This is a genomic window from Streptomyces cacaoi (assembly GCF_006539165.1).
GTDB lineage: Bacteria > Actinomycetota > Actinomycetes > Streptomycetales > Streptomycetaceae > Streptomyces > Streptomyces cacaoi.
Map to the genome: position 1 here is coordinate 56,784 of NZ_BJMM01000011.1, position 113,151 is coordinate 169,934.

The following is a 113,151-nucleotide window of genomic DNA, read 5'->3' on the forward strand; positions in this document are numbered from 1 at the left end:
GACCGAGGTCTCCTCATGGGCCGAGGTCTCCTCGTGGACCGAGGTCTCCTCATGGGCCGAGGTCTCCTCATGGGCCGAGGCGGACCGGAGTGCGGCCCGCAGCCGGTCGCGCACCGCGGTCCGGGCGGCGATGCGTGCCTCCATGGCTGCGAGCCGGTCCCGAGCGACGCGCAGACCGGCGGCCGAGGGCGGCGCGGCGGCGACGTCGCCGTCCAGGCACGGCAGGAAGAAGGCGACGTCCTCAAGGGTGAGCCCGGCGTCCAGCAGATACCGGATGTTGCGCACCCGTATCCCGGCGTCCTCGTCGTAGACGCGGTAGCCGTTGTCCGCGCGGGCCGGGGCCAGCAGTCCGGCCTGCTCGTAGTGGCGCAGCGCCCGCGTCGACACGCCCGTCCTGCGGGCCGGTTCACCGATCCGCACCGCCGTCACCGCCTCGTGCCCCGCGCTCCTGGTACCCGGCGCCCCGGCCGCGGGGCACCCGGCCGGTGCGCCGGACAGTCGTATCACGCGACCACCGCTCCCCCGTCGACGGGCAGCACGACCCCGGTGATGAACGACGCCTCCGGCGCGGAGAGTTGGCGGATCGCCCAGGCCACCTCGGCGGGGCGGCCCACCCGGCCCAGCGGGGTGTGGGCGAGCTGCCATGCGCGGACGGCCTCCCGCTGCCGCGGGCCGAGACCGCTGTGCTCGCCGATCGGGGTGTCCACCGCGCCGGGCGCGACCGCGACGACGCGCACACCGTCGGGCGCGAAGTCCACCGCCCAGCTGCGGGTGAGCAGTTCGAGTGCCGCCTTCGTCGCCGCGTACAGCGAGTTGCCCGGCCAGGCCCGCTGGCCGATGGACGTGCTCACGTTGACGACGACCCCGCCGGACGGCGCCCGGCGGAGCGCGGGCAGCGCGGCCCGGGTGAGCAGGACGGGCGCGGTGAGGTTGGTCGACAGCTGGGTCCCGATCCGTTCCGGGGTCAGCTCGGCCAGCCGCTCGTTCAGCACGATGCCCGCGTTGTTGACCAGCACGTCCAGTCGGCCGGTGGCCTCCAGCGCCGCCGCGACGACGCGTTCGGGGGCCTGCGGGCCGGTGAGGTCGGCGGTGAGCGGGACGATGGCGCCGCAGCCCGGCTCGGCCGCCGTCTCCCGCAGTGGGCCGGGCCTGCGGCCGACGGCGACGACGTGCGCGCCGTCCGCGGCGAACGCACGCGCCGTGGCACGGCCGATGCCGGTGCCCGCTCCGGTGACGACGACGGTGCGCGGGGCCGGGGTCCGGTGCTCCCGCGGCGTGGGGTCGGTGTTGGCGTCCATGCGGGCATCGTCGGACCTTGACGCCGGCGTGAAGGTCAAGTCCCGCGGCCCCGCCGCCCGTTTCCGCCGGCTCCGCGGCGTCACTCCGGGCGGGTCGGAACGGCCGGTTTCCGCGGGGAGACGAGGGGCGCGGCGCCGTGGCGGCGTCGGCGGCGGCCGTATGCGGTGATCGCCTGCCACAGGTCGCGCCGGTCGGCGTCGGGCCAGTGGCCGGGGGTGAAGTACAGCTCGGCGTAGGTGGCCTGCCAGGGAAGGAAGTTGGAGGTGCGCTGCTCGTCGCCGGTGCGCCACAGCAGATCGACGTCCGGCATGTCGGGGTGGGGCAGATGGCGGGCGAAGTCGTCCTCGCCGATGAGGTCGGGGTCCACGTCGCCCGCGCGGGCCGCCCGGGCGAGGGCCGCCGCGGTCCGGGTGATCTCGTCGCGGCCGCCGTAGTTGAGGCACACGGTGAGGGTCAGCCCGGTGCGGGCGCGGGTGCGGCGCTCCTCGCGCAGCAGGGACCGGACGAGTTCTTCGGGCAGTTTTCCCGGGTTGCCGGACCAGCGCTGACGCACGTCGAGATCGCGGACGGGGCCTTCGTCGAGTTCGCGCCGGGTCGCTTCGAGGACCGCGGCGATCTCCTCGGTGTCGCGCTGCCAGTTCTCGGTGGAGAACGCGTAGAGCGTCAGATGGCGCAGGCCGATCTCCAGCGCGCCGTAGACCATCTCGCGCGCGGCGACGTTGCCGGCGCGGTGGCCTGCGGAGCGGGGCAGACCGCGCTGTTCGGCCCAACGGCCGTTGCCGTCCATGATGATCGCCACATGCGCGGGCATCCGGTCGGCGGCGATCCGCGGGGGCCGGGCCCCCTCCGGGTGCGGTGGCGGGGTCCGCAGGGCGGTGTCCTCGGCTGCCGGCTCCGGGGCGCGCGCGGTCGCCGGGGTGCGCCGGGGCACGGGCGGCGCGGGCGGCGCGGCCGGGACGGTCAGGGGCGTCAGGCTCCATGCGAGCCGGGCGCGGAGACGGGCGGGGGCGAGGATGCGTACGCGGGTCGGGAGGGACGGGCGCGGGGCGCGCTCCAGCAGGGCGGGGCCGGCCGCGTCGACGGCGTCGAGCTGGGCGCGCAGCAGGCGGGCCGACGTGTCGAGCACCGTGGCGGCGCCCGGGTGCATGCCTCTCGTCAGCGCGGGCCTGGTCACCCAGCGGCGGGCCAGGTCGGTCACGGTGCCGACCAGGGCTGCCGCGGCCGGGCTCCAGCGTCCCTGCCGGAGAGCGTCCTCCGCGCCGGGGCAGGCGTCCAGGGCCTCGCGCGGCAGGAGGAGACGGCCCTCGGCGAGGTCGGCGCCGAGGTCGGTGAGGACGTCGGTGAGCTGGGCACCGTCGATGAACCGCCGGTAGTCGTGCTGCCGGTCCAGCCTCGGCGTCATCGGCGCCCCGGCCTGCTCGAACAGATGGCGGACCTGGTCGACCCAGGGCGCGATCTCCTCGGTGCACCAGGCCCGCCACTCCGCCCAGTCGGCGAAGTGCCGGCCGCGGGTGTCGTCCCGGGTGGCGGCCATGGCGCCGCGCAGCCCCGACAGATCCAGCCGCCATCGCAGGGCGGTGTCCACCAGCGCGTGCCGGACCGGGTCCGTGCTCGTGCCGGCCGCCAGGTCGCCCCGGAACGCCTCCGTCCAGGCCGCGACGCGGGCGGCACGCCCGGCCGCGTCCGCGTCCGGCCCGTCGGCCAGGTCGTCCACGGCGTTCGCGGCCGCCCACAGGGCCCATCCGGCCGGACGGAGCACGGCCGGCATCAGCTGGACGAGGGCGTGGATCGCGGGGTCGTGCCGCCGTGTGGTGCGCCGGCACAGCCGGTAGGCGGCCCGCAGGGCCGGGTCCTCACCGGTGCGGGACCGCGCGGGGAACCGGCCCCGGCGCGCTCGCGGGGCCGCGTCGCGGTCTGCCGGGGTGGGCTGTGATGAGGGGCGCATGGGCCGGGACCTCAGTCTGCTTCCGTGTCGGACACCGTGGGCGGGGTCGTGGGCGTGGGAGGGGGCGTCGGTGAGGACGCGGCAGAACGGCGGGGCGCGGGAAGGCCGACGGTGCCGCCTTCCTGCCGGGGCGGCGGGGCGGGCGCGCCCGACGACAGGGAACTGCGGGTGCTGCGGCGGAAACCCGCCACCGCGACCAGCGCTGCCGCCGCGAACCAGGCGAGCTGGACGGCCAGATGGCCCGGCACCGGGCTGCTGGAGAACCCGGCCGCCGTGCTGGCCTGCATCGCCCCGTAGGAGGGCAGATAGCGCACGACGGGGGCGTCGGCCCCGGAACTGGTGACGGGGTTCTGGAGCGCGAGATCGATGATGCTGGTCATCACGATGGCGAACATGCCCTCGACCTCGCGGCGCAGCAGCGAGCCGAAGCCGACACCGAGCGCCCCGTAGGTGAGTCCGGCGCAGAACAACGCGGCGGCGAGCAGCAGCGGTTGGCGAGGTGTCCAGGCCAGACAGGTGACCGCGGTGGCGTAGCCGGCGACCACCGCGGACACCAGCGCCAGTGCGGTGACCTTGGCCAGGACGAGGGGGACGCGGGGATAGCCGGCCAGCGCCAGCCTGCGGTCGAAGCCGCTGCCGGAGAAGGTGGCGGCGAACATCATGAAACCGGTGATCAGTGTGACGGCGTTGAGCGCGCCGCTGATCTCGGTCAGTTCGTTGCCGTGCGGGGCCAGCGTCTCGCCGGTGGCGCGCAGCCGCATCCGGGCCGGGTCGTCGGGCATCGCCAGATACGCCAGGGTCGTCCACACCGGGACGAACAGGGCCACCAGGACCATGGCGAACCGGTTGCGCCCGTGCTCGATCAGCGCGAAGCGGGTGGCGACCGTGAAGTGGGCCGTGCGGAAGCTCATGCGCCGGCCCCCGCCTCGTCGGGGCGGAGCAGCCCGCCGTCCAGGCGCCACAGCTCGTCCAGGCGTGCGGTGTCGTACGCGAGATGAGAGACGACGAGGACCGAACGCCCCGCGTTCCGCAGCCGCACGGCCAGGTCCCAGAACCGCTGATAGGTGTCCCAGTCGAACCCCTGGTACGGCTCGTCCAGCAGCAGGACCTGCGGATCGTGCATGAGCGCCAGCGTCACGTTCAGCTTCTGCCGCGTACCGCCGCTGAGCACACCGGCCCGCTCCTCGGCGTACCCGGTGAAGCCCAGTACCTCCATGACCTCCTCGGCGTACCGCACATCGGCCAGGCGGTAGGCCGTCCGGAAGAACGACAGGTGCTGCCGGACGGTCAGGGCGTCGTTGAGGACGGCGTGCTGCGGGCAGTAGCCGAACCGGCCGGTGTGCCGGACCGTGCCGCGCGTGGGCCGCAGTTCACCCGAGACCACCTTCAGCAGCGTGGACTTGCCGGCGCCGTTCTCCCCCACGATCCCGCACAGGGTGCCTGCCCTGAGCCGCAGATCGATCCCCCGCAGGACCGCACGCCGCCGGTAGGCATGGTGCACACCCCTGACTTCCACGTACGCCTCCCCCACCTGGCCCGTACGTCACCGGGCGTCCCCGCGTGCTCCCGGGCATTCCCCGCGTCTCCCCCGCGCACCGGACCGACCGTGACCGCATGACGTAACGACCGCGGCTGGTCGGGGACACGGCGTCCGGACACACCGAACCCCGGGCGTCGTCGGCGGGTCCGGGGCGGGCCGGGGTGTTCGTTCACCGTCGCCGGAGGCGGGAGAGCCGTACCCGCCGGGCAGGTGCGCTGTTTCCGGAGGGGGGAGAGAGCCGTGCCCGCCGGGCTGAGGGCGGCGGGCACGGCGGTCCGGGGCCGCGCGACGGAGGGCGCGCGCGGCGCGAACGAGGGGGGGATCAACTGGTGGCGCTGCGCCGGGTGTTGCGGCGGCGTGCGAGGTGGACGGCCGTGCCGCCGAGCGCCACCAGCCCGGCGGCGCCGGCCAGCAGCACGCCGGACGGTGCGCCCGTGCCCGTGGAGGCCAGGGCTCCGCCGCCGCCCGTGCCGCCGACGCTGCCCGCGCCACCGGCCGGGTCCGCCACGGCGCCGGCGCCGCCGTCCGAGCCGGAGCCCGACTGCTCGCCACCACCGGGGAGTTGGGCGTTCTCGTCCAGGGAGACGGCGACGGTGACCGGATCGAGCGCGTCACCGGCCTGGTAGAAGCCGCCGAACGCCTTCGCGCCGGCAGCGGTGAGCGTGGCGGGCGCCTTCTCGACGGAGACGATGTCGTTCTTCGGCTCCAGCGCTCCGCCGGCCAGCTTCAGGGAGGCGACCGTGACGCCCTTGCTCGTGGTGACCTCGCCCGAGGAGCGGTCCTTGGCGCGGACGTCGGCGACGAGGCTGCCCTTGGTGCCCTTCGCCGTCACCTTGAGGCCGGAGAAGGTCAGATCGAGGCTGTAGGAGCCGCCCTCCTTGTGGCCGCGGAAGCGGACGCCGCCCTGGAAGCCCGCGTCGAGGCCGTCGCCGGTCACCGTGCCGCTGCCCTGCCCGAAGCGGTAGCCGGACCCCGTGGCCTGCGCACCGCCGCTGGTGGTGATCGTGCCGTCGGCTATCGGACCCGTCACATAGTCGCGGAAGGTCCGCTTCACGCCCCAGTCGAGCGTGCCGTCGACGACCGTGCCCCGGTCGCTCCCGTCCTTCCTCCCGGTCTCGTCCTTCGTGTCGGCCTCCGCGCCGGAGGCGGAGCCGGAACGGGCACCGGAGGCGGGTTCCGGGCCGTCGGCGCCGGGGGACGTGCCCGTGCCGCCGGAGGCGTTCGCGCCGCCGCTCGTGCCGCCCGTCCCTCCGGTGCCGCCCGTGGAGGTGCCACCGGCCGAGGACGGGCCTCCCGCGGACGCGCCGCCGGGGGACCCGCCGGAGCCGCCGCTGTCCGCGCCGCCGCCCGGCGTCACGGCGAGGGTGACCGGGTCGAGTTCCTCGCCCTTCTTGTAGTAGCCCTGGAACGCCTCGGCGCCGTCGGCGGTGAGCGTGGCGGGGATGTCCGCGAACGTCAGCTTGCCGCCGCCGCTGTCCGGCTTCACCCCCGACAGGTCGAGAGCGGCGAGCGCCACGTCCTTCGTCGTCCGCTCGGGCTCGCCCGTGCCGTCCTCGCCGGTGCCGGTGCGGACGTCGGCCCGGAGCGTGCCCGTGCTGCCCCGCGTCTCCAGCCGGAAGCCGGAGAGGGCGATGTCGAGAGCGCCGTGGTGGCCGTAGAGATGGACGCTGCCCCGGAACGCGGCGGAGACCGCATGGGTCGCCGTGTCGTAGTCGCCCTCACCGGAGACGAAGCGGAAGCTGCCGTCGGCGTTCGTGCGGGCGCCGCCGGCAGGGGTGAGGGAGCCGTCCGCGATCGGTCCGGTCAGATAGTCGCGGAAGGATTTCTTGATGCCCCAGTCCAGGGTGCCGTCCGTGAGCGGGACGGTCGCGGCGCGGGCGGCCGTGGACGCGGCGGCGGGCGCGGGGGCCGCAGCCACGGCGGGCAGCGCGGAGGCGGTGACGCCGAGCACGGTCGCGGTGGCCGCGGCGAGCGCGAACGCGGGGGCGCGGCGTGAACGGGCCGACGGGGGACGGGTGTTGGCGGTCATCGGTGGTGTCTCTCCCTGGGGGTGGATGGGTGCGGCCGCGTCGCGTGCGGCCGGGGTCACGGGCGGCCCGGGTCACGGCCCGCCGGTGGTGTCCTCGTCGGACGGGCGTCGGACGGGCGGCCCGGGGCACCGGCGTCGGAGGCCGGACCGTCCGGCACGGGCCCGCCCTTCGCCGGGGCGGCCGGGGCCGAGGCGTCTCCCGCCGGGGAGCCGCCCTCCGCCGGAGCGCCCTGCACGGGGCCGTCGCACGAGGTCGCGGCGTCCGACGCGAGGGCGGCATCCGGGGCCGAAGCGCCAGCCACCGGGTCCTCGTTCGCCGGGGCGGCCGGGGCCGGAGCATCCCCCGCCGGAGCGCCCTTCGCCGAGACGGCCGGGGCCGAGGCGTCCTTCGCCGCGCTGCCGTGCCCCGCGCTGCCCTCCGTCGAGCCCTCCCCGGAGGGTGCCGAGGCAGGGGCCCGGCGGCGGCTGCGGCTGCGGCTGCGGCTGCGGTGGAGGGTGAAGGCGGCGGCGGCGAGGAGGGCGGCTGCCGCGGCGGCGCCGGCGAGCCACGGGAACGAGGAGGCGGAAGCGGAGGACGACGCTACGGTCCTGCCGGGGGCGTGCGAGGAGTCGGCGCGGGGGTCCGCACCGCTGCCGAGGTCGGGCAGCGGCGGGAGCCGGGCGTCGTCGTCGAGCGCGACGGCGAGGGAGACGGGGTCCATCGTGGCGCCCTCGGCGTACATGCCGTCGAAGGCGGCGGCGCCCTGGCGGGTCAGCGCGGCGGGGACCTCGTCGAGGGCGATCAGACCGTCGTCGTCCGGCTCCAGTTCCTTGTCGGAGGCCCGGAACGTGACCAGTCGCTGCCGGTGCCGGGTGCGGCCCTCGCGGGTCACCTCGGCGGTAAGGGTGCCGGTGCCGTCCTCGATCCGGACGGAGAAGGCGGCGAGCCGGAGATCGAGCCGCTCGCCACGGAAGTGGACGGCGCCGGAGAAGCGGGCCGTGAGCGTGTGCCGCCGGGCGTCGTACTCGCCCTCGCCCGCGGGGAAGCGGAAGAGCGCGCCGCCGTCCCGGGCGCCGTCGGACAGCCGCCAGCGGCCACGGGCCACCGAGCCGGTGACGTACTCGCGGAAGGTACGGCGTATCCCCCAGTCCACGGCGGCGTCGTGGATGTCGTGGACACCCGGGCCGTCGTGGCCGTGGGAGCGGCCCGGGGTCCGCGAGCTGTCCGGCCGCGCACCGCGGCCGTCCGCGGTGTCCGTGCCGTCGCCCGCCCCCTGGCCGGCCGGCTTCAGGTCGACGGAGAGGCCGACGGGGTCGAGCGGGGTGCCGGCCCGGTAGTAGCCGGCGAAGGATTCGGCGCCCTGCGCGGTGAGTTCGGCCGGTACCCGGGTGAGCGCGATCGGCGAGCTGCCGCCGCGCATGTGCACGCCGGACAGGTCGAGCGAGGCGAACGGCACCCGGGTGCGGGTGGTGACCTCACCGCTGGACCTGGCCTTGCTGCGGATGTCCGCGAAGAGCGTCCCGGAGCCGCCGGTGACCCGGACGGCGGGGTTGGCCAGGGTCAGGTCCAACCGGGCGGAGCCGTCGGCCTGTCGGTGACCGGTGAAGCGGACGCCGCCGGAGAAGGAGGCGTCGAGGCTGCCCTTGCCGGGGTCGTAGCGCCCGTGCGCCGAGTGGAAGCGGAAGGTGCTCTCGCCGCTGGTGGCCGCGCCGTCGAGCAGTGTCCAACGGCCCTTGGCGACGGGCCCGGTGACGTAGCTCTGGAAGGAGGACTTCACGCCCCAGTCCAACCGGCCGCCGGAGACGGTCCGTTGTCCGTCCTGCGCGGCGGGTGCCGCGGGCGCGGCGGCCCGTGCGGAGCCGGGCGGTGCGGCGGGGACGGCGGTGGCCGGGGTGGGCAGGGCGGGCAGGGCGAGGCCGGCGAGCAGCGGCAGCGCGACGAGGGGTGTCACGGCACGGGGACGCCGGAAGCGTGGACCGCGCCGGGTTCGGGGACGCATCGGGCCCTCCAGGGGCAGACAGTCGGCGGGCCCGGCCGAGGTCCGCCGGGCTAGCCAGTAAGGTAAGGCTAACCTAAGCTATCCGTCACGCACTCGGAACCCCGGCTCCGGCATTCCTCGCGAAAGGCCCTCAACCGTGCATCAACGACCCCGCCTCCCGGGGGCGTTCACCAGCGCGCTCGCCCTGGTGCTCGCCTCGGTGCTCGCCCTGACCGGCTGCACGGTCGGCGGCTCCGGTACGGGCCCGGGCCAGGAGTCCGGCGCCGGTTCCGGTTCCGGCCCGGCGCAGCAGTCGGAGCGGGCCGACCGCGTGGAACCGCTCACCGGGCCTGCGCCCGAACCCGAGCTGCCGGTACGAGCCGCGACCGCCGACGGCGGCACGGTGACGGTGCGCAGCGCCCGGCGGATCGTCCCGCTCAGCGGCTCGCTCTCCGAGATCGTCCACACGCTCGGGCTCGGCGGGCACGTCGTCGCGCGCGACATCACCACCACGTTCGCGCAGGCCCGCAAGCTGCCCGTGGTCACCAGGGCGCACGACGTCTCCGCCGAGAGCGTGCTGTCCCTGAAGCCGACCGTGGTCCTCGCCGAACGCACGACCGGACCCGCCGAGGCGCTCGACCAGATCCGCGACGCCGGCGTCCCGGTCGTCGTCCTCGGTCCGGCGCGCGAACTGTCCGACGTGGACAGGCGGATCACGGCCGTCGCCCATACGCTCGGCGTCGACGAGGCGGGCGAGCGCCTGGTGACCAGGACCGACCAGCGCATCGCGGACGCGCGCGACGAGATCCCGGCCGGCGGCAGGCGGCCCCGCGTCGCCTTCCTCTACGTCCGCGGCTCCGCCTCCGTGTATCTGCTGGGCGGCGCCCGCTCCGGGGCCTCCTCGCTGATCGAGGCGGCAGGCGGGGTGGACGCCGGCAAGGAGTCCGGGCTGACGAAGGACTTCACCCCGCTCACCAGCGAGGCGCTCGCCGAGGCCGCGCCGGATGTCCTCCTCGTCATGACCAAGGGGCTGGAGTCGGTGGACGGCGTCGACGGGCTGCTGAAGCTGCCCGGGGTCGCCGAGACCCCCGCGGGACAGCACCGGCGCGTGGTCGCCATCGACGACGGTGTCCTGCTCAACTACGGCCCGCGCACCGACGAGGTACTGCGCGACCTCGCCCGGCGCCTGCACACCGGAGACCACCGATGACCACCCCGGCCCGGCACACCGCACGGCCGGACGCACCGGACGACCGCCCGGGCCCGGAACCGGACCCGGGCGAACTCCCGCGCTCGGAGCCGGAGTCGGGCGGGTCCGCCCCCGTGCCCCGTACCCGCCGGGGCGTCGCCCTCGTGCTGGGCGCGGGGCTCGCGGGGGTGCTCGTCGTGCTGGTGCTGGTGTCCGCGGGGACGGGGGCGTACGGGATACCCGTCGGGGACGTGCTCGGCTCGCTCGCGCACCGGGCCGGGGTGGGCGGCGCGGCGCTGGAGCGGGTACCGGAGAGCGTGCTGTGGAACGTCCGGCTGCCCCGGGTCGTCCTGGGGCTGCTCGTCGGCGGCTCGCTGGGCTGCGCGGGCGCGCTCACCCAGGGCGTGTTCGGCAATCCGCTCGCCGAGCCGGGCGTCATCGGCATCTCGTCCGGCGCCGCGGTCGGCGCCGTCGTCTCGATCGCGTTCGGCCTGGGTTTCCTCGGCACCTGGACGGTGTCCGGCTGCGCCTTCGCCGCCGGGCTCGTGACGGTGCTGCTGGTGTACGTGCTGGCCCGCTCCGGCGGGCGGACGGAAGTGGTGACGCTGATCCTCACCGGCATCGCCGTGAACGCGTTCGCCGGCGCCCTCATCGGCCTGTCGGTGTTCTTCGCCGACAACGCGCAGCTCACCCAGATCACATTCTGGCAGCTCGGCTCGCTGGCCCAGGCCACCTGGCCCAAGGTGCTCGCGGTACTGCCCTGCGCGCTGGCGGGACTGCTGGCCGCGCCGTTCTTCGCACGGCGGCTCGACCTGCTGGCGCTGGGCGAACGCCCGGCCCGGCACCTGGGCGTGGACGTCGAACGGCTGCGCCTGGGGCTGATCCTCGTCGTCGCGCTGCTGACGGCGGCGGCCGTCGCGGTCGCCGGGGTCATCACCTTCGTCGGTCTGCTCGTGCCGCATCTGCTGCGGATGGCCGCCGGTCCCGGGCACCGGTTCCTGGTGCCGGGCAGCGCGCTGGGCGGCGCGGTGGTGCTGGTCGGCGCCGATCTGGCGGCGCGGACGGTGGCCCAGCCGGCCGAGCTGCCGCTGGGCGTGCTGACGGCCCTGCTGGGCAGCCCGTTCTTCTTCTGGCTGTTGCGCAGGACGCGCCGGCGCCAGGGCGGTTGGGCATGATCGGGCGCCGGGGAAGAGCGGCGGCCGGTGCGGCGCCGGTCCGCGTCCCGGCCGGGTCGACCGCGGCCGAGGCGCGGGGTGTGCGGGTGCGGCGGGCCGGGCGCACCGTCCTCGACGGGGTGGATCTGGCCCTCGCGGCGGGCGAGGTGCTCGCGCTGGTGGGGCCCAACGGGGCGGGGAAGTCCACGCTGTTGGGCGCGCTGGCCGCCGACGTGCCGCCGGGCGAGGGCTCCGTGCGGCTCGCGGGCGTCCCCGCCGGCACGCTGAGCGCACGCCAACTGGCCGTCCGCAGGGCGGTGTTGCCGCAGTCGTCGGCGCCGGCGTTCCCGTTCACCGTGGCCGAGGTCGTCCGGATGGGCCGCGCGCCCTGGGCCGGCACCTCGCACGAGGACGAGGACGAGACGGCCGTCGCCGAGGCGATGGCCGCGACCGAGGTCACCGCGTTCGCCGGCCGCCCCTTCTCCGCGCTCTCCGGCGGGGAGCGCGCCCGGGTCGCCCTGGCCCGCGTCCTGGCGCAGCGCACCGGCGTGCTGCTGCTGGACGAGCCGACGGCCGCGCTCGATCTGCGCCACCAGGAGGCGGCCCTGGCCGTGTGCCGGGAGCGGGCCGCCGCGGGCGACGCCGTCGCCGTCGTCCTGCACGACCTGGGCCAGGCCGCGGCGTACGCCGACCGCATCGCCCTGCTGACGGACGGCCGGCTCACGGCACTCGGACGTCCGGACCGGGTGCTGGACGGCGAGGTGCTCACCGGCGTCTACGGCTGCCCCGTCGAGGTCCTGCCGCATCCGCGCACCGGCGCCCCGCTGGTGCTTCCGGAGCGCGGGCGGCCCACCTCCGGCGGCAGCGGCGAATCCGGCGGACGCCGCGGATCCCGCGCAGGATAGGGTGCGTTCGCGACAGCACCGGGGAGGGTGGAAAAGGTGAAGGGGTTGAGGGCTCCGCGCAGGACACGCCCCAGGAGCCTGCGGAGGCCGTGCGCCGCGGCGGTGGCATCGGGAGCGCTGCTGGTGTCGCTCACCGGCTGTATGACGGTGCACGGGGAGAACGCCGTGGTGCCCGCGGTGAGCAAGGGCGAGGCGGCGAAGGTCCTGAAGACGTTCGTCGAGAAGAACAACCGGGCCAACACCGTCTACGACACCGACCTCAACGCCGAGATCGAGACCGGCGCGCTCGGGGCGATCGACCAGGCCGGGCTGAAGGCACGCAAACAGGTCCGGCCCCAGGGCAACCCCGACTACCACCGGCTGGAGCTGACGGACACCCGCTATCTGATACCGGAACAGGCGGGCTGGCCGAAGTTCTTCGTCACCGACTCCCGCTCCAACCGCAAGGGCAGCGGGCGCTGGTTCTTCGTCTTCCAGCGCGACCGGGCGAACGCGCCCTGGCGGGCCGCCTATCTGTCGGTCCTCCAGCCCGACGCCGTACCGGAGTTCGCCCGCGACAAGGACGGCCACGTCCGGGCCGTGCCCACCGGCGGCGGGGCGCGGCTGACGGTGCCGCCCGGCAGGCTGAGCCGGGCGTACACCCGGTACCTCCAGGACGGCGGGGGCGACGACTTCGCCGCCGGGCCGCACACCAGCGCCCAGCGCGAGAAGCGCGAGAAGCAGATGGCGCGCAAGAGCGTCCGCAACGAGTACGCGGACCAGGAGGCCCAGCCCCCGCAGTTCTCCCCGTTCGGGCTGCGCACCCGGGACGGCGGCGCGCTGGTGTTCTTCGCCTCGCACCACCACCACAAGCAGACGCTGCCCCGGGGCTACACGCCGCAGATCAAGGAGCCGCTGGTGAAGGCGCTGATGACCGGGAAGCCGAAGCACTCGGTGACCTTCGTCCGCGTCTCCGCGCAGGCCGTCACCGTGCCCGCGGCCAAGGACAACGGGAAGATCCGTTTCCTCAGCCGTATCGAGGGGCTGACGGAAGCCCGCGGGGACTGATCGCCCGCTCCCGGCCGGGAGCCGCCGCTCGGCGCACCCCGCTCAGCGCACCGGCCAGGGCGCCGGCTCGTCGGAGCCCTCGACGGAGACGGCGTACTCGGCGCAGGCGTCCGTCAGCGTCTCCAGCAGGATCAGCGGTTCGGGCAGCGGCGCACCGGGCCGCGGCTCGCGCAGCCACCGGATGTCGTCGTCGGGGCCCTCGCCGGGCAGCCGCGCCGGGGGGACGAGGACATAGCTGCCGCGGCAGTGCCAGCGCAGGCCGGGATGCTCGTCCATCGTCTCGGGATGGCAGTCCAGCTCGCAGGGCCACCACTCGTCCTCGTCGTCCGGGGTGCCGCGGGTCGCGGTGAAGAAGAGCATCCGGCCGTCACCGGAGAGCGCGACCGGGCCGAGGACGGGCTCGCCCTCCGGGTCGGCCGTGCGCTCGGCCTCCTCCAGCCGGGCCAGCGCCGCCCGGCCCGCCTCGGCGGGCACGTCCAGCACGTCGTGGGAGCGGCCGGTCGCGGTGATGAAGTTCGCCTGCGGATCGGCGCGCAGCCAGCGCTCCACCTGCTCGCGGTCCGTCGTCGCCTGCGTCTGCCAGGCGAAGGAGACCGGGTGGCGGGCCGGGGTGGGGCAGCCGATGCGCACACAGGAACAGCCGTAACCGGACGGATGCGCGGCGGGAGCGAGCGGGAAGCCGGCCTCGGCGGCGGTGAGCAGGAGGGTTTCCCTGTCGCGTGCGGCCCGGGCCTCCGCCGCCCCCTGGCGGCCACCCCGTGCGCCCCGGCGACGCGTTCCGTTGTCCCCTGCCGTGCCCGGGCGCGCGGATTTCCGCCGCAGCCACTGGGCGATCCTGCTCTCGCTCTCCATCTACCGCCTCACTCCGCTACCGGCGTCCTGTGTATTCCGAGGGTACGCAGCGAGAAGGCACGCTGAGGCGGGAATCCACGGATCACGGACGACTCTCCCCTATCCTGCGCTGCCCACACGCCGCGCCCGTACACGGGGGTCGGCCCCGCCACCGGTGTGCGCTCCCGCACACCGCACGGCCCGCGCCCCGGCTCCACCGGCCCCGTGGCCCGCGGACACGGGCGGCCGGGCCGGTTTCCGCGGTCCCGCGCACGGGCCGCCGCCCGGCGGACCGACCGCCCGGGACGTGAGGGAAGACACACCGGGGACGCCGGGCGCCCGGGGAGGGCGGAGCGCGGTCACCCGGGACGGCGGGGCTCCAGGGCGCGCAGTGTCAGATCGACCAGCTGGTCGGTGAACTCGTGGGTGAGCGGGCCCGAGCGGTTGAGCCAGCGCTGCTGGACCGGGCCGAGCAGCAGCTCGACGGCCAGGCGGACATCGACGTCCGGATCGATCCGGCCGGCCTCCTGCTCGGCGCGCAGCCGCCGGGCGTAGACGGCGAGCCCGGGCTCCTGGAGCCGCTCGGCGAACTGCCGGGCCAGCTCGGCGTCGTCGGCCGCGGCGACGGCGATCGCGCGGTAGGGCGCCTCGAAGCCGGGGTCGGTGAACTCGTCGACGGTGGCGCGCAGGACGGACTTGAGGTCGGCGGCCAGGTCCCCGGTGTCCGGGAGGCTCTCGGCCTCGCCGGTGGGGGTGTCCAGGAAGGCGTCCAGCAGCACGGCCGCCTTGGACGGCCACCAGCGGTAGATCGTCTGCTTGCCGACGCCCGCGCGGGAGGCGATGGCCTCGATGGTCAGCCTGGTGTACCCGACCTCGCCCACCAGCTGGATGCTGGCGTCGAGGATGGCCCGGCGGGAGCGCTCGCTGCGACGCGACGCGTCGGGCGCCCTGCCCGCCCTGTTCGCTTCTCCCGCCCTGTTCGCTTCTGTGGACATGCCCCGAATCTAGCAGCGCGCTGAGACGAGACGAACCGTCTTGACACGGCGTACCACCCCGTGGACTCTGGAGGAGTGGCGAGACGAACCGTCTCGCCGCGGCCACGGGGGGACCCGGGGGCGCTCCGACGAACCGGGGCGCCCCCGTCCCCGGCCCCGACACCCCGGACGGAAGGAAAGGTGATCCCGTGAGCAAGGGACGCGCACGCAACAGGCTCAGCACCGGCGGACCCCGCGCACACCTGTCACGCGCCGGGCTGCGCGGCGACGGCGGGCCCGGGTACGGCCCCGGCAGCCGGCCCGACCCGCAGGCACAGAAGCGCGAACTGCTCAGAAAGCTCCGGGAGACAGGCGGGAAGCCCCGGGAGTCGAGCGGAAGGCCCCGGGAGTCGAGCGGCTGACGCCGTGCCCGGCGGGAGGAATCCCGGCCGGGGCGGGCGGCTCCGGAAGGAACTCCCGCCGCGGCAGAGCCGAACGGAAGGAAATCCGGCTGCGGCGGATCGCCGCGGATCACAGCGAACGGGCTCCGCACGGAGGACGATGGGCGCACCACATCGGCGCTTCGACACCGTGAGGAGCCTTCGTTGTATGCACCCCGCCGCTATCTGATGTGCCCGCCGGAGCACTTCCGGGTCACCTACTCCATCAACCCGTGGATGGACCCCGCGAAGCCGGTCGATCTGCCCATCGCCCTCGCCCAGTGGGAGGATCTGCGCGACCGCTACCGCTCCCTGGGCCACACCGTCGAACTCCTCGACCCGGTACGGGAACTGCCCGACATGGTGTACGCGGCCAACGGGGCCACCGTCATCGACGGCCGGGTGCTCGGCGCCCGGTTCGCCCATCCCGAGCGCTCCGGCGAGGCCGCCGCACATCGCGACTGGTACCGCGCACACGGCTTCACCGACGTCGCCACCCCCGAACACATCAACGAAGGCGAGGGCGACTTCGCCGTCACCGCACGCTGGGTCCTGGCCGGACGCGGCTTCCGCAGCAGCCCGCTCTCGCACGGCGAGGCCCAGGAGTACTTCGGCCGCCCCGTGCTCGGCCTCGACCTCGTCGACCCGCGCTACTACCACCTCGACACGGCCCTGTGCGTGCTCGACCCCGACCGCGAGGACGTCATGTACCACCCGGCGGCCTTCTCCCCCGGCAGCAGGGCCGTCCTCGCCCGGCTCTTCCCCGACGCCCTGCTCGCCGAGGAGGCCGACGCCCTCGCCCTCGGCCTCAACGCCGTCAGCGACGGCCACCACGTGCTCCTCCCGCAGGCGGCCACCGGCCTGTTCGACCCGCTGCGCGCCCGCGGCTACGAGCCCGTGCCCGTCGACCTCACCGAGCTGCTCAAGGGCGGCGGCAGCGTCAAGTGCGTGACGGCGGAGATCCGTAGCTGACCCGACGGCGCCGGCCTCGGGTCCGGCGCCGGTTCGCCGGGCCCGTGCGCACCGGGCCCGGCCTTTCCCCCCACCACGGAGAGGGCGCCCGCGCCGGGGCGGCCCGCCGGTACCGCTACTCCCCCGCCGCCTCCGGGGGCCAGGCGGCGCCCCAGTCGGTGTCCCGGGCCGCGCGGTAGTGGGCGCCGTGCCGCTTGGTGACGGTGCGTCGCGCGGGTACGGCGGCGTCCGGCGTGCACAGGTCGAGCAGGACCTGCCCCTTGCGCAGCTGGGGCCTGCGCACGACGCGGGAGGGGGCGGGGCCGCCGGCGACATGGGAGCGCACGGCGGCGACATAGCTGAACTTCTCGTCCTCGTGGGCGAGTTCACCGCCCTTGACCCGGCGGTGCAGGGACGAGCGGGCGACCCGCGTGGCGAAGTGGCACCAGTCCCGGCCCGGCACGATCGGGCAGGCGTCGCTGTGCGGGCACGGCGCCAGCACCCGCAGCCCGGCCCCGACGAGCGTGTCCCGCGCCGCCCTGATCCGGGCGTACCCCTCCGGGGTGCCGGGCTCGATCAGCACCACCGCGTCGGTCGCGGCGCGCGCCGCCGCCTCCACCACGGCGGCGCGGTCGGCCTCCGCCAGCTCGCCGAGCACATAGCCGGCGGTCACCAGGGCGGCCCCGGCAGCGGCCCCGGCTCGGGCCCCGGCGGCGCCCGCCGCGTCGAGCGCGCTCTCCGCCCCCGCTTCCCGCAGCGAGCCGCGCTGCCAGCGGGCCGTGCGCAGCGCCGGTGCGGTCGAGCCGGCCGCCAGTTCGCGGCCGAGGTCGAGCGCCGGGGCCGCCCAGTCCAGGACGGTCGTCGCCCGGGGGCCGTCCCACACCCGCGCGGCGGCCCAGGTGACGGCTCCGGTGCCGCCGCCGAAGTCCAGATGGCTGTCCGGGCGCCAGCCCGGGGCCCGGGCGGCCAGCCCGGCCAGCGCGTCGCAGGCCGCGGCGAAGGTGGCGGGCATGCGGTAGGCGGCGTAGGCGACGACGTCGGCACGGTTGCGCAGGACCGGCGCCCCGGTGGGCGTCCGCCCGCGGTAGTGCCCGATCAGCCGCTCGACGGCGGCGGTCGCCTGCCGCGCCGGCAGCCCGTCGACGAGGGCCGCGAGCGCGTCCCGCAGTTCTTGCTCGATCACCCGGAAAGTGTACGGACCGGCCCCGGCGGTCCGGCCCGGTCGGAGGCCGGAGGTCGGAGCCGGAGGCCGAAGGTCGGCGGTCGGCGGTCGGCGGTCGGCGGTCGGCGGTCGGCGGTCGGCGGTCGGCGGTCGGCGGTCGGCGGTCGGCGGCACCGTACGCCCCCGCCCCCGCCGCAGCCGTCGGCGGCCCGGTCGCCCGGCGGCGGGGGCCCGGTTCCCTACCGAACGGCCCGGGCCAGCCGGGTGGCCGCCTCCGCGCGGGGACGGTTGTCGGCGGGGCGGCGCACCGGGTGGACGGTGTTGGCGAGCAGGACGAGGAAGGTGTCGGTCTCCGGATCGAGGACGAGGCTCGTCCCGGTGAAGCCGGTGTGCCCGGCGGCCCGCGCCGCGGTGCCGGACAGCTCTCCCATGAACCATTCGGCCCCGACCTGGAAGCCCAGCCCCGGCGGATCCAGCAGCAGCCCCACCGACTCGCGGGCCAGGATCCGGGCCGGGCCGTAGACGCCGCCGGACAGCAGGGTGCGGCACAGCACGGCCAGATCGCGTGCCGTGGAGAAGAGGCCGGCGTGACCGGCGACACCGGACATGGCGTAGGCGTTCTCGTCGTGCACCCGACCGTGCACGAGACCCCGGTCGAGCTTGGCCCAGGGGGTGCGCTGGTCCTCCGTCGCCGCGATCCGGGGGCGCCAGGCGCGGGGCGGGGTGAAGCGGGTGTGCTCCATGCCGAGCGGCTTGGTGATGCCGTCACGGACCAGCGCGTCCAGCGGCCGGCCCGTCACCCGCTCCAGCACCCGTTCGAGCAGCAGCAGGTTGAGGTCGCTGTAGAGGTGGGCGCTGCCCGGCGTGGTCAGCGGCTTCTCCCGCCACAGCAGCCCGGTGTGCTCGGCCGTGTTGTACGCGTGGAGCGGCAGTTCGGCCTGGAGTCCGGAGGTGTGGGTCAGCAGCTGGCGCACGGTGATCCCGTGGTCGGGGACGAGCCCCTCGCAGGGGTCGGCGTACAGCACGATCGGCGCGTCCAGCTCCAGGCGTCCGCGCTCGATCTGCTGCACGGCGGCGACGGCGGTGAACAGCTTCGTCAGCGACGCCAGGTCGAAGACGGTGCCGGTGCGCATCGGCAGCCACGCCTCGCGGGGCAGCTCCACCCCGCGTGCGCCCTCCGGGTCCCACGCGGAGTAGCGCAGTGCCCACCCGGTGGCGTGCTCGACGGCGACGTACGGGCCGCGCCCCGCCAGCACGACGGCGCCCGCGCACCAGCCGGTGCCGGGCAGCGCGTCGATCTGTTCGGTCAGCGCCCCCAGGTGGTCCGCGTCCAGCCCGGCCCGCTCCCGGAAGCGGCGCAGCCGGTCGGGCCCGGCCTGGGGGTCGACCGTTCTCAGTCGCGTGCGCGCCATGGCCGGCAGAGTCCCACGAAGGCGAGCGCCGCCAGCAGCAGCGCGCTGAGCTGCACGAGCGCCATCGGCACGGCCGTCCGCTCGCCGGCGACCCCGACCAGCGGGGAGGCGACGGCGCCGACGAGGAACTGGGAGGTGCCCAGCAGCGCGGAGGCCGAACCGGCGGCGTGCGGAGTGCGCATCAGCGCCTGCGAGTTGGCGTTGGGCATGGTCAGGCCCATGCCGGACATCAGCACACACAGCCCGACGGCGAGCGGCACCAGGCCGACATGACCGAACACCCCGCTGGTCATCAGCAGCAGTGCGACGGCGGCGGCGCCGGACATGCTCAGCCCGAAGCCCAGCACCCGGTCCAGCGGGACCCGGCCCACCAGCACCTTGCCGTTGAGCTGCCCGAATGCGACCAGGCCGATGGAGTTGACCATGAACAGCAGGCTGAAGGTCTGCGGCGAGGCCCCGTAGATCTCCTGGACCACGAAGGGCGAGGCCGCGACGTAACTGAAGAGCGCGGCGAACGCGAAGCTGCCCGCGATCAGATAGCCGGCGAACACCCGGTCGGCGAGCAGTCCGCGCATGGTGCGCAGCGCGTCGGCCAGCCCGCCGCTGTGCCGCTCGTCAGCCGGCAGCGTCTCGGGCAGCTTGCGCAGGACGACGAGGACGAGCAGCAGGCCGATGGCGGCGAGGATCAGAAAGACCCCGCGCCAGTCGGTGAAGCGCAGCACCTGCCCGCCCAGCACCGGCGCGAGGACGGGTGCGACGCCGGATATCAGCATCAGCGTGGAGAAGAAGCGGGCCATGGCCAGCCCGTCGTACATGTCACGCACGACGGCGCGGGCGATGACGACCCCGGCGGCGCCGGCCAGTCCCTGGACGAGCCGGAAGACGGTGAGCGTCTCGACGGAGGGCGCGAACGCGCAGGCGATCCCGGCGACGATGTAGCAGACCATGCCGATCAGCAGCGGCCGGCGGCGGCCGAACCGGTCGCTCATCGGCCCGACGACGAGCTGTCCGACGGCGAGCCCGAGCAGACACGCGGTGAGCGTGAGCTGGGCGGTGGCGGCCGGGACGTGCAGGGCCCCGCTGACCTCCGGCAGGGCCGGGAGGTACATGTCGAGGGAGAGCGGCGGCAGCGCCGTCAGCCCGCCCAGGATGAGCGTCAGCAGGAGTCCGGCGCGGCGGCGCCCGGTCAACTCCGGCCGGCCGCCGGGGGCTTCACGCCCCGGTGCGGGCGGTCCCGCGGCGCGGGGGCCCGGGGCGGCGGGGGCGCGGGAGGCGCCCGGTGCGTCGGTCGCGGGCCGGGAGGCCCGCTGAGGGGATACGGGGTCGGGTTGCGCGGCCGGATACCGGGGGCCGGGGTTGGTCATGCACCTCTCCAGGAGATTGTCAGCTACATGAACATTCTTCCAGGTGATCCGTCCCCGGCCCATACGTTTGTGCGACGACCTGCGCGGAACGGCAGCCGCCCGCGCCCGGCGCCCCGCACCCGGGGCCCGCACGCCCACCGGCGTACGCTGCGCGCATGACGCCGGACACGAGGGAACCGCAGCAGAGGGCAGGCGCCCCCGCCGTCAAGGTGGCGGCCGTGACGGGGGCCGGATCCGGAATCGGCCGGTCCGTGGCGCTCACCCTGGCCGACGCCGGGTGGTCGGTGGTGCTCGCCGGCCGCCGCGAGGAGCCGCTGCGGGAGACGGCCGCGCTGGCGGGCGGCGCCGCGTCCGTGCTGTGCGTACCGACGGACGTGACCGAACCCGGCGCCGTGTCCGCGCTGTTCGACGCCGTGGAGGAGCGCCACGGCCGGCTCGACCTGCTGTTCAACAACGCCGGCACCTTCGGGCCCGCTGTGCCCGTCGACGAGCTGTCCCCCGAGGACTGGCGCGCCGTCGTCGACACCAACCTCACCGGCGCCTTCCTCTGCGCCCAGGGCGCCTTCCGGCTGATGAAGCGGCAACGGCCGCACGGCGGGCGGATCATCAACAACGGCTCGATCTCCGCACACGCGCCCCGCCCCGACTCGATCGCGTACACCGCCACCAAGCACGCCGTGACGGGGCTGACCAAGTCCCTCTCCCTGGACGGCCGCCGCTGGGACATCGCCTGCGGCCAGATCGACATCGGCAACGCCGCCACCGAGATGACCGCCCGCATGGGCCAGGGCACCGCGCAGGCCGACGGCAGCGTCGCCGCCGAACCCCGGATGGACGCCGCCGACGTCGCGCGCACCGTGCTGCACATGGCCGAACTCCCGCTGGAGGCCAACGTCCAGTTCGCGACGGTGCTGGCGACGAAGATGCCGTTCATCGGCCGCGGCTGACCCCGGGCGCTCCGCCGCGCTCCCCTGCGCCCCCCGCCCGCGGAACAAAACCGGGTGGGCGCGGGGTTGGCCCCTGCATGAGCGCACCCGAACCCGCCCCGGCTCCGGCTCCGGCTCCGGCTCCGGCTCCGGCTCCGGCTCCGGCTCCGGCTCCCGAGATCCTGCGGTACACCGCCTTCTCCGCCGACCCGGACGGCGGCAACCCGGCCGGTGTGGTGCCGGACGCCGCCGGGCTGGACGACGCGGCGATGCTCCGCGCCGCCGCCGCTGTCGGCTACTCCGAGACGGCGTTCGTCACACCCGCACCCGAAGGCGCGGGCCGCGCGCACGGCGTCCCGGACGAACGCACGTACACCGTGCGGTACTTCAGCCCCCTCGCCGAGGTGGCGTTCTGCGGCCACGCCACGATCGCCACCGCCGTCGCCCTGGCCGAGCGGGACGGCGCGGGCCCGCTGCTCTTCCATACCCCGGCGGGCCCCGTCCCGGTGGAGGTCGCCGAGGGCCGAGACGGGCGGCCGAGGGCGACACTCAGCAGCGTGGAGCCGCACAGCCGCCCGGTCGCCGGGGCGGATCTGGCCGAGGCGCTGGCAGCACTCGACTGGAGCGAGGCCGAGCTGGATCCGGCGATCCCGCCCCGGATCGCCTTCGCCGGTGTCGACCATCTGGTCCTCGCCGTGCGCACCCGGGAGCGGCTCGCCGCCCTCGACTACGACGTGGAGCGGCTGAAGGCCCTCATGACGCGGCTCGGCCTCACCACGCTCCAGCTGGTGTGGCGGGAGTCGGAGACGGTCTTCCACGTCCGCGACCCGTTCCCGGTGGGCGGCGTCCACGAGGACCCGGCGACGGGCGCGGCGGCCGCGGCGTTCGGCGGCTACGCCCGCGAGCTGGGACTGGTGCCGCCCGCGGCACGCCTCGTGCTGCACCAGGGGGAGGACATGGGCCGCCCCGGCGAACTGACCGTCGAGCTGCGCACCGGGGACGCCCGCGTCCATGTCTCCGGCACGGCGGCCCGTATCGGCTGACGGCCCGTATCGACTGACGGCCCCTATCGGCTGACGCGTTCCGCCGGCGGCCGGGCGGCGGCCCCGCGGCCCCGGCCGGCTGAGGTGAAGATCACGTACCGCGTGCCGTCCGGGGTCTGGCCCCTCCCGGCCCCCGGGCAGGAGACTGCGGCGCACATCCGCCCGTGCGCAGCCGTCGTCGAGGAGCCGCCGTGAACGAACCGCAGCAGCCGTCGACCACCGCGGACGGAACCACCGCGGACGGAACCCGCCAACCGCCGCCCGCCGCAGCCGAGTTCACCGCCCCCGCCGAGCCGACCGTGCCCGCCGGGCCTGCTGGGCCTGCTGGGCCTGCTGGGCCGGGCGAGCCGCACGGTCCGGCAGAGCCGACGGGCTCGCCCGAGCAGTCCGCGCCGCACAATCCACCCGAGCCGACGGGGCCGACGGAGCAGACCGGGCAGACCGCGCCGGTCGAGTTCGCCGACTACCAGAACGAGATCTATCTGCACGGGCTCCAGGGACAGATCCCGCCGTTCACCACCGACGCGACGGCGCTCGGCGCCTCGGCCCGCGCCCACCTGGACGCCGGTGCCTTCGGCTATGTCGCCGGAGCGGCAGGCTCCGGCGCCACCCACCGCGCCAACCGGGAGGCGTTCGACCGCCGACGGCTCGTCCCGCGCATGCTCACCGACGCCACCCACCGCGATCTGCGCACCCGCGTCCTCGGCAGCACCCTGCCGGCGCCACTCCTGCTGGCACCGATCGGCGTCCAGTCGATCGTCCACCCCGACGGCGAACCGGCCACGGCCCGCGCGGCCGCCTCCCTCGGCGTCCCCACGATCCTGTCGACGGCCTCCTCGCACACCCTCGAACAGGTCGCCGAGGCCGCAGGCGACGGCCCCCGCTGGTTCCAGCTGTACTGGCCGAACGACGACGAGGTGTGCGCGAGCATCCTGGCCCGCGCCCGCCGCGCCGGGTACTCCACGCTCGTCGTCACCCTCGACACCTGGACCCTGGCCTGGCGGCCGCAGGACCTGGACCAGGCGTACCTGCCGTTCATCCGCGGCATCGGCACCGCCATCCCGTTCTCCGACCCGGCCTTCCGCGCCGGTCTGGCGCGCTCCCCGGAGGAGGACCTCCGGGCGGCCGTGCTGCGCTGGGTGGCGACCTTCACCGGAACCGACCGCTCCTGGGACCGGCTGCCGTTCCTGCGCCGGCACTGGGACGGACCGATCGTCCTCAAGGGCATCCAGCACCCCGGCGACGCCCTCCGCGCGGCCGAGGCCGGCATGGACGGCATCGTCGTCTCCAACCACGGCGGCCGCCAGGTCGACGGGGCGGTGGCCTCCCTGGACGCCCTGCCCCGCGTCGTCGAGGCCCTCGACCGCGCCGGCTCCCGGACGGAGGTCCTCTTCGACTCCGGCGTACGCACCGGTTCCGACGTGCTCAAGGCGCTGGCCCTGGGCGCCCGCGCCGTGCTCCTCGGCCGCCCCTACGCCTACGGGCTCGCGCACGCCGGTGAGGCGGGCGTCCGGCACGTCCTGCGCAGCCTGCTCGCCGAGCTCGACCTCACCCTGGGCCTGACGGGCCACCGCAGCCCCGCCGAGCTGGGCCCCGACGACCTGTGGGAACACCCCTGACCCGGCACCCCGCGCCCCGGACCGTCCGCCCGTCCCCTCCACCGCCCGCCGGCCACCGCCGTCCCGACCGCGGGTAGACTGGCGGAACGGCGGACGAGCCGGCCGGGCGGCCGCGGCGGGGTGCACGCACCTCCGTCGAGGAAGGTCCGGGCTCCACAGGGCAGGATGGTGGGTAACACCCACCCGGGGTGACCCGCGGGAAAGTGCCACAGAAAGCAGACCGCCGGGAGACGTCCCAGGACGCTTCCCGGTAAGGGTGAAACGGTGGTGTAAGAGACCACCAGCGCCCAGGGTGACCTGGGCGGCTCGGTAAACCCCATCCGGAGCAAGGTCAAGAGGAGCCACACCGTGGCTCTGCGCGGATGTCCGAGGGCGGCCCGCCCGAGTCCGCGGGTAGACCGCACGAGGCCGGTGGCAACACCGGTCCCAGATGGATGGCCGCCTCCCCCGGCACAGCCCGGGGAGACAGAACCCGGCCTACAGGCCGACTCGTCCGCCCCCACCCGGGGCTTCACCCTGAAAACGACCTCTGACCAGCAACAGAGACTCTTCCCCGGCTTTCAGAGCGTTGCCGCTTCATACGGCTCGAAAGTCCCTCCCGAGTCCCCTCGGACAGAGCTGAAAGTCCCTGAAAAGTCCCAGCCGGACTCCGGCCTCCAGCCCTGACGGAAAGGGCCGGGCGCGACCTCCGGACGACTCGGCCATCGTGAGCTCGCAGGATCCGTGCACGCCGAACCAACGCACGACGAGCCCGCCAGCGCTCATGCCGCGCCGTGCTGCACTGTCCCCCGCACCGGGTGAGAGCCCCTCAGGTGCCAGCCCCCTGCCGCGACTTGGCACACCCCGCCACGGCGATACCCCAACATCTTGCGACGTACGACCTCATCGTCGTATCGCCGCATGAGACCGCAGACTGAAGCCCGCAGAGACCACGCGGGCGTAGGCTCTCCAGGATGCGGATAGGCGAGTTGTCCAGGCGTACGGGCGTGAGTCCGCGCTCGCTGCGGTACTACGAAGAGCAGGGTCTGCTGACCAGTTCACGCTCCGACGCGGGGCAGCGCCACTATTCCGATGCTGCGGTCCAACGCGTGTCACTCATTCGACAGTTGTTCGACGCGGGTATGTCCAGCAGGGTGATCGCGACTGTGCTGCCGTGTGTGGACGTCCCAGGTGATCTCGGCGTCGCCGAGGAGACGTTCGCGGCGATGATGCGCGAGCGCGACCGGATCGACGCCGACATCGCGCACCTGGTCGAGACCCGGGATGCACTCGACGTGCTGATCCGGGCCAACAGTCGGCACCGGGCTGAGCTGTCCACGGCCTCGGAAGCGGTGGCGCAGTCGACCTGATGCTGTGAGCTGCGTCTCAGCCGGTTGCCCCTCACATCAATGTCAAAGGTGAGGATGGCGCCAACGCCGGAATCACCGGGTCGGTCATACGAGAGGCGGCGGAAGATGGGGCAGGTGTGGGGGTTCGGCAGGTATGGCGGGCCCGAGGTGCAAGAGTTCTTCGATCGTCCCGATCCCGTCCCCGGTCGCGGCGAGGTGCTGATCCAGGTCGACGTCGCCGGCGTGAATCCCCTCGACCACTTTCTGCGCTCGGGTCTGGTCGACGGGCTCGACGGCGGGCGTCCGTTTCCCCGCGTGCTGGGCATGGAGGCAGCCGGAACCGTTCTCGCCCGGGGCGAGGACGTCGACGGGCTCGATGTGGGTGACGCGGTCTTCGGCTTCGCACTCACCGGTGGCGGCACCTACGCCGAGACGACGGTGCTGTCCGCGCCGAACACCGCGCGCATCCCGGAGGGCCTGTCCGCGACCGTGGCGGCAACGCTGCCGGTAGCCGGGACGACCGCGGTGGACGTGCTCGACCAGCTCGGCCTCCCGGCCGGTGCCACGATCCTGGTCAACGGAGTCGGGGGCGGGGTCGGCCGCACCGTGGCCCGGCTGGCCATCGGGCGCGAGCTGCGTGTGATCGGCACCGGAAGTACCGCCAAACGCGAGCACGCCGAGGCCGTCGGGGTGCGGTTCATCGACTACACCGCCGAGGACGTCTCCGCCGCGGCACGCGAGCTGGTTCCGGACGGCTTCGACGGAATCGTCGACCTGGCCGGAGGCCCCTCGCTGCGGACAGTCGCTCCGCTGGCCCGGGACCCCCGCAACGTCATCGCCGTGGGCGATATGTCCGTGCACGATCTCGGTGGGCGTTTCGTCGAGCGTCACGTCGACCGCGAGAACCTGGAGCGGTCGGCCCGGCTGGCCCTCGACGGACAACTCGCACCCGTCATCACCGCAGTCCATCCGCTCTCCGACGCCCCGGCCGCCCTCGCCACCGTCGAGAACGGCCACACCTCGGGCAAGGTCGTCATCAAGGTGGCATGAGAAGTGCCCGGCCGTCCGACGCCGGCGACCGTCCCTTGCGGACCGACGAGATCCCCTGGTCAGCGCACCATCGACTGAGCGCGTTCAGGCGTACGTCGACTTGGTCCGGCGTGCGCCGTCTTCAGCGCAGCTCGCGCCGGGCTGCCTCAACCCCCGGCCGCCTTACGGGGAATGAACGAGTGGCCCCGTCGATTCGCGCGTCTCGTCCGCCCCTCACCGCCCCGACAGCCGTGCACGCTCCCGCACGGGACCGCCCGCCGCCGGGGACGGGTGCGGAGGGGTTTGGTCACCGCCTTGCCCGCGGTGGGCCCGTCAGCTCGGGTCGTGTGCCGCGGCGAGCGCCCGCTGCCGTTCGGCGAGCAGCTGCCGGGTGAGCTCCTGGAAGCCGGCGGCCTCGTTGATGCGGGGGAACTCCTCGTCGGGTACCGGCACGTCGAGGAATTCGCACAACGGCTCCCATCCCTCGCTCACTTGGAAGACCAGCAGCCGTTCGGCCGGCACGGTGGCCTTCACTTCCTCGATGTGCCGGTTGAAGGTCTCGACGGCCTCGCGCTCGTCCATCTCGCTCAGCAGCCGGTCGCTGCCGACGTCCATGACGCGGGGCAGCAGTTCCTCGGTCAGGAACCGGTGGAAGGCGACGGCTTCCGGGTCGTCGCCCTGGGGCCGGGGGCGGTTCTCGCTGAAGATCGTGCGCTGGGTGCTCTCGTACCACCGGTGCGGGTCCCGCACGGTCAGCACGACCTTGGCTTCCGGCCACGCCTCCATCAGCTCGCGCCAGAAGACGCAGCCGGGGAAGTCGACCGTCGCCCGGTAGCCCTCGAAGACCCGCCGCACATCCACGGGGTCCTGGGCGAGCGCCTCCTGCCACAGCGGCATCTGCCGTGGGTTCGTGATCACTTCGGCCATGTGGTGACAGGGGTCGAAACCGAGCCTCTTGAGTGCTGCTTGCATCGACAACGTGCCGGTGCGGCCGTATCCGGCGCCAATCACGTCCATGCTCGTCGTCCCCTCCCATACGGTGACACTTCCGCGTGCGAACTGGACACTACGTCGCAGAGGACGGGGCGAGAAGGCCGCCTGACCTGGCTCCCGTACCGCTCCGGCCACCGTCCCGCGGCCGGAATCACACGCGGTCGGCGGCGTCCGCAACCCGTGGGAGACGGCGGGCGGAGCCGCTGTCGGGGTCACCGGGATTCCCGGGGTCTCCGGGGCTGTCGGGGCTGACGGGGCCGCCGGGGCTGTCGGGCTTCCGGGTCAGTCGCTTCCGTTGAGGAAATTGGACAGCGCGGCGGTGACGGCGTCGGGGTGTTCGTCCGGGATGAAGTGGCCCGCGTCCGGCACGACGGTCCCGGTGACGTTGTCGGCCCACGGGCTGAGGGAGGCCGCCATGTCGGGGATGGATCCGTGGCTGCTGGAGATCCCGAGGACCGGCACCGTCAAGTGGCGCTGTTCCAGGGCCTCGTGGTTCTTCTGCGCGGACGCGGCGGCGTGCCGGTAGTAGGCCAGGCAGGCGGGGAGTCCGCCGTCGGCGGCGAGGGCCGCGGCGTAGTGCCCGGTCTCGGCGTCGTCGAAGGTGCCGGGCGCGAGGGCCTTGGCGTCCAGGAACCAGCCGACGTACTCGCGTTCCCGGCCCGTGAGCAGTGTTTCGGGCAGGTCGGGCACGAGGTGGAAGACGAAATGCCAGGTCTTCCAGGCCGCCTGCGGATCGGTGGGGACGGCGTCGGGGAGGGTGATGCCCGGAATGCCGGCGTCGAGCAGGGCGAGACCGTGCAGCCGGCTCTCGTACTTCAGGGCGAGGGAGAAGGCGACCCAGGCACCGATGTCGTGGGCGACCAGCCAGTACGTCGGCACTCCGAGCGCCCGCACCGCGGCGTGGACGTATGCGGCGACCGTGTGCGTGTCGTAGCTGCCGTCGGGGCGTTCGGAGTGGCCCTGGCCCGGCAGGTCGATCGCGACGACGTGGAAGCGGTCGGCCAGGCCGGGCATCACCTTCCGCCATGCCCACCAGGTCTGGGGGAAGCCGGCGAGCAGCACGACGGCCGGGCCGTCGGGCCGGCCGCCCTCGACCGCGTGCAGGCGGACACCGTCCGCGTCGACCCAGCGGTGGGTGAAGCCGGCCAGGTCGTGCAGTGGCAGATCGCGGACCGGGTTGTCGGGGGCGTGGGCGGTGGTTCCCGGCTCGGTCATGGTTCTCCTCCGTCGCTGTCGGGTCCGTCGGTATCGGTGGGGCCGGTCCGGTGTGCCGGCCGGGCGGGGCGCGCGAGCGCGGTGGACACCGGGAGAGCGGCGCCCGTGTGCGTGCGTACTGCCTACACGCTAGCCATCCTGGATCGATCGGTCAAAGATAAGTCGGCCGATCGATCCGGGGACGCCAGGGGGGCGACGGAGACCGGCGCTCGGCGCCCGGAGCCCTCGCTGCCCCTCCAGCCGCGTGCCCGGAGAACCCGCATTCCCCTTGCCGTCCGGGCCCGTGACCGCAAGGCTTTCGGGTCCCTGCTCCACTTCCGCCCAGGAGGCTCCCGGTGATGACCTGGCGTCGGCTCGCCGAGCACGACTTCCCGCTGCTGAAGTCCTGGCTGGAGCAGCCGCACGTGGCCCGCTGGTGGAACCACGAGACCTCGGCGGAGGCGGTGGCACGGGACTTCGGCCCCGCCGCCAGGGGCGAGGAGCCCTCGGAGGACCTCCTCGTCCACCTCGGCAGCAGCCCCCTCGGCCTGGTCCAGCGTTGCCGGCTGTCCGACTACCCGGCGTATCTGGCCGAACTCGCCGTCCTGACCGAGGTTCCCGCCGGTGCGATGACCGTCGACTACCTGATCGGTGACCCGGAACGGGTCGGCCGAGGGCTCGGCCCGCGGATGATCCGGTCGGTGGTGCGGGCGACCTGGCACGACCATCCCGGCGCCCCCTGCGTCCTGGTGCCGGTGCCGGCGGCCAACCGGGCATCCTGGCGCGCGCTGGAGAAGGCCGGACTGCGCCGGATCGCCGAGGGCGACCTGGAGCCGGACAACCCCGTCGACGACCGCGCCCACTACCTCTACCGCGTCGACCGGCCGGCCACGCCGGAGCAGGAGCGGGACGGACGCCGGACCGGGTAGCGCAGATGCAGGGCACGGCGGCCCGCCCGGCCGGAAGCGCGAGGCCGGTCCGGGCGGGCGGCGTGGCCCGCTCAGCCCGTGATGGCGACCGTGGTCGCGGCGGCCACGAGCAGGGCGATGTACGTCCAGGCGTGCAGCGCGTCGGGGATGCGGGGCGGATTTCTGCGCAGCACGACGATGACCGGGATCGCGCCCACCATCAGCGCAAGGGCCGAGACGACGTCCACGGAGCCGACGAGGCCGGCGGACGAGGACGCCATGCCGCCGCGGGAGAGCAGCGAGACGGCCAGCGCCGGGGCGGCGATCGCGACGGTCAGCGGGTTCGCGAGGGAGGTGGCGACGGTCATGCTGAGCCCGCTGCGCCGCATCATCGGGACGGTCATCACGCTGCCGCCGACGCCGAAGAACGCGGCGATGGTGCCGATCGGCCCGCCGACCCAGTCCCCCCACGCACCGCCCGGGGACGCCCCCCGCTCCGCACCGGCCCCGGCCGCTCGGACAAAACCGGGACGCAGCAGCAGATCCAGCACGGTCACACCGACGTAGGCGACGAACCCCCAGCGCAGCAGCAGGTCCGGGGCGAACCGTGCGCCCAGGGCGCCGATCGCCCCGCCCACGCCGAGCAGGACGAACAGCACCCGCCGCCCCCGGAGCCTCGCCAGCACGTCCCGCCGCGTCGCCGTGGTCGCGACGACCGCGTTCACCAGCATCACCAGCGCGGACGTCGCCGTCGCGACGCGCAGCGCGTCACCGCCGAGCGCGATGTCGACCACGGCGATCACCGGGACGGTGACGAACCCGCCGCCGAAACCGAACAGCACGGTCGTCACACCGACGGCCAGACCGACCACGAGAAGAAGAACAACACTCACTCCTCCATCCCAGGTCACCAGCCCCATGGCGGACAAGCGAGCCTCTGACGAATCCTTTCGAGAGTTCGCCATACCCTGGGCGCATGCGCAACGTCTCGCTGGACGACGTCGACCACCTCCCCGTCGACGTGCTCCCCATCGGCACGGACTATCCCCCCGGCTATCTGCTGCCCCGCCACAGCCACCGCCGCGCACAGCTGCTGTACGGCGCCAGCGGCACCATGCTGGTCGAGACCGACGACGGCTCCTGGACCGTGCCCACCGACCGCGCCGTACTGATCCCGCCCGGCACCGCACACGAGGTGCACATGCTCTCCGTCTCGACCTGGAGCCTGTACATCGAGCCCGACGCCGTGCCGTGGTGGCCGGCCCGCTGCACCGTCGTCGACATCGGCCCGCTGCTGCGCGAACTGCTGCGCGCGGCCAACGAACTCCCCGCCGACTACGACGTGGACGGGCGGGACGGCGCCGTCACCCGTCTCGCGCTGTACGAACTCCGCCGGCTCAGCCCGCTCCCCACCGCGATCTCCCTGCCGCGGAACGAGCCCTACCGCTCGCTGTGCCGCGCCTATCTGGCCGCCCCCGACGTGTCCGTGACCAACGACGACTGGGCGCGCACCGCCGCCACGAGCACCCGGTCCCTCGACCGGCACTTCCGGGCCGAGACCGGCAGCAGCCCCGCGGCCTGGCGCGCCAAGGCCCGGCTGCTCGCCGGCCTGCCCCTGCTCCAGACCATGACCGTCACCCAGGTCGCGGCCCACCTCGGCTACGCGTCCCCGGCCGCCTTCACCGCCGCCTTCACCCGCACCTTCCACACCCCGCCCTCCGCGTTCACGCGCGGGGGCTGAACCCTGCCCGCCGCGCGGCGCGTGCCCGCCGCGGGGCGCGGCGGAAGCGCGGTCACTGCTCCAGGGCGCGTGCGAGCGCGCGGCGGGCCCGGTGCACGGCCGCCCGGTCGTGCTGGAGCTGCATGGCCGCGTTCAGGGCCAGTCCGGCGGCGACGATCTCGAACAGCGCCTGGTCGACGTCGAATCCGGCACGCAGCTCGCCGTTCTCCACCGCCGCGGTCAGGTCGGTCCGCAGCTGTCCCCGCCAGCGCGACCAGACTTCGGCGACCGCGTCGCGGACCCGGCCGGGGCGGCCGTCGTACTCGGAGAGCGCCGCGGTCATCAGACAGCCGCCGGGCAGGAGGGGTTTCTCCAGATAGTCCACGGAGTTGGCGCACACGGCGTTCAGCCGTCGCAGGCCGGGCGGCTCGGCCAGCGCGGGCTCGACCACCCGGTGCCAGAAGTCCACGAACGCCTTGTCCAGCGTGGAGATCTGGAGCGTCTCCTTGGTGCCGAAGTGCTTGTGCACCCCGGACTTGCTCATCTCCAGCTCATCCGCGAGCCGTCCGATGGTGATCCCGTCCAGCCCCTCCTCGGAGGCGATCTCGGCCGCACGGCCCAGGATCCGGCTCCGGGTGGCCCGCGCTTCGGCCGCTGAGCGTCGTGGTGACATGCGCCAAGCATAGCGCACGACCGTTCGCTATTGCTTTAGAGAACGACCGTGCGCTAAGTTCCGTGGCACTCACCGAACGAAGGAGTGCGACATGCGTGTACGACGACTGGGCTGGGCCGGAGTCGAGGTCGAGGCAGACGGCCGGCGGCTGGTGATCGACCTGGTGCAGGACCTGACACCGCTGTTCACGGGCTGGAAGCCCGGCACGGGCCTGACGTCACCGAGCGGCAAGGCCGACGCCGCACTCGTCACCCACCTCCACCGCGACCACACCGACGCCTCCGCGCTCGCGGACGTCCTGACGCCGGGAGCGCCGGTACTGCGCCCGGCCCCCGGCCACGGCGACGACGCGGACAACGTCCTCACACAGCCCGTCGAACGCGAACTGACCCGGCACCAGTTGGCCACCGAGATCGTCGACGTCTGGGAGAGCCGCGAACTCGGGCCGTTCCGCGCCACCGCCGTGCCCGCCGTCGACGGGCTGGGCGACCCCCAGGTGAACTGGGTGGTGGAGGCCGACGGACAGCGGATCCTGCACGGCGGCGACACGATGTTCCACGGCTCCTGGTGGCTCATCGCGCGCCGGTTCAGCCCGTTCGACGCGGTGTTCCTGCCCGCCAACGGCGCGGTGGTCGACGCACCGCACCTCCAGCCGCCGAGCCCCCTGCCCGCCGCACTGGACCCGTGGCAGGCCGCGGCGGCCGCGGAGATCCTCGACGCCCGGTACGCCGTGCCGGTGCACTACGAGCCCGAACAGCCGGACAAGATCCCCGGCTACGCCGAAGTCCCCGACCCGGAGAAGGAGTTCCGCACACACGCCGGACAGCGCGCCCGCATACTGCCCGTCGGCACCTGGCTGGACCTCACCTCCTGAACGAAACCTCGCCCTCCGGCAGGGCCTTCCCTTCTGAGCGGGGCCTCGCCTCCCGAGCGGGGCCTCGCCTCCCAAGCGGGGCCCCGCTTCCCGAGCGGGGCCCCGCTTCCCGAGCAGGACCCCGCTTCCCGAGCAGGACCCCGCTTCCCGAGCAGGGCCTCTTCCGAACGGGAATCCGCCGTGCCGACCGGGGCCGGTCGCGCCGCACAGGGGGCGCTCGGGTTCAGTCGCGCTTGTGTGCGACGCCGACCCACACGCCCGTCTCCGCCGGGGAGATCATGCCGGGCAGGGTCGGCAGGTCGGTGTCCAGCGCGAGGTCCGGGCGCCAGTCGCAGGAAGGCACCAGGAACGGCTCGACCGGCTCCAGGCCCTCGAAGAACCGCCCCACCTCGTCCCGGGACGCCAGCCGCAACGGCATACCGGCCTTCTCGTAGACGCGCGCGACGGCCGCCATGCCCTCCTCGACGACCCCCTCGCCCTCCGCGCCGTCGTCGTGTTCACCTGCGTCGTGTTCACCCGTGATGTGGCTGAGCGCGAGCAGGCTGCCGGGGGCCAGCGGGCCCAGCAGGGAGCGGACGATGCCGTAGGACTCCTCGGCGTCGACGACGAAATGCAGCAGCGCGACGAGGCTGACGGCGACCGGTTCGCTGAAGTCCAGGGTGCGCCGGGCCCGTTCGAGGATCGTCTCCGGCTCGCGGACATCGGCCTCGATGTAGTCCGTGCGCCCCTGCGCCGTGCCGGTGAGCAGGGCGCGGGCGAAGTTCAGGACGATCGGGTCGTTGTCGACATAGACCACGCGCGCGTCGGGGCGGTACATCTGTGCGACCTGATGCAGGTTCGGCTGCGTGGGGATGCCCGTCCCGATGTCGAGGAACTGGCGTATTCCGGCGGTCTCGGCGGCGTACCGCGTCGCGCGGTGCATGAAGGCCCGGTTGAGCCGGGAGGCGATCATCGCGTTGGGGTAGGCGGTGAGCGCTTTCGCCGCTGCGCGGCGGTCGCTCGGATAGTTGGTACGGCCACCCAGATAGAAGTCGTACATGCGCGCCGAGTGCGGCCGCTGCTGCCCCAGCGGATCCTCGCCGCTCTCCATGCCCCTGCCCTCCGTCCTCCTGCCCTGCACACCGCACCCGACCACGACCCCGCCGATGTGACAAGTCTCGGGCACCTGCCGCTGGTTCGCCTCTCGGCGTCCCCAAGTGGCGCCCCGAGAACTCTTGTTCGGGCCGATCGGGGGCTCGGGAAGGGCGGAGCCGCGCACGGAAACGACGGAGCATTCGAACAACTCGCGCTGTCATGCGAGCACTTCGCGCCGCATGGCCGGTGCCCACGACTATCGTTGCTCGTCACAACAGCACGCACAGGGGGTCGGATGCACAGCGACGGCACAGCGGGGGACGGCTCCGGGGACGTTCCGGGCATGGTGATCGCTCATCGCTACCGGCTGGAGAAACCGCTGGGGCGGGGCGGTATGGGAGTGGTCTGGGAGGCGCTCGACACGAGCCTGGACCGCAAGGTGGCGGTGAAGGGCCTGCTGTATCCGGGCATGGCGCCCGTCACCCGGGCGCAGTGGGTGAGCCGGGCCCGCCGCGAGGCGCAGGCCATCGCCAGGATCGAGCATCAGAACGTCGTCGCCGTGCACGATGTGATCGAGGACGGCGAGCAGGTCTGGATCGTGATGGAGCTGCTCAACTCCCGCTCGCTCGCCGACCTGTTGTCCGAACAGCAGCAGCTCACGGTGCCGCACACGGCGCGTATCGGCCTCCAGGTGCTGCGCGGACTCAAGGCCGTGCACGAAGCGGGTGTGGTGCACCGTGATGTGAAGCCCCACAACATCCTCTTCCGGCCCGACGGGCGCGCCCTCCTCATGGACTTCGGGATCGCCACCTTCGAGGGCGCCGTCCAGGTCACCCGTACCCACGAACTCATCGGCACGGCGCAGTACCTGGCGCCCGAGCTGCTCGGCCCCGCCCCGGACGGGTCGCGCGCCGCGACCGCCGCGTCCGATCTGTGGGCGCTGGGCATCACGCTGTACGAGATGGTGGAGGGCCGACGCCCCTTCGAGGGCCTCACCGACCTCGAAGTCCTCGTCGCCGTACGGGAGTCGCCCGTACCGCCCATGAAGTACGCCGGGCCGCTGTCCCCGCTCATCGAGGCGCTGCTGCGCAAGGATCCCGCGCGGCGCCCGGACGCCGCCGAGGCGGAACAGCTGCTCCAGGCCGTCACTCTGGACTCCCTCGCTCTCGACACGGCGGTCGGTCCCGGACCCGGGCCCGGGCCGGTTCCGGGGCACGCGGCCGGGGCCGGGGCCGGGGCGGGAACGGCGGCGCGGACGGCCGGGGCAGGAGCGGGGGCGACGGCCGGGGATCCGCCGGGGCCCGGCAGCGGGCGGACGCCCGGGGCCGGACGCCGGGAGGAGGGGGCCCGCCGGCGCGGGGACCGGTGGAAGGTGCCGGTCGCGGTGGTGTGCACGGCGTTGCTCGCCGGGGGCGCGTGGCTGGTCTGGGGCCGGCCGGACACTTCCGGTGGAAAGGGGGGCGAGGCATCGGACGCGGCAGGGGGCGGCGAGCGGTACCGGGACACGGACGACACGCTCCAGATCGGCGTCAAGACCGATCAGCCCGGGCTCAGCGTCCGGCTGGGCACCACCGACAAGTACCGGGGTTTCGAGCCTGATCTGGCGAAAGCGATCGGCACACGCATGGGCTACCCGGAGAAGAACGTCGAGTTCGTCCCCGTCACCACCGGCGACCGCGACGACCAACTGATCACCGGCCAGGTAGATCTCGTCATCGCCACCTACAGCATCGACGAGAAGCGCAACAAGGACGAGGAGGTGGACTTCGTCGGGCCCTACTACACCCCGATGATGGCCCTCCTGGTGAAGAACCAGCGGTACAAGGATCTCGACGACCTCCAGGACTCCCCGACGTCCGAGGTCTGCACGGCCCGGAATTCGACATACGACGACGACTGGTTCAAGAAGTACCGGCTGACCCCGAAGAAGAACCTCCCCGGCACCTACGAGAAGTGCATCAGCGCCCTGGAGGACCGGAGGACCCGGATGGACGCGGTGGCCACGGACGATGTCATCGCGGAAGGCTACGCCCACAGCCATCCGGGCTGGAAGACGCTCCGGGTCAGCCGCGACCCGGAAGGCTACGGCGTCGCCCTCAAGCGGTCCGACGACAAGAGCACCCGGCTCCTCAAACGGGATGTGTGCCGCGCCCTGTCCGGAGTCATGACGAAACCGTCCACCGGGAAGTCGCAGTACGAGACCCTCTACGACCGCCATCTGAAGCCGATTCTCGGCCGGAGCGCCCCGGACGCGCCGGACCTGACCCAGTGCGGCGGCCAACGGTAGCCGGCGCCCGTCCGTTACCGGTCGCCGCGCGGCATACCGTCCACGGCCGCCACGGTCGTGGTGACGCGGGTCAGCGCGGGCGCCCGGGGCACCGAGCCGAAGCCGAACCGTACGGGCGGCTCGACCGGTGCCGGTCCGCCCAGGTCGGTGCCGTCGAGAGAGGCCCGGAGGGCACCGATCGGGAGAAGATCGCGCGCCCCGTACCACTCCCGGCGGCCCGCCACGGCGCTGCCCCGCGTGCGCACCCCGGGGAGCAGCAGCCGAGCAGGCCGGTCCGTCAGCGCGCTCCACACCGGCCGACCGGCGAGCGGGCCGGGAACGGCACGCAGGAGACGACCGAGGAAGCCGCGGGGACGGATACTGAAGCGCAGATCGAGCGGGCCCGCGGCGACCGTCCAGCTCGGCCCGGCGACGCACACCTCGACCGGGACCACACGCACCGTGTCGAAGAGATACGTGCCCCGGATGAACTCCGCCGTCTCCTGCGTCGGCGCGAACAACACCCGTTCCCCGTCGCCCTGTTCGAGCATCACGTCGCTGAACGCGCCGAACGGTGACCGCTCCCAGTGACCGAGCACGATGCGCGTCCCCGACGAGGTGCCCATACCGGCGATCCAGCCGTGGAAGCGCCACCGGGGACGCCGAGCGCCCCCGCCAGGAATCCGGCCGCCCATCCGCACCTCCCACCGACCCACATCCGCCCCGGCACCCGCTCCGGGCCGCTTCCGCAGGGCCTCCGGCCCGCGGTCTCCAGGGCCATGTGCGGCGGGTCCCCCTCCGGCGGGCACGGGAAACGGTGGCGGAGGGGTGCCCGTCCGGGCGGGACGGCGCGGCGGGCGTCCCCGCACCGGCGGGCGGTCGGGGAGCCGGCGGGCGATCGGAGGGGCCGCGGGCGGTCGGAGGGCAGCAGGCGGTCGGAAGGGCGGCGGGCAGTCGGAGGGCGGCAGGCAGCCGGAGAGCCGGCAGGCGGTCGGAGGGCGACGGGCAGTCGGAGAGCCGGCGGGCGGTCGGGAGGGCGGCAGGTAGAGGACCGGCGCAGTCCTCCGGCCGTGCGCGCCGTGGCTAGGCGGCCGCCGCCCCGCTCTGTGCCGCCTTGTCCTGCCGGGCGGTCAGCCGGGAGCCGGACTCGCGGCGGGCGGCGCGGCGGAGCAGGGGTATCGCGAGGAGGAACCCCAGGACGGCCCAACCGGTCAACACCAGGGCGACCATGGGCAGTTCCCACGCCCCTGCCGGCTCGCCCGCCCGCGCGGCGTCCGGCAGCAGCGCCGAACGCAGACCCTGGGCCATCCATTTGAGCGGGAAGGCGGAGGCCACCTGCTGGACGGCCGTGGGCAGCGCGGTGATCGGGAAGACCGCGCCGGAGGTGACCAGCAGACCCATCGTGGGCAGCATGATCAAGGCGAGGGCCTCGCGTGGGTTGGGCAGCACGGCGCCGATGGCCGCGCCCAGCGGGACGACCGCGAGCAGCCCGAGTGTGGTGACCCACAGCAGCGTCAGCCAGTCCCCCGGCCCGTGCGGCAACGGCCCGTCCACCAGCAGCGCCCCGGCCCCGATCAGCAGGACGAGGTTGCCGAGCGCCATACCGAGGATCAGCAGACACTTGGCGACGAGGTAGGCCGGTATCCCCCGGGGCGTGGCACGCAGCCGCAGCAGGACACCCTCCTCCCGCTCGGTCACGAGCATCTGCGGAAGGGTGACCAGGCCGATCTGGAACAGCAGATAGGCGGCGAAGCCCGCGATCACCAGGTGGGATATCGGGGTGCTGGTGCCGGGCACCTTGCCACTGATGTACGCGGCGATCGGCAACGCGATGGCCACATTGAGCAGATGGCCGGACATCTCCTTGGGATTGCGCAGCAGGAGCCGCAGTTCGATGACGCCGCGGAGGAGGCCGGTCCGCCAGGGGCCGGGAACGCGGCGCCGCGGCGGCCCCGCCCCGCCCGGGACACCGCCCCCGCCCACCGGTCCCGCCCCCGCCACTCCGGCCACTTCTGCCGCTCCGTCCGCTCCGACCGCTGCGCTCACCGTGTCCACCGCGTCCACGGCGTCCGCCTCGTGTGCCTCGTCAGCCTCTGCCGCCGCTGCCGGGCCGTCCGCCGCCGGTGTGCCGTGGCTCGCCTGTGTGTTCCTCATACGGTCCGCACCTCCCCGTTCGCGGCCGTGTCCGTGCCGCCGTCCTCCTGGTGGACCATGTGCAGATAGGTGTCCTCCAGCGTCGGTCGGCGCACCTCCAGGCCCGGGATCGGGCCGTCCACGGCACGGTGCAGCTCCCAGACCAGCTGCGAGGGGTCGGCCGTGCGTTCACGGCGGGGCGTGCCGTCCTCGTCCGTCCAGCGGACCTCGGCCTGTGCGGCGGCCCTGCGGGCCAGTTCCGACGGGGTGCCGCAGGCCCGGATCCGGCCGCCGACCAGCATGGCGATCCGGTCCGCGAGCCGCTCGGCCTCCGCCAGGTCGTGCGTCGTCAGCAGGACGGTGACGCCTTCCTCGCGGGCCAGCCGCTCGACCAGGACGTGGAACTCACGCCGGGCCTCGGGATCGAAGCCGGTGGTCGGCTCGTCCAGGAAGAGCAGCTCGGGGCGGCCGACGATGCCGAGCGCGACGTCCAGCCGCCGGCGCTGGCCGCCGGACAGCCGCTCCACCTGCTGCCCGGCCTGGCCGGTGAGACCGACCAGTGCCAGCAGTTCGGCCGGATCGCGCGGCTCCGGGTAGTACGTCGCGAAGTGCCCCAGCAGTTCGGCGACCCGCCAGCGGCGGTGATCGCGCCAGGACTGGAGGACCAGCCCGATGCGGCCGCGCCAGGTGTCGTCGCCCCGCGCCGGGTCGGCGCCGAGGACGCCGACCTCCCCGCCGGAGCGCTGCCGGAAGCCCTCCAGGATCTCGACCGTGGTGGTCTTGCCCGCGCCGTTGGGCCCCAGCAGGGCGAGGATCTCCCCGCGGTACAGCTCCAGATCGACACCGCGGAGGACGTCGACACCGCCGTACGCCATCGTCAGGCCGCGGGCGCTGACCACCGGGTGGCCGGCGGCGCCCGGACCGGCGGAGCCGTGCCCGGGGTCCGCGGGGGCGAACGGTGCGGCCGAGGGGCCGGCCGGAGGTGACGAGGCGGGCAGGGTGCGGGTGTGCGGTTGCGGTCTCATCGCCCTGCCTTCGCTCGGTGCCGTGGCCGTTCCGTTCCGGTCGGACCGGTCGCCGCCGGCTCGGCCGCCGCCTTCGCCTCGGCGGCGTCCGCCGGTGCCGCCGCGCCCGCTTCCGCGGTGGGCCCGGCCCCGGCGACGATCGCCCGGAGCGCCGCCACATGGCCCTCGAAGGCGGTGCGGCCGCGGTCGGTCAGCCGTACCCGGGTGCGCCGCTTCCGGCCGCCGCCCTCCTTGAGCACCTCCAGATATCCGGCCTCCTCCAGGGTGTGCAGCTGCTTGGACAGCGCGGAGTCGCTGAGCGAGAGGCTGTCGCGGACGAAGCCGAAGTCCGCCCACTCGGTGGCGGCGAGCAGCGAGACGACCGACAACCGCGTGGCGGGATGGATCAGTTCGTCGAAACCGGCGGGGGTGCTCATCGGCCCGCACCCCCCGGCACCGCCGGTTCGCCGCTTTCCCGCACCGATCCGGCGGCCCAGCGGCCGGCCGGCCCGGCGAACAGCAGGAAAGCGGCCACCGAGACGGTGGCGTGCAGCGGCCCCGCGAGCAGCGGTTCCAGGCCGTCGACGAGGCGCGCGGTGAGCAGGACCGACGCCCCCGTCAGCGCTCCCGCCGCGAGGAAGACGGCGGTCGTCCGCCAGGTGTACCGGGAGCGGTGCAGGCGCAGCCGGCTCCGGCGGTTGTGCCATACGACCAGGACGGCGAGCACCGCGATGTACACGGTGAGGACCGGCCAGATCACCCACCGGGGCGGGTCCATCCCCAGGACGGCCAGGAAGACCCACATCAGCGCGCCCGTGCTGTAGATGGCGCCGGGGCCACCGGACGCGTTCCGCTCGACCTCGTCGTACACCCGCTCCTGCGGCACCCTGATGCGCTGCAACTCCTGCCACGCCTGCTCGGCGTCCACCGGCGTACTCATGGACCTCGCCTCCCCGTTTCACTTTCCTGGTAGGCAAGTTACCTTCGTCTTTCCGGGTGGGCAAGTCGGAACCGGTGGCACGCCGCCCGGCTTCTCAGCCGTCCTCCCCCGCGAGCCGGGAGTACGCGGCCTCCGCCCGACGGCCCGGTGCCGTGTCCTCGGGAGCGTGGGCGAAGAACCCGCCGGTCGTCCCGGTGTAGACGAGGCTCCCGCGCCGCAGCACGGTGACGTGGTCGGCCTCTTCGGCAAGGTCGGAGACGTCGTGCGTGGACAGCAGCACCCGTACGCCGGCTTCCGTGACCTGTTGCAGCAGGTCACGGAACACACGCCGCTGATGCGGGTCCATGCCTGCCGTCGGCTCGTCCAGGAGCAGCACCTCCGCCCGGTGCACGAGTGCCGCGGCGACTCCGGCCCGGCGCAGCTGACCGCCGGAGAGCTTGGTGGTCCTGGTGCCTGCGTGTTCCGTCAGGCCCACACGGTCCAGTGCCTCGGCAGCCTGTTCCCAGGCATCCCGCCGTGACATCCCCTTGAGCCAGCCGCTGTAGGCGACCTGCTCACGTGCGGTCAGGCCCCGCATGGCCGTCACCGTCTGCGGCATCAGGGCGACCGCCCGGCGAAAGGCCTGGGAGGCCGCGGGCGTTCCGTCGTACGTCACCGTCCCCGAGCGGGGGCGGGTGACGGACGCCGCCAGACGCAGCAGCGTCGACTTCCCCGCCCCGTTGGGCCCGAGCAGTACGGTCAGGCCGTTCGGCAGCTGGTAGCTGAAGTCGCGGAGCACCGGGGGCTGTCGGCGGTAGGCGAAGGTGCAGGCGGACAGTTCCAGGGTCATACGGATGTCCTTGACGAGCGGGCCAGTACGGAGAGTCCGGCTACGAACGCGAGCAGGGTGGCGGTGAGCGGGATCGGGGCGGCGGCGGAGTGGCCGACGACCGTCCAGACCGGCGGCGGCCCCGCGGACGGCAGACCGAAGAAGACGACCACGAACAGCCAGGCGGGAGCGGCCAGGACTGCGGCCTGCCCGGCCGGCGGGCGCAGGCACAGCACGATGCCCGCCAGGAACGCGGTGTCCCGTCCGGTCGCCACAGCTGCCGTGGAACCGGACAGCAGCGCGACGGCTGCCCCGACGCCCGACGCCACGGCGCACACCGCGACGGCCAGGGCGGTGTCTGCGACAGCTGTGGACCGCACCGCACTCGCTTCGGCCTCCGGAAGGCGGTTGTCCAGGCACCACACCAGCGTGGCGACCACCGGGACGGGCGTGAACAGCAGCAGGGGCACGGGCACGGTTCCCGCGGCGGGGAAGGACAGCAGCGGAACGCTCGTGCCCGCGTGGGACAGCGTGACCAGTGCGGTGAAGGCCGCCAGCGCGGGCACAAGTGCCCACAGCCGACGGGCTTTTCCCCACCAGATGATTCCGGTCCCCCTCACCGTCCCGCTCCGCATGCGAGCCGCAGCTCGTGCCGGTACCACTCGGGCTGCGAGGCGGCAGGGAGCCTTCTGGCCGCGCGGAACTCGGCCTCTGCCCGGTCCTGCACGGCCGCTTCCTCCGGGTCGCCCTGGCGTCGGCGGTCCAGGTCGGCCCGGAGCTCGCGGTCCGTGCCGGTGACCCGGGCCGCCCACAGCTGTGCTGCCATCAGGTGCCGCCTGCCCGGACGGGCGCAGGGCGGGGTGACGGCTTCCATCGCGACGACGTAGCGAGGTTGTCCGGCGCGCACCCCGGCCGTGAGGGAGGGCCGCCACGTGTCCGGAGTGGAGGGCCGGAAGCCGGCGGCCCTGCCTTGTGTGACGTCGTCCTCGACGAGGCGCGGCGCGAGCCGGACGCCGGCCTCGTCGAAGTCCTTCAGGACGCGCCGCACCGCCTGGTCGGCCGGCCGGAGACCGCCGCCCAGTGCCCGCGGGACACACACCCGGGGCGCGCTTCCGGAACAGACCTCGGGCGCTTGATCGGCCAGCAGAGGCGGGTCGTAGCCCCAGGAGTGCGTCATGGCGTACGCGGACGTGGTCCCGGCTGCGGCGAGACAGACGACAAGTCCGGTACGCAGCACCGCGTGGGGAATCCGCACCCAGCAGAGGGCGAGCGCGGCCGCGATGCTTCCGGTCAGCAACAGATGCGGCAGGAGTGCCCGGTATGTGGCGGCCTCCCCGAACATCAGGTCCGTCAGGAAGGCGCCGGACACGTGCCGCGGCCATGCGGTCTCGAAGGAGACGGGGAAGGAGACGGCGACCCACACCACGATCGCCATCACCGGCGCGGCGACCACCTTCGGCAGAAGACGTCCGACGGCGAACCCGATGACAGCGTGTGCCGCGCACAGCAGCAGGGCGAGCCATACGGGCCGCAGGCCCGTCTCCGTCGGCCGGACCCCGTGGTCGACCAGTGCCATGACCACGGGGACGAGTACGACGAGCCATCCGAGCAGGGTCACCGGCCAGAGCACCTCGGCGGCGACACGGAAGCGTGAGCGCGCGGGCGCGCGGTCACGCACCCCCCACTCCTTCAGCCGCCCGCTCTCCCACGCCGCCAACGCCGAGGTCACGGCATAGGCAAGGGCGTACGAGTAGTACAGCGGCGCGGAGATGACGACGGCCGCGTCGTCGAGAACGGGAGGGGCGGGCCTGCTGGCACCGGTGAGGTAGTAGAGAACCGGTATGGCGAGGCTGAACGGTGCAGCCCACAGGGCGCTGCTGGAGCGCAGCCGGGAACGGAATCGCACGCTCTTCTCCGGGCAGAGAGCAACTGGCATGGGGCGAGGCCGAGAACCTCGACTGTTGCCCTACTTCTTCGGGCGGATGCGCACCTGGTACACGTCCACCACCTTGGCTCCCTTGATCGAGCCGATTTGGAAGTAGTACTTGCCCTTGGGGAGTTTGTGCCACGTCCCGCGGCTGTAACTGGCCGGGTTCGTGTTCCGGAAGCACTTCGTGAAGGTCTTGGTACCGCGGTGGGGGTCCGGTTGCCACGCCTTGTCCTGACGCATCTTGACCTGGACGCTCCGCGCACCGCGCGGCCCGCAGCCGATGAACGTGATCTGTGAGAACTGCGAGTCGTTCCAGCGCCGGGATTCCATGCCGGGAGAGAAGTTCCTGATCGTGGTGACGATGTCGGCGGCGTGCGCCGGCAGCGTCATGGCCACCGTCAATGAGGCGGTGGCCCCACATATGAAAGCCGATCTGCGCTTGTTTCTCGTGGTCCGCACCATAGCCCCTCGTTGAAGGTTGGACTTCCGGATAAAAAGGGATGATCCCCCCGGATCGGCGATCACCGTATACGGCATGACCAACCATGATCAACTCTGAGTTGACGAACATCTGCTCCCGAAGTCGGCCGGGGGCGCGGCCCCGAACGCGAGCAGATCCGAGCAACCCGGGACCGGTGAGGAAGCCGGGGAAAACCCGTCGGCTGTGGGGGTGTGGGGTGCGGTATACGCTCGGCCGGTGACCTCGGGAAACCTTGTGGGAGAGACCAGGACGGCGCATCCGTCACAGCTGCGCCGGCTGCTGCGCCGTCCCGTGGTGGGCGATGTCGTGACGACGGTGGTGGCGGTCTGGCTCGCCGTGATCGAATCCGTCGACAATCCGCGACTCGGCCCGTTCGCGCCGTGGCTCAACCTCACGGTCGGGGTCGTGGTCGCCCTGACGCTGCTGGCCCGGCGGCGTGCGCCGGAGGTGGTGCTCGCGGTGTGCCTCGCCGCGCACGCCTTCCACCTCTCCGGGTTCTCCGTCTTCTTCGCCCTGTACGCCGAGGGCGCCTACCGGGGCCCTCGGCAGCGGCGCGTGGTCGCGCTCGCGGCGGTGGTCAGCCTCGCCACCCTCCTCGCGGAGAGCGGGTTCCTGTGGCGGCAACCCGAGCGGCTGCTGAGCCAGCAGAGCCTCGCCTTCGTGCTGGTGGTGCTGGTACCGCTGCTGTTCGGCATGTACGTGGGTGAGCGCCGTGCCGTGCTGCGGGCCTGGGTGGACCGGGCCGAACGGGCGGAGCGCGAGCAGACGTTGATCGCCGACGCGGCCGTGGCGGAGGAGCGGCGGCGGATCGCCGGCGAGATGCACGACGTGGTCTCCCACCAGGTGAGCCTGATGGTCGTGCACGCGAACGCGCTCCAGTACGTCGCCGAGGACCCGACCGCGGCGAAGGAGGCGTCGAACACCATCGCCGACGCCGGCCGGCAGGCCCTGAACGAACTGCGGGAGATGATCGGCGTGCTGCGCCGGCCGCAGAGCGAGGACGAGCGCCGGTCACCGGATGGGGTCGCCGCCGGACCGGGGACGGAAGCGGCGCCGGGCGCCGCGTCACAGTCCGCCTCCGCATCCGCTTCCACGTCCGCTTCCGCGCTCACGTCCGCGTCCACCTCGGCGGAACCGGGCGCTCCGGCGCCGCCGTCCGAGACCGAGGCGGTCCCCGGCCCGTCGGCCGGGAGCGGCGGCACCCGGCCCGCGCTGTCCCGGGTGCCCGAGCTGATCGCCTCCTCGCGCAGCGCCGGACTGCCCGTGGAGGCACGTACCACCGGCCAGGCGCGGTCGTTGCCGGACAGCACCGAGCGTGCCGCGTACCGGATCGTTCAAGAGGCGCTCACCAATGTGCACAAGCACGCGCCGGGCGCCGAGACGGAGGTCGCGGTGGTCTACCGCGACGAGACGGTGCGGGTCAGCGTGCGCAACGAGGCGCCGCCCGAGGAACGCGCCGGGCGGGGCACCGCCTCGGACGGGACGCCGCTGCTGCCCAGTGGCGGCCACGGGCTGATCGGCCTGCGGGAGCGCGTCCGGCTGGCGGGCGGCGGCATCGAGACGGGGCCGCGTCCCGGGGGCGGCTTCCTGGTGGTGGCGGAGCTGCCGGCGGCACCGGGCGCGGCCACCGCTGCCGGAACGGACACCGGCGGGGACGGCGGCGGCGACAGCGGCGACAGCGGCGACAGCGGCGACAGCGGCGACAGCGCGGAAGCGTAGGCCGGGGCGGGCGGTTCCGGTCGGCCCCCTGCCCGGCGCTCCCGTCCCGCCCGGAGTGCGCCCCCGTCCCCGCCCGAGGAGCGACTCCCGTCCCACTCGGAGTGCGGTCGGCCCGGTATGCGGCGGGGAACGGCGGAGCCCTCCCCGGGCGGCGGCCGGATCCAGGTACGGGCCCACCACCGGTGGTTGCGGTGCAGGCGCGCGGGAGAGGGGCGGAGCAGGACGCTCGGTCCGGCGCTCCTGCCCTGCCCCGGGTGTGCTCAGCCCGGCAGCCCGCCGGCGAACGGCAGGGTCCGCCAGTGGTCGACGGCCGGGCGCAAGTAGTCCTCCAGGACCGGCAGTTGGGGTGCGAGGGTGAGGGTGGCGACGGCTCGCAGCATGCCGACGGCGTTCACGAAGCGGAGGACGTCCGGGTTCAGCGGGCGGATGCCGTGGCGGCGCGCCCCGCGGTCGTAGGCGGCTTCGAGTTCGGGTCCGAGCGCGGCCAGGTCCCACTCGACGGGCCCGTAGGTGACCAGTTCGAAGTCGGCGTAGCGGTCCCCGTCCACACCGGCGAAGATGTTCGCGGGCGGGGAGTCGCCGTGGACGGGCTGGAGGCCGACGCCCGGGAACGCCTCTTCGAAGGCGGCGCGGGAGCGCACGAGGGGCGCCAGGACGCGCCATTCGCGCCGGGCACGGTCCACATCGGCCGGGGTGAGCAGGCCGGGGCTCTCGTCGAGCAGCGCGAGGCTGTCCTCGACGAACTCCGGTTCGGCAGCGGACAGGAACGACAGCGGGCCCGGATAGTCGCGCATCGCGGCGTGCAGCCCGGCGGTGCTTTCGGCGTTCGCCGCGTAGTCGGGCTCCCTGTCCCGGTCCTCCTCGACGTACTGCCAGAACGTCATCGAGAACCCGTCCCGCCGCACCGGCTCCCTCGGCACGAGCGGACTGGGCGGGAGGACGGGCGTGCCGCGGTCGGCGAGCCACTGTGCGACGTCCAGTTCCGTCCGCTGGCGGCTCGACTGCACGGCGGGGTCGGTGGAGCGCGGCAGGACGGTGGGGACGCGGGCCACGACCGGTGCGGGCGCCAGGTGCACGACGACGGAGAACAGGTCGTGCAGCACCCTGGCGTCCGTCACGGTGAGCCCGAGCGCGCGGCCCGCTCCGACGGCCGCGTCGACGGCGGCGGAACGGCGGGCACGCTGCTGTGGCGGTACGGAGGCGGAATCGGTCACGAGTCCGATCGTTCCACGGCCCACGGCAGCACAGGAAACCGTTTCCGGGCCGCGCCCGGAGCCGCTGTCCGACCGGGACGGGGGACCGCGCGGGCCGGGCCGTGTCGCCCGGACGGGTGAGCCGGGGCGGTGGGCCGTCCCCGGCGGTGGTCCCGTGGAGTGGGGCCCCGGGTGGACGGCGGCACCGCCCGGAGGCGGCTCCGGGCCCGGCGGGCGGCGGACCGGAGACCGGAATGGAACCCCTGATCGCACTCGTCGTCGGATTCGTCGGCGCACTGCTGGCGGGCGTGGCCGGTGTGGACGCGCTGCACGGCTGGCAGGAGGCCCTGCGGGTGGGCCTCGCGCTGATGTTCGTCGTCACCGGCGTCTCACACTTCCATCCGGCGACCCGGGGCCAACTGGTCGCGATGGTGCCGCCCCGGATGCCCCGCCCCGGCCTCCTCGTCTCGGTCACGGGCGTACTCGAACTCGCGGGCGCGGCCGGGCTGTTGATCCCGGCGACGCAGCGGGCGGCGGCCCTGTGCCTGACCCTGCTGATGCTCGCGCTGTTCCCGGCGAACATCTCCGCGGCCCGCCGCCGCGTGGCACAGGGCGACCCGCTGGGCCCCCGCTCCCTGTTCCAGCTCCTCTACATCTCCGCGGCGGTGCTCACCCTCGTGTGACCGCTCGGCACGCCCCTGCCGATTCCTTGTCCATCTGCCCGCGCCCGCGCCCGCGCCCGTGTCCGTGCCCGGTCCCGCCCGGTCGTGGCGCGGTGCGGTGCGCTCCGGAGCCTGCTGCGGTGCGCTCGGGGAGGGGCAGCGGGAGCGGCGGCCCCGCCGCGCTGTTGGCGGGGCCGCTCCCTTCCGTCCACACGCAGCCAGCAGCGCGGATACGGATGCCACGAGTCTCGCAGCGGCCACCGACATCGGCCCCGGGCGCACGCCCCCGGCTCGTGGCACACGCTCACCGCGCGCCCGGCCTCCCGGGGCCGGACACCAGGCGGTGCAGCGCGGCCCACTGGCCGGCGGTGAGCGAGCCCGGCAGGGCCGTCGGCCGTATGCCCTGGTCACGGAGCCAGGAGCGGAGCGCCGTGCGGGGCGGACGGCGGGCCGCGCGCGCCACGATCTCCTCGACGCCCCGGCCGGGGCCGGTGAAGATCCGCCGGACGAACTCCTGGTACTCGGCGCGCTCGTCCGGCTCCAGGAGCGGCACCGGGCGCCGGGTCAGGGTGAACAGCCCGCCGTCGACGCCCGGTCGGGGCCGGAAGGCGGCAGCCGGTACCCGCTCGACGAGCCGGAAGGTGAACCACGGCCACCACTGCGCGGTCATCATCGTCGCCCCGCCGACCCCGGCCCGGCGCCGGGCGACCTCCCACTGGGTGAGCAGCACGGCGTCGGTCCAGCCGGGGGCACGCAGCAGCCGGCGCAGCACGGCCGTCGTCAGATGGAACGGGAGGTTGCCGACGACGACGTGCGGGGCGCGCGGCAGTGCGTAGCGGAGGAAGTCGGCGTGCACGACGGTCGTGGACGGTCCGGTCGTGCGCCGCAGCCGGGCCGCACGGCGGCCGTCGATCTCGATCCCGGTGAGGGGGCGGCCGAGTTCTTCGAGGGGCAGCGTGAGGGCTCCGTCGCCGGTCCCGATCTCGAAGACGGGGCCGTGCGTCGCGGCGACGAGTCCGACGATCCGGCCGATGGTGTCCGGGTCGACGAGAAAGTTCTGGCCCGTCTCGTGCCGGCCGCCCGGCTGCGGGGGCGGCGGCCCGGCGGACGCGGGCCCGGGACGTTCGTCGCGAGGACCGCGGGAGGGCTGCGGACGCGAAGTGCGGTGTGTGCGCCGCGGGTTGTCACGACGGCCGGGGCTGCGGCCCGCCCGTCGCCCCTGCCCCGACTGCCCCTGCCGATCCGGCCGATGCCGCTGTTCTTGCCGCCCCGACTGCCCCTGCCGATCCTGCTGCCCCGGCTGTTCCGACCGCTCCGGCTGCCCCCGCTGCTGCCGTTCCTGCCGTTCCGGCCGGCCTTGCCGCCCCGGGCGTTCCTGCCGCTCCGGCTGACCCTGCTGCTTCTGCCGCTCCTGCGGCCCCGGGAGTTCCGGCCGTTCCGGCTGATCCTGCCGTTCCGGTCGGGTCCGTCGTTCCGGCCGGCCCCGCCGACCCCGTCGGTCGGGCAGCCGGTCGTCAGGGCTGTACCGGTTGTCGTCGCTGTACCTGTCGTTGTGGTTGTGCTTGTCGTGGTGAGAGTGCCTGGGCACGAGAACTCCGCGGCTTCGTGGGAAGCCGGGCAGCACCAGCCGGCCGCCCGGCGCGGGACGCGCTGGAGCGGCGGAACGTCTCGGTGCGAGGGTCCGCCGCTAGGGGCGGCGCAGCCGGGTCATCGGCGCGCAGGCCGCACAGGCCGCGCAGGCCGCGAAGGAGGCACACATGGGGCGGAAGCCTAGACGGCGGGCGTCGGGTGGCCAACCGGGTTTCCCCGGTCTCGCCGGTGCGGGCCCGGGCACGACGAAGGGCGCGGCCTGACGAAGTGCCCGGGCACGACGAAGGGCGCGGGCCGGGGGAAGACGGCGGCCGCGCCCTTCGTGTCCGGGCTTCGCGCCCGTTCGGTGGTCTCTGCTCAGCTCATCCGGTGCTCAGCTCACCCGGAGCTCAGCTCACCCGGTGCTCAGCCCACTCGGCGCTCGGTGCACCCAGCGCTCGGCTCATTCGGCGTCCGGGGAGACCTCGCCCGTGGCCGGGCCCGCGGTGTCCTGGGGCTCGGCGGGCCGGTCGCTGATCAGCGGGCGGGTGCTCATGGCCGTGGAGTGCAGCGGCCGGGCGGTGGCCTGCCGGGAGTCGGACGGCTGCCGGGCCTGCTTCAGCATTCCGGCGACCAGCCGGTCCACGGGCGAGCCCTGCTCCTCGGCGTCGACGGGGGCTCCGGTGGACCGCCCCGGCGCCTCCTGGCCCGTGCGGTCGGCCGCGTTCACCCGGTCGGCCAGTGAGTCGTCGGCGGGGCGGGGCCCGGGGGCCGTGGCGCCCTGGCGGTCGCCGTGGTCGTGGCCCGGGCAGGCGGCTGCCGTGCCGGCTCCGGCGAGGAGCGCGGTGGCGGCCAGCGCGGCGGCTGCGAGAGCGGTGCGCTTGCGCATGCGGTGTGCCTTTCGTTTCGGTCGTTCCGGTCGGTCTGGTCGGTCTGGTTGTTCCGATCGCTCCCGGTGGCCCCGGGCGCTTCGGTGCGTGTCCGCACGCGGACGGGCCGGACGCGGAGGAGGGGGTGGGCGCGTGCCCGGCGGCGGACACGTGCCGGATTGCCCACGGCCCACCGCGCACATTCCGGGCGGCTGGGCGCTTCACCCGATAGACGCTCGCCCGAACGCGAGGCGGCGCTCCCGGCGCGCGCGGGCGCGTCCGTGGCCGGGGCGAACGCGCCGGATCCCGGGTCGCGCGGGCGGTGCCGACGGAGGGTTCGGCCGCTTCGCCGCGCACCGGATGCACACGGTTCGCGCCGGGCGCACGCTGGGAACATGACCCCTCCGATCGTGGTGCACCCGCCGTCGCAGTCCGGGGGACGGCGGGTCACGGCGCACACCGAGAGCCTCGGGACCGCGCACCGGCCCGAGGACGTGGTGGAGTTCCTGCGCCGCGCCGGGCTGGAGCCGTCGGAGATCCAGCTGGACGACCCGAACCTCATCGAGTGGCGCGGCGGCGGCCCGGACGTGTGGGAGTGAGCCCCGGGCGCGGCACGGGCCGCCACCTGCCGGTCGGCGGGCCGCCACAGGCAGTTGAGGACGAAGGGGACACTCCGGGCATAGGGCCTCCGCCCGGTGCGAGGCGGGTGTGTGGTGCGTCCGAGTGGCGGAGTACCGTCGGGTGAGCCCACGGGCCGCGAAGTGAGGAGCCTGATCACCCATGCCGCCACTGCCGTCAACGCCGTCCACCCCGGCCGCCTCGTCAGCGCCTTCGGCGACCGGCGCCCCCGAGCGCCGCACCGAACTGGTCGAGGACCTGATGGAGCGCTTCCCCCACATCCCCAGGGAGGCCGTGCTCAAGGAAGACCTGCTCCGCGGCGGGATCGCGTTCGACGACTCGGCCCTCAGCGGCAACGAGGACGGCGACGTCAAGCCGAAGTCCTACTTCATCTTCTCCTTCGACCACCGCACCCTCCCCGAGCTGGGCGAGGCCGCGCTGCGCCGGCCCCCGGAGGAGATCGTGCTGACCGGCGGCCCCTACGAGCTGCGCCGCACCGTCGTCTCCGTCCGGGTCAACCCCGACGCCCCCTACCGGGTGCAGGCGGGCGAGGACGGCTCGCTCGGGCTGTATCTGGACGGGCGGCGCATCGCCGACGTCGGCCTGCCGCCCATGCCGGACTACTACCGGCACACGCTCGCCAACGGGAAGTCCGTGATGGAGGTGGCGCCCACCATCCAGTGGGGCTACCTGATCTATCTGACCGTCTTCCGGGTGTGCCAGTACTTCGGCGCCAAGGAGGAGTGCCAGTACTGCGACATCAACCACAACTGGCGCCAGCACAAGGCGGCGGGGCGGCCCTACACCGGCGTGAAGCCCGTCGAGGAGGTGCTGGAGGCGCTGGAGATCATCTCCCAGCACGACACCCTCGGCGCCTCGCGGGCCTACACCCTCACCGGCGGCTCGATCACCTCGCAGGTGCAGGGCAAGGACGAGGCCGACTTCTACGGCCAGTACGCGAAGGCCATCGAGGAGCGCTTCCCCGGCCGCTGGACGGGCAAGGTCGTCGCGCAGGCGCTGCCCAAGGAGGACGTGCAGCGGTTCCACGACTACGGGATCCGCATCTACCACCCCAACTTCGAGGTGTGGGACAAGCGGCTGTTCGAGCTGTACTGCCCCGGCAAGGAGCGCTACGTCGGCCGCGAGGAGTGGCACCGCCGGATCCTGGACTCCGCCGAGGTCTTCGGCGCCCGCAACGTCATCCCGAACTTCGTCGCCGGTGTGGAGATGGCCGAGCCGTTCGGCTTCGGGACGGTGGACGAGGCCATCGCCTCCACCACCGAGGGCCTGGACTTCTTCATGTCGCACGGGATCACCCCGCGCTTCACCACCTGGTGCCCCGAGCCGACCACCCCGCTGGGCAAGTCGAACCCGCTCGGCGCCCCGCTGGAGTACCACATCCGGCTGCTGGACGCCTACCGCGCGGCGATGCAGCGCCACGGCCTGTCCTCGCCCCCCGGGTACGGCCCGGCGGGCGCCGGCCGCGCCGTCTTCTCGGTCAGCTCCTTCATGGACACGCTGCCGCCCGAGGAGGGCTCGCCCGTCTCCTGACCCGCCTGTGAGCTGGCGGTTCGCCGCCCGCCGATGAGTTCTCGTGCCGGCTCCGGTCCCTTCCTCGGAGAAGGAACCGGAGCCGGTTCCACGACACTGTCGAGGAGACGAGAACCATGGCGCAGCTGACCCTCACCACCTTTCTCACGCTCGACGGCGTGATGCAGGGGCCGGGCGGGCCGGAGGAGGACCCGCGCGACGGCTTCGACCTCGGCGGCTGGCTGGTGCCGTACGCCGACGAGGGCATGGCCCGCCATGTGGCCACCTGGTTCGGGCGCGCCGGCGCCTTCCTGCTGGGCCGGGTGACGTACGAGATCTTCCAGGCGTACTGGCCGCAGGTGTCCGCCGAGGAGGACCCGGTCGTCGCCGGACGCCTCAACTCGCTTCCCAAGTACGTCGCCTCCACGACGCTTCAGCAGCCGCAGTGGGAGCACACCACCGTGCTGGAGGGGGACACCGTCGAGGCCGTCCACCGGCTCAAGGAGCAGCCCGGCGACGAGATCCAGATCCACGGCAGCGGCGCGCTCGCCCGGTCGCTGATGGCGCACGACGGCCTGATCGACGTCTACCGGCTGCTGGTCTACCCGGTCGTCCTGGGCCGTGGCCGTCGGCTGTTCCCGGAGGGCGCCGTCCCCACGGCGCTGCGCCTGGTCGAGTCCGACACCACTCCCGCCGGTGTGGCCGTGCACACCTATGTGCCCGAGGGGCGGCCGGTGTTCGGCTCGGTGTGACGGCCCGCCGGCCCTCTTCCGCCGGCCGCGGCCGGGAAATACCGCTTGCCCTCCGGGCGTTGCACGGCTGAGGCTCGTCATGTGCGGGTGCTGCCCCGGTGGGTGTCCGCCGCCGGCTGCACGCCTCGGGCAACCCGCGCGATCCGCATCCCGTCCCCCTTTCCGGTGGGCGCCGGGAACGGGCACGGGCCGCGTGGAGCGGAGCGCGTCCCGACGGGGAATGCTGCGGATCGGACGAGGTGCGGGGCGCGTCGCCCTGGGCGGGAGTGCGGGTATGACGGGCAGTGCGCGCGGCGCGGGCCGCAGAGCCGCGGCAGGCGGGCCGCGGCCCGAGCGGGCCCGCAGGGCCGGCGCCGACGCCGCGTGGCAGGCGCTCGCCGCGAGCCTGGACGGGCTGCTGCTGCGGCCCGGCGAGAAGGAGTACACCGCGGCACGCAAGCTGTTCAATCCGCGGTTCGACGCGGTGCGCCCGGCGGCCGTCGCCTACTGCGCGGGCCCGGGCGATGTCGCCGAGTGTCTCGCGTTCGCCCGGCGGCACGGCACGCCGGTGGCGATACGCAGCGGCGGGCACTCCTACGCCGGCTGGTCCTCGGGCAGGGACAGGCTCGTCATCGACGTGCAGAAGATGGACGACGTGACGGGCAGCGGGCGCAGCGCCACCGTCGGCGCCGGGGCCAAACTCATCGACGTGTACGCCGGGTTGAGCGGCCACAAGCGCACCATCCCGGCGGGCACCTGCCCCACCGTGGGGGTCTCGGGGCTCGCGCTGGGCGGCGGTGTCGGTGTCGTCGCCCGCGCCTACGGGCTCACCAGCGACAGCGTGACGGCGGCGCGCGTCGTGACCGCCGACGGCAGGCTGCGCGAGGTGTCGGAGGACGCCGACGCGGATCTGTTCTGGGCGCTGCGCGGCGCCGGCGGCGGCAACTTCGGCGTCGTCACCTCTCTGGAGTTCCGCACCCATGTGGCGCCCTCCTGCCAGACCTTCTTCCTGTCCTGGCCGTGGTCGAGGGCCGCCGCCGTGGTCCGCGAGTGGCAGCGCTGGGCACCGATGGCGCCGGAGGAGATCTGGGCCCATCTGCATCTGTCGGCCCCCGCCGGCGGGCGGCCCGGCAGCGTCCGCATGGGCGGCCTGTCGCTGGGTGCGCGCCGCGAGGTCGAGAACCACCTCGACCGGCTCGCCGGCCGCGTCGGCGCCCCCGCCTCGGACCACTCCCTGCGGCGCCACTCGTATCTGGACGCCATGAAGACCATGGGCGGGGTCTCCGGCTGGACGCTGAACCAGGCGCACCAGGCCGGTACGCTGCCCGGCCGCCGCAAGCGCGGCAAGGTCGCCCGCGAGTGCTACGCGGCGCGCAGCGACTTCTACACCCGCTCCCTGCCGCCGGACGGCATCCGGGCGCTGCTCGCCCGGGTGGAGCGGCTGGCCTCGCTGCGCGGCGGAGGTGCCGGGACGGTGGCGCTGGACGCGCTCGGCGGCGCGGTGAACCGGCCCCGCCCCGATGCGACGGCCTTCGTGCACCGCTCGGCGCGGTTCCTCGCCCAGTACCTCGTCTCCTGGCCGGACGGCGCCCCCGCCGGGACGGTCACCGCGCACCGCGACTGGCTCAACACCACCCATGCGACGATGCGCCCCTGGGCCAGCGGCTTCGCCTACCAGAACTACGCCGACCCCGCCCTGCGGGACTGGCGGCACGCCTACTACGGCCCCAACGCCGAACGCCTCGCCAAGGTGAAGCACGCCTACGACCCCGACCGGCTGTTCTCCTTCCCCCAGGCCCTGTGAGCTGCCGGAGGCCCGTGCCCTCCCGGGCCGTGCGCCCCGCGCCGGGCCGTACCCTGGCGTGCGCACCGTCAGCCCGCCGTATCCGAGGAGAACCACCGTGCTCGTGCTGTTGCCGCCGTCCGAGGGGAAGGCCGAAGGCGGGCAGGGCCGCCCGCTGGACCTGGGCGCCCTCTCGCTGCCCGGGCTGACCGGGGCGCGCGAGCGGGTGCTCGACGAACTGGTCGAGCTGTGCGCCGGGGATCCGCTGCACAACGAGAAGGCCCGCGAGGTGCTGGGGCTGAGCGAAGGGCTGCGCGGTGAGCTGGCGAAGAACGCACAGCTGCGCACGGCGCCCGCCCGGCCCGCCGGTGAGATCTACACGGGTGTGCTCTACGACGCGCTCGGGCTCGCGACGCTCTCCCCCGCGGCGCGGAAGCGCGCGGCCCGGTCGCTGCTGGTCTTCTCCGCGCTGTGGGGCGCGGTCGGCGTCGAGGACCGCATTCCCTCCTACCGGCTGTCGGGCGGGGTGAAGCTGCCCGGCGCCGGGCCGCTCGGTGCCTACTGGCGCGGGCCGCTGGAGTCGGTGCTGCCGCAGGCGGCGGACGGCGGGCTGGTGCTGGATCTGCGGTCCTCCGCGTACGCGGCCATGTGGAAGCCGAAGGGGGAGGTCGCCGCGCGGACGGCGACGGTCCGGGTCCTCCAGGCGAAGACGGTCGACGGGGTGGAGAAGCGGACGGTCGTCAGCCACTTCAACAAGGCCACGAAGGGGCGGGTCGTGCGGGCGCTGCTGGAGGCCGGGGCCGAGCCGTCCGGCCCCGGCGAACTGGCGGACGTCCTGCGGGAGTTGGGCTGGACCGTGGAGAGCGGTCCCGGCAAGTCGGGCACGACGGGCCTGGACATCGTCGTCCGGGACCTGTGAGGGGCGAGCCGCCCCGCTGCCCACCGCCCCACCAGCGGTTGCAGCATGCGCAACGAGTGTTGCGGGGAGTGGCCCTGCTGGGGAGGATGAGGGCATGAGTTCCTCCGTGCTGGCCCTCGCCCCCGTCGTCCCCGTCGTCGTACTGGAGGACGCGAGCGACGCGGCACCGCTGGCCCGGGCCCTGGTCGCCGGCGGGCTGCCGGCCATCGAGGTCACCCTGCGCACCCCCGCGGCGCCCGAGGCGATCCGGGCCATCGCACGGGAGGTGCCGGAGGCCGTCGTCGGCGCGGGCACGGTGACGGGCGCCGAACAGGCCCGCACGGCCGCGGAGGCGGGCGCCCGGTTCCTGGTCAGCCCGGGCTGGACACCGACGCTGCTGGCGGCCATGCGGGAGACGGGGCTGCCGTTCCTGCCGGGCGTCTCGACCACCTCGGAGGTGGTGGCGCTGCTCGAACAGGGCGTCACGGAGATGAAGTTCTTCCCCGCCGAGGCGGCCGGCGGCACCGCCTACCTCAAGTCCCTGGCCTCTCCCCTGCCGCAGGCCCGGTTCTGTCCGACCGGCGGCGTCGGCGTGCACAACGCGGCGGACTATCTGGCGCTGCCCAACGTCGGCTGCGTGGGCGGCACCTGGATGCTTCCGCAGGACGCGCTGGCCGCCCGGGACTGGGAGCGGATACGCGCCCTGGCCGCCGAGGCCGCGACGCTCGGCGGTCGCTGACCCGGCGCGGCCCGCCCACCGGGTCGCGGTCGCGCGGGCGTTCCGTCGGCGCAGCCGGCCGACGGACGGTCAGCGCAGGTGCGCGGTCTCGTTGAGCAGGCGCAGCGAGGCGTTGCCGTCGGCGTAGTAGGCGACGGCGCTCAGCGAGGCGGCCGACAGCTCCATCCGGAACAGGGCCTCCGGCGGCGCCCCGAGGGCGAGCCGTACCAGCGTCTTGACCGGTGTGACGTGCGTGACCAGCACGACGGTGCGTCCCGCGTACCGGGCGAGCAGTCGGTCCCTGGCCACCGTGACGCGCCGGGCCACCTCCTCGAACGACTCGCCACCGCCGGTCGGCCGCGCCGTCGTGGAGCCGAGCCAGGCGGTGAGGTCGTCGGGGTGGCGCTCGCGCACCTCGGCGAAGGTGAGCCCCTCCCAGGCCCCGAAGTCGCACTCGCGCAGCCCGTCCTCGGTGTGCACGCTCAGGCCGAGGCGGTCGGCGACGGCCTGCGCGGTCTCCCGGCAGCGGCGCAGCGGTGAGGAGACGACGGCCTGCACGGTGCCGCGGGCCGCGAGCGCCTCGGCCACGGCGGCGGCCTGCTCGCGGCCGGCGGCGGACAGCCCCGGGTCGGAGCCGCCGCTGCCGGAGAACCGCTTCTCGGGTGTGAGCGGCGTCTCGCCGTGCCGCAGCAGAACGAAGGTGGAGGGGGTGCCCATGTCGGGCCCCCAGCCGGCGCGGGCGGAGGGCGTGGCGGTGCGGGCCCCGGGCTCGCCCCGCGGCTGCGGCTCGGCCGGCGGCTGGACCGCCCCACCCGCCGGCTCCCCGCCCGGGCCGGACGCCGTGGGGGCCGCGCCCTCGGGCGCCACGGCCGCGGCACCGGCCACTGCTTCCGGACCGGCTGCTTCCGGTGTGCCGGTCACCCCGGCCGGAGCGGCGTCCAACTCCGCGCGGGACGTGGCCGGTTCCCACTGGCCGCCGTTCTTCCCGGCGTCCATGGCCTCGTTGGCGAGACCGTCGGCGTGCTTGTTCCGCTCGCGCGGGATCCACTCGTAGCTGACGGCGCCCTCGGGGAAGACGCCGCCCGCCTCCAGCGCGAGCGGCCGCATCCCCGGGTGCTTGATCTTCCAGCGTCCGCTCATCTGCTCGACGACGAGCTTGGAGTCCATCCGCACCAGCACCGCGGCGTCCGGGTCCAGTTCGTACGCGGCACGCAGGCCGGCGAGCAGACCGCGGTACTCGGCCACGTTGTTGGTGGCGTGCCCGATGAACCCCGCCGTCTCCCGCAGCGTCTCACCGGACGCGCCGTCCTTGACGACGGCGCCGTAACCGGCCGGCCCCGGATTGCCGCGGGAGCCGCCGTCGGCCTCGACGATCAAGGTACGGCGGGTGCTCACAGACCGGACTCCGGCGTCCGCACCAGGATGCGGCGGCAGTTCTCGCAGCGCACGACGGCGTCGGCGGGGGCCTCCCGCACCTCGTTCAGCTCGGTGATGTTCAGCTCCAGACGGCAGCCCTCGCAGCGCCGCTGGTACAGCCGGGCGGCACCGACACCGCCCTCGCGCTCGCGGATCTTGCCGTAGAGGGTGAGCAGCGCCTCGGGCACGGCGGCGGCGAGGGTCTCGCGCTCCTTGCGGACACCGGCCTCCTCGCTGTCCAGCTCGGCGACGGCGGCGTCCCGGCGGGCCGTGGCGTCCTCGACCTTGGCGGCCACCGAGTCGACCCGCTCGGAGAGTTCGGCCGCACGCCCCTGCGCGGCCTCGCGGCGCTCCATGACCTCCAGGACGACGTCCTCCAGATCGCCCTGGCGCTTGGCGAGGGAGGCGATCTCGCTCTGGAGGTTCTCCAGGTCCTTGGGGTTGGTGACGGCCCCCGAGTCCAGCCGCTTCTGGTCCCGGGCGGCGCGCTGACGGACCTGGTCGACGTCCTGTTCGGCCTTCGTCTGCTCGCGTGCGGTGTCGCTCTCCTCGGTCTGCGCGGCCACCAGGAGGTCGCGCAGCTGGGCCAGATCGGCCTCCAGCCGCTGGATCTCCTCGTGCTCGGGCAGGGTCTTGCGCTTGTGCGCGAGCTGCGTCAGGCGCGTGTCGAGGGCCTGGACGTCGAGCAGGCGGATCTGATCGGCGGGCGCGGCGTTCAGTTGGGGGCTCCCGGGGTGTCGTGGGCGGGGTCGGTGGACGGGCCGGCCGGCTGCACCGGCGCCGAAGGGGCGTGCGCTGTCCACGGATCGGTGACCGTCCGCGAGACATCGGTGCGCAGATCCCAGCCGTGCCGCTCGGCGACGGCGTCGAGTTGGGCGGCCGCCTGCTCGCACCACGGCCACTCGGTGGCGAAGTGCGCGGCGTCCAGCAGCGCCAGCGGCGAGTGCTCGCGGGCCTCCGACGCCGGATGGTGCCGCAGATCGGCCGTGAGATAGGCGTCGACGCCCGCGGCGCGCACGGCGTCGAAGAGGCTGTCGCCGGAGCCGCCGCACACGGCGACGGTCCGCACCGGCCGGTCGGGCTCGCCGGCGACACGGATGCCCTGCGCGGTGACCGGCAGCCGCCGGGCCGCCTGCTGGGCGAACTCCGCGAGCGGAAGGGCGGGTTCGAGCGCGCAGATCCGGCCCAGCCCGCGCCGGCCCGCCGGATCCGTGCCGTCCGGCACCAGCGGGCCGGTCACCCGCAGGCCCAGCGCCGAGGCCAGCGCGTCGGAGACGCCCGGGTCGGCGGTGTCGGCGTTGGTGTGGGCGACGTGCAGGGCGATGCCGTTCCTGATCAGCGTGTGGACGACCCGGCCCTTGAAGGTGTCGGCCGCGACCGTCGTCGTCCCGCGCAGATACAGCGGATGGTGGGTGACGAGCAGATCGGCACCGGTGCGGACCGCCTCGTCGGCGATCTCCTGCACGGGGTCGACGGCGAACAGGACACGGCCGACGCGCGCCTCGGGGTTCGGTACGTCTCCGCAGACGGTGCCGACGGCGTCCCACTGCTCGGCGCGCTCACGCGGCCACAGGGCGTCGAGGGCGGCGAGGACTTCGGAGAGCGTGGGCTGAGCGGACACGCGGGCAAGGCTACCTGCCCATCGCGGACGGGGGTCCGGCCCCGTGCCCCTCCTTGTTCTTCGGCTCTCCGCCCGGAGCGGGTCGCCCTTCAAGCGGAGAGAAGAAGGAGCCGTCACGCTGGGTAGCGGGGCGAGTGGGGTACGGGGACACCCGTATGCGTGAACCCCTGCAACTCCCGGTGTCCGCCAGGAAGTACGCCCCCTAGCTTCGTCACCGGAGGTGACCGAAGCATGACCGCGAGTGCCACGCATCCACCGTCTCCGACCTCGGGACACCACATCCCGACCGACAGCTTCACGGTCGCGGCGGACGGCTCGTACGCCGCCAGGCTGAGCACACATCCGGCCTCCGGCGTCTGGTTCCCGGAACGCTGGACCCTGACCGGCCCGGAGCCGTACGCCGTCCCGCTCCCCGTCGAACAGCCGGAGGACGCCGGCAGCCAGGTGCTGCCCCTGGCGGACGGCCGGGTGCTGATCGCCCGGCGGGCGGGCACGGGCTGGCGCCTCTCCCTGCTGTACCCCTCGTTGAACCCGTCCCGCGATCCGGAGCGCCCGTCGGGCCGTTCCGGACCGGACACCGGCGAGGTGCCGCTGGGCTCGGTGGAGTGCCGGCTGCTGCGGCTGCTGCCCCCGGCCCCGTGCGGCTTCCGCGCCTTCGCACTCGTCCCGGACGAGGACGAACGTTCCGCCACGGTCTGGCTCGTGGCGGGCAGCGCCTCCGGTGTCCCGCAGCCGGTCGCCCGCGTCCGGGGCCGGTGTTCGGGCGGCTGCTGGCTGGATCGCGAGGGGCGGCTGCTGGCGCTGGACCGGGCCGGTGCGGACGGCGGCCCGGTGAAGACGGTGGTGGTCGATCTGGGCGCGGGCGGCGAGGTCTCCCCGCTGCTACAGATCGGCGAGGACAGCAACGACCGGCTGCTGATGGCCGATCCGGACAGCGGGCTGCTGCTCGTCCGCTCCGACGCACCGGGCGGCGACCGGCTCGGCTGGGGCGTGCTGGGCAGCCACCGCCCGGTCCGCTTCCCGGAGGCGCTGCGTCCGGCCGCGACCCGGCTGACGCCGATCGCCGTCCAGCCCGGCCAGACGCTGCTGCCCGAGCGGTGTGCGGTGGCCTTCCGGGTGGACGCGCCGGGCGAGCACACCTGGCTGGCCGTGTGGCGGCCGGGGCTCAGGGAGTTGCGGCACGTCGCGGGGCCGCCGGGGTGGCTGACGGGCAAGGCCCTGTGGACGGCCGACGGCGAGTTGCAGGTGCCCTGTTCGACGGCGCACACCGCGTGCAGCCTGGCGCGGATGCGCGCGCCCCTGCCGGACGAGGAAGACCTCACGCCGGCCCCGGCTGCCCCGCCGGGCTCCGCATCCGTCGGTTCCGCATCCGTCGGCTCCGCCGGCCCGGCGCCGCACCGGGTCCGGCCCGGCGTCCCGGGGCCGGGCGGGCCGACCCCGGGAACAGAGGGGCCGGAGGGGCCGAGAGGCGCAGGATCGCCGGGGTCGCCGGGGTCGCCGGGGAACCCGTGGCTGCCGCAGTTGTCCGCCGCCGTCCCGGACTCCCCGTCCGGCCTCTCCGCTCTCTCCGATCTCTCCGGCCGCTCCGGCCTCTCCCCTCTCCCCGACCACGCGGGCCTCTCCGGCCTCCCGGACCTCCGGGGACTGTCCGGTGCCTTGTCCGGCGGCCGTCCCGGTGCCTTCTCCGGAGACTTTCCCGGGGCCTTCCCCGGGGACTTCCCGGCCGCCCGTCTTCCGGACGGCGGTGCGGGGTACGGCGGCCCGCCGGACGGTCGGGACGTCACGGCTGCGCAACATCACGGTCACGGTGCAGCGCCGTCCGGATCGCGGGCCTCCGGGACCGTGGCGGCCGCCGCGCCGGCCGCCACCGGCCCGTTGCCCGGTGTACCGGGGGCGACGCCGAAACCGGTGCCGCTCCAACAGGCCCCGCTGGCCGGCGGAACCGTCTGATCCGGGGCGTGAAACGGTGTGATCGGCCGACTGCCGCCTCGCTAAACTCCGCCGGGTACGACGGCAGCGAGAGTCAACGGAGTCACGAATCCGATGTCCGACACCCAGACCGACACGCCCAGCGACGAGCAGACGGCCGGCGAGGGAACACAGGGGGGCAGGCACCGCGGGAGGGCCGCCGTCGCCGAGGAGCAGGTGACCGTTCCGGGGCACGGCCGCCATCGGCGCCCCGGGCCGGAGAGCGGGCACGCGGGCGGGGACGCCTCCTCGCACGCGGCCTGACGGCCGGCACCCGGCCGGGGCCGACGGCCGTCCCGCCAGCGGCACCCGCCGCACCCCGAACGGCCCGAGCGGCCCGGGCGATCGCACCCGGGCCGCTCGCCCTTTCCCCAGGCTTCCGCACGTTGCCGAGGCCCCCGGTCCCCGGTCCCCGCCGCAGGTTCCAACGGTTTCGGCGGCTTCCGCGATTTCCGCGGTTTCCGGCCGGTGGCCCTCAGCCCTTCTTGAGGGCGAGGATCTCCGTCGCCGCGAAGTTCCCCGAGTGCTCGGCGAACCAGGGAGTGAGCCCGGCGTCGAGCTCCTCGACGCTGAAGGTCTCCCCCTCGGACGCGAACTGCGCGGCGACCGCCGGGCGTTCGAGCACCGCCACCATCCCGCCGTGCACCACGAACACCTGCCCGTTGACCTTCGCGGCGGCGGGCGAGGCCAGATAGCCGACCAGCGGAGCGACGTGCTCGGGCGCCAGCGGGTCCAGCCCTTCCGGCGGCGCCTCGAAGCCCTGGAAGACGTCCTCGGTCATCCGGGTGCGGGCGCGGGGGCAGATGGCGTTCACCGTCACCCCGTACTTGCCGAGGGCACCGGCGCAGGACGTGGTCAGGCCCACGATGCCGCCCTTGGCCGCCGCGTAGTTGGGCTGGCCCGGCGACCCGGCGACGAACGCCTCCGAGGAGGTGTTGACGATCCGGCCGTGCACGGGGCCGCCGGTGCGTTTCGACTCCTCCCGCCAGTGGGCCGCGGCGAACCGGATGGTGTTGAAGTGGCCCCTGAGATGGACCTTGATGACGGAGTCCCACTCCTCCTCGGACATCGAGAAGACCATCCGGTCGCGCAGGATCCCCGCGTTGTTGACGAGGACGTCGAGCGAGCCGTAGGTCTCCAGCGCGAGCCGTACCAGGGCCTGTGCCTGGGCGAAGTCGGACACGTCGCCGTGGTGGGCGACGGCCTCGCCGCCGGCCGCACGGATCTCCTCCGCCACCTGCTCGGCCGGGGCGGCGGAGGGCTCACCGTCCCCGCCACGGCCGGGCTGCCCGTAGTCGTTGACGACCACGCGGGCGCCCGCACGGGCCAGTTGGAGCGCCTCGACCCGCCCCAGGCCGCGCCCCGCGCCGGTGACGACGGCGGTCCTGCCTTCCAGGGAGACGGTGCTGCTGCCTTCCAGGGCCATGGGGGTCCTTCCGCTGGGTTCCGGGAGTTCCACTGGTTTTCCGCTGGTTCGCCGCTGGTTGCTGCTGGATGCCGCTGGTTCGCCGGGCTCACGTTCCGCCGGGGCGCGCCGGGCCGGTCCGGCGCGCCCCGGCCACAGCGGACGCGCCGGGACACAGCGGGCGCGCCGGTTACAGCGAGCGCGCCGGACACACGGCTTCCCACCGGGGCCGTCTAGAGCGCGATGCTGGTGCGCAGCGCCTCTCCGGTGCGCATCTGCTCGATCGCCTTGTTGATGTCGTCCAGGCCGACGCGGTGGGTGATGAGCCCTTCGAGGTCGATCCGGCCGGCCCGCCACAGGGCGATGGCGCGCTCGTAGGAGCGGCGCACGTCCCCGCCGCCGTAGAGCGAGGGCAGGATCCGCTTCTCGTCGAAGAACAGCTCGAACATGCTGAACTGCACCTGGTCGTCGACCGCTCCGGCGCCGACGACGCACAGGGTGCCGCCGCGCCGGGTCGTCTCGTAGGCGGTGCGGGCCGTCGCCGACCTGCCGACGACCTCGAAGACGTAGTCGAAGCCCTCGTCGCCGGTGAGCCGCTGTTTGGCCGCGGCCAGTTCGTCCGGCGCCACGGCCTCGCTCGCGCCGAACCGCAGTGCCGCCTCCCGCCGTCCCGCCACCGGGTCGACGGCGACGATCTGCGCGGCACCGCAGGCCCGTGCCCCCTGGACGACGCTGACGCCGACGCCGCCGCAGCCGATGACGGCGACGCTCGAACCGGCCTCCACCCGGGCGGTGTTGAACGCGGCGCCGAGCCCGGTGGTGACGCCGCAGCCGATGAGCGCGGCGATCTCGTAGGGCACGTCGTCGGGGATCGGCGTCGCGCAGGCGGCCGGCAGCACGGCCTCCTCGGCGAAGGTGCCGGTGCCGGCGAACCCGAAGACGTCCGAACCGCCCTGTGCGCGGCGGAAGTTGGGCGTACCGGCGTTCATGAACCCGGTGAGGCACAGATGGCCCTGGCCGCGGCGGCAGGACGGACAGGCGCCGCAGGGCGGCAGCCAGCACACCAGGACGCGGTCCCCGGCGGCGACATGGGTGACGCCCTCACCGGTCTCCAGCACCTCCCCCGCGCCCTCGTGCCCGGGCACGAACGGCGCGGGCTGGGGAAGCACGCCGGACATCGCCGACAGGTCCGAGTGACACAGGCCGGTGGCCCGCATCCGCACCCGCACCTTGCCGGGGCCGAACCCGGCAGGCTCGATGTCGTCGACGACCTCCAGCTCGTCCTGCCCGGTCTCGTGCAGTAGCGCTGCGCGCATCCCGCGCTCCCTTCCCGTGCGTCGGCTGGTTCGGCCGGTACCGGTCAGTCGGTGCCGGCGAGGGTGATGAGGCAGTCGCCGAGCACCGGCGCGTCGTCGCGCTCGGCGGCCGTCGCGGTCAGCTGCACCTGCCGCCCGTCCAGCCGCCACATGCGCAGCCGCAGCGTCTCGCCCGGGTAGGCGACGCCGGCGAACCGGGCGTCGTAGGAGGCGACGGCGGCGGGGTCGCCGTTCAGCACGGTGTCGACCACGGCCTTGAGCGCCATGCCGTAGGAGCACAGCCCGTGCAGGATCGGCCGGTCGAAGCCGGCGAGCCGGGCGAACTCCGGGTCGGCGTGCAGCGGGTTCCAGTCGCCGGAGAGGCGGTAGAGCAGGGCCTGTTCCTCGCGGATGGGGCGCTCGACGACGAGGTCGGGCTCCCGGTCGGGCTGCTCGCGCCGAGCCGAGGGGCCGCGCTTGCCGCCGAACCCGCCCTCGCCGCGGATGAACAGCTGGGCGTCGGTGGACCACAGCGGGCCGTCGTCGTCGGCGACATCGGTACGCAGCACGAGGACGGCGGCCTTGCCCTTGTCGTAGACGTCGGCGACCCGGGAGGTGGAGGTGGCCCGGCCGGAGACCGGGAGGGGGCGGTGCACCTCGATGCGCTGGGTGCCGTGCAGCACCGCGGCCAGGTCCACCTCGATGCCGGGGGACGACATCCCGGCCATGATGCCCATGCCGGCCCCGGCCACGGTGGCGAAGCTGGGCAGCACGTGCAGCTTGCTCTCCAGCGTCCAGCGCAGTTCGGCGGGGTCGGTGGCGGGCACCCCGGCGCCGAGGCCGAGGTGGTAGAGCAGGACGTCCTTGTGCTCCCAGGTGATCTCGCTGCTGCGGGGTTCGGCCGCGAGGGCCTTCGCTGCGTCGATGGGCATGGGCTGCCGGGCTCCCTCGGGTGCGACGGTGACGGGCGGTGCGGCGGGGCGGCGGGCTCGGGGTGCGGCGGCCGGGACGGGTGCGGACCCCGGTCCGGCCGTCCGCACCGTCGGCCGGACCGGGGCCGTCTGGGCCGGCCGGACAGTCCGGCGCGGCGCACGCTCCGGCGCGCGGGCGCGGGCACGGGCTCCGCCGGCCCGGGAAGGCCCCCGGCGCCGGCTAGCGCCCCGGCCGCGCACACCGGAATGAGAACACGTTCTAACCGATCGGCTCCTTGTATAACGCACCCCCGCCGCGAGGGGAACCCCTGGCGCGCCGTCAACTGACGCAGCGTCAGGTCCGGTTGGGCCGGGCCGGTTCCCGGCGGTCGGCGGTGGCCGGGCCGGGCCGGGCCGGGCCGGGCCGGGCCGGGCAAGGCAAGGCAAGGCAGGGGCAGGCTCCGGTGCCCGGCGGTGGTCGGGTGCCGCCGGGTCCGGTGTCCGGTGTGGTCGGGGTTCTGCCCAGCCCGGTGCCGGGCGACGGCCGGTGGCCGCCCGGGCGCACGCCGCCGCACACACCACCCGTGACATCTGTCCCGGTCCGGCGCCCACAGACGGCTCTGCCGGGCCGGGCCGCGCGCCGCCTAGCCTCGGTGGCATGGACCCACGCAACGGATGGCGCGCGGCAGCGCGCCGGTGGGCGGCCGGGCGAACGGGGGCGCCGCGGCCGCTGGAGGAAGAGGTACGGGAGGGCCGCGGGCCCACCCGGTACGCCTTCCTCCCCTGGTTGATCCTCGGCACCGGCGCCTTCTCGAACGTCATCCGGGGCGAGGGTGCCAACCCGTGGGTGGGCGGGCTGGCCCTGCTGACGTTCAACTCGCTCTACATCTTCGTCGTCTTCACGGCCTTCGACCCGCGCCGCCGCGGGACCCGCGTCCCGCTGTACGGGCTCGCCGCGCTCGCCGTCGTCACCTTCACCGTGGCCCTCGCCTTCGGCAACACCTGGACGCTGTACTTCCCGCTGCTCTCGCTGGCCTCCGGGACGGTCCAGCAGATGCGGGGCAGACCGCTCGCGGTGTGGCTGATCGTGCTCAGCTCCGCCGCCGGGGCCATCGCGGGCCGCGACGACGACGTCTGGAGCGCCGCGACCATCGGCTACGGCACCTTCATCTCCGGCATGGTGACCTCCGTGCTGCTCAGCCTCTTCAGTGCCGTGCGCCAACTGGACGCCACCCGGCAGGAGCTGGCCCGCAACGCCGTCGAGAAGGAACGGCTGCGCTTCTCCCGGGATCTGCACGACCTGCTCGGGCACACCCTCTCGGTCGTCGTCGTCAAGGCGGAGGCGGTGCGCCGGCTGGCGCCGCGCGATCTCGACGCGGCCCTCGCGCAGGCCGCCGACATCGAGGCCGTCGGGCGGCAGGCGCTCACCGAGGTCCGCGAGGCCGTCACCGGCTACCGGGAGGGCGGGCTGGCCACCGAGCTGGACCGGGCACGCTCGGTGCTGGAGGCCGCGGGCATCGAACCGGTCGTACGGCGGTCGGGGCCGCCCCCGTCGGCGCAGGCGGAGGCGCTGCTGGGCTGGGTCGTGCGCGAGGGCGTCACCAACACCGTCCGGCACAGCCGCGCGGCGCGCTGCGAGATCGAGGTACGGGCCGCCGAGGACCGGGTGCGGCTGACCGTCACCGACGACGGGCGCGGCCCGGCCGCCCGGGGCGCGGCGGACGGTGCCGTAGGCTCACCCGCGCACGGCGCCCCGGAGGCGGGGCACACCGGCTCCGCCCAACGCTCCGGGACGGGCCTGACGGGACTCGCCGAGCGGATCGCGGCGGCCGGCGGCACGCTGGACGCCGGGCCGGACGGGCGGCGCGGCTTCCGGGTCGTCGTCGAACTGCCGGAGGACGGCGAGGGGTTCAGGATCGAGCAACCCGGCGGACGGGCGGGCCCGGGTGCGGAAGGGGGCGGCGGTACGGGGGCCGGTGGCGGCTCGGCGGCGACCGGGGGAGTCGGCGGGGGCGGCAAGCACGGCGAGTACGGCGGGGACGGCGGGGACGGCGGGGACGGCGAGGGCGAGGAAGGGGCCGACCAGTGATCAAGGTCCTGCTGGCGGAGGACCAGGGGATGATGCGCGGTGCGCTCGCGCTGCTGCTCGGTCTGGAGGAGGACATCGAGGTCGTCGCGCAGGTGACCACGGGCGACGCCATCGTCCCCACCGCGCTGGAGGCCGAGCCCGATGTCGCGCTGCTGGACATCGAGCTGCCCGGGCGCAGCGGGCTCGACGCCGCCGCCGATCTGCGCACCCGGCTGCCCGCGTGCGCGGTGCTCATCCTCACCACCTTCGGCAGGCCCGGCTATCTGCGCCGCGCGATGGAGTCCGGTGCGGCGGGCTTCCTCGTCAAGGACGGGCCGGTCGAGGAGCTGGCCGGTGCGATCCGCCGGGTGCTGGCCGGCGAGCGCGTCATCGATCCGGAGCTGGCCGCCGCGGCGCTCAGCGCCGGGCCCAACCCGCTCACGGCACGCGAGCGCGAGGTGCTGGCGGCGGCCGTGGACGGCTCGACCGTCGCCGACATCGCCGCGCGGCTGCACCTGTCCCCCGCCACCGTGCGCAACTACCTCTCCGCCGCCATCGGCAAGACCGGCACCCGCAACCGGATGGAGGCCGTGCGGGCGGCCCGGCAGAACGGCTGGCTCTAACCGGCGCTTTCGGCATCACCGGCGCTCCCGGCGCCCTCCACACCCTGGGGGCGTGCGCGGGCGCCGGTGCGGGCGCGGGGCAGCAGCACCGCGACGAAGAGCACGGAGGCGGCGAGGATGCCCGCACCGGCCAGGAAGGCGGCGCGGTAGCCGGTGGCCAGCGCGGCGGGGCCCGGACCGGCCGTCCGCGCCGCGGCGACGGTGGAGAGCACCGCGAGCCCCAGCGCGCCGCCCATGGTGCGGCCCGTCCCGAACAGCCCGGAGAGCAGGCCCGCCTCCTGCGGGCCGCCCGCCGAGGTGGCGACGGTGGCCAGCGCGGTGGCGGCGAAGCCGGCGCCGAGCGCCATCAGCACGCCCGGGCCCAGGATCGTCGCCGCGTAGCCGCCCGGGTGCACGGAGCCCTGCCACAGGTAGCCGAGAGCGGCCGCCGAGGTACCGAGGACGGCGACGTAGCGGTCGCCGATACGGGCCATCAGGTACGGGGCCGTCTTGGAGCCGACGACGATGCTCAGCGAGTGCGGGATCATCGCGAGACCCGCCTGGAGCGGGGTGTAGCCGAGGACGTTCTGGGTGTGCAGCGACAGGAAGTACCACATCGAGAACATCGCCAGGCCGTTGACGAAGATCGCGGTGTTCGCCGAGGAGACGGCCCTCCGCCGGAACAGCCGCAGCGGGACGAGGGGTTCACGCGTGCGGGCCTCGACCGCCACGAACAGCGCGAGCAGCACCAGGCCCCCGGCCAGCGGACCCAGCGCGTCCGCCGCCGTCCAGCCCGCCGTGTCGGTGCGCACGATGCCGAAGGCCACCGCCACCAGGCCCAGCGTCACCAGCAGCGCCCCGGGCGCGTCCAGCCGCCGGGCCGTCCGCTCGCGGCGCTCGGTCAGCCACAGCGCCGCGGCCAGCAGGACGACGGCGCCGACCGGCACATTGATCAGCAGCACCCAGCGCCAGGAGAACGCGTCGGTGAGCACCCCGCCGACCAGGCCGCCGGCCGCCCCTCCCCCGGCACCGACCGCGGACCAGGTCGCCACGGCCCGGGTGCGTGCCGGGCCCGCGGGCACGGAGGTCGTCAGCAGCGTCAGGGTCGCCGGCGCGAGGACGGCGGCGCCGGTGCCCTGGACACCGCGGGCCGCCAGCAGCTGCCAGGGCTCCTGGGCCAGGCCCCCGGCCAGGCTGGCGGCGGTGAACAGGGCCAGCCCGGCGAGGAACACCCGCTTGCGCCCGAACAGGTCCGCCGCCCGGCCGCCGAGCAGCATCAGCCCGGCGAAGGTGAGCGTGTAGGCGTTCACCACCCACTGGAGCCCGGTGGCGCCGAGCCCCAGATCCGCGCGCATGGACGGCAGCGCGACATTCACCACGGAGACGTCCAGGACGACGAGGAACTGGCCGGCGCACGCCGCCAGAACCACCGCCCACAGCCGGGCGGAGGGTATGCCGTCGCTCGTCGAGGTCCCGCTCCCGGGCACGGTTTGGGTCATGACTGTCATGTTCGCACCTGGCCGGGCAGCGCTCCGCCGCATTTCGGCCGGGCCGGTGACCCGGCCGGTGGCCCCGGCCGGGGAACCCACCACCGGCCACCCGGCGGCCGGGCCCGCCCGGGCATGGGGCAGCATGGGCCGCCCACGCGGCGGCCGGTCCGGGCTCCTGGGGTCCCGGGTTCCGGGTCCCGGGCTTCCGGCCCACCGGTCCCGCCGGGCCACCGGCACCACCGGGCCACCGGCCCCGCCGGGCCATCGGCACCACCCGGCACCACCGACAGCAGGAGGACGAGGAAACGATGAGCGCAGCCGTCCGGGCCGGAGAGCCGGTGGAGCGCCCCGCGCCCTCCGCCCGTACCCGTGCCGCCTTCGAGGCCGCCAAGGGGTTCATGCCGCTGGACGAGGGCCTGGCGCTGTACGCGGCGGCGGCCGAAGCCGCCCTGCTGGGGCTGCCGTTGCTGGAGATCGGCACCTACTGCGGCCGCTCCACGCTGCTGCTGGCCGACGCGGCCCGGGCGGCGGGCGTGACGGTCGTCACCGTCGACCACCACCGTGGCAGCGAGGAGCAGCAGCCCGGCTGGGAGTACCACGATCCGGAGCTGGTCGATCCGCGGGTGGGCCGGATGGACACGCTGCCCGCCTTCCGGCGCACCCTGCACGCGGCCGGCCTGGAGGAGCACGTCGTGGCCCTCGTGGGCCGCTCGCCGCAGATCGCGGCGCTGTGGGGAACGCCGCTGGGCCTCGTCTTCGTCGACGGCGGGCACACCGAGGAGCACGCCACGGCGGACTACGAGGGCTGGACCCCGCACCTGGCGCCGGGCGGGCTGCTCGCCATCCACGACGTCTTCCCGGACCCGGCGGACGGCGGCCAGGCCCCGCACCACATCCACGAACGCGCGCTCGCCTCGGGCGCGTTCACGCCCCTGCCGGCCACCGGTTCGCTGCGGCTGCTGCGCCGCCGCTGAGCCCCGCGCCCGGCCGCCCGTGCGGGGCCCGACCGGCCCGTTCGGGCGCCGCCGCACACAGGCCCTAGCATCGACGCCCGTGTCGAACGCAACCTTCCCAGGACGCCGGGGCCGCATCGCCCTCCTCGTGGCGGCGGTCGTCGCCCTGCTCTGCCTGGCGGCGGGGCTGCTGTGGTACGCCACGGCCCGCGCCGACGGCCACGACGGCCACGACGGCAAGAGCGCCGCCCGGAGCGGCAAGGGCGTCGAGGACGGCAAGGGCTTCGACGGGGCGACGGGCTCGCCGCGGGAAAAGGAGAAGGACGCACAGCTTCCGCTCAAGGGGCGGACGGTCCTGGTCGATCCGGGACACAATCCACACAATCGCGACCACCCCGCTCGCATTTCCCGGCTCGTGGACATCGGCACCGGAAAGAAGGAATGCGACACGACGGGCACCGCCACCAATTCCGGTTACGCCGAGGCGGAGTTCACCCTGGATCTCGCCCGCAGGGTGCGCACGGCTCTCGAAGAACGCGGCGCGACGGTGAAGTTCACCCACAACGGCAACACCCCGTACGGGCCGTGTGTGGACGAGCGCGCGGAAAGCGGAAACCGGGCCGGTGCCGATGCCGCCATTTCACTGCACGCGGACGGCGCACCGGAAGGCAGCCGCGGTTTCCATGTGATTCTTCCCGCCCCGGTGCACCGGGGCGCGGCCGACACCCGGAAGATCGCCGCGCCCTCCCGCCGCCTCGGCACCGCGGTGCGTGACACGTTCCGCGAGGCGACGGGGGAGCCACCGGCCGACTACCTCGGCGACGGGGAGGGCCTGGACACCCGGGGCGATCTGGGAGGTCTCAATCTCAGCACCGTCCCCAAAGTCTTCCTCGAATGCGGCAACATGCGGGATGCGCAGGACGCCGAGCGGCTCACCTCAGCGCGGTGGCGGGCAAAAGCCGCGGACGGGGTGGCCGAGGGCATCACGGATTTCCTCACCGAGAAGTCCTCGGCACGCAGCGGCGGGCAGTGACTCCCACCCGGGATTCCGGTTCGGACGGTGTGCCCCGCGACCGCGGCGACCGCGCACACCGGCCGGGCCGTGCCACGGAATCGGGACACCCTCGCTACTCAACCGGGAAGCGAACCCCCGGGAGTGCCCCGTAGTGTCATCCGTACGATGGGGTGCTCACCCCCGGCAGAACAGATCAATGACGAGACCTCTTAAGGACCCCACGTGAACATCCGCTCGCTCACCCGAGGCGACGGCGTGGCGATCGCGGGAGCCGTACTGCTCCTGATCGCCTCCTTCCTGCCGTTCTTCCAGGTCGAAAGCGATTGCACGGGCGACAGTTGCAGCTTCAACAGCTGGACTCGTGCGCTCTTCCCGACCCTGTTCGTCGTGCACCTTCTCGCCCTGGCGGTCGTCGCCCTGCTCCTCGTGTCCCGCTCGATGCCGGGGGACCGCAAGCTGATCGGTCTCTCCTACAGCCAGTGGGGCACCGCCCTGGCCGCCGTCGTCGGCTGGGCCACCATCTGGAGCATGGTCTCGCAGCTCATGCCGCCGCTGGGTGAAGGCGTCGACGCCAACGACAAGATCGAGTTCGGGATCGGTGCCTGGCTCACGCTGATCGGCGGCCTGGCCGTCGCGTTCGGTGGCATGTTCGGCTCCGCTGTGCCCGCGCTGAAGGCCGCGCTGCTGCCCGCGGGGGGCGGCCAGCCCGGCCCGTACGGCGCACAGCCGCAGCCCGGTTACGGCTACCCGGGCGGCCCGCAGCAGGGCCAGCCCGGTCCCTACGGCGCACAGCCGCAGGGCGGCTACGGCTACCCCGGCGGCCCGCAGCAGGGCCAGCCGCAGCCCGGGCAGCAGCAGCCCGGCCCGGCGGCCGGCGCCCCGGACCCGAACTTCCAGCCGTTCTGGTTCGCCGTCCCGGTGGCCCGTCCGCTGTTCGCGGAGGACGGTTCCCCGCAGCCGGTGGCCGAACTGGCGCCCGGCACCTGGTACCTGGCGGTGGAGCAGCGCGGTCAGGCGCTGATCGCCCAGACGCAGGACGGGCGGCGCGGCGTCCTCCAGGACACCTCGAACATCCAGCGCGGCTGAGCGTCCCGCAGCCGCACCACGGCCCCTCGCCCTTCCGGGCGGGGGGCCGTTGCCGTACGCTGCACGCCGCGGAACTGACGGCGCGTCACCTCATGGGCGGGCGCGCCGTACGGCGGCGGAAGGGGGCACGGTGCGGCTCGGTCTGGCACTCGGCTACTGGGGGCGCGGGCCCGATCCGCGCCATCTCGAACTCGCCCGGCTCGCCGAGGAGTTGGGCTACTCCTCGGTGTGGACCTCGGAATCCTGGGGCTCCGACGCGTTCACCGCCCTCACCTGGATCGCCGCCCACACCTCCCGCATCCGGCTGGGCACCGCCGTGGCGCAGATGGCCGCCCGCACCCCGACGGCCACCGCCATGCACGCCCTCACCCTGGACCATCTGACCGGCGGGCGGCTGCTCCTCGGGCTCGGTCTGTCCGGCCCCCAGGTCGTCGAGGGCTGGTACGGCCGCCCCTTCCCCGCCTCCCCGCTGACCGCGACCCGCGAATACGTCGACGTCGTCCGCCAGGTGCTGCGCCGCGAGGCCCCCGTCACGCTGGACGGCCACTTCCACCCGCTCCCCTACCCGGGGTCCGACGGCACCGGCATGGGCAAGCCCCTCAAGCCGATCACCCATCCGCTCCGCGCCGACGTGCCCGTCCTGCTGGGCGCCGAGGGGCCCCGCAACATCGCGCAGACCGTGCGGATCGCCGACGGGTGGCTGCCGCTGTACTTCTCACCGGAGCGCGCCGGCATGTACGCCGGGACGCTGGCCGAGGCGCGGCCCGGGTTCCTCGTCGCCCCGCTGGTGCAGGCCCGGCTGTGCGACGACGTCGCCGAGGGGCTGCTGCCCGTCAAGGCGATGCTCGGCTTCTACGTCGGCGGGATGGGGCACGCGCGGCGGAACTTCCACGCCGAGCTGATGGCGCGCATGGGATACGGGGAAGCGGCCGCGCAGGTACGGGAGTTGTTCGCCGCGGGGCGGCGGGAGGAGGCGGTGCGGGCCGTGCCGGACGCCTTCGCGGACGAGATCTCGCTGGTGGGGCCCCGGGCGAGGCTGGCCGAGCGGCTGGCGCTGTGGCGCGCCGGGCCCGTGACCGATCTGCTCGTCACCGCCGCCGATCCCGCGACCCTGCGCGCCCTCGCCGACCTCAACAGCTGAGGTCGGCCCCTGCCGCTCCGCGGCTGTTGTGCTCCTGCTCTTCCGGGCCTGGGCGGGCCCGGCTCCCGGCCCGGGCGGGATTCCCGTGAGGTTCCCGTGGCGGCCGGTCAGGGGCAGCAGTCCGGGGCGAGGCCCTGCGGGAGTGCCGCGGTGCCGAAGACCTGGACGGTGGCCTCGTCGCCGCCCAGCGCGGCGACGGCGAGCAGCAGGGAACCGGCGGTCCAGGCGGTCCGCTCCCGGGGCCAGACCGCGTCGTCCTCGAAGACGTAGCCGGTCCAGTACATGCCGTCCTCGGCCCGCAGATGCTGGATCCACTTGAGGATGTCGAGCGCCCGGTCCGACTCCCCCACGGCCCACAGCGCGAGGGCGAGTTCGGCGCTCTCCCCGCCGGTGACCCACGGATTGGGGTGCACGCACCGCACACCGAGCCCGGGGACGACGAACCGCTCCCAGTGCGCCGCGATGCGTTCCTCGGCCGCGGCGCCGCGTACCGCCCCGCCCAGCACGGGGTAGTACCAGTCCATCGAGTAGCGGCTCTTGTCGAGGAACCGTTCGGGATGGCTGCGTATCGCGTGGCCGAGGAGACCGGCGGACAACTCCCAGTCGGGCTGGGGCTCTTCGCGGTGCTCGGCGACGGCCAAGGCGCAGCGCAGCGCGTGGTGGACGGAGGAGGAGCCGGTCAGCAGCGCGTCGGTGACGGGCGTCCCGTCGGCCTCGCGCTTCCAGCCGATCTGCCCGCCGGGCTGCTGGAGCCGCAGGACGAACTCGACGGCGGCGACGACGGTGGGCCACAGCCGGTCGAGGAAGGCGTCGTCCCCGGTGGACAGGTAGTGGTGCCACACGCCGGCGGCGATGTAGGCGCAGAAGTTGGTCTCGCGTGCGGTGTCGGTGGGCGCGGTGGCGTCGCCGTCGGCGTAGGCGGCGTACCAGGAGCCGTCGGGCAGTTGGTGGCGGGCCAGCCACGCGTAGGCGGCCTCGGCGCGGGCGTGTTCGCCGGCGGCGTCGAGGGCCATGGCGGCCTCGACGTGGTCCCAGGGGTCGAGATGGTGGCCGCGGAACCAGGGGATGGCACCGTCGGAGCGCTGGACGGCGGCGATACCGGCGACGGTGGCGGCGGCCTGCTCGGCGGTGAGCACGCCGGGCAGGGTGAGCCGTTCGGTGCGCCCGGGGCTCGTCACGAGTCCGCCGGGGTCGTCGCCTCGGCCGCCGCGGCGCGGGGCAGATGGGGTTTGGTGGCGTAGGCGACGAAGCTCTTGCCGATCAGCGGGTCGAGCGCGCGCTCGGCGAGCCGGGTGGCCAGCGGGCGCTTCATGATGTCCCAGACGAGCAGCTTGTGGTAGGCGCGCACGGGCAGCGCCTTGTCGTTGTCCACGCCGAACGCGCACTTGAGCCACCAGTACGGGGAGTGGAGCCCGTGCGCGTGGTGGCTGCCGTAGGGGCGCAGGCCCGCTTCGCGTATCCGGGCGAGGAGTTCGGTGGCGCGGTAGATGCGGATGTGGCCGCCCTCGACCTCGTGGTAGGCGTCGCTCAGCGCCCAGCAGACCTTCTCGGGGCCGTAGCGGGGCACGGTCACCGCGATCCGGCCGCCCGGCTTGAGGACGCGCACCATCTCGGCGAGGACGCCCTTGTCGTCGTGGATGTGCTCCATGACCTCGGAGATGATGACGACGTCGAAGCTCTCGTCGGGGAACGGCAGCGCCAGCGCGTCGCCCTCCATGGCGGTGGCGGTGGCACCGGCGGGCGCCTCGCCCTCCTCGGCCATCGCGGCGAACCAGGTGGCGACCTCGCGGATCTCCTCGGCGTTCCGGTCCAGCGCGACGACCCGCGCTCCCCGCCGGTAACACTCGAAGGCGTGACGTCCGGCCCCGCATCCCAGATCGAGGACGCGGTCGCCCGGGGCGAGCGGGAAGCGGGTGAAGTCGACGGTCAGCACAGGCGGTCAGCCTTCCGGAAAACGAACGGGGCGGGCTACGGGGGAGGGAATCGGCGGGGACTCGGCGGGTGCGTCGGGATTCTTCGGGGTTCGGCGGGGCCTACGGCGGCAGTTGGGGGGGCGGTTACCGGCCGTCGGCGGCGGTGACCGTCTCGCCGGGCGGACGCAGCGGCGCCACCGGCGCGGACGCGCGCACGGAGGGCGCGGCGGGCGTGACGGGCCGCCCCGGGCGCTGTGCGCCCATCGCGGCGCGGTACTGCTCGACGGTGCCGACCGCGGCCCGCTCCCACGTGAAGTGCCGCAGCACGCGCTCGCGTCCGGCGGCGCCGAGCCGGGTGCGCAGTGCGGCATCCCCCAGCAGCCGCAGCAGGCCGGTGGCGAGCGCGCCGGAGTCACCGGGCCGCACCGCCAGACAGGTCTCGCCGTCGCGGCCCGCCACCTCGGGGATCGCGCCGCCGGTGGTGGCGAGCAGCGGGGTGCCGGTGGCCATGGCCTCGGCTGCGGGCAGCGAGAAGCCCTCGTACAGGGAGGGCACGCAGGCGACCTGCGCGCCGCGGACCAGGTCGGCCAGTTCGGCGTCGGTGATGCCCTTGACGAACTCGACGGCGTGGCCGAGCCCCAGCTCGCGGATGGCGTCGGCCACCGGCCCCGTGCCGGGCCGCTTGCCGACCACGACGACATGCGCGTCGGGCCGTTCGGTGCGGACCTTGGCCAGCGCCTCGACGAGGTGGATGAGCCCCTTGAGCGGGACGTCGGCGCTGGAGGTGGTGACGATCCGTCCGGGCACCTCGGGCACGGCCGGGTCCGGGGAGAACAGCGCGGTGTCGGCGCCTATGGGCACGACGTGGATGCGTTCCCGGCGTACGCCCAGATCCTGGGCGATCTCCTCGCGGGAGGAGCCGGAGACGGTGAGGACCGAGGGCAGCCGCTGCGCGACGCGGCGCTGCATATGGGTGAACCCGTACCAGCGGCGCACGGACAGCCGCTTGCGCCGGGTGCCGGCCGCCGCCAGCTCCAGCCGGCGGTCGACGGTGACGGGGTGGTGGACGGTGGTGACCAGCGGGGCACCCAGGGCGCGCGGGCCGCCCAGGAGCCCGTAGCCGAGCGTCTGGTTGTCGTGGACGACGTCGAACTGACCGCGGCGGGCGGCCAGATGGCGGCGGGCACGCAGGGAGAAGGTGAGCGGCTCGGGGAAGCCGCCGGTCCACATGGTGCCGACCTCCAGGAGGTCGATCCAGTCGCGCAGTTCCTCGCGGGCGGGCGTGCGGAACGGGTCGGGCTGGCGGTACAGATCGAGGCTGGGCAGCTCGGTGAGGGTGAGCCGGCCGGGGCGGGCCGAGCCGTCGGCGGGCGGCTCCACCGGGTCGAGCACCGGGTAGGGCTGGGCGCCGATGACCTCCACGCGGTGGCCGAGCCGGGCGAGTTCGCGGGAGAGGTGGCGCACGTACACGCCCTGGCCGCCGCAGAACGGGTTGCCCTTGTACGTCAACAGCGCGATGCGCAGCGGGCGGTCGGTTACGGCCTCTGCGGTCACTCGCGGCCCCCTTCGTCACTGCGTCCCGCCGGAGCGTAGCCGCTCGCGCTAACCTAGAACAAGTTTCAGGAAGGCAGGACCGTCGGTCCCGGGCGGAGCACCCGGCCTGCCGGAGCACGAATTTACCGGCCGGTCACTTCGGCCGGACGGCCGGAACAGGTGATTCGCGCCACCCCGGCGCGGCCTGCAACAATGCACGGCTCCCTGCAAGGGGTCAGAACGCCACGGAAACGGGATCGATCACTGACGATGTCTGTGAAGCCGACGAAGCCGAGGAAAGCGACGGGGGCGGCCGGCGGGCCGGCTCCGTCGGAGGCCGTCCCCTCCCCCGCGCGGGGCGCCGGCGGCTCCGGCCGGCCGGGCACGTCCGGCTCCGCCGGGCCGGTGGCGTACCCCGGGGCGCCGCCGCTGACCGAACGGCAGGCGGAACGGCGCCGCCGCATCCTGCACGCGAGCGCCCGGCTGGCGCGGCGCGGCGGGTTCGACGCGGTGCAGATGCGGGAGGTCGCCGAGTCCTCGAACGTCGCGCTCGGCACGCTCTACCGCTACTTCCCCTCCAAGGTGCATCTCCTGGTGGCCACCATGCAGGACCAGTTGCAGCACCTGCACGAGACCCTGCACAAGCGTCCGCCGGAGCACACCGAGCCCTCGTCGCGGGTCGCCGAGACGCTGATGCGGGCGTTCCGCGCGCTCCAGCGCGAACCGCATCTGGCGGACGCCATGGTCCGGGCGCTCACCTTCGCCGACCGCTCCGTCAGCGCCGAGGTGGACACCGTCTCCCGGCTGACGACGGCGATCATCCTGGACGCCATGGGGCTGACCGGGGCGCCCACGCCCGAACAGCTCTCCGCGGTGCGGGTGATCGAGCACACCTGGCACTCGGCGCTCATCACCTGGCTGTCGGGCCGGGCGTCCATCGCCCAGGTCAAGATCGACATCGAGACGGTGTGCCGGCTGATCGACCCGCCGGAGGGCGCACACGGCGGCGGGGCCGGAGCCGGTTCCGAGGCCGGAGGCTCCTGAACGGGCCCTCACATCCCCGGAGTTGGCCCTCCTCCGTGCGCCCGGAGAGCTGGACGCGCCGCCACGCCGAGGGAGTCCGGCACGCCTTTCCGGTCGGGGAGTCGAGCGCTCCTTCCCGTGCGGGGAGCCGAGCACGCCTTGCCACGCGGGAAGTGAGCACGCCACTCCGCCCGGGGAGTCGGGTGCGTCGCCCCTACCGGGGAGTCGGGGCGCCCGCGCGCCGGCCGGGGATCAGGGGGCGCGCTCCCGCCCGGGCCCGCACCCCCGTCTCGTTCCGGGCGGGCGTGCGGACGTCCGATGCCCCCTCCCCCGCCGGAGGTTCAGCGTCCCGCCGGGGTGAAGCGGACCGGGGTGCCGGGGACGGCCTGGGCCGCGGCCCACAGGGCGGGCTCCGGGACCACACCGACGACCGGGTAGCCGCCGGTGGTCGGATGGTCGGCGAGGAAGACCAGCGGGCGCCCCTCGGGCGGCACCTGCACCGCGCCCAACGGCATGCCCTCGCTGGCCAGTTCGCCCTCGCGCACCCGCTCCAGCGCCGGGCCCTCGGTCCGCAGGCCGATCCGGTTGCTCGCGGCGGACACCCGGAAGGAGGAAGCGGTCAGCGTGCGCAGGGCCCCGGCCGTGAACCAGTCGTCGCGCGGGCCGTAGACCACCGGCAGCACCAGTTCACGCGGCGGCGCCTGCCAGGGCGCGGCGTCCGGCTGCCCGGTGGTTCCGGGGGAGGGCGCCGGGCCGGGCGGGCCGAGCGGCAGCACGTCGCCGTCGCCCAGCGGTGCGGGGCCCAGTCCCGACAGCAGGTCCGTGGCGCGGCTGCCGAGCACCGGGGCGACGTCCACGCCGCCCGCGAACGCCAGATAGGTGCGCACGCCGTGCACGGCGGGACCGGCGTCCAGCACGGAGCCGGCGGGCACCCGCACGGGCCGGCCCCAGGGCACCGGCCTGCCGTCGACCGTCACGGGGCAGGGCGCGCCGGTGACGACGGCGCGGACCGGCCGCAGCGCCCGCACCGCGCACCCCGTCAGGGTGGTCTCCAGCGTCGCCGCCGCCTCCGGGTTGCCCAGCAGCCGGTTGGCGAGGCGGTGTGCGGCCTCGTCCAGCGCGCCGGAGCGGGGCACCCCGAGGTGGGCGTGGCCGGGCCGGCCCAGGTCCTGGACGGTGGTGAGCGCTCCGGCCCGCACGGTCTCCAGCGCCGCCGGCGCGGGTTCCGGCGCGGCACCGGAGGCGGGCGCCGTCCGGACGTCACGGGCGTCGACGGTCACTCGGGTCACCTTCCTCAGTCGTAGCCGTCGTCGTCCCCGCCGTCCCCGCCGTCGCCGTCGTCGGTCCCGTCGTCGGTCCCGTCGGAGCCTCGCCGTGGGCCCGGTCGTGCTCCGGGTGGGAGGCCGAGGGGGCGTCGAGCGGGACGAAACGCACGTGTGTGCCGGGCGCGAGGAGCGCGGCCGGGCTGCGGTCCGGGTCCCACAGGACCGTCTCCGGCGCGGTGCCGATGAGCTGCCAGCCGCCGGGTGAGGAGCGCGGATAGACGCCGGTGTAGGTACCGGCGAGCCCTACCGCACCGGCCGGGACCTTGGTACGCGGGTCGGAACGGCGGGGTACGTGGTACTCCTCGCCCAGCCCGCTGAGATAGCCGAAGCCGGGCGCGAAGCCGCAGAAGGCGACCCGGAAGGTGGTCCGGGCGTGGATGCGGGCCACCTCCGGCTCGGACACGCCCCACAGCCGGGCCACCTCGGCCAGGTCGGGCCCGTCGTAGCGCACCGGGATCTCGACGACCTCCGCACCGCCCCGGACCGGCGGCGGCACCCGCCAGCCGGGCAGTTCGGCGGCCAGCCGGCGGGCCGTCTCCGGATCGGCGAACCCGTCGAGGAGCACCGTCCGGGCGCCGGGCACGATCTCCCGGACGGGTGGCAGCGTCCCGGCGGTGCGGCGCCGCAGCAGTTCGGCGTGCAGGGCCTCGGTCGCCTCCGCGGTGGGGAGTTCGGCCAGCAGGCCGCGGCGCCCCACGGGTCGCACGACGAGACCGGCACCGGCGGCCGTCCCGGCGGGCTGCTCCGTCTCCCCCGGCTGCCGCGTCCCCGCTGGTTGCTCCGTCTCCCGGGGCGGGCCGGGGCGCGGCGCGGCCCCGGGTGCGGACGGCGCGGGCCGGGCCTGCTCGGGGACGGACCGCTCGGAGGCGGGCCGCTCGGGTGTCCGCGGTGCGGACGGTGTCGCTGCCGCGTGTGCGCCGCGCGCCGGGTCGGTGGTCACGCGAAGGCCCGGACCCGGACACCGGCCGAGGTCAGCTCCTCGCGCACGCGCCGTGCGAGCCGTGCGGCGTCGGGGGTGTCCCCGTGCACACACAGCGAGCGGGCACGCATCGGCAGGGTGCTGCCGTCCGCCGCGACGATCTCGCCGTCACGGGCGAGCCGCACGGAGCGCTTGATCACCTCTTCGGGGCCGGTGAGCACGGCGCCCGGCTCGGAGCGCGGTACCAGGGTGCCGTCGGGGGTGTAGCCGCGGTCGGCGAACGCCTCGTCCACGGTGGGCAGTCCGGCCGACCGGGCGGCGGTGTGCAGCTCGGAGCCGGGCAGCCCCAGCACCGGGAGCGGCCCGCCCGACGCGGTGACGGCTCCGGACATCCGGACGCCGGCGACCACGGCCGCCGCCTGCTCGCGGTCGCGCACGGTGCGGTTGTAGAGCGCGCCGTGCGGTTTGACGTAGGCGACGGTCGAGCCGGCGGACCGGGCGAAGACCTCCAACGCCCCGATCTGGTAGGCCACTTCGGCCGCCAGTTCGGCGGCGGGCACGTCCATGGCGCGGCGGCCGAAGCCCGCCAGGTCCCGGTAGGAGACCTGGGCGCCGATCCGGACGCCGTGGGCGACGGCCTGCTCGCAGACGCGGCGCATGGTGGCCGGGTCGCCGGCGTGGAAGCCGCAGGCGACGTTGGCGCTGGTGACCGAGGCGAGCAGGGCGTCGTCGTCGGTGAGCTGCCAGCGGCCGAAGCCCTCGCCGAGGTCGGCGTTAAGGTCGATCATCTGGTCCATCAGCAGCAACGTAAGCGATTGTTGAACAATCCGGCAAGAGGGCCCGGCCTCCCCGGGCTCCGCCTCCGGCACCCGCGAACCCCCGAGCCCCTCGCACCTGCTACACCCGCTACACCTGCCACGTCCGGTACACCCGCACCGCCGCTCCGGCCCGGCATCCCCAGGGAGCCCCGATGACCGTCGACGCCTCACTCGCCCTGTCCGAACTGACGGCGGACCGCGAGCTGCTCGGCCGGACCAGTACCGCCGAGCGCGTCGCGGGCGTCCTGCGCAGCCGTATCGCCCAGGGCTCCTTCCGGCCCGGGATGCGGCTGCCGGAGGAGCGGATCTGCGGTGCGCTGGGCGTCTCGCGCAACACCCTGCGGGAGTCGTTCCGGCTGCTGACGCACGAGCGGCTGCTCGTCCACCGGCTCAACCGGGGCACCTTCGTCCGGATCCTCACCGCCGAGGACATCCAGGACATCTACCGCGTACGGCGCCTCGTGGAGTGCGCGGCACTGCGCGAGCTGGGCGCCCCGCCGTACCCGGTGGACGGGCTCGACGCGGCCGTGACCGCCGGCGAGAAGGCCGCGGCCGAGGACAACTGGCGCGACTGCGCGACCGCCAACATCCGCTTCCACCGGACCCTGGCCGCGCTGGCCGGCAGCGGCCGCATCGACGAGCTGATGGCCGGCGTCCTGGCCGAGCTGCGGCTGGCCTTCCACGTCATGGACGATCCGCGCCGGTTCCACGAGCCGTATCTGGCGCGCAACCGGCAGATCGTGCGCGCCCTGGAGTCCGGCGACGCCGCCGGGGCCGAGCGACTGCTGGCCTTCTACCTGGAGGATTCGCGACGGCAGTTGGTCGAGGCGTACCCGGAGCAGCCCGAGGACTGACGCCGGGCGGCCGGGCGGTGGACGCTGCCGGGCTGCGCCGAGTCCCGCAGATCCGAACCCCTGGGTGCGATTGCGCCCGATTTGCCCCTCTCACCCGAGGAGTGTGTCGAACTCCTGCCCGCAACGCCCTTGTCGGATCGTTGAACAATCCTCTAGCCTCCCGGGAAATTCTCACAGCTTCATGGGGCAGGATCCGCCGGACGCCACCGCTCCCCGCCCGGGGTGCGGACGCCGGGGGCCGGGCAGTGCTGCGCCGGCACCGAAGTCCCCAGACGCTCCCCGCCCAGGCACAGAAGCGGAGACGACATGATCGTTCTGCTCGGCGTCCTCGTGGTGATCCTCGGATTCGCGATGCGCCGCAACCCCCTCCTCGTGGTCGGTGTCGCCGGGATCGTCACCGGACTGCTGGGAAAGCTCTCCCCCGTCGAGATCCTGCGGACCTTCGGGGAGAGCTTCGCCTCCAGCCGTTCGGTGACGATCTTCGCCATCACGCTGCCCGTCATCGGACTGCTGGAGCGCAACGGCCTCCAGCAGCAGGCCCGCACCCTGATCGGCAAGCTCGGCACGAAGATGACCACCGGCCGCTTCCTGACGCTCTACCTGCTGCTGCGGCAGCTCACGGCGGCCGTGGGGCTCCAGACCATCGGCGGACCCGCGCAGAGCGTGCGGCCGATGGTCGCGCCCATGGCGGAGGCCGCGGCCGAACGCCAGGGCGGCGGGCGGCCCCTGCCGGACAAGCTCCGCGAGAAGGTGCGCTCGTACGCGGCCGGCACCGACAACGTGGGGCTGTTCTTCGGTGAGGACTGCTTCCTCGCCATCGGTTCGATCCTGCTGATCACCGGCCTGGTCAACAGCACCTACCACACCCATCTGGAGCCGCTGCACCTGGCGCTGTGGGCGATACCCAGCGCCGTGTGCGCCTTCCTCGTGCACGGCGGACGGCTGCTGCGGCTGGACCGGAAACTGGAGCGGGAACTGGTCACGGCGAGCGCCGAGATGTCGGTGGCCCGTACGGACGCCCAGGAAGGCGAGGCCACCAAGTGATCAAGGCCGAGTGGTTCTTCTGGCTCGTCGGCGCCGTCTTCCTGCTCAAGGCGGCGCAGATGACCGTCGACCGTACGAACCCCAAGCGCTTCGGTACCGCGGCCTTCTGGGGTCTGCTGGGCGTCTGCTTCTTCTACAGCACATGGGTCAACGAGAAGAAGCTGCCCGCCGAGCCGCTGGGCGTCGCCGTGCTCGTGCTCATCTGCATCGGCGGCTTCAACTTCACCGGAAAGGGCAAGCCCGACACGACCAGCGAGGACGAACGGGTCCGGCTGGCCACGCGGTTCGGCAACAAGCTGTTCATCCCCGCGCTGACCATCCCCGTCGTGGCGATGCTGTGCGCCGTCCTCGCCTCGAAGGTCGAGTTCGGCTCCACACCGGTGCTGGAGGAAGGCAGCGAGACCATCCTCGGGCTCGGGCTGGGCGCCATCGTCGCGCTCGGCGTGGGCATGTGGGTGCTGCGCGAGCGGCGGGTGAGCGTGCCGCTGCACGCGGGGCGCGGCCTGCTGGAGTCGATGGGCTGGGCGCTGCTGCTGCCGCAGCTGCTGGCCGTGCTGGGCGCGATCTTCCAGGCCGCCGGCGTCGGCACCCAGGTACGGAAGATCGTCGAATCGGTGCTGCCGGACGGGCAGAAGCTCGCCGCCGTCGCCCTGTACTGCGCGGGCATGTTCGTCTTCACCCTCGTCATGGGCAACGCGTTCGCCGCGTTCCCGGTGATGACGGCCGCGGTCGGCTGGCCCGTCCTGGTCGAGCAGATGAACGGCAACGCCCCCGCGATCCTCGCCGTCGGCATGCTCGCCGGGTTCTGCGGCACCATGTGCACGCCCATGGCGGCCAACTTCAACCTCGTTCCGGCCGCGCTGCTGGAACTCAAGGACCAGTACGGGCCGATCAAGGCACAGGCACCGACGGCCGTCGCGCTGCTCGGCTGCAACATCGCGATCATCTACTTCTTCGCGTTCTAGCCGGGGTGGCCGCCGGGGCCACCACCCCGCGGCCACCCTGCCTGCCGTCCCGCCCGTCTTTCCGCACCCCTGCTGTCGCCTCTCACGAGGCCCCTGCTGTTGCCTCTCACGAGGCGGAGGTCCCCATGTCCCCGACCCCGCAGACGACCCCTCAGACGACCCCGGACACGGCCCCCGACACGGCTCCGGCCGCCCGGGTGCTGCTCACCGGGTTCGAACCCTTCGACGACGCCGTCAACCCGTCCTGGGAGACGGCCCAGCTGGTCGCCGCCGATCCGCCCGCCGGGCTGGCGGTCACCGCCGTCCGGCTCAGCTGCGTCTTCGGCCGTGCGCTGGAGGAGCTGCGCGCACAGCTCACGTCCGCACCCTGGGACCTCGTCGTCTGCCTGGGCCAGGCCGGTGGACGGCCGGATCTGACCGTGGAACGCGTCGCGATCAACGTCGACGACGCACGTATCCCCGACAACGCCGGGGCGCAGCCCGTCGACGAACCCGTGGTGCCCGACGGGCCCGCCGCCTACTTCAGCTCCCTGCCGATCAAGGCGTGCGTGGCGGAGGCCCGCGCCGCCGGTGTGCCCGCCTCCGTCTCGCAGACGGCCGGCACGTTCGTGTGCAACCACGTCTTCTACGGACTCGCCCATCTGCTGGCCACCGAACTCCCGGGCGTCCGGGGCGGGTTCGTGCACGTGCCCTTCACCCCGGAACAGGCCGCCCGGCGTGCGCCCGCGCCGCCGTCGATGTCGGTGCGGGACATGGCCGCCGGCACCGCCGCCGTCCTCCGCGCCGCCGCCCGCACCTCGACCGACATCCGCGAGACCGGAGGAGCCACCCATTGAGCACGCACGCCCCCGCAGCGCTCTCCCCCGCGCAGGCCGCCGGTTTCGCCGCGCTGGCCGTCGCCAACATCACCCGGGCCTACCCGAACGCGCCCGCGCATCTGATCGCCTCGCCGGACGAACTGGTGCCGCCGCGCACCTACCACCCCGCGTTCTACGGGGCCTACGACTGGCACTCGTCCGTCCATATGCACTGGCTGCTCGTCCGGCTGCTGCGGCGCGGACTGCTGACCGGCCCGGAGCGCGCGGAGGCCGTGCGGGCGCTGGACGCGCATCTGACCGCGCCGCACCTGCGCACCGAGGCCGAGTATCTGCGGGCGCACCCGTCCTTCGAGCGACCGTACGGCTGGGCGTGGCTGCTCGCCCTCGCCGCCGAGTGCACCGCCCTCGCCGGGGACGGCCCCCGGGAGCCGGGCACCCGGCCGGACGGTGGACCCGCCGGGCGGACCCCGGACACGGAACCCGACGGGCAGCCGCGGAACGAGGGGTCCGACGGGCAGCCGCAGGACGCGGAACTCGTCCGGCACGCGCGCGGTTGGGCCCGGGCGCTCGGTCCGGCGGTGGACGCCGTCGCCGAACTGCTCCTCGCCTGGCTGCCGAAGGCGACCTACCCCGTGCGGCACGGCACCCACGCCAACAGCGCCTTCGCGCTCTCCCTCGTGCTGGACACCGCCGAACGCGCCGGCCGGCCCGAGCTGGTGGAGCCGGTCGCGGCGCAGATCCGCGCCTGGTACCTGCCCGACCACGGCGCCGCCGCCCGCTGGGAGCCCTCCGGCCAGGACTTCCTCTCGCCGCTGCTCAGCGAGGCCGACGCGCTGCGACGGGTGCTGCCGGGGCCGGAGTTCGCCACCTGGCTGACGGCGTTCTGGCCCGAACTGACCGCCGTGGCACAGCAGTCGGCGGACACGGGCACCACGGACGGCGGGGGCCTGCTGCCGCCGCCGCGGATCTCGGACGCCGCCGACCCGCAGATCGGCCACCTCTTCGGGCTGTGCCTGAGCCGGGCCGCGGCGCTGCGGTCACTGGCCGCCGCGCTCCCCGCCGGCGATCCGCGCGGCCGCACCCTGGCGGCGGCGGCCGACGCCAATCTGCGGGCCGGGCTGCCCGCCGTCGCATCCGGCGACTTCACCACCGACCACTGGCTGGCCACCTTCGCCACACTGGCCGTGGACGGCGGCACAGCCGCCCCCTGACCCCGCCCGGACCCGCCGCCCGGCCGGCCCGTACGGCGCCGCACCCCCGCGGGACGGTGCTGCCGTACGTGCTGCCGTACCTGCTGCCGTACGACGCCCGTCCCGGTGGCGGGTCCTCACTCCTCGGGTGGGAAGACCTCCTCGCCGGTGCCGGCCAGGGTGATCGTGATGGCCTCCACGGGGCAGTTCTCGGCCGCGGTGAGGACCTGCTCGTCCGGGTCGCGCTCACCGGCCAGGGGGCGGGAGCGGCGGGCGGAGTCCAGCCGGAAGCCGTCCGGCGCCGTGGCCGCGCACATCCCCGAACCGATGCAGACGTCGCGGTCCACCTCGATACGCCAGCGCTCTCCCATCCTCGCCCCTCTCAGCCCTGAGCCGGCAGATGGATCGTCTTGTGCTCCAGGTACTCGGCATACCCCTCCGGGCCGAACTCCCTGCCGATTCCGGAGTTCTTGAAGCCCCCGAACGGGGCCAGCATGTCGAGGCTGAACGTGTTCACCGAGTAGGTGCCGGTGCGCACCCGGCGGGCGACGTCGACACCGCGCTCGGTGTCCGCCGTCCACACGCTGCCGGACAGCCCGTACTCGGAGTCGTTCGCGATCCGCACGGCCTCGGCCACCGGGTCCGCCCCGCCGTCGTCGTAGGGGAGCAGACAGATGACGGGGCCGAAGATCTCCTCGCGGGCGATCCGCATCCCGTTGTCGACGTCACCGAACAGCGTCGGCTCCACGTACCAGCCCGTGGGCTGCCCCTCGGGCCGACCGCCGCCCGCCAGCACCGTCGCGCCTTCCTTGCGGCCGAGCGCGATGTAGTCGAGGGAGCGCTGCCGCTGCCGCTCGGCGACCAGCGGGCCCAGCTCCGTCGCCGGATCCAGCGGGTCCCCGACGGTCAGCCCCTGCGCCGCCGCCGAGAAGCGGTCGGCGTACTCCGGGTAGCGGGAGCGCGGCACGAGGATGCGGGTCTGCGCCACACACGCCTGGCCATTGATCATCCACGCGAACGGGGTGATGCCCGCGACGGCGGTGTCCGGGTCCGCGTCCGGGAGGATCACGGCCGCCGACTTGCCGCCCAACTCCAGGGTGACGCGCGTCAGATGGCGGGAGGCCACCTCCATCACCCGGCGGCCCGCCGCCACCGAACCGGTGAACGACACCTTGTCCACCTCGGGGTGGCCCACCAGGTACTCGCTGACCTCGCGGTCCGCGGGCAGCACCGACAGCACCCCCTCCGGCAGCCCGGCCTCCGCGGCGATCTCCGCGAGCAGATAGCCGTCCAGCGGGGTCTCCGGCGAGACCTTCAGCACCACCGAGCAGCCTGCCAGCAGCGCCGGGGCCAGCTTCGCCGCCGCCGTGAACTGCGGCACGTTCCACGGCACCACCGCCGCGACCACACCGGCCGGCTCGCGCCGCACCAGCACCGGGCCGAGCGCCCCGTCCCTGCGCTCCTCGTAGGGGAAGTCCGCCGCCACCTTGAGCGCGGCGTCCCACACCATCAGCGCGGCCAGCGACTGCACCATGACGCCCGCGGTGTACGGGGTGCCGTTCTGCGCGGAGATCACCTTGGCGAACTCCTCGCTGCGGGCGGCGAACGCGTCCTTGATGCGGGTGACGACCGCGATACGTTCCTCCAGCGGACAGCCCGCCCACTCCCCCGCGTCGAAGGAACGGCGTGCCGCGGCGACCGCGCGGTCCACGTCCTCGCGTGAGGCGTGCGGGACCCGGCCGACCGGGCGTTCGGAGTGCGGCGAGACGACCTCGATCACCGCGTCGCCCGCCGGGTCCGACCAGCGGCCGCCGATGTGCAGCCGGTGGTGTTCGGTGTACGGGATGCCGGCGGGCGGCGCCCCGTCCGCGGGCGCGCCCCCGTTGTTCGGTGCGGCCCCTTCGGGCTGCCCGGCCCCTCGGGGCTGTGCGTCCTGACTGCCGTGCGCGGGGATGCCTGTGCCGTCCGTCATGACCCTGCCTCCGCCGTCGGTACCTCGGTGCGCTCGGTGCGCTCGGTGCGCTCGGTGCGCTCGGTGCGCTGCGAACCCTTCGCGCCCTTCCGGCCGTTCGCGTTCCTCCGCCCTTTCGCGTCGTGCGTCGTGCGTCATACGCCGTGCTTCATACGCCGTGCGTCGCGCATCGTTCGTCGTGCATCGTTCGCCGTGTGTCGTGCACCGTTCGTCGTGCGTCGTGTGCCCCGCGGCCCCGGTGCCCGGAATCCGGTACCCGGGTACCCGGTGCCCGCGTGCCGGGCCCTGGCCGGGGATCCACGACAGGACCCCGTCCGGACCGTCCGGACCATCCGGACCGCCCGGAACCTTCCGGAACTCTTCGAGCTCGCGGGGTACTTGACGGTCCTGCCGAGGCTGCGGAGTCACCGGGCCTGCCGGGAGACCAGTAGCTGACAGCGCATCAGAACTAGTACCAGTTCTAGTTGTGAGGAACAATGCCTGTGCGCGCGGACGCCACCGCCTCCCCGGCCCACCGGCCGGTACACGGAGGCACCACAGCCGGTCCGTGCACCTCGGACCGGGGGGGGAGCCACATGACCAACGCACCGGAAGAGCCCGACGGACACCACGAGCCCGGGGCCGGTGGCAGCGCCCCGGATGCCCCGGACGCCCTGGACGCCCCGGACACCCCGGAACCGGCGAAGGCGCCGGCCGTCACCGACCACGGCGGCGGAGTGTGGAGCATCCCCGTGCCCATCCCGGACAACCCGCTCGGCCACACCCTCGTCCACCTGATCGACACCGACGCCGGGCCCGTCCTCGTCGACACCGGCTGGGACGACCCCGACTCCTGGCAGTCGCTCGTCGACGGGCTGGCCGCCTGCGGCACGGACGTACAGGCGCTGCACGGCGTGCTCATCACCCACCACCACCCCGACCACCACGGGCTCTCCGCCAGGGTCCGGGAGGAGTCCGGCGCCTGGATCGCCATGCACCCCGCCGACACCGACGTCGTCCGCCGCACCCGCAGCACCGGGCCCGAGGACTGGCTGCGCCACCTCACCGGGAAACTGGCCGCGGCCGGCGCCCCCGAGAGCCACACCGCGCCCCTGCACCGGGCCCTCACCGACGGCAGCGTCCGCACCCTCCCCGGCTCCACCGCCGCCGTGCCCGACCTGGACATCGAACCCGGCGCACTGCTGCCCCTGCCCGGGCGCCGGCTGCGCGCCGTCTGGACCCCCGGGCACACCCCCGGCCATGTCTGCCTGCACCTGGAGGAACAACACCCGGAGGCCGGCCGGCGCGGACTCGGCCGGCTGTTCTCCGGCGACCATCTGCTGCCCGGCATCACCCCGCACATCGGGCTGTACGAGATACCCGGCAGCCCCGAGACCGCCGACCCGCTCGGCGACTACCTCGACTCCCTCGACCGGATCGCCCGGCTGCGGCCCGCCCAGGTGCTGCCCGCCCACCAGCACCCGTTCGACGACGCCCCCGCCCGCGCCGCCGAGCTGCGCGCCCACCACGAGCAGCGGCTGCTCGAACTGCTCGCCCTGCTGACCGGGCGCGAGCGCACCCTGTGGGAGCTGACCGAGGCGCTGAGCTGGAACCGGCCCTGGGCCCGTATCCCGTTCGGCTCCCGCAACATCGCCGTGGCCGAGGCGGAGGCCCATCTGCGCCATCTGCTGGTCCGGGGCCGCGCCGAACCGGTCCATGGATCGACCCCCGCCACCTACCGGGCGGCCTGAACGCCACGCACACACCGCCCGGCACCCGGCACCCGGCACCCGGCACCCGGCGGCGCGGTGGTGACCATCCACACACCATATGCACTCGAACTCCCTTGCAGTACCGAAAAGTTCCCTTGGGGCTGTTCACCCCGTACATCCCTTATGCGTGCTACGTCCGATGGCCCCTCGGGGGTCCGGAGACGCTCCGGCTACAGTGGCCGACGGACACACGACGCCCTCGTTCGGGGAAAGCCGGTGCGAATCCGGCGCTGACCCGCAACCGTGAGCGCCCGTGCGCCGTCCGTGCCGCCGCACCCACACCGGGCGCGAACGGTCCGGAACCGGCGCCGGACGCGAGCCGGAGCACCCGGCCGGGGGCCGGCTCTCGTGTCCGGCTCGCGGCCCGTCGTACCGCGCCGGCGAACACCCGCCGTGCCACGCGAGCCGGGCACCGGCACCGTCGAGGTCTACGGAGCCGGGCCGGGTGCACCGTCGTCGCGCGAGCGCGGCGGGGCGGCCGCGCACGGCTGCGGTCCGCACCCGTCACCGAAAGGCACCCGCCATGTCACCGCGCCGCCGCCGCGTCACGGCCCTCGCCGCCGCCACCGTGCTCTGCGCGACAGCCGCCCCCGTGGCATCCGCCGCCACCCCCGACGGCACGGCCCACACGGCCGCCCGCACCACGTCGGCCGCGGCAGCCGCGCAACGCGCCGCCCTGCCCAAGGGCCTCTACGGCGACGGCGACCCCCGGTACGACGGGGTGTGGCGCCAGTCCATGGCCCTCCTCGCGCTGCACGGCGCCGGAGCCGTCCCCGCCAAGAAGGCCGTCGACTGGCTCACCGACCAGCAGTGCGCCGACGGCTCCTTCACCGCCTACCGCGCCGACACCGGCAAACCCTGCGACCCGGCGAAGGCGCCGTCCGACATCAACGCCACCACCCTCGCCGTCCAGGCGCTGTCCGCCGTCGGCGGCCGGAGCGAGACCGTCGGCAAGGCCGTCGACTGGATCGCCTCCGTACAGAACAAGGACGGCGGCTGGGGCTACAGCCCCGGCACCGACTCGGACGCCAACTCCACCTCCCTCGTCATCGGCGCACTGGACGCCGCCGACCGGAACCCGGCAAAGACCACCAAGAACGGCAAGTCGCCCTACGATGCGCTGGCCTCCTTCCAGCTCACCTGCGGAGCCAAGGGCATCGAGGACGCACCCGGCGGCCAGGGCGCCTTCGCCTACCAGCCGGACAAGAAGGGCCGACTGTCCCCCAACAACGACGCCACCGCGGCCGCCTCACTCGCCGCGCTCGGCAAGGGCGTCCTCGTCCGGCCCCTGGACCGCGACGCGAAGAGCATCCCCGTCAGCCCCCTCAAGTGCGCCTCCACGGGCGGCGGCGACAACAGCGACGACAAGACCGGCGACAAGACCGACGACGGCGGAAACGGCAGCGGAGACGGCCGGGACAGCGGCGGCAGGAGCGCCCTGGACGACCCGAAGGACGCCGCAGCAGCCGGCGCCGCCTACCTGGCCCGCACCCTGGAGAAGGACAAGGGCCGCTTCACCGTCGTGACACCCAGCTCCGACGAGGAGAAGCCCGACTACGCCAACACCGCCGACGCCGTCATCGCCCTCGCCGCCGGCGGCCACCGCACCGAGGCCGACGCCTCCCTGAAATGGCTGGCCGACCACCTCGACGACTGGGACAAGGCCAAGAACGACCCCTCGGCCATCAGCGCCCTCATGCTCGCCTCCCGCGCCACCGGCCACGACGCGGCCGAACTCGGCGGCACCGACCTCCTCGAACGCCTCACCGCCAGCGGCCCGGCACCCGCCCACATGCCCGACAGCGACAAGGACTCCTCCGCCAAGGACGACGGCGGCACCTTCCCCGTCTGGGCCTTCATCCTCATCGGCCTCGCCGTCGGCGCGGGCATCGGCATCTTCCTCAGCGGCCAGCGCAAGAGGCAGCAGCTGTGAGGGGGCGAGGAGCCGAGGTGACGGCCCAAGCAGGCGGCTACGCGCCGGGGCGTACCGAGGTGAGGGCACCCGCGGAGGGCCCGGCGGTACCCGTGGTCGGTCCGGCGGCGTCCGTGGACGGTTCCGGGGTTCCCGTGGACGGCCCGACGGTACCCGTGAGCGGTCCGACGTCGCCCGTGGACGATCCAGCGGCACGCGTGGACGGTTCGACGGCCCCCGGGAAAGGCCCAGCGGAACGCGCAGACGGTTCGGCGGCCCCCGGGAACAGCCCGGCGGCCCGCGCAGACGGTCCGACGGCAGAGGTGGTGGGTCCGGCGCCCGTGGACGGTTCGGGGGCGTTCGCGGACGGCCTCGGACTGCGGCCGGACGGGACAGCGGTGCGGGCGGCACGGGCCGCGCGCACGCCCCCGGCGACAGGTGCTGTGCCGCGGGCAGGCGACACGGCGGCGCACGCGGTACGCGCAGCGTGCGCGGTATCCGCGGCCCCGGTAGGAGACGGCGTACGGACGCGGGAAGGGAAGCGGACGCGGGCCGGGGGACCGGCACAGCGCGGAAAGCGGACGCAGGCCGGAGAGCGGGCGCGGGGCAGCGAGCCCGCGCGGGGCGGAAGGCGGGCGCGAGACGAAGAGCGGGCGCGGGCGCGGGTGCGGCGGTCGGTCCGGCTGCCGACTCGGGCCGAGGCCGAGGGGCGCTCCTCGACGGCGGGCGCCCGTACCGGGCCCGTGGCGGAGAGCCGAACGGCAGCCGCGACCGGCAGGCTGCGACTGCGGGCCGGACGGGTTCCGGCAGTACGTGCGGGACTCGGAGTGCTCGGAGTGCTGGGCCTCGCCGTCGTCCTGCTCGGCCCGGCCGGTACGGCGCCCGCCTCGGCAGCGTCCCCGGAGTCGGCCGCGGTCTCGGCCTCGGCGCCGTCCCCGGAGACGCATCACGTACCGGCACCGGCCGCGGCATCCGCTTCGGCTGCGGCACCGAGGCCGCCATCGGCACCGGCACCGGCGTGGGCATCGGATCCCGCTCCGCACCCCGCTCCCGGACCGGCCGCGCACACCCGCGCACAGGGCGCACCGGCCCGGGCGACCGCCGCACGCCAGGCGGCGGCCACGGCAGCCGACGGATACCGGTACTGGTCGTTCTGGCAGCAGAAGAAGAACGGCTCCTGGGCGTACGCCACCGAGGGCCCCGCGACCCAGCGGCCCGAGGACGGCGACACCCTCGGCTTCCGCTTCGCCGTGAGCGAGGACTCCGGCGACGCCCCCGAACCCCGCGGCACGGTCCGCTTCGACGACGCCTGCGCCGACAGGGCCGAGAAGCCCGGCAGCAAACGCGTCGCCCTCCGCATCGACTACGGCACCACCCGCGACGCCCCCGCCGGCACCTCCGGCGCGCCTCCCCAGCCGCGCACCGCCTGCGCCCGGGTCGACACCCGCGCCTCGGCCGCCGAAACCCTCGCCGCCGTCGCCGAACCCCTGCGCTACAACACGGACTCCCTGCTGTGCGCCATCGACGGCTACCCCGCCAAGGGCTGCGGCGAGCGGAGCAGCGGGAAGAGCGACGGCGACGACACCTCCTCCGGCGGGCACGACGACGCAGCCGCCGACGGCAACAGCGGCAAGGACACCGGCGACAAGGACACCGGCGGCATGTCCGGCGGGCTGGGCCTGACGGCAGGCATCGCCGGCGTCGCCGTACTCGGCGCGGCAGCCCTGTGGCAGGCACGCCGCCGGAAGCGCTGACCATGCGCCGCCCCCACTCCCCCGGCCCCTCTCCCCGGCCGACCGGAACACCCCTGCCGGACACGCCGGTTCACCCCACACCATCGACACCCGACCCGGCCGCCACCGACGACCGCCCGGACACCGCCACGCAACACCAGGACGCGCCCCGCCCCGGAAACGGAACCACCGGCCGCCGACGGACCACCGACCGCGAAGACCCCACCGACCACCACGTGGCCACAGCCCCCCGAGGCGCCCCCGGCCGCGCACGGCGGACACACTCTTCGCGACGCGCGACCACCGACCGCCTCCGAGGCGGACGGCCCGCCAACCCTCCCCGCAACGGGCCCCGGCACCGCCCCGGAAACGGAACCCTGAACCGCCTCCGCGACCGGGTGCCCTACGCGACCCGCAGCACGGCCCTGCACCCGGGCGCCTGGTGGCTGTGGGCACTCGGCCTGGCCACCGCCGCCTCCCGCACCACCAACCCGCTGCTGCTCGCCCTGCTGATCGTCGTCGCCGGATACGTCGTCGCGGTCCGCCGCACCGACGCCCCCTGGGCACGCTCCTACGGCGCCTTCCTCAAGCTGGGACTGCTGGTCCTGGCCATCCGGCTGGTGTTCGCCTTCTTCCTCGGCTCCCCCATCCCGGGCAGCCATGTGCTGGCCGACCTCCCCGAAGTACCGCTGCCCGACAGGGCGAAGGGCGTACGCGTCGGAGGCCGCGTCACCGCCGAAGGCATGGTGTTCGCGCTGTACGACGGGCTGAAGCTCGCCACCCTGCTGATCTGCGTCGGCGCCGCCAACGCCCTCGCCAACCCCGCCCGACTCCTCAAATCCCTGCCGGGAGCCCTCTACGAGGCCGGTGTCGCCGTCGTCGTCGCCATGACGTTCGCCCCCAACCTCGTCGCCGATGTCCGCAGACTGCGCGCCGCCCGCCGCCTGCGCGGCCGCCCCGACCGCGGCCTGCGCGGACTCGTCCAGGTCGGACTCCCCGTACTGGAAGGCGCGCTGGAACGCTCCGTCGCCCTCGCCGCCGCCATGGACGCACGCGGCTACGGCCGCACCGCGCAGGTCACCCGCGCCGTACGGCACACCACGACCGCCCTCACCCTCGGCGGCCTCCTGTGCGTCTGCGCCGGCACCTACGGACTGCTCGCCGCACAGGGCGCCGGGTTCGGCCTGCCGGTACTGCTCACCGGGGTGGTCCTCGCCCTCGCCGGGCTCCGGCTGGGCGGACGCCGCACCGCCCGCACCCGCTACCGCCCCGACCGCTGGGGCCCGCGCGCCTGGCTCGTCACCCTCTCCGGGGCCGCCGTCGCCACCGTCATGATCCTCGCCTCCGACGCCTCCCCCACGGCCCTGCACCCGCCCGCCGTCCCGCTCACCGCACCCCGACTGCCGCTGTGGCCGGCCGCCGCCGTCCTGCTGGGCCTGCTCCCCGCCGTCCTCGCCCCCGCACCGGCCACCGGCCCGGCCGCACCCGGAACCGCCCCGAAGAACGAAGGGACCGCCCCCGGCCCGGACGACGAAGAAGCCAGCGCAGGCCCGGAAGACGAAGAACCCGGCCCGCCAGGCCCCGGCTCGGCCCGCACCACCCGCACGGTCCGGCCCCGCCGCCCGGCACCCGACGACCACACCGCGCACCGCGAGCGCCCCGGCCACGACGACCACACCGCACAGGGGAAGCCCGCCACACCCGCCGCACAGCACGGCCAGACCGCTCCGGACGAGCAGGGACCGCACCACCACCAGGAGCCCCGCAAGTGATCACCTTCGAGCACGCCACCGTCTCCTACGAGGACGCCTCCGGCCCCGCCCTGCCGACCGTCGACGCGACGATCCCCGAAGGCGAACTGTGCCTGCTCGTCGGCCCCAGCGGCGCCGGGAAATCAACCCTCCTCGGCACCGTCTCCGGCCTCGTACCGCACTTCACCGGCGGCACCCTGCACGGCCGCGTCACCGTCGCCGGACGCGACACCCGCACCCACAAACCCCGCGACCTCGCCGACGTCGTCGGCACCGTCGGCCAGGACCCGCTCGCCCACTTCGTCACCGACACCGTCGAGGACGAACTCGCCTACGGCATGGAATCGCTCGGCCTCCCACCCGGCACCATGCGGCGACGCGTGGAAGAGACCCTCGACCTCCTCGGCCTCAACGAACTGCGCGACCGGCCCATCGCCACCCTCTCCGGAGGCCAGCAACAGCGCGTCGCCATCGGCTCGGTACTCACCGCACACCCCCGCGTCCTCGTCCTCGACGAACCCACCTCGGCCCTCGACCCACCCGCCGCCGAAGAAGTCCTCGCCGTACTGCAACGCCTCGTCCACGACCTCGGCACCACCGTCCTGATGGCCGAACACCGCCTGGAACGCGTCGTCCAATACGCCGACCAACTCCTGCTCCTCCCCCACCCCCCGACCACCCCCGCACCCACCGACACCCCCCTCCCCACCACCACACACCCGAACACCGCCACCCCGAACACCGCTGCAACCGCCACCCCGGACGCCCCCGGGACCGTTGCCCGCAGCGCCAGCGGGCCGACGGCCGCACACCGGGACACCCCGGGCCCGGACGCTGATCCCCTCCGCGCCGATGGGCCCGGGGGCGGCGGCCCGGACGCCACCCGCCCGCGCGCCGACCTCCTCGACGCCCCTGAGCCGGACGCCGCTCGCCTGGACACCTCGGGCCCGGACGCCACACCCCCTGACACCCACACCGAGGCCCCCACAGGAGCAACACTCGGGGACCCGGCCGAACTCCTCGCCGTCTCCCCCGTGCGGCCCCCGGTCGTCGAACTGGGCCAGCTCGCCGGCTGGCACCCGCTCCCCCTGTCCGTACGCGACGCCCGCCGCAGGTCGGGCCCACTGAGGGAGCGGCTGGCCGGGGTTTCGGGACCGGGGGGTGGGGCCCCCTCCCCCCTCCCCACCCCTCCCTCCTCCTCCGCCTCCTCCCCCCTCGCCCAGGTGTCGCGGCTCACCTTGGTCCGGGGACGGGCGACCGCGCTGTACGAGGTATCGCTGGCTCTGCACCCGGGCGAGGCCGTCGCGCTCATGGGCCGTAACGGTGCGGGCAAGTCGACTCTGCTGAGCAGCCTTGTCGGTATGCACCGGCCCACGTCCGGTCAGGTGTCGATAGGCGAGCTGACGCCGCACCGCGCCCGCCCGGCCGAACTGCTGCGCCACGTCGGCCTGGTGCCGCAGGAGCCGCGCGATCTCCTCTATGCGAACACCGTGGCCGGCGAGTGCGCGTCCGCCGACAGCGACGCCGGTGCCGCTCCCGGAACCTGTCGCGCTCTCGTGGCGCGGCTACTGCCGGATATCCCGGACACCACTCACCCCCGCGATCTCTCCGAGGGCCAACGGCTGGCCCTCGCACTGGCGATCGTGCTCACCGCCCGGCCTCCCCTTCTTCTGCTGGACGAGCCCACCCGCGGCCTCGACTACGCGGCCAAGGCCCGACTGGTCTCCCTGCTGCGGGAGTTGGCGCTGGACGGGCACGCCATTCTCCTCGCCACGCACGACGTCGAACTCGTCGCCGATCTCGCCCACCGCGTGGTGATCCTCGCCCAGGGCGAACTCGTCGCCGACGGGCCCACCGACGAGGTGGTCACGTCCTCTCCCGCGTACGCGCCGCAGGTCTCCAAAGTCCTCGCTCCGCAGCCGTGGTTGACGGTGGGCCAGGTCCGTCGAGCGCTTTCCGGCGCACCCGGCACCAGCGCCTCGGGCCGGCAGGGTGCCGACGCCGCCCGCCCCGGGGAGCACCCGTGAGTACGTCGCACGACTCGCACGAGCAGACCGAGAGGCCCGCCGACTCCCCGCAGCCGACGGCGACGCCTCGGGACGACCGGGCGCGCAGAGGGACTCGGACGCCTCGCACCAGCCGGACGGGGCGGAACGCCCGGGCCGTGCGCGCGGTGCGTCTCGGTCCGAGATCGCTCGTGGCCCTGGTACTGACGAGTCTCAGTGGAATCGCCGCGTTCGGCTGGCCCCTGCTGGCCGACGAGGCGTCGGGGCTCGCACATTCGCAGGACGCCCCGTGGCTGTTCGCCGCTCTCCTTCCTCTGCTGCTCGCGGTGGCGGTGGCGACCGTCGCCGATACGGGTCTCGATGCCAAGGCCGTGGCCATGCTCGGTGTGCTGGCCGCCGCCGGTGCCGCCCTGCGCCCGCTGGGTGCCGGCACGGCGGGCCTGGAGCCGATGTTCTTCCTGATGGTGCTCTCGGGCCGGGTGCTGGGGCCCGGCTTCGGTTTCGTGCTGGGTGCCGTCTCCATGTTCGCGGGTGCCCTCCTCACCGGTGGGGTGGGGCCGTGGTTGCCGTTCCAGATGCTCACGATGGGCTGGGTGTCGATGGGTGCCGGACTGCTGCCGGGGCAGGCCACGCTGCGCGGCCGGCGTGAGCTGTTCCTCCTCGCCGTCTACGGGGCCGTATCGGCGCTGCTGTACGGCCTGGTCATGAACTTGCAGGGCTGGCCCTACATCGCGGGCCTGGGCTCGGGCATCTCGTTCGTTCCGGGTGATCCTGTAGGCGAGAACCTGTCCCGCTTTCTCGCCTACGTGCTCGCCACTTCCCTCGGCTGGGATGTGCCTCGCGCGCTGCTCACGGTCGTCCTGACGCTCACGCTCGGTGGGGTCGTCCTCCGGGCGCTGCGGAGGGCGACTCGACGCGCGGCGTTCGACTCCTCCCCTGCCTTTGCGGCGCCGGGCCCTGTCGAGCGACTCGGCGGAACCCCGAGCACGTCGCCGGGGAACAGCGCACCGCAGGAGCGCTGACGCCCCTCGGCACAGACGCGCAGTGCGGAAGCCGGGACAGCCAGGGAAGTCGACCAAGCCGACCAAGTCGACCGAACCGGACCAGGTCGACCAAGCGACCAGGCCGACCAAACTGACCGAACCGACCGAGCCGGCCGGAAGCGGAGTCAACTGAGCCGATCCGGGGTGGAGTTACGGGCAGCGCAGCCGATCCAGCGCGCCCCACCGATCGCACAGGCACGGACCAGGCACAAGCCGGGCACAGGCACAAGCTGCGCAGAGTGCCGGTCGAGTACCCCGGCGGACAGGCCCGGGGAAGGGCTGGCGGGGCGGAGCTCCCAGCGGTCTAGCCGGGTATGCCGAGGACTTGAGGTATCCCGGGCGTCCCGGGCAGACCGGATGGTCCGGGTATCTCCTCGGGGCGGGGCGCACGTCCCATAGGCGAGGCGGCGGAGACCGCAGCATCGCAGTCGGCGATGAGCGGGAACACGACGAGCAGGTCTCGCCCTGCACTCCCCCGAGTGTGTGTCCCCGGTGTCGCTCTGCGCTTCACCATGCTGCGGGCCTCCGTTCCCCCGTGTCCGCCGATGCTCCCCCCTACGGCACCGACGGGCCGGCGAGAACGCGCGTTCTCGCCGATGGGAGGAGCGTACCCTGGAGAACGGTGGTTCTCAAGGGGCTGGGGAAAGGCCCGTGGACAGGGCCCGGAGACCAGGGCCCGGGGGAGAGCAGAAGAGCATGGACAACGAAGTGACCATCGAGTCCCGGGTGCTCGACGCCGCCGACGCTTTGTTCTACGCCCACGGCATACAGTCCGTGGGGATGGATCGGATCCGGGACGTCTCGGGCGTTCCGTTGAAGCAGATCTACCGGTGTTTCCCGTCGAAGGGCGCGCTCATCGAGGCGTATCTGAGGCGCCGCGACGAGTGGGCGCGTACCGAGCTGGAGAAGCGGGTGGCCGCCCAGGTCGGCTCGACGGAGCGGGTCCTGGCCGTCTTCGACTGGCTGTACGACTGGTTCGACGACCCCGGCTTCCGTGGCTGCGCCTTTCTCAACGCGTACGGGGAGCTGGGCGCGAAGTCGCCGGGGGTGGCGCGTGTGGTGCGTGAGCACAAGGCCGTGGTCCGGGGGTATCTGGGGCGGCTGGCCGACGAGACGGGGGCGTCCGGGGCGGACCGGCTCGCCGACCAGTTGGCGGTGCTGGTCGACGGCGCCATGAGCGCGGCGGCTGTGACGGGCACCCCCGCACCGGCGCGGCAGGCGCGGGCGGCAGCGGAGACGCTGATAGGAGCCGCCGCACCGTGACGGCGGTGGGAACGTCCGGCGTGCCGGGGGCGCGCGCCGCGCCGAGGGTGCACGGGCGTCATCCGCCCGCTTCCCGCAGGCTCGAACACGCGGTCTAGCATGGTCGGCCATGCAGCCAGCACCTCTGACAGCGGTCGGTGAGGCGCACGTCGCGCTTCTGTCACTTCTCGACGGTCTCGACGACGCGCAGGTGAGCGGCGATTCGGCGCTGCCGGGGTGGTCGCGGGGGCATGTCCTCGCCCATCTGACCGACAACGCCCGTATGTTCGCGCGTCTGGCCCGCCATGCCCTGTGTGACGAGCTGGTGGACACCTACGACGGCGGGCAGGCCGAGCGGGACGCGATCATCGAGGCGAACGCGTCCCGGGACGCGGCCACGCACCGGGCCGAACTGGCGCGTGAGTGCGCGGCGTTGGAGTCCGTGTGGAAGGAGGTCGCCGCGCAGGACGCGTGGGGGCGGCGGGTGACCTTCCGCGACGGGGACATCGGCACCACGGTGTATGCGCGCTGGCGCGAGGTGTGGATCCACATGGTGGATCTCGCGCTGGGTGCGGGGCCTGCCGACTGGCCGGCCGAACTGGCCGCGCACGCGGTCGATTTCCTTCTGGTCCGGCTCCCGGCGGACACGGTGCTGCTGGCCGAGGATGTCGACCGCCGCTGGACCACGGGTGAGCCGCGGACGGCGGTGACCGGTGGCGTCCGCGATCTGGCGGCCTGGCTGGCCGGGCGGGTGCCGCCCACGGTGCCGGACGCGCCCCGCGGTCTCCCGCAGCTGGGCCCGTGGCCGCCGCATCCGCCGCGCCGCGACCGGCCCTGACCGGGCGGGTTCGCGGGCGGGTTCATCTGCGGCGACGCCGTCCGGCGCGCCGGGTGCCGGTGCCGCGGGTCAGCCGGAGGGCGAGGAAGACGGCGAGTGCGAGCGCCACCGCGGCGAGTACGGCCTTGGAGTAGACGGAGACGAGGTCGGTGACCTGCTGCCAGCGTGCTCCGAGGCCGTAACCGGCCAGGACGAACAGGCAGTTCCAGATCAGGCTGCCGGCGGTCGTCAGGCCGAGGAAGACGGGCAGCCGCATGCGTTCGACGCCGGCGGGGACGGAGATCATGCTCCGGAAGATCGGCACCATGCGACCGAAGAAGACTGCTTTGGTGCCGTGCTTGGCGAACCATGCCTCGGTCTTTTCGATGTCTTCCGTTTTGACCAGGGGTATGCGCTGCGCGAGCGCGATGGTGCGGTCCCGGCCGAGCAGGGCGCCGACGGCGTAGAGGGCGAGCGCGCCGACGACGGATCCGGCGGTGGTCCACGCCAGGACGGCGATCAGGTCGAGCCGTCCCTGTGACGCGGTGAAGCCGGCCAGCGGCAGGATCACTTCGCTGGGCAGCGGCGGGAAGAGGTTCTCCAGGGCGATGGCGAGCCCGGCGCCGATCGCGCCGAGCGATTCCATGAGCCCGGCGGCCCACCCGGCGACACCGCCCAGTTCGGCGCTCTCGGAGCCGCCGGAGGCGACCGGGAGAGCGGGGGCGGAAGCAGCGCTCGCATTCATGGGTCAACGGTAAAACAACAGTAAAAGCAGGTGCGCACCGAGTGGCGCCCACGCCCCCTGGCCCGCGGCTCTCCGCGTACAGCTGTGGACGTCAGGTGGTCGCGTGGCGTGCGGCTGCGGAGGGTTCGCGGACTCTGCGCACGCAGCTGGTGGAGTTCTCCCGCCGGAGGGATCCACCGCTCGGACCGGGCCCGCGCGTTTCCTGGCTCTGCTGTGATGCCTCCGACGGCAGCTGTGGCGGGGTGCCTTCCGCGACAGCTGTGGTCATGGTGATTTCCGCGGCGGCTGTGAGGTTTTCCGCAGTACCGGCGGCGTGCGGCGACGGCTAGCGTGACCGCGTGCACAGCTGCTTCAGCAGGTCCTCTTTCGTCCCCTCCGTCGGCTGCCGGCGGTCCGCAGGGCACGGCCCTGCGCCCCGGGCCGCGGGCGCCGTCCGCCGTGCCCGGGCGGGCCTCCCCGTCCGCAGGGAGCTGCCGTGCGGGTGATGCTCGCCGACGATTCGACACTGCTGCGCGAGGGGCTCGCCCGGCTGCTGGCGGACGAGGGGCACGAGGTGACGGCCTCGGTGGGGGACGGTGAGGCGCTGGTTGCGGCCGTGCGCGAGGAGCCGCCGGATGTGGCGGTGGTGGATGTGCGGATGCCCCCGACGCACACCGATGAGGGGCTGCACGCGGCGCTGGCGATCCGGGCCGCGCAGCCGGGTACGGGCGTGCTGGTGCTGTCCCAGTACGTCGAACGCCGTTACGCCGCCGAGCTGTTGTCCTCGCCGGAGGGCGGGGTGGGGTATCTGTTGAAGGACCGTGTCGCGCAGGTCGGGGAGTTCCTGGACGCGCTGGAGCGGGTGGCGGGCGGCGGTACGGCGCTCGATCCGGAGGTGGTGCGCCGGCTGCTGACGGAGTCGCTCACGCCTCGGGAGCACGATGTGCTGGCGGCGATGGCGCGGGGGCACACCAATGCGGCGATCGCCGAGCGGCTGCATCTGTCGCTCAGCGCCGTGGAGAAGTACGTCAACGCCGTCTTCACCAAGCTGCATCTGCCGTCGGAGGCGGGCTACAGCCGTCGTGTGCTGGCGGTCCTGCGCTATCTGGACGCCTGAGCGGGCCCGCCTCCGTCCGTTCGCCTGACCGGCCTGTTCCGGGGGTTCACAGCCGCTGGAGGATCGTCGCGGTCGAGAGGGCGCCGCCGGCGCACATGGTGATGAGGGCGAACTCCTTGTCGGCGCGCTCCAGTTCGTGCAGAGCGGTGGTGATGAGCCGGGCCCCGGTGGCGCCGACGGGGTGCCCCAGGGCGATGGCTCCGCCGTTGACGTTGACCTTGGACAGGTCCTGGTCGAAGACCTGCGCCCAGGACAGGACGACGGAGGCGAAGGCTTCGTTGATCTCGACGAGGTCGATGTCCTTCAGCGTCATGCCGGCCTTGCCGAGCACGGTGCGGGTGGCGTCGACGGGCCCGTCGAGGTGGAAGTGCGGGTCGCAGCCGACGAGGGCCTGGGCGACGATGCGGGCGCGGGGCCGGAGTTTGAGAGCCCGGGCCATGCGCTTGGACGCCCACAGCACGGCGGAGGCGCCGTCCGAGATGGAGGAGGAGGTGCCCGCGGTGTGCAGGGCGGCAGGCAGGACGGGTTTGAGCGCGGCGAGGGCCTCCATGGAGGTGTCGCGGACGCACTCGTCCCGTTCGACGTGCCGCCACATGCCCTGTCCTGCGGCCTGTTCGTCCTCGGTGGTGGGGACCTGGACGGCGAAGATCTCCCGCTTGAAGCGTTCTTCGGCCCAGGCGGCCGCGGCGCGCTCCTGGGAGAGCAGTCCGAGTGCGTCGACGCGTTCGCGGGTGAGTCCGCGGTGGCGGGCGATGCGCTCGGCGGCTTCGAACTGGTTGGGCAGGTCGACGTGGGACTCGTCGGGGAAGGGCTTGCCCGGCCCGTGCTTGGAGCCGCTGCCCAGCGGGATGCGGGACATGGCTTCGACGCCGCAGCCGATGCCGATGTCGATGACGCCGCCGCTGATCATGTTGGCGACCATGTGGTTGGCCTGCTGCGACGAGCCGCACTGGCAGTCGACCGTGGTGGCGGCGGTCTCGTAGGGAAGCCCCATGGTGAGCCAGGCGGTGCGGGCGGGGTTCATCGACTGTTCGCCGGCGTGTGTGACGGTGCCGCCGACGATCTGTTCGACGCAGTCGGCGTTGAGGCCGGTGCGGCCGAGGAGTTCGCGGTATGCCTCTCCGAGCAGGTAGGCGGGGTGGAGGTTCGCGAGCGCGCCCTGGCGCTTGCCGATGGGGGTGCGTACTGCTTCGACGATGACGGGTTCGGCGGCCATGAGTCGTCCTCTCCGGCCCCAGCAGCGCGGGGCGAGTCCAACTAGTACGCGTTCTAGTTATGCCACCAGTCTCCGGAAGCCCGCACGGGCATGGCAAGGGGCGTGCATGAGCCCGGAGCGCGGCGAGACCGCGACAACTGGGGCATGCCTCTTGCTAGTTGTAGAACCCGTTACTACCTTCAGGGCGATCTGAGGGGCCGTCAGGGGTGGGGAGCGACCGTTCTCCGCCGGGCAACCCTGCGGTCCGCCGCCGGACATGGAGTGGAGCTGCCGATGTCCTCCTGCCCCGCGCTGCCCGAAGGCTTCGACTTCACCGACCCGGACGTCTACGCACAGCGCGTCCCCGTCCCCGAGTTCGCCCAGCTGCGCCGTACCGCGCCCGTGTGGTGGAACGCGCAGCCGCGCGGTGTCGCCGGATTCGACGACGAGGGCTACTGGGTGGTGACCCGGCACGCGGACGTCAAGGAGGTCTCCACCCACCCCGACGTGTACTCCTCGAACGTGAACACGGCCATCATCCGGTTCGCCGACCACATGCAGCGCGAACAGATCGACATCCAGAAGCTGATCATGCTGAACATGGACCCGCCCGAGCACACCCGGGTCCGCTCCATCGTGCAGCGCGGCTTCACCCCGCGTGCCGTGCGGGCGCTGAAATCGGCGCTGCGCGACCGCGCCCACCGCATCGTGGAGCGCGCCCGCGCCGCGGGCAGCGGCGACTTCGTCACCGACATCGCCGTCGAACTGCCCCTCCAGGCCATCGCCGAACTCATCGGCGTCCCGCAGGAGGACCGCACCCGCATCTTCGACTGGTCGAACAAGATGGTGGCCTACGACGATCCCGAGTACGCCATCACCCAGGAGATCGGGACCCAGTCGGCGGCCGAACTGATCAGCTACGCGATGACGATGGCCGAGGAGCGCAAGAAGTGCCCCGCCCAGGACATCGTCAGCCGGCTGGTCGCGGCCGAGGGCGAAGGGAACCTCAGCTCGGACGAGTTCGGGTTCTTCGTCATCCTGCTGGCCGTCGCCGGCAACGAGACCACCCGCAACGCCATCAGCCACGGCATGCACGCCTTCCTCACCCACCCCGAACAGTGGGAGCTGTACAAGCGGGAACGTCCCGCCACAGCTGCGGAGGAAATCGTGCGGTGGGCCACCCCGATCATCTCCTTCCAGCGCACCACGACCCAGGACACCGAACTGGGCGGCGTACGGATCAGGGCGGGCGAGCGGGTGGGGCTGTTCTACTCCTCCGCCAACAACGACCCGGAGGTCTTCGACAACCCCGGCACCTTCGACATCACCCGCGATCCCAACCCGCATCTGGGCTTCGGCGGCGGAGGACCGCACTTCTGTCTGGGCAAAAGCCTCGCCGTCCTGGAGATCGACCTGATCTTCCAGGCCCTCGCCGATCTGCTGCCCGACATCCGGCTCGAAGGCCCGCCGCCGCGCCGGCTGCGCTCCGCCTGGATCAACGGCATCAAGGAACTGCGCGTCGTCTACAGCTGACGCGGGAAGCGGGCCGGCCGGTCAGAGGCGCCCGCACGCGTAGGCGCCGGGCGTCATCCCGTAGCAGCGGACGAACCAGCGGTGCAGATGTGCCTGGTCGGCGAAGCCGCACACAGCTGCCGCCTCGGCCGCGCTCGCGCCCTGCCGCAGCATGCGCCGGGCCGCACGCAGCCGCAGCTGACGCTGGAAGTCGCTGGGCGGGAAGCCCAGTTCGGTGCGGAAGGCTCGGTAGAGGGCGTAGCGGCTGCACCCGGCCGCTTCGGCCAGCCGCTCCGCCGGCACCTCCTGCGCCCACTGCTCCTCCAGCAGCGCACGCGCACGGCGCACGGCCGCCGAGCCGGCCCGGGGCGCCGCGGCCGGCCCGGGGGTGCGAGCGCCGCGCCGCACCATGGCCAGGACCGCCTCGGTCAGCCGCTCGTCCTGCACCAGCGCGTCCGCGGCCGCGCCGCCGGCCAGCGCGGCGTGCAGCCGCAGCAACGCCTGCCGCAGCAGCGGGTCCTCGCGCACCGGGTGCGGGAACAGCGGCATGGGCGCCGTGCGGCCGAGCGCGTCGGTGAGGACGGAGCGCACCAGGTCCGGGCCGAGATGGACGATGCGGTAGGTGAAGCCGTCCTCGGCGGCGGCCTCCCCGTCGTGCGGGTCGTCGGGGTTGAAGGCCATCACCATGCCGGCGCCGCTGACGTGGCGTGCGCCCCGGCACACGAAGCGCTGCGCGCCGGACTCCGTCACAGCGAAGGAGTAGGCGTCGTGGCTGTGCCGGTGGAAGACATGGCCGGTGAAGTGTGCCCGCATCGCCTCCATGGGGCGGCCGTCGGCGCGCCAGTACCGCACCCAGTCGGCAGTGCCGTCCCGCCCGGTGCGCGCGGGGGTGCGGTGCGGTGCCGTCATGCCGACAGTCTGCCACCGGCGCACGCGGGCGCCGCACGAGCGTTCAAGACCGCCCGCCGGGCCGCCGGGCAGGCTGCCGGTATGCGCTTCCCCACGAAGATCGCCGTGATCGTCCGCTCCGACCTGGCCGACTGGCAGAAGCTGAACGTGACCGCCTTCCTGTCCTCGGGCATCGCCCACGCCACCGGCGACATCGTCGGCGAGCCCTACGAGGACGGCTCCGGCAACCGCTATCTGCCGATGTTCCGCGAGCCCGTGCTGTGCTTCACCGCCGACGGGCCGGGGCTGGCCACCGTCCACGAACGGGCCCTGCGGCGCGGACTGGCCACCGCCGTCTACACCGACGAGCTGTTCGCCTCGGACAACGACGCCGACAACCGCGCCGCTGTCCGCTCGGTCGACGCCGAGAAGCTCACTCTTGCCGGGCTGGCGCTGTACGGTCCGCGGAACGCGGTGGACCGGACGACGAAGGGCCTGAAGCTGCACCGCTGACCGCACCGGCAGCCGCCGCCCCGCCCCCGGCGTCCCCACCGTCCTCGGCGCCCTCGGAGTCCTCGGATTTTTCGGAGTCCTCCGCGCTCTGCTTCTCGTCCGTGCCCTTCCCGTTGAGCCCGGTGTCCCCGCGCATCTGTGCTTTCTCGGGCAGCTGTTCCTGCTCGGCGGCGGACTGCGGCGTCCCGTCGGCCGGTGCGGAACGCGTGCGCTCACGCAGCTGTGCCAGTCCCCGTGCGGCGGCGAACCCGGCGGTGACGACCAGGACGCCGCCCACCGCGTCCAGCAGATAGTGGTTGGCCGTGGACATCACCACGAAGGTCGTCAGCGCCGGGTAGAGCGCGCCCAGGGCGCGCAGCCAGTGGTTGCGGGTCATCTGGAAGACGACGACCGCGCACCACAGCGACCAGCCCACGTGCAGCGACGGCATGGCGGCGTACTGGTTGGACAGCTCCGTCAGGGCGCCGAAGTCCGGCTTGGACAGGTCCTGCGGGCCGTGCGCGGTGTCGATGAAACCGGCGGACGGCATCAGCCGCGGCGGTGCCAGCGGATAGAACCAGAAGCCGAGCAGGCCCAGCAGCGTCGCGAAGCTCAGCGCGGTGCGCGCCAGCCGGTAGTGCGGGGCGCGCCGCACGTACAGCCAGCCCAGCAGGGCGATGGGCACCAGGAAGTGGAAGGTCGTGTAGTAGAAGTCGCAGAAGTCGCGCAGCCAGCCGGTGTGTGCGGCGAGCTTGTTGAGACTGTGCTCGATGTCGATGTGGAGGAAGGTCTCCAGGCCGAGGATCTGGTCGCCGTGTCCCTCGGCCAGACTGCGCGAGTCCGGGGCGTTTCCGCGCACATAGGAGTAGGCCCAGTAGCCGACGCGGATGAGCAGCAGCTCCAGCATCAGATTGGGGCGGCTGAGCGGCCCCGAGGGCTGTGGCCGGTCCCAGGTGTCCGCGGTGCGGGAGAGGAACGGCATGACGCAGGCGGCCAGCAGAGCGGCGAGCAGGACCGCGTTCTCACCGAGCGCGCCGAAGGCCGCGATCTTGGGCACGAGCGCGTCGGCGTCCAGCGTCATCACGAGCGTCACGAACACCGGCCACACCAGCCGGTCGCCGGTGCGCCTGCCGACGCGGCCGGCGACGGCGAGCAGCACCCACAGCTGCTGGTGCTGCCAGGCGGTGGGCGAGACGGCGACGACGGCGCAGCCGGTGACGGCGGCGGCCAGCAGCAGCTGACCGTCCCGCATGTAGCGCACCGCCCGGCGGACGGCGAGCGACGCGACAGCCACGATCAGGGCCAGCAGCAGCACCACTTCCAGCGGCCCGTGCAGCCCGGCACGCAGCAGTGCGCCGTGCAGCGACTGGTTGGCGACGGCATCCGCCGGATCGCCCAGGCCCGTACCGGCGACGTGGTGCACCCAGTAGGCCCACGAGGCGTCGGGCAGCACCGCCCAGGCGGCCAGCGAGCAGGCGAGGAACGTGCCGCCGCCGGTGAGCGCCGCCCGCCGGCGTCCGGTGAACCACAGCACCGGCAGGAACAGCACGACGGCCGGCTGGAGTGCGGCGGCCAGCCCGATCAACACCCCGCCGGTGCGGCCCCGTTCGGCGGCGAGCAGCCAGCCCACCAGCACGAGCAGGACCGGCAGGACACTGGTCTGCCCCAGGTGGAAGGTGTTGCGCACCGGGATGGAGACGGCCAGCAGACTGAGCGCGACGGGCACGGCGAACACCGTGGTGCGCCGGGTGACGGGCCCGGGAAGGGCACGGACGGCGACCACGCCCACGGCGGCGACGAGCAGCATCGTGCCGAAGGTCCATACGACGCCGAGCCCTTGGGCCGCGGCGCTGGAGAGCGGCCGGAGCACCATCCCGGCGAACGGCGTGCCGGTGAAGGCGTGCCGGCCCTCGTAGAGGGAATCGCCCAGCCGCAGCGGGCCGTCCGCCCCCGTCCAGGAGAACAGGTCGACGAGCCGCTCGTCCTGCGGGGTGCGCAGCACCGCCGTCGCCTGCCGCACGGCCAGCGCGAGAGCGAGCAGCCACAGCGCCGCCAGAAGCATCCTTCCGCGCGGGTCCCGTAGGTGAAGGAGGCTCCGCGCTCCGCCCCCGTCCGGCGCCTTCACCGCATTCGCCGCCGATTCCGCCGCCACGCCCCGTTGCCTTCCGTCGTCGTCCAAGGTCCCGTCGTGTTCCGGGTGGTGACCCGGGAGGTCAGACGCAAGAAACCTACTCGCTACCTGTCCGCACCACCCGAAGATTAGGACAAGCTTTTGACCTCGGCGTACTCCGGCGGCCCGGCCCCGGCCTCCGGCGGACGCTGCGGCAGGATGGCCGCATGAGCATCGTGAAGATCAACGCCCTGACCGTGCCGGAGGAGCAGCGCGCGACCCTGGAGGAGCGCTTCGCCTCCCGCGCGGGCGCGGTCGAGGGCTCCGACGGTTTCGAATGGTTCGAGCTGCTGCGCCCCCTGGAGGGCACCGACCGGTACCTCGTGTACACGCGCTGGCGCAGCGAGGAGGACTTCCAGGCGTGGATGGAGGGCCCGATGAAGCAGGCCCACCAGCGCGGCGGCCAGGACAGCGGTGACGGCGAGCGGCCGCGTCCGGCGGCGACGGGCTCGGAGACCTGGTCGTTCGAGGTCGTCCAGCAGGCCGCTCCCAAGAAGTGACCGAAGGGGCGACGCCCGGCGGCGCCCCTTCAGCACCCGGGCCGGGCCCCGTGGACTCCGGTGGACTCTCGGTGGACTCCGCCGCGGGGCGCCGGCCCTCTCCTCCGCGCCGGGTACTCACGCGGATGACGCGGATGACGCAGTCGGGCTGAACGCGGAAAACTCGCTCAGCTGTCGCAGAGGAGCCCGGCCGGAAACCGCTCAGCCGTCGCGGGGAACCGGGGCGGTGAAAACGCGCTCAGCTGTCGAAGGTGAGCTGGATCTGTCCGTCGTCGAGCGCCGCGACATGGACGCTCCGCAGATCCGGCACATGGACGGTCGGCCCGTACTCGGCAGCGCGCGGGCCGATGCCGACGACGGGCATCCCGGCGGCCAGCCCGGCCGCGATCCCGGCGCCGGAGTCCTCGAAGACGACGCAACCGCCCGCCGGGACACCGAGTTCCGCGGCGCCCTTGAGGAAGCCCTCCGGGTCCGGCTTGCTGGCGCTGACGCACTCGGAGGTGATGCGCACCTCGGGCATGCGCAGCCCGGCGGCGCGCATCCGCGCGGTGGCCAGCCCGGTGTCGGCCGATGTCACGAGCGCGTGCGGCAGCCGCTCGATGGCGGCGAGGAAGGCGGCGGCACCGCCGACCGGCACGATGCCCTCGGTGTCCAGGGTCTCCTTGGCCAGCAGGGCCCGGTTCTCGGCGAGGTTCTCCTCCATGGGCCGCTCGGGCAGCAGGGCGGCCATCGTCGCGTGCCCCTGCCGGCCGTGCGCGACGCGCAGCACCTCGTCGGGGTCGAGCCCCTTCTCCGCCGCCCAGCCGCGCCAGATGCGGGCCACCGCGGCATCGGAGTTGACGAGAGTGCCGTCCATGTCGAGCAACAGCCCGCCGGCGGTGATCGACTGCTGGGGCATGCGGGGCTCCCTCGGTTCGCGAGAAAAGAAGAGACAGATGGCCCGCCCGCCGGTCGGGGACGCCCCTCCCGTCAGGTGAGGAGCACGGGCGGAACCATTTGTTTCCACATCGTACAAACCGGGGGCCGCTCCGGGCGACCCGGCCCCTGGGCAGCACGGGCCCGCCGGAGCGCGGCCTCGTGGCGCACCGGCAGCCGGGCCGTCGTCAGGACGTGCGGCGCTCCAGGGAGCGGCGGGTCGCGGGACCGTAGTCGCCCGGGGTGTCGCCCTCGATGCGGTGGTACGCCTGGTACCGGAAGACGCCCTCCTGGACGAGCGAGGAGTACACGCCGTCCTCGGGCGCGTCCGGCGCGTAGAACCCGGCCTGCTTCAGCCGCCGTTGCAGCTCGGCCACCTCGGCACCCGAGTCGCCGGGACGCAGCGTCCGCCCGTCCTCGGTGCTCGGCGGCCGGGTCCCGGGCCCCGGAGCCGAGGAGGACGGCGAGGCCGGGGAGGACGCGGAGGGCTCACCGGACGGCGGCCGCGTGTGGGAGCCGTCGTCGCGTCCGGCCCGCGGCGTGGCGGAGGCCGTCGAACGCGAGGGCAGCGCCGTCGGCCCGGCGGTCTCCGCGGGCGTGCGCGACGCGGACGTGGACGGCGCGGGCAGGGCATGGGTGGGGGCGCTCGTGGCGGTGTGGAGCGCGGTGCCCCCGCCGCCCTCGTCGGTGCTGTCGTCGCCTCCGGTGAGGATCTGGGTGGTCAGCACGCCCGCACCGAGCACCGCGGCGATCCCGACGGACGCCAGCACGGCCGTACCCGGCCTGCGCCGCTCGCGACGCCGCGCCGCGTGGGCGCGGGGACCGGCCCCGGCGCCGACCGCCCCGGAGACGGCGGGCAGCTCGGCGGTCTCCTCCGTGCCGTGCTGCGCGAAGGGCGTCAGATCCGGCACCGGCGGAGGCTCGGCAGGGGCGGCGGACACGACCGGCGGCGCCCCCGGCTCGCCTGAGCCTCCCGGACCGGCGGCAGGACCGCTCGGCCCCTGGAGACGGACATAGGGACGGATGTGCAGCGGATCCTCGTCGTCCTCACCGGACTCTGCTGCCGCGGTTCCGCCGGTGGGATCGGTTCCGCCGGGGCCGGGATGCCCGGGGCGGCCGGGGTGATCGGCTTCCCCGCTCCCCGTACCGCCGGGCGCGGTCCCGTCCCGGCGCCCGCCGGTGGTGGACTCCGCTCCGCCGGACGGCACGTGACCGGCTTCCGTACCCGGTCCCGTCCGTGCCCCGGCCTCGCGTCCCGGCGTGTGCGCACCGGGCCCGTGCCGTCTGCCGCACTCGGAACAGTGTTCGTCCCCCGCCATGCTGCCCCCTCCCCTGCTCCCCGCCCTCGGGCGTTCCCGGCGTCCCCGGTGTTCCGGGCCTCACCGGCCTTCGGGTTCCTCCCGGCCTTCCGGATCGCGACGTTTCCGATCAGGGCGGCCACGTCCGAAACGCCAGCAACTGTCCAGTGGTGGACCATACGTGGTCCGAACCGGTCATGGTCAAGCGCCGGCGGAACGGCATCGGGCGGCGCCTCGCGCACTCCGGTGAGCGCCGTGCGCCCGTGCCGTGCGCCGGGTCTCAGGCGGCGCGGGGCGGCTCGGCGCGGCCGATTTCCTCGTTCAGCTGTCGCACCAGTTGCGTCAGGTCCGTCGGACGGTCCGGCCCCCACCAGTCGCCCAACTCCTCGGCCAGCAGCTCCTGTCGCGCGTCGGACAGCGCACGGGCCGCTTCCGCGCCGCGGGCCGTCGCCACCAGCTGAAGCCCCTCGCGCTCCGCCAGTCCCCGCTCCTCCAGCTGTCGTGCCGCGTCGGCGACCACCCGGCGCGGGATCGTGCCGTCGTCGGGTATGAGGGCCGGCTCCACCGGTCCGTCGTGGTGGACGCGCAGCAGCATCCAGGAGGCGGCCGGGCGCAGGTCCATCCCCGCCCGCTCGGTGATGCGCTCGTAGAGGTCCCGGCGGCCCTCCAGGGTGTTCAGCCGGGAGAGCGCGCGGGCCGCCTCGTCAGCTGAGGAGCGTTCGACGGGGCAGGGCGCGAGGGTCTCGGCCTCGTCGGGCACCTGCACGCTGCGCCGCAGCCGCTGCTGGACGAAGAACCACGTCAGGACGAAGGCCACGAAGGCGAGCGGCGCGGCGAACAGGAAGACGTCGGTGATGGACTCCGAGTACGCGCCGAGCACCCCGCGCCGGGCCCCCGCCGGCAGCCGGGAGACGGACTGCGGGTTGTGCTTGAGGCTGTCGGCGCTCACTCCGGCGGGCAGCGGCTGTCCGCGCAGGGCGTCGGCGAGCTTGCCGCCGAGCCGGGAGGCGAAGATCGCACCGAAGACGGCGACGCCCACGGAGGCGCCGATGGACCGGAAGAAGGTGACGCCGGAGGTGGCGACGCCCAGGTCGGCGTAGCGCACGGCGTTCTGCGCGACGAGCACCAGCACCTGGAGCACCAGGCCGAGCCCGATGCCGAAGACGGCGAAGTACGCGCTCATCTCCAGCTGTGAGCTGTCGGGGGCGAGCCGGTGCAGCAGGAGCAGTCCGCCCGTGGTGACGCCGGTGCCGACGACGGGGAAGAACTTCCAGTGCCCGGTGTGGGTGATCAGCTGGCCGGAGACGGTGGAGGCGGCGATCACGCCCAGCACCATCGGCAGCATGTGCACACCGGACATGGTGGGCGAGACCCCGTGTACGACCTGGAGGAACGTCGGCAGATAGGTCATCGCGCCGAACATGGCGAAGCCGATGACGAAGCTGATGGCGGCGCACAGGGTGAAGTTGCGCACCGCGAACAGGCTCATCGGCAGCACGGGTTCGACGGCGCGGCGCTCGACGAGGACGAACGCCACGACGAGGACGGCGGCGAGCACGGCGAGGCCGTAGACCTGCGCCGAGTTCCAGTCCCAGGTCGTGCCGCCCAGCGAGGTCACCAGCACGACGCAGGTGGCGGCCGAGGCGATCAGCAGAGTGCCCAGATAGTCGATGCGGTGCGCGTAGCCGCCCGCCGGGATGTGCAGGGCGAGCGCGATGACGACGAGGGCGAGGGCGCCGATGGGCAGGTTGATGTAGAACACCCAGCGCCAGTTGAGCTGTTCCGTGAAAAATCCGCCCAGCAGTGGCCCGAGAACGCTCGTCGTGCCGAAGACGGCGCCGAACAGGCCCTGGAACCGGCCTCGTTCGCGGGGTGGCACCAGGTCGCCGACGATCGCCATGGACAGCGTGATCAGTCCGCCGCCGCCCAGGCCCTGCACCGCACGGAAACCGATCAGCTGTGGCATGTTCTGGGCCACCCCGCACAGCGCCGAGCCGACCAGGAAGATCAGGATGGCGCTCTGGAAGAGGCGTTTGCGTCCGTACTGGTCGCCCAGTTTTCCCCACAGCGGGGTGGCCGCCGTGACGGCCAGCAGATAGGCGGTCACGACCCAGGACAGATGGTCCATGCCGCCCAGGTCGCTGACGATCGTGGGCAGGGCGGTGGCGACGATGGTCTGGTCGAGAGCGGCCAGCAGCATGCCCAGCAGCAGCGCCCCGATCGGCAGATAGACGCCCCGCCGCGTCATCGGCACCACGCTGTCCCCGCTCATGTGTCCACTGTCCCGGGCGGGTACCGCGGCGTCCCGATTTGGACCGCCGTTCGGGAACACCCGTCCGGTACGCGGTCGGCGGGCCGGGCCGTCGTGCCGGCCCGGCCCGCGCGGTCAGCCGGCGATCGCCTCGTAGAGGCTGAAGGCGGCCAGTGCCAGCATCAGCAGCGCCGCGACCCGGGTGATCAGGCGCAGCGGGATGTACCGCATCAGCGTCCGGCCGCCGAGGATGCCCAGCCCGGCGACGGCCCACAGGGCGAGGACGGCGCCGAGGCCGACGGAGAGCGGATCGTCGTAGCGGGCGGCGAGGTTCGCCGTCATGATCTGGGTGAGGTCGCCGAACTCGGCGACGAGGATCAGCATGAAGCCGCTGCCCGCGACCTTCCAGAACGACTGGTCGCCCGGCTCGCGCCGCTCCTCCCCGTCCTCCTCGTCCTTCTTGAGGAGCAGCAGAGCCGCCCCCACCAGGAACATCACCCCCACGACGGCCTGCACCAGCCGGTGCGGCAGCAGGGTGAGGACGCTGCCGGCGGCGACGGCGAGGGTCACATGGACGAGGAAGGCGGCGGCGACGCCGGCGAAGACGTAGGAGGCGCGGTAGCGGGTGCCGAGCATCAGTCCGGCGAGCGCGGTCTTGTCGGGCAGCTCCGCGAGGAAGACGACGCCGAAGACCACGGCGATGACGGTCAGGCTGAGCACGGGGGTCCCTTCGAGGTAGGGCTGCCGCACCGACGCTGAGCACACTCCGGCACGGCAGCGTCGTGGCGCCCGCGCGGGGGCGGGCATGGACACTGCGGCCGAAGGTCTCGCTGGCGCGGCACCGCGGGCGGCTCACGCCACCGGGTGCCCCGCTCCGGGCGCCGGGCCCGCACGGCGGGCCAGTGTGTCGACGGTCCGGCGAAGAGCTACTCCCCTTCCGACGCTCCCGACTGTACGTGATGGCCGGGCGGACGCGCGACGGCCGGCGGCGGCCCCCGGCGGGGAGCCGGGCCGGGCGGACGCGTGGGCGAACACCCGGCGGCCGGAATCGAACAG

At 74.2% G+C, this 113,151-nt stretch carries 99 protein-coding genes, 1 other RNA gene and 2 pseudogenes; 50 read left to right on the forward strand and 52 right to left on the reverse strand.

Features of this window, described 5'->3' with window-relative positions:
* Nucleotides 1-78 precede the first annotated feature (78 nt).
* The 7 genes and pseudogenes from SCA03_RS36145 to SCA03_RS13255 form a co-directional block, all read right to left on the reverse strand.
* A pseudogene (locus SCA03_RS36145) lies at nucleotides 79-420 on the reverse strand (MerR family transcriptional regulator); the annotation flags it as partial.
* Between the two features lie 83 nt (nucleotides 421-503).
* Nucleotides 504-1,298, reverse strand: coding sequence for an SDR family NAD(P)-dependent oxidoreductase (locus SCA03_RS13230; protein WP_030893018.1), 795 nt, complete (start codon nucleotides 1,296-1,298; stop codon nucleotides 504-506).
* Between the two features lie 80 nt (nucleotides 1,299-1,378).
* On the reverse strand, nucleotides 1,379-3,244 hold the full coding sequence (uppS, locus tag SCA03_RS13235) for a polyprenyl diphosphate synthase (RefSeq protein ID WP_141275386.1): 1,866 nt from the start codon (nucleotides 3,242-3,244) through the stop codon (nucleotides 1,379-1,381).
* Between the two features lie 11 nt (nucleotides 3,245-3,255).
* Nucleotides 3,256-4,155 carry an ABC transporter permease gene (locus tag SCA03_RS13240; protein WP_141275387.1) on the reverse strand — a complete coding sequence of 300 codons (900 nt, stop codon included), beginning with the start codon at nucleotides 4,153-4,155 and terminating at the stop codon, nucleotides 3,256-3,258.
* Entirely contained in the window at nucleotides 4,152-4,760 is a 609-nt protein-coding gene (locus SCA03_RS13245; RefSeq protein WP_170298288.1) for an ATP-binding cassette domain-containing protein, read from the reverse strand. Before SCA03_RS13245 ends, SCA03_RS13240 begins: the two co-directional genes overlap by 4 nt.
* Before the next feature lie 346 nt (nucleotides 4,761-5,106).
* Entirely contained in the window at nucleotides 5,107-6,813 is a 1,707-nt protein-coding gene (locus SCA03_RS13250; RefSeq protein ID WP_107429145.1) for an HtaA domain-containing protein, read from the reverse strand.
* 56 nt (nucleotides 6,814-6,869) lie between these two features.
* Complete coding sequence (locus SCA03_RS13255) at nucleotides 6,870-8,744, reverse strand: HtaA domain-containing protein (protein ID WP_230988634.1); 1,875 nt, start codon at nucleotides 8,742-8,744, stop codon at nucleotides 6,870-6,872.
* 184 nt (nucleotides 8,745-8,928) lie between these two features.
* Here SCA03_RS13255 and SCA03_RS13260 point away from each other — a divergent pair, with 184 nt between their 5' ends.
* The 4 genes from SCA03_RS13260 (at nucleotide 8,929) to SCA03_RS13275 (ending at nucleotide 13,066) form a co-directional block, all read left to right on the forward strand.
* Nucleotides 8,929-9,981, forward strand: coding sequence for a heme/hemin ABC transporter substrate-binding protein (locus SCA03_RS13260; RefSeq protein ID WP_141275388.1), 1,053 nt, complete (start codon nucleotides 8,929-8,931; stop codon nucleotides 9,979-9,981).
* Nucleotides 9,978-11,135: a FecCD family ABC transporter permease gene (locus SCA03_RS13265; RefSeq protein WP_086818329.1), complete on the forward strand. Its 1,158-nt coding sequence runs from the start codon at nucleotides 9,978-9,980 to the stop codon at nucleotides 11,133-11,135. The genes SCA03_RS13260 and SCA03_RS13265 overlap by 4 nt, the downstream gene beginning before the upstream one ends.
* Nucleotides 11,132-12,019, forward strand: a complete 888-nt coding sequence (locus SCA03_RS13270) for a heme ABC transporter ATP-binding protein (protein ID WP_086818330.1) — start codon at nucleotides 11,132-11,134, stop codon at nucleotides 12,017-12,019. Before SCA03_RS13265 ends, SCA03_RS13270 begins: the two co-directional genes overlap by 4 nt.
* A gap of 102 nt (nucleotides 12,020-12,121) precedes the next feature.
* The gene (locus tag SCA03_RS13275; RefSeq protein ID WP_308697788.1) at nucleotides 12,122-13,066 is read left to right on the forward strand and encodes an SCO2278 family lipoprotein; all 945 of its coding nucleotides are present in this window, start codon (nucleotides 12,122-12,124) and stop codon (nucleotides 13,064-13,066) included.
* 42 nt (nucleotides 13,067-13,108) lie between these two features.
* On the opposite strand, the gene SCA03_RS13280 is transcribed toward SCA03_RS13275, so the two are convergent.
* Both SCA03_RS13280 and SCA03_RS13285 read right to left on the reverse strand, forming a co-directional pair.
* Nucleotides 13,109-13,918, reverse strand: a complete 810-nt coding sequence (locus SCA03_RS13280; protein WP_030880064.1) for a bifunctional DNA primase/polymerase — start codon at nucleotides 13,916-13,918, stop codon at nucleotides 13,109-13,111.
* Nucleotides 13,919-14,256: 338 nt separating this feature from the next.
* Nucleotides 14,257-14,892: a TetR/AcrR family transcriptional regulator gene (locus SCA03_RS13285; RefSeq protein WP_030880067.1), complete on the reverse strand. Its 636-nt coding sequence runs from the start codon at nucleotides 14,890-14,892 to the stop codon at nucleotides 14,257-14,259.
* A gap of 188 nt (nucleotides 14,893-15,080) precedes the next feature.
* Between SCA03_RS13285 and SCA03_RS13290 the strand changes: the two genes are divergently transcribed.
* On the forward strand, nucleotides 15,081-15,293 hold the full coding sequence (locus tag SCA03_RS13290) for a DUF6243 family protein (RefSeq protein ID WP_086818331.1): 213 nt from the start codon (nucleotides 15,081-15,083) through the stop codon (nucleotides 15,291-15,293).
* Nucleotides 15,294-15,476: 183 nt separating this feature from the next.
* Nucleotides 15,477-16,283 carry a dimethylargininase gene (ddaH, locus tag SCA03_RS13295; protein ID WP_371863929.1) on the forward strand — a complete coding sequence of 269 codons (807 nt, stop codon included), beginning with the start codon at nucleotides 15,477-15,479 and terminating at the stop codon, nucleotides 16,281-16,283.
* Nucleotides 16,284-16,398: 115 nt separating this feature from the next.
* On the opposite strand, the gene SCA03_RS13300 is transcribed toward ddaH, so the two are convergent.
* The 3 genes from SCA03_RS13300 to SCA03_RS13310 all read right to left on the reverse strand — a co-directional run bounded on the left by SCA03_RS13300 (nucleotide 16,399) and on the right by SCA03_RS13310 (nucleotide 20,200).
* Entirely contained in the window at nucleotides 16,399-17,445 is a 1,047-nt protein-coding gene (locus tag SCA03_RS13300; protein ID WP_086818334.1) for a small ribosomal subunit Rsm22 family protein, read from the reverse strand.
* A 218-nt stretch (nucleotides 17,446-17,663) separates the two neighbouring features.
* Nucleotides 17,664-18,836, reverse strand: a complete 1,173-nt coding sequence (locus SCA03_RS13305; protein ID WP_086818332.1) for a serine hydrolase domain-containing protein — start codon at nucleotides 18,834-18,836, stop codon at nucleotides 17,664-17,666.
* The gene (locus SCA03_RS13310; protein ID WP_170297912.1) at nucleotides 18,818-20,200 is read right to left on the reverse strand and encodes a multidrug effflux MFS transporter; all 1,383 of its coding nucleotides are present in this window, start codon (nucleotides 20,198-20,200) and stop codon (nucleotides 18,818-18,820) included. Before SCA03_RS13310 ends, SCA03_RS13305 begins: the two co-directional genes overlap by 19 nt.
* Nucleotides 20,201-20,355: 155 nt before the next feature.
* Here SCA03_RS13310 and SCA03_RS13315 point away from each other — a divergent pair, with 155 nt between their 5' ends.
* The 6 genes from SCA03_RS13315 (at nucleotide 20,356) to SCA03_RS13340 (ending at nucleotide 26,166) form a co-directional block, all read left to right on the forward strand.
* On the forward strand, nucleotides 20,356-21,147 hold the full coding sequence (locus SCA03_RS13315) for an SDR family oxidoreductase (RefSeq protein WP_051856394.1): 792 nt from the start codon (nucleotides 20,356-20,358) through the stop codon (nucleotides 21,145-21,147).
* A 77-nt stretch (nucleotides 21,148-21,224) separates the two neighbouring features.
* Complete coding sequence (locus tag SCA03_RS13320) at nucleotides 21,225-22,169, forward strand: PhzF family phenazine biosynthesis protein (protein WP_086816915.1); 945 nt, start codon at nucleotides 21,225-21,227, stop codon at nucleotides 22,167-22,169.
* A 476-nt stretch (nucleotides 22,170-22,645) separates the two neighbouring features.
* Nucleotides 22,646-23,788: a lactate 2-monooxygenase gene (locus SCA03_RS13325; protein ID WP_086816917.1), complete on the forward strand. Its 1,143-nt coding sequence runs from the start codon at nucleotides 22,646-22,648 to the stop codon at nucleotides 23,786-23,788.
* 94 nt (nucleotides 23,789-23,882) lie between these two features.
* Nucleotides 23,883-24,284, forward strand: an RNA gene (rnpB, locus tag SCA03_RS13330) — RNase P RNA component class A.
* Nucleotides 24,285-24,741: 457 nt separating this feature from the next.
* Nucleotides 24,742-25,137 (forward strand): MerR family transcriptional regulator, encoded by a 396-nt coding sequence (locus tag SCA03_RS13335; protein ID WP_086816913.1) that lies wholly within the window; start codon nucleotides 24,742-24,744, stop codon nucleotides 25,135-25,137.
* Nucleotides 25,138-25,284: 147 nt separating this feature from the next.
* Nucleotides 25,285-26,166: an NADP-dependent oxidoreductase gene (locus SCA03_RS13340; protein WP_169729666.1), complete on the forward strand. Its 882-nt coding sequence runs from the start codon at nucleotides 25,285-25,287 to the stop codon at nucleotides 26,164-26,166.
* 312 nt (nucleotides 26,167-26,478) lie between these two features.
* Here SCA03_RS13340 and SCA03_RS13345 read toward each other — a convergent pair whose 3' ends face one another.
* Together SCA03_RS13345 and SCA03_RS13350 are read right to left on the reverse strand one after the other, a co-directional pair.
* On the reverse strand, nucleotides 26,479-27,162 hold the full coding sequence (locus SCA03_RS13345) for a sulfotransferase family protein (protein ID WP_086816909.1): 684 nt from the start codon (nucleotides 27,160-27,162) through the stop codon (nucleotides 26,479-26,481).
* A gap of 258 nt (nucleotides 27,163-27,420) precedes the next feature.
* Entirely contained in the window at nucleotides 27,421-28,353 is a 933-nt protein-coding gene (locus SCA03_RS13350) for an alpha/beta fold hydrolase (protein ID WP_086816907.1), read from the reverse strand.
* Nucleotides 28,354-28,688: 335 nt separating this feature from the next.
* On the opposite strand from SCA03_RS13350, the gene SCA03_RS13355 reads away from it, so the two are divergent.
* Nucleotides 28,689-29,261, forward strand: coding sequence for a GNAT family N-acetyltransferase (locus tag SCA03_RS13355; protein WP_086816905.1), 573 nt, complete (start codon nucleotides 28,689-28,691; stop codon nucleotides 29,259-29,261).
* Nucleotides 29,262-29,332: 71 nt separating this feature from the next.
* Here SCA03_RS13355 and SCA03_RS13360 read toward each other — a convergent pair whose 3' ends face one another.
* A complete protein-coding gene (locus SCA03_RS13360; RefSeq protein WP_170223837.1) occupies nucleotides 29,333-30,133 on the reverse strand; it encodes a sulfite exporter TauE/SafE family protein in 801 nt (266 codons plus the stop codon).
* 83 nt (nucleotides 30,134-30,216) lie between these two features.
* Between SCA03_RS13360 and SCA03_RS13365 the strand changes: the two genes are divergently transcribed.
* The gene (locus tag SCA03_RS13365; protein ID WP_030880109.1) at nucleotides 30,217-30,981 is read left to right on the forward strand and encodes an AraC family transcriptional regulator; all 765 of its coding nucleotides are present in this window, start codon (nucleotides 30,217-30,219) and stop codon (nucleotides 30,979-30,981) included.
* A gap of 52 nt (nucleotides 30,982-31,033) precedes the next feature.
* Here the strand turns inward: SCA03_RS13365 and SCA03_RS13370 are convergent, their stop codons facing one another.
* The gene (locus tag SCA03_RS13370) at nucleotides 31,034-31,633 is read right to left on the reverse strand and encodes a TetR family transcriptional regulator C-terminal domain-containing protein (RefSeq protein WP_030880112.1); all 600 of its coding nucleotides are present in this window, start codon (nucleotides 31,631-31,633) and stop codon (nucleotides 31,034-31,036) included.
* Nucleotides 31,634-31,724: 91 nt separating this feature from the next.
* On the opposite strand from SCA03_RS13370, the gene SCA03_RS13375 reads away from it, so the two are divergent.
* Complete coding sequence (locus SCA03_RS13375; protein ID WP_086818340.1) at nucleotides 31,725-32,507, forward strand: MBL fold metallo-hydrolase; 783 nt, start codon at nucleotides 31,725-31,727, stop codon at nucleotides 32,505-32,507.
* 223 nt (nucleotides 32,508-32,730) lie between these two features.
* On the opposite strand, the gene SCA03_RS13380 is transcribed toward SCA03_RS13375, so the two are convergent.
* Complete coding sequence (locus SCA03_RS13380) at nucleotides 32,731-33,597, reverse strand: SAM-dependent methyltransferase (RefSeq protein ID WP_030880118.1); 867 nt, start codon at nucleotides 33,595-33,597, stop codon at nucleotides 32,731-32,733.
* A gap of 327 nt (nucleotides 33,598-33,924) precedes the next feature.
* On the opposite strand from SCA03_RS13380, the gene SCA03_RS13385 reads away from it, so the two are divergent.
* Complete coding sequence (locus SCA03_RS13385; protein ID WP_230988635.1) at nucleotides 33,925-35,868, forward strand: serine/threonine-protein kinase; 1,944 nt, start codon at nucleotides 33,925-33,927, stop codon at nucleotides 35,866-35,868.
* A 14-nt stretch (nucleotides 35,869-35,882) separates the two neighbouring features.
* Here the strand turns inward: SCA03_RS13385 and SCA03_RS13390 are convergent, their stop codons facing one another.
* The 9 genes from SCA03_RS13390 to SCA03_RS13430 all read right to left on the reverse strand — a co-directional run bounded on the left by SCA03_RS13390 (nucleotide 35,883) and on the right by SCA03_RS13430 (nucleotide 43,064).
* Nucleotides 35,883-36,542, reverse strand: a complete 660-nt coding sequence (locus SCA03_RS13390) for a hypothetical protein (protein ID WP_086818420.1) — start codon at nucleotides 36,540-36,542, stop codon at nucleotides 35,883-35,885.
* Between the two features lie 388 nt (nucleotides 36,543-36,930).
* The gene (locus SCA03_RS13395; RefSeq protein WP_371863933.1) at nucleotides 36,931-37,830 is read right to left on the reverse strand and encodes an ABC transporter permease; all 900 of its coding nucleotides are present in this window, start codon (nucleotides 37,828-37,830) and stop codon (nucleotides 36,931-36,933) included.
* A 167-nt stretch (nucleotides 37,831-37,997) separates the two neighbouring features.
* Complete coding sequence (locus tag SCA03_RS13400) at nucleotides 37,998-38,855, reverse strand: ABC transporter ATP-binding protein (protein WP_141275400.1); 858 nt, start codon at nucleotides 38,853-38,855, stop codon at nucleotides 37,998-38,000.
* Nucleotides 38,856-39,001: 146 nt separating this feature from the next.
* The gene (locus tag SCA03_RS13405; protein WP_230988636.1) at nucleotides 39,002-39,421 is read right to left on the reverse strand and encodes a transcriptional regulator; all 420 of its coding nucleotides are present in this window, start codon (nucleotides 39,419-39,421) and stop codon (nucleotides 39,002-39,004) included.
* A complete protein-coding gene (locus SCA03_RS13410) occupies nucleotides 39,418-39,924 on the reverse strand; it encodes a hypothetical protein (RefSeq protein ID WP_030892957.1) in 507 nt (168 codons plus the stop codon). Before SCA03_RS13410 ends, SCA03_RS13405 begins: the two co-directional genes overlap by 4 nt.
* Nucleotides 39,925-40,018: 94 nt before the next feature.
* On the reverse strand, nucleotides 40,019-40,753 hold the full coding sequence (locus SCA03_RS13415; RefSeq protein WP_030880139.1) for an ABC transporter ATP-binding protein: 735 nt from the start codon (nucleotides 40,751-40,753) through the stop codon (nucleotides 40,019-40,021).
* On the reverse strand, nucleotides 40,750-41,352 hold the full coding sequence (locus SCA03_RS13420; protein WP_141275391.1) for a hypothetical protein: 603 nt from the start codon (nucleotides 41,350-41,352) through the stop codon (nucleotides 40,750-40,752). The genes SCA03_RS13415 and SCA03_RS13420 overlap by 4 nt, the downstream gene beginning before the upstream one ends.
* Nucleotides 41,349-42,638: a hypothetical protein gene (locus SCA03_RS13425; protein WP_086816481.1), complete on the reverse strand. Its 1,290-nt coding sequence runs from the start codon at nucleotides 42,636-42,638 to the stop codon at nucleotides 41,349-41,351. Before SCA03_RS13425 ends, SCA03_RS13420 begins: the two co-directional genes overlap by 4 nt.
* A 60-nt stretch (nucleotides 42,639-42,698) precedes the next feature.
* Nucleotides 42,699-43,064, reverse strand: coding sequence for a hypothetical protein (locus tag SCA03_RS13430; protein WP_141275392.1), 366 nt, complete (start codon nucleotides 43,062-43,064; stop codon nucleotides 42,699-42,701).
* Between the two features lie 295 nt (nucleotides 43,065-43,359).
* On the opposite strand from SCA03_RS13430, the gene SCA03_RS13435 reads away from it, so the two are divergent.
* Nucleotides 43,360-44,862: a sensor histidine kinase gene (locus tag SCA03_RS13435; RefSeq protein WP_230988637.1), complete on the forward strand. Its 1,503-nt coding sequence runs from the start codon at nucleotides 43,360-43,362 to the stop codon at nucleotides 44,860-44,862.
* Nucleotides 44,863-45,122: 260 nt separating this feature from the next.
* Here the strand turns inward: SCA03_RS13435 and SCA03_RS13440 are convergent, their stop codons facing one another.
* The gene (locus SCA03_RS13440; RefSeq protein ID WP_086817832.1) at nucleotides 45,123-46,076 is read right to left on the reverse strand and encodes a phosphotransferase; all 954 of its coding nucleotides are present in this window, start codon (nucleotides 46,074-46,076) and stop codon (nucleotides 45,123-45,125) included.
* A 233-nt stretch (nucleotides 46,077-46,309) separates the two neighbouring features.
* Here SCA03_RS13440 and SCA03_RS13445 point away from each other — a divergent pair, with 233 nt between their 5' ends.
* A complete protein-coding gene (locus SCA03_RS13445; RefSeq protein WP_086817830.1) occupies nucleotides 46,310-46,738 on the forward strand; it encodes a DoxX family protein in 429 nt (142 codons plus the stop codon).
* Nucleotides 46,739-47,021: 283 nt separating this feature from the next.
* Here SCA03_RS13445 and erm read toward each other — a convergent pair.
* Together erm and SCA03_RS13455 are read right to left on the reverse strand one after the other, a co-directional pair.
* Nucleotides 47,022-47,795 (reverse strand): annotated as a pseudogene (gene erm, locus SCA03_RS37220) (23S ribosomal RNA methyltransferase Erm); the annotation flags it as partial.
* A gap of 954 nt (nucleotides 47,796-48,749) precedes the next feature.
* On the reverse strand, nucleotides 48,750-49,175 hold the full coding sequence (locus SCA03_RS13455) for a hypothetical protein (RefSeq protein ID WP_086817829.1): 426 nt from the start codon (nucleotides 49,173-49,175) through the stop codon (nucleotides 48,750-48,752).
* A gap of 375 nt (nucleotides 49,176-49,550) precedes the next feature.
* Between SCA03_RS13455 and SCA03_RS13460 the strand changes: the two genes are divergently transcribed.
* The 6 genes from SCA03_RS13460 to eda all read left to right on the forward strand — a co-directional run bounded on the left by SCA03_RS13460 (nucleotide 49,551) and on the right by eda (nucleotide 55,454).
* The gene (locus SCA03_RS13460; protein WP_086817828.1) at nucleotides 49,551-49,754 is read left to right on the forward strand and encodes a hypothetical protein; all 204 of its coding nucleotides are present in this window, start codon (nucleotides 49,551-49,553) and stop codon (nucleotides 49,752-49,754) included.
* Between the two features lie 280 nt (nucleotides 49,755-50,034).
* Nucleotides 50,035-51,324 (forward strand): radical SAM protein, encoded by a 1,290-nt coding sequence (locus tag SCA03_RS13465; RefSeq protein ID WP_037851665.1) that lies wholly within the window; start codon nucleotides 50,035-50,037, stop codon nucleotides 51,322-51,324.
* Nucleotides 51,325-51,440: 116 nt separating this feature from the next.
* On the forward strand, nucleotides 51,441-52,055 hold the full coding sequence (locus SCA03_RS13470) for a dihydrofolate reductase family protein (RefSeq protein ID WP_086817827.1): 615 nt from the start codon (nucleotides 51,441-51,443) through the stop codon (nucleotides 52,053-52,055).
* A gap of 274 nt (nucleotides 52,056-52,329) precedes the next feature.
* Complete coding sequence (locus SCA03_RS13475; protein ID WP_230988639.1) at nucleotides 52,330-53,838, forward strand: FAD-binding oxidoreductase; 1,509 nt, start codon at nucleotides 52,330-52,332, stop codon at nucleotides 53,836-53,838.
* Between the two features lie 97 nt (nucleotides 53,839-53,935).
* Nucleotides 53,936-54,736 (forward strand): peroxide stress protein YaaA, encoded by an 801-nt coding sequence (yaaA, locus tag SCA03_RS13480; protein WP_030880169.1) that lies wholly within the window; start codon nucleotides 53,936-53,938, stop codon nucleotides 54,734-54,736.
* 94 nt (nucleotides 54,737-54,830) lie between these two features.
* Entirely contained in the window at nucleotides 54,831-55,454 is a 624-nt protein-coding gene (eda, locus tag SCA03_RS13485; RefSeq protein WP_086817825.1) for a bifunctional 4-hydroxy-2-oxoglutarate aldolase/2-dehydro-3-deoxy-phosphogluconate aldolase, read from the forward strand.
* Nucleotides 55,455-55,523: 69 nt separating this feature from the next.
* Here the strand turns inward: eda and SCA03_RS13490 are convergent, their stop codons facing one another.
* The 3 genes from SCA03_RS13490 to SCA03_RS13500 are packed head-to-tail and all read right to left on the reverse strand — an operon-like array spanning nucleotide 55,524 to nucleotide 58,470.
* Complete coding sequence (locus SCA03_RS13490; protein WP_086817824.1) at nucleotides 55,524-56,828, reverse strand: bifunctional RNase H/acid phosphatase; 1,305 nt, start codon at nucleotides 56,826-56,828, stop codon at nucleotides 55,524-55,526.
* Nucleotides 56,825-57,568, reverse strand: a complete 744-nt coding sequence (locus tag SCA03_RS13495) for a zinc ribbon domain-containing protein (protein ID WP_201453877.1) — start codon at nucleotides 57,566-57,568, stop codon at nucleotides 56,825-56,827. The genes SCA03_RS13490 and SCA03_RS13495 overlap by 4 nt, the downstream gene beginning before the upstream one ends.
* Nucleotides 57,565-58,470, reverse strand: coding sequence for a Nif3-like dinuclear metal center hexameric protein (locus SCA03_RS13500; protein WP_030892939.1), 906 nt, complete (start codon nucleotides 58,468-58,470; stop codon nucleotides 57,565-57,567). Before SCA03_RS13500 ends, SCA03_RS13495 begins: the two co-directional genes overlap by 4 nt.
* A 231-nt stretch (nucleotides 58,471-58,701) precedes the next feature.
* On the opposite strand from SCA03_RS13500, the gene SCA03_RS35515 reads away from it, so the two are divergent.
* Both SCA03_RS35515 and SCA03_RS13510 read left to right on the forward strand, forming a co-directional pair.
* Nucleotides 58,702-60,420 carry a hypothetical protein gene (locus SCA03_RS35515; RefSeq protein ID WP_174864493.1) on the forward strand — a complete coding sequence of 573 codons (1,719 nt, stop codon included), beginning with the start codon at nucleotides 58,702-58,704 and terminating at the stop codon, nucleotides 60,418-60,420.
* 93 nt (nucleotides 60,421-60,513) lie between these two features.
* The gene (locus tag SCA03_RS13510; RefSeq protein WP_037865967.1) at nucleotides 60,514-60,702 is read left to right on the forward strand and encodes a hypothetical protein; all 189 of its coding nucleotides are present in this window, start codon (nucleotides 60,514-60,516) and stop codon (nucleotides 60,700-60,702) included.
* 211 nt (nucleotides 60,703-60,913) lie between these two features.
* Here SCA03_RS13510 and SCA03_RS13515 read toward each other — a convergent pair whose 3' ends face one another.
* The 3 genes from SCA03_RS13515 to chsH3 form a co-directional block, all read right to left on the reverse strand.
* On the reverse strand, nucleotides 60,914-61,864 hold the full coding sequence (locus SCA03_RS13515) for a 3-oxoacyl-ACP reductase (protein WP_086817822.1): 951 nt from the start codon (nucleotides 61,862-61,864) through the stop codon (nucleotides 60,914-60,916).
* 212 nt (nucleotides 61,865-62,076) lie between these two features.
* Nucleotides 62,077-63,159 (reverse strand): Zn-dependent alcohol dehydrogenase, encoded by a 1,083-nt coding sequence (locus tag SCA03_RS13520; protein ID WP_030880190.1) that lies wholly within the window; start codon nucleotides 63,157-63,159, stop codon nucleotides 62,077-62,079.
* Between the two features lie 44 nt (nucleotides 63,160-63,203).
* Nucleotides 63,204-64,070: an enoyl-CoA hydratase ChsH3 gene (gene chsH3, locus SCA03_RS13525; protein WP_086817821.1), complete on the reverse strand. Its 867-nt coding sequence runs from the start codon at nucleotides 64,068-64,070 to the stop codon at nucleotides 63,204-63,206.
* Nucleotides 64,071-64,707: 637 nt separating this feature from the next.
* Here chsH3 and SCA03_RS13530 point away from each other — a divergent pair.
* Both SCA03_RS13530 and SCA03_RS13535 read left to right on the forward strand, forming a co-directional pair.
* A complete protein-coding gene (locus tag SCA03_RS13530) occupies nucleotides 64,708-66,138 on the forward strand; it encodes a sensor histidine kinase (RefSeq protein WP_230988640.1) in 1,431 nt (476 codons plus the stop codon).
* Nucleotides 66,135-66,740, forward strand: a complete 606-nt coding sequence (locus tag SCA03_RS13535) for a response regulator transcription factor (RefSeq protein WP_030892932.1) — start codon at nucleotides 66,135-66,137, stop codon at nucleotides 66,738-66,740. Before SCA03_RS13530 ends, SCA03_RS13535 begins: the two co-directional genes overlap by 4 nt.
* Here SCA03_RS13535 and SCA03_RS13540 read toward each other — a convergent pair.
* Nucleotides 66,737-68,218, reverse strand: a complete 1,482-nt coding sequence (locus SCA03_RS13540; RefSeq protein WP_230988641.1) for an MFS transporter — start codon at nucleotides 68,216-68,218, stop codon at nucleotides 66,737-66,739. The genes SCA03_RS13535 and SCA03_RS13540 overlap by 4 nt on opposite strands.
* Nucleotides 68,219-68,517: 299 nt before the next feature.
* Here SCA03_RS13540 and SCA03_RS13545 point away from each other — a divergent pair, with 299 nt between their 5' ends.
* The 4 genes from SCA03_RS13545 to SCA03_RS13560 all read left to right on the forward strand — a co-directional run bounded on the left by SCA03_RS13545 (nucleotide 68,518) and on the right by SCA03_RS13560 (nucleotide 72,404).
* On the forward strand, nucleotides 68,518-69,183 hold the full coding sequence (locus tag SCA03_RS13545) for a class I SAM-dependent methyltransferase (protein WP_030892927.1): 666 nt from the start codon (nucleotides 68,518-68,520) through the stop codon (nucleotides 69,181-69,183).
* 79 nt (nucleotides 69,184-69,262) lie between these two features.
* Complete coding sequence (locus tag SCA03_RS13550) at nucleotides 69,263-70,195, forward strand: N-acetylmuramoyl-L-alanine amidase (RefSeq protein WP_086815620.1); 933 nt, start codon at nucleotides 69,263-69,265, stop codon at nucleotides 70,193-70,195.
* A 204-nt stretch (nucleotides 70,196-70,399) separates the two neighbouring features.
* The gene (locus SCA03_RS13555) at nucleotides 70,400-71,263 is read left to right on the forward strand and encodes a hypothetical protein (protein ID WP_030882457.1); all 864 of its coding nucleotides are present in this window, start codon (nucleotides 70,400-70,402) and stop codon (nucleotides 71,261-71,263) included.
* A 130-nt stretch (nucleotides 71,264-71,393) separates the two neighbouring features.
* Entirely contained in the window at nucleotides 71,394-72,404 is a 1,011-nt protein-coding gene (locus SCA03_RS13560; protein WP_086815621.1) for an LLM class F420-dependent oxidoreductase, read from the forward strand.
* 107 nt (nucleotides 72,405-72,511) lie between these two features.
* Here the strand turns inward: SCA03_RS13560 and SCA03_RS13565 are convergent, their stop codons facing one another.
* The 3 genes from SCA03_RS13565 to SCA03_RS13575 all read right to left on the reverse strand — a co-directional run bounded on the left by SCA03_RS13565 (nucleotide 72,512) and on the right by SCA03_RS13575 (nucleotide 75,871).
* Nucleotides 72,512-73,582 carry a prenyltransferase gene (locus SCA03_RS13565; RefSeq protein WP_030882463.1) on the reverse strand — a complete coding sequence of 357 codons (1,071 nt, stop codon included), beginning with the start codon at nucleotides 73,580-73,582 and terminating at the stop codon, nucleotides 72,512-72,514.
* On the reverse strand, nucleotides 73,579-74,337 hold the full coding sequence (locus tag SCA03_RS13570) for a class I SAM-dependent methyltransferase (RefSeq protein WP_030882465.1): 759 nt from the start codon (nucleotides 74,335-74,337) through the stop codon (nucleotides 73,579-73,581). The genes SCA03_RS13565 and SCA03_RS13570 overlap by 4 nt, the downstream gene beginning before the upstream one ends.
* A 124-nt stretch (nucleotides 74,338-74,461) precedes the next feature.
* Entirely contained in the window at nucleotides 74,462-75,871 is a 1,410-nt protein-coding gene (locus SCA03_RS13575) for a glycosyltransferase family 4 protein (RefSeq protein WP_141275393.1), read from the reverse strand.
* Nucleotides 75,872-76,255: 384 nt separating this feature from the next.
* On the opposite strand from SCA03_RS13575, the gene SCA03_RS13585 reads away from it, so the two are divergent.
* On the forward strand, nucleotides 76,256-76,894 hold the full coding sequence (locus SCA03_RS13585; protein WP_086815594.1) for a TetR family transcriptional regulator: 639 nt from the start codon (nucleotides 76,256-76,258) through the stop codon (nucleotides 76,892-76,894).
* A 320-nt stretch (nucleotides 76,895-77,214) separates the two neighbouring features.
* Here SCA03_RS13585 and SCA03_RS13590 read toward each other — a convergent pair whose 3' ends face one another.
* The 3 genes from SCA03_RS13590 to SCA03_RS13600 all read right to left on the reverse strand — a co-directional run bounded on the left by SCA03_RS13590 (nucleotide 77,215) and on the right by SCA03_RS13600 (nucleotide 79,914).
* The gene (locus SCA03_RS13590) at nucleotides 77,215-78,081 is read right to left on the reverse strand and encodes a 5-oxoprolinase subunit C family protein (RefSeq protein WP_086815593.1); all 867 of its coding nucleotides are present in this window, start codon (nucleotides 78,079-78,081) and stop codon (nucleotides 77,215-77,217) included.
* Between the two features lie 52 nt (nucleotides 78,082-78,133).
* The gene (locus tag SCA03_RS13595) at nucleotides 78,134-78,904 is read right to left on the reverse strand and encodes a 5-oxoprolinase subunit B family protein (protein WP_086815592.1); all 771 of its coding nucleotides are present in this window, start codon (nucleotides 78,902-78,904) and stop codon (nucleotides 78,134-78,136) included.
* Nucleotides 78,905-79,134: 230 nt separating this feature from the next.
* Nucleotides 79,135-79,914 (reverse strand): LamB/YcsF family protein, encoded by a 780-nt coding sequence (locus tag SCA03_RS13600; RefSeq protein ID WP_030882478.1) that lies wholly within the window; start codon nucleotides 79,912-79,914, stop codon nucleotides 79,135-79,137.
* A 173-nt stretch (nucleotides 79,915-80,087) separates the two neighbouring features.
* Between SCA03_RS13600 and SCA03_RS13605 the strand changes: the two genes are divergently transcribed.
* The 5 genes from SCA03_RS13605 (at nucleotide 80,088) to SCA03_RS13625 (ending at nucleotide 84,827) form a co-directional block, all read left to right on the forward strand.
* Nucleotides 80,088-80,789 carry a GntR family transcriptional regulator gene (locus SCA03_RS13605; protein WP_086815590.1) on the forward strand — a complete coding sequence of 234 codons (702 nt, stop codon included), beginning with the start codon at nucleotides 80,088-80,090 and terminating at the stop codon, nucleotides 80,787-80,789.
* 306 nt (nucleotides 80,790-81,095) lie between these two features.
* The gene (locus tag SCA03_RS13610; RefSeq protein ID WP_030882486.1) at nucleotides 81,096-81,833 is read left to right on the forward strand and encodes a DUF969 domain-containing protein; all 738 of its coding nucleotides are present in this window, start codon (nucleotides 81,096-81,098) and stop codon (nucleotides 81,831-81,833) included.
* Entirely contained in the window at nucleotides 81,830-82,798 is a 969-nt protein-coding gene (locus SCA03_RS13615) for a DUF979 domain-containing protein (RefSeq protein ID WP_030882489.1), read from the forward strand. Before SCA03_RS13610 ends, SCA03_RS13615 begins: the two co-directional genes overlap by 4 nt.
* Nucleotides 82,799-82,923: 125 nt before the next feature.
* Nucleotides 82,924-83,634, forward strand: coding sequence for a pyroglutamyl-peptidase I (pcp, locus tag SCA03_RS13620; protein ID WP_078873289.1), 711 nt, complete (start codon nucleotides 82,924-82,926; stop codon nucleotides 83,632-83,634).
* Nucleotides 83,631-84,827: a DUF2891 family protein gene (locus tag SCA03_RS13625; protein WP_086815589.1), complete on the forward strand. Its 1,197-nt coding sequence runs from the start codon at nucleotides 83,631-83,633 to the stop codon at nucleotides 84,825-84,827. Before pcp ends, SCA03_RS13625 begins: the two co-directional genes overlap by 4 nt.
* Before the next feature lie 116 nt (nucleotides 84,828-84,943).
* Here SCA03_RS13625 and SCA03_RS13630 read toward each other — a convergent pair whose 3' ends face one another.
* Nucleotides 84,944-85,177 carry a ferredoxin gene (locus SCA03_RS13630; RefSeq protein WP_030882500.1) on the reverse strand — a complete coding sequence of 78 codons (234 nt, stop codon included), beginning with the start codon at nucleotides 85,175-85,177 and terminating at the stop codon, nucleotides 84,944-84,946.
* Nucleotides 85,178-85,188: 11 nt separating this feature from the next.
* Nucleotides 85,189-86,778, reverse strand: coding sequence for an aldehyde dehydrogenase (locus SCA03_RS13635; protein WP_086815588.1), 1,590 nt, complete (start codon nucleotides 86,776-86,778; stop codon nucleotides 85,189-85,191).
* A gap of 575 nt (nucleotides 86,779-87,353) precedes the next feature.
* Here SCA03_RS13635 and SCA03_RS13645 point away from each other — a divergent pair.
* The 8 genes from SCA03_RS13645 to SCA03_RS13680 all read left to right on the forward strand — a co-directional run bounded on the left by SCA03_RS13645 (nucleotide 87,354) and on the right by SCA03_RS13680 (nucleotide 99,054).
* Nucleotides 87,354-88,508 carry a Strvi_7410 family MBL fold metallo-hydrolase gene (locus tag SCA03_RS13645; RefSeq protein WP_086815591.1) on the forward strand — a complete coding sequence of 385 codons (1,155 nt, stop codon included), beginning with the start codon at nucleotides 87,354-87,356 and terminating at the stop codon, nucleotides 88,506-88,508.
* 544 nt (nucleotides 88,509-89,052) lie between these two features.
* Complete coding sequence (locus SCA03_RS13650) at nucleotides 89,053-90,462, forward strand: SCO2321 family membrane protein (protein WP_086815587.1); 1,410 nt, start codon at nucleotides 89,053-89,055, stop codon at nucleotides 90,460-90,462.
* An 806-nt stretch (nucleotides 90,463-91,268) separates the two neighbouring features.
* Nucleotides 91,269-92,195 (forward strand): SCO2322 family protein, encoded by a 927-nt coding sequence (locus SCA03_RS13655; protein WP_141275394.1) that lies wholly within the window; start codon nucleotides 91,269-91,271, stop codon nucleotides 92,193-92,195.
* Nucleotides 92,196-92,551: 356 nt separating this feature from the next.
* On the forward strand, nucleotides 92,552-93,946 hold the full coding sequence (locus tag SCA03_RS13660) for an energy-coupling factor transporter transmembrane component T (protein WP_230988655.1): 1,395 nt from the start codon (nucleotides 92,552-92,554) through the stop codon (nucleotides 93,944-93,946).
* Entirely contained in the window at nucleotides 93,943-95,952 is a 2,010-nt protein-coding gene (locus SCA03_RS13665) for an ABC transporter ATP-binding protein (RefSeq protein ID WP_141275395.1), read from the forward strand. Before SCA03_RS13660 ends, SCA03_RS13665 begins: the two co-directional genes overlap by 4 nt.
* Nucleotides 95,953-96,122: 170 nt before the next feature.
* Nucleotides 96,123-96,953 carry an ECF transporter S component gene (locus SCA03_RS13670; protein WP_371863932.1) on the forward strand — a complete coding sequence of 277 codons (831 nt, stop codon included), beginning with the start codon at nucleotides 96,123-96,125 and terminating at the stop codon, nucleotides 96,951-96,953.
* Nucleotides 96,954-97,670: 717 nt separating this feature from the next.
* Nucleotides 97,671-98,237: a TetR/AcrR family transcriptional regulator gene (locus SCA03_RS13675; RefSeq protein ID WP_030882520.1), complete on the forward strand. Its 567-nt coding sequence runs from the start codon at nucleotides 97,671-97,673 to the stop codon at nucleotides 98,235-98,237.
* Between the two features lie 109 nt (nucleotides 98,238-98,346).
* Nucleotides 98,347-99,054 (forward strand): maleylpyruvate isomerase family mycothiol-dependent enzyme, encoded by a 708-nt coding sequence (locus SCA03_RS13680; protein ID WP_086817954.1) that lies wholly within the window; start codon nucleotides 98,347-98,349, stop codon nucleotides 99,052-99,054.
* A gap of 22 nt (nucleotides 99,055-99,076) precedes the next feature.
* On the opposite strand, the gene SCA03_RS13685 is transcribed toward SCA03_RS13680, so the two are convergent.
* Complete coding sequence (locus SCA03_RS13685; protein WP_078873295.1) at nucleotides 99,077-99,778, reverse strand: DedA family protein; 702 nt, start codon at nucleotides 99,776-99,778, stop codon at nucleotides 99,077-99,079.
* Between the two features lie 484 nt (nucleotides 99,779-100,262).
* Here SCA03_RS13685 and SCA03_RS13690 point away from each other — a divergent pair, with 484 nt between their 5' ends.
* Nucleotides 100,263-100,874, forward strand: a complete 612-nt coding sequence (locus tag SCA03_RS13690) for a response regulator transcription factor (protein ID WP_030892893.1) — start codon at nucleotides 100,263-100,265, stop codon at nucleotides 100,872-100,874.
* Between the two features lie 46 nt (nucleotides 100,875-100,920).
* On the opposite strand, the gene SCA03_RS13695 is transcribed toward SCA03_RS13690, so the two are convergent.
* The gene (locus tag SCA03_RS13695) at nucleotides 100,921-102,090 is read right to left on the reverse strand and encodes a steroid 3-ketoacyl-CoA thiolase (RefSeq protein WP_030882529.1); all 1,170 of its coding nucleotides are present in this window, start codon (nucleotides 102,088-102,090) and stop codon (nucleotides 100,921-100,923) included.
* Nucleotides 102,091-102,363: 273 nt separating this feature from the next.
* Between SCA03_RS13695 and SCA03_RS13700 the strand changes: the two genes are divergently transcribed.
* On the forward strand, nucleotides 102,364-103,602 hold the full coding sequence (locus SCA03_RS13700; RefSeq protein WP_030882531.1) for a cytochrome P450: 1,239 nt from the start codon (nucleotides 102,364-102,366) through the stop codon (nucleotides 103,600-103,602).
* Between the two features lie 21 nt (nucleotides 103,603-103,623).
* Here the strand turns inward: SCA03_RS13700 and SCA03_RS13705 are convergent, their stop codons facing one another.
* On the reverse strand, nucleotides 103,624-104,490 hold the full coding sequence (locus SCA03_RS13705) for an AraC family transcriptional regulator (protein ID WP_051856650.1): 867 nt from the start codon (nucleotides 104,488-104,490) through the stop codon (nucleotides 103,624-103,626).
* Nucleotides 104,491-104,571: 81 nt separating this feature from the next.
* On the opposite strand from SCA03_RS13705, the gene SCA03_RS13710 reads away from it, so the two are divergent.
* Nucleotides 104,572-104,982: a DUF2000 domain-containing protein gene (locus tag SCA03_RS13710; protein WP_030882534.1), complete on the forward strand. Its 411-nt coding sequence runs from the start codon at nucleotides 104,572-104,574 to the stop codon at nucleotides 104,980-104,982.
* On the opposite strand, the gene SCA03_RS13715 is transcribed toward SCA03_RS13710, so the two are convergent.
* Nucleotides 104,903-107,023: a bifunctional glycosyltransferase 87/phosphatase PAP2 family protein gene (locus SCA03_RS13715; protein WP_086817955.1), complete on the reverse strand. Its 2,121-nt coding sequence runs from the start codon at nucleotides 107,021-107,023 to the stop codon at nucleotides 104,903-104,905. The two genes, SCA03_RS13710 and SCA03_RS13715, sit on opposite strands and share 80 nt — an antisense overlap.
* Before the next feature lie 275 nt (nucleotides 107,024-107,298).
* On the opposite strand from SCA03_RS13715, the gene SCA03_RS13720 reads away from it, so the two are divergent.
* A complete protein-coding gene (locus tag SCA03_RS13720) occupies nucleotides 107,299-107,631 on the forward strand; it encodes an antibiotic biosynthesis monooxygenase family protein (RefSeq protein ID WP_030892883.1) in 333 nt (110 codons plus the stop codon).
* Nucleotides 107,632-107,869: 238 nt separating this feature from the next.
* Here SCA03_RS13720 and SCA03_RS13725 read toward each other — a convergent pair whose 3' ends face one another.
* The 4 genes from SCA03_RS13725 to SCA03_RS13740 form a co-directional block, all read right to left on the reverse strand.
* A complete protein-coding gene (locus tag SCA03_RS13725; RefSeq protein ID WP_030882541.1) occupies nucleotides 107,870-108,529 on the reverse strand; it encodes an HAD-IA family hydrolase in 660 nt (219 codons plus the stop codon).
* 205 nt (nucleotides 108,530-108,734) lie between these two features.
* Nucleotides 108,735-109,457: a peptidoglycan-binding domain-containing protein gene (locus SCA03_RS13730; RefSeq protein WP_141275396.1), complete on the reverse strand. Its 723-nt coding sequence runs from the start codon at nucleotides 109,455-109,457 to the stop codon at nucleotides 108,735-108,737.
* Nucleotides 109,458-110,124: 667 nt separating this feature from the next.
* Entirely contained in the window at nucleotides 110,125-112,116 is a 1,992-nt protein-coding gene (locus tag SCA03_RS13735; protein WP_141275397.1) for an MDR family MFS transporter, read from the reverse strand.
* Nucleotides 112,117-112,230: 114 nt separating this feature from the next.
* Nucleotides 112,231-112,815, reverse strand: coding sequence for a TMEM165/GDT1 family protein (locus tag SCA03_RS13740; protein WP_030882550.1), 585 nt, complete (start codon nucleotides 112,813-112,815; stop codon nucleotides 112,231-112,233).
* Between the last annotated feature and the right edge of the window lie 336 nt (nucleotides 112,816-113,151).

Excerpts from the sequence above, each read along its gene's own strand:
- SCA03_RS13230 (WP_030893018.1), bottom strand. The coding sequence starts at position 1,298 with ATGGACGCCAACACCGACCCCACGCCGCGGGAGCACCGGACCCCGGCC.
- uppS (WP_141275386.1), bottom strand. The coding sequence starts at position 3,244 with ATGCGCCCCTCATCACAGCCCACCCCGGCAGACCGCGACGCGGCCCCG.
- SCA03_RS13240 (WP_141275387.1), bottom strand. The coding sequence starts at position 4,155 with ATGAGCTTCCGCACGGCCCACTTCACGGTCGCCACCCGCTTCGCGCTG.
- SCA03_RS13250 (WP_107429145.1), bottom strand. The coding sequence starts at position 6,813 with ATGACCGCCAACACCCGTCCCCCGTCGGCCCGTTCACGCCGCGCCCCC.
- SCA03_RS13265 (WP_086818329.1), top strand. The coding sequence starts at position 9,978 with ATGACCACCCCGGCCCGGCACACCGCACGGCCGGACGCACCGGACGAC.
- SCA03_RS13270 (WP_086818330.1), top strand. The coding sequence starts at position 11,132 with ATGATCGGGCGCCGGGGAAGAGCGGCGGCCGGTGCGGCGCCGGTCCGC.
- SCA03_RS13280 (WP_030880064.1), bottom strand. The coding sequence starts at position 13,918 with ATGGAGAGCGAGAGCAGGATCGCCCAGTGGCTGCGGCGGAAATCCGCG.
- SCA03_RS13285 (WP_030880067.1), bottom strand. The coding sequence starts at position 14,892 with ATGTCCACAGAAGCGAACAGGGCGGGAGAAGCGAACAGGGCGGGCAGG.
- SCA03_RS13305 (WP_086818332.1), bottom strand. The coding sequence starts at position 18,836 with ATGGCGCGCACGCGACTGAGAACGGTCGACCCCCAGGCCGGGCCCGAC.
- SCA03_RS13310 (WP_170297912.1), bottom strand. The coding sequence starts at position 20,200 with ATGACCAACCCCGGCCCCCGGTATCCGGCCGCGCAACCCGACCCCGTA.
- SCA03_RS13315 (WP_051856394.1), top strand. The coding sequence starts at position 20,356 with ATGACGCCGGACACGAGGGAACCGCAGCAGAGGGCAGGCGCCCCCGCC.
- SCA03_RS13320 (WP_086816915.1), top strand. The coding sequence starts at position 21,225 with ATGAGCGCACCCGAACCCGCCCCGGCTCCGGCTCCGGCTCCGGCTCCG.
- SCA03_RS13335 (WP_086816913.1), top strand. The coding sequence starts at position 24,742 with ATGCGGATAGGCGAGTTGTCCAGGCGTACGGGCGTGAGTCCGCGCTCG.
- SCA03_RS13345 (WP_086816909.1), bottom strand. The coding sequence starts at position 27,162 with ATGGACGTGATTGGCGCCGGATACGGCCGCACCGGCACGTTGTCGATG.
- SCA03_RS13350 (WP_086816907.1), bottom strand. The coding sequence starts at position 28,353 with ATGACCGAGCCGGGAACCACCGCCCACGCCCCCGACAACCCGGTCCGC.
- SCA03_RS13365 (WP_030880109.1), top strand. The coding sequence starts at position 30,217 with ATGCGCAACGTCTCGCTGGACGACGTCGACCACCTCCCCGTCGACGTG.
- SCA03_RS13370 (WP_030880112.1), bottom strand. The coding sequence starts at position 31,633 with ATGTCACCACGACGCTCAGCGGCCGAAGCGCGGGCCACCCGGAGCCGG.
- SCA03_RS13375 (WP_086818340.1), top strand. The coding sequence starts at position 31,725 with ATGCGTGTACGACGACTGGGCTGGGCCGGAGTCGAGGTCGAGGCAGAC.
- SCA03_RS13380 (WP_030880118.1), bottom strand. The coding sequence starts at position 33,597 with ATGGAGAGCGGCGAGGATCCGCTGGGGCAGCAGCGGCCGCACTCGGCG.
- SCA03_RS13385 (WP_230988635.1), top strand. The coding sequence starts at position 33,925 with ATGGTGATCGCTCATCGCTACCGGCTGGAGAAACCGCTGGGGCGGGGC.
- SCA03_RS13390 (WP_086818420.1), bottom strand. The coding sequence starts at position 36,542 with ATGGGCGGCCGGATTCCTGGCGGGGGCGCTCGGCGTCCCCGGTGGCGC.
- SCA03_RS13400 (WP_141275400.1), bottom strand. The coding sequence starts at position 38,855 with ATGGCGTACGGCGGTGTCGACGTCCTCCGCGGTGTCGATCTGGAGCTG.
- SCA03_RS13405 (WP_230988636.1), bottom strand. The coding sequence starts at position 39,421 with ATGAGCACCCCCGCCGGTTTCGACGAACTGATCCATCCCGCCACGCGG.
- SCA03_RS13410 (WP_030892957.1), bottom strand. The coding sequence starts at position 39,924 with ATGAGTACGCCGGTGGACGCCGAGCAGGCGTGGCAGGAGTTGCAGCGC.
- SCA03_RS13415 (WP_030880139.1), bottom strand. The coding sequence starts at position 40,753 with ATGACCCTGGAACTGTCCGCCTGCACCTTCGCCTACCGCCGACAGCCC.
- SCA03_RS13445 (WP_086817830.1), top strand. The coding sequence starts at position 46,310 with ATGGAACCCCTGATCGCACTCGTCGTCGGATTCGTCGGCGCACTGCTG.
- SCA03_RS13455 (WP_086817829.1), bottom strand. The coding sequence starts at position 49,175 with ATGCGCAAGCGCACCGCTCTCGCAGCCGCCGCGCTGGCCGCCACCGCG.
- SCA03_RS13460 (WP_086817828.1), top strand. The coding sequence starts at position 49,551 with ATGACCCCTCCGATCGTGGTGCACCCGCCGTCGCAGTCCGGGGGACGG.
- SCA03_RS13465 (WP_037851665.1), top strand. The coding sequence starts at position 50,035 with ATGGAGCGCTTCCCCCACATCCCCAGGGAGGCCGTGCTCAAGGAAGAC.
- SCA03_RS13470 (WP_086817827.1), top strand. The coding sequence starts at position 51,441 with ATGGCGCAGCTGACCCTCACCACCTTTCTCACGCTCGACGGCGTGATG.
- SCA03_RS13475 (WP_230988639.1), top strand. The coding sequence starts at position 52,330 with ATGACGGGCAGTGCGCGCGGCGCGGGCCGCAGAGCCGCGGCAGGCGGG.
- eda (WP_086817825.1), top strand. The coding sequence starts at position 54,831 with ATGAGTTCCTCCGTGCTGGCCCTCGCCCCCGTCGTCCCCGTCGTCGTA.
- SCA03_RS35515 (WP_174864493.1), top strand. The coding sequence starts at position 58,702 with ATGACCGCGAGTGCCACGCATCCACCGTCTCCGACCTCGGGACACCAC.
- SCA03_RS13510 (WP_037865967.1), top strand. The coding sequence starts at position 60,514 with ATGTCCGACACCCAGACCGACACGCCCAGCGACGAGCAGACGGCCGGC.
- SCA03_RS13515 (WP_086817822.1), bottom strand. The coding sequence starts at position 61,864 with ATGGCCCTGGAAGGCAGCAGCACCGTCTCCCTGGAAGGCAGGACCGCC.
- SCA03_RS13520 (WP_030880190.1), bottom strand. The coding sequence starts at position 63,159 with ATGCGCGCAGCGCTACTGCACGAGACCGGGCAGGACGAGCTGGAGGTC.
- chsH3 (WP_086817821.1), bottom strand. The coding sequence starts at position 64,070 with ATGCCCATCGACGCAGCGAAGGCCCTCGCGGCCGAACCCCGCAGCAGC.
- SCA03_RS13530 (WP_230988640.1), top strand. The coding sequence starts at position 64,708 with ATGGACCCACGCAACGGATGGCGCGCGGCAGCGCGCCGGTGGGCGGCC.
- SCA03_RS13540 (WP_230988641.1), bottom strand. The coding sequence starts at position 68,218 with ATGACCCAAACCGTGCCCGGGAGCGGGACCTCGACGAGCGACGGCATA.
- SCA03_RS13545 (WP_030892927.1), top strand. The coding sequence starts at position 68,518 with ATGAGCGCAGCCGTCCGGGCCGGAGAGCCGGTGGAGCGCCCCGCGCCC.
- SCA03_RS13600 (WP_030882478.1), bottom strand. The coding sequence starts at position 79,914 with ATGGACCAGATGATCGACCTTAACGCCGACCTCGGCGAGGGCTTCGGC.
- SCA03_RS13605 (WP_086815590.1), top strand. The coding sequence starts at position 80,088 with ATGACCGTCGACGCCTCACTCGCCCTGTCCGAACTGACGGCGGACCGC.
- SCA03_RS13610 (WP_030882486.1), top strand. The coding sequence starts at position 81,096 with ATGATCGTTCTGCTCGGCGTCCTCGTGGTGATCCTCGGATTCGCGATG.
- pcp (WP_078873289.1), top strand. The coding sequence starts at position 82,924 with ATGTCCCCGACCCCGCAGACGACCCCTCAGACGACCCCGGACACGGCC.
- SCA03_RS13630 (WP_030882500.1), bottom strand. The coding sequence starts at position 85,177 with ATGGGAGAGCGCTGGCGTATCGAGGTGGACCGCGACGTCTGCATCGGT.
- SCA03_RS13635 (WP_086815588.1), bottom strand. The coding sequence starts at position 86,778 with ATGACGGACGGCACAGGCATCCCCGCGCACGGCAGTCAGGACGCACAG.
- SCA03_RS13645 (WP_086815591.1), top strand. The coding sequence starts at position 87,354 with ATGACCAACGCACCGGAAGAGCCCGACGGACACCACGAGCCCGGGGCC.
- SCA03_RS13650 (WP_086815587.1), top strand. The coding sequence starts at position 89,053 with ATGTCACCGCGCCGCCGCCGCGTCACGGCCCTCGCCGCCGCCACCGTG.
- SCA03_RS13675 (WP_030882520.1), top strand. The coding sequence starts at position 97,671 with ATGGACAACGAAGTGACCATCGAGTCCCGGGTGCTCGACGCCGCCGAC.
- SCA03_RS13680 (WP_086817954.1), top strand. The coding sequence starts at position 98,347 with ATGCAGCCAGCACCTCTGACAGCGGTCGGTGAGGCGCACGTCGCGCTT.
- SCA03_RS13685 (WP_078873295.1), bottom strand. The coding sequence starts at position 99,778 with ATGAATGCGAGCGCTGCTTCCGCCCCCGCTCTCCCGGTCGCCTCCGGC.
- SCA03_RS13690 (WP_030892893.1), top strand. The coding sequence starts at position 100,263 with ATGCTCGCCGACGATTCGACACTGCTGCGCGAGGGGCTCGCCCGGCTG.
- SCA03_RS13695 (WP_030882529.1), bottom strand. The coding sequence starts at position 102,090 with ATGGCCGCCGAACCCGTCATCGTCGAAGCAGTACGCACCCCCATCGGC.
- SCA03_RS13700 (WP_030882531.1), top strand. The coding sequence starts at position 102,364 with ATGTCCTCCTGCCCCGCGCTGCCCGAAGGCTTCGACTTCACCGACCCG.
- SCA03_RS13705 (WP_051856650.1), bottom strand. The coding sequence starts at position 104,490 with ATGACGGCACCGCACCGCACCCCCGCGCGCACCGGGCGGGACGGCACT.
- SCA03_RS13710 (WP_030882534.1), top strand. The coding sequence starts at position 104,572 with ATGCGCTTCCCCACGAAGATCGCCGTGATCGTCCGCTCCGACCTGGCC.
- SCA03_RS13715 (WP_086817955.1), bottom strand. The coding sequence starts at position 107,023 with ATGCTTCTGGCGGCGCTGTGGCTGCTCGCTCTCGCGCTGGCCGTGCGG.
- SCA03_RS13720 (WP_030892883.1), top strand. The coding sequence starts at position 107,299 with ATGAGCATCGTGAAGATCAACGCCCTGACCGTGCCGGAGGAGCAGCGC.
- SCA03_RS13725 (WP_030882541.1), bottom strand. The coding sequence starts at position 108,529 with ATGCCCCAGCAGTCGATCACCGCCGGCGGGCTGTTGCTCGACATGGAC.
- SCA03_RS13735 (WP_141275397.1), bottom strand. The coding sequence starts at position 112,116 with ATGAGCGGGGACAGCGTGGTGCCGATGACGCGGCGGGGCGTCTATCTG.